Genomic DNA, 115,343 nt, shown 5'->3' on the forward strand with positions numbered 1-115,343 from the left:
TGCGTCTTGCTCGACAATCCAAAGACAATTAAAAGGCTAGGACTTTTGTCCCAGCCTTTTATCTTGTAAAGATTATTTTACTGTTGCAGTGCTTGTGATCAATTCAACAGCTTTCTTCACTGCGATATCGTGTTTCAACATTTCAGCTGAAAGCAAGCTTTGTACTTGTGCAACTTCCATGTTGTAATCTGCTGCCAATTGTTCGATTTCTTTTTGGATTTCTTCATCAGTAGCATCAAATCCTTCAGCTTTCGCAACTGCTTCAATAACAAGGTTAGTCTTCGTACGTGACTCAGCTTCTGCTTCGTATTGTTTGTGAAGGTCTTCTTGAGTAGTTCCAGTGATTTGGAAGTACATGTCAGGGTTGATACCTTGACGTTGCAAGTTTCCAAGGAATTCGTTTACTGAACGGTGAACTTCTTCGTGGATCATTTCTTCTGGAAGTTCTACGATTTCAGCGTTTTCTACAGCTTTATCAATTGCTGCACCTTCAACGGCATCTTTGTAAGCTTCTTCTTTAGCTGCAGCCAATTCGTTGCGGTATTTTTCTTTCAATTCAGCAAGTGTTTCAACTTCTTCGTCGATATCTTTTGCAAGTTCATCGTCAAGAGCTGGAACTTCTTTAGCTTTTACTTCGTGGATAGTTGTCACGAATTTAGCTTCTTTACCTGCAAGGTCTTCTGCTTGGTAGTCTTCTGGGAATGTTACGATAACGTCTACAGTTTCACCAGCTGAGTGACCTACCAATTGGTCTTCGAACCCAGGGATGAATTGACCTGAACCAAGGCCAAGTGAGAAGTTTTCACCTTTTCCGCCGTCAAATTCAACACCGTCGATAGAACCAACAAAGTCGATTACAACAGTGTCTCCGTTTTCAGCAGCACCTTCTTTGATAACCAATTCAGCCAAGTTGTTGCGTTCACGTTCGATACGTTCTTCAACGTCAGCGTCAGTTACTTCTTTTTCTACATCTACTGATACTTCAAGGTTTTTGTAGTCACCCAATTTAACTTCAGGTTTTGTAACAACTTCAGCAGTGATAACCCAATCTTGACCTTTTTCCATTGAAGTTACGTCAATTTTTGGTTGAGCAACCACTTCAAGGCCAGCTTCTTTCACAGCTGCTTCATAAGCATTTGGCAAAAGAGCGTTCATAACGTCTTGGTAAAGTGACTCTTCACCAAATTTTTTGTCGAAGATAGGGCGTGGAAGGTGACCTTTACGGAAACCTGGAACATTAAGAGATTTCTTTACTGAGTTAAATACACGGTCCAATTCTGGTTTGATTTGGTCTTGAGAGATAGTGAAAGTCAAGACACCACGGTTTGTTTCTTTGTTTTCAAATGATACAGACATTCTGTCATTTCTCCTTAAAATTTTTAATACAGTCCATTATACCACATAGTAGCGAACTTTTTCAAGTAATGGATACGCTTTTCGTCCATGCTTCAGTTACATCCTATGTCCCCTAAAATTCATCAGAACCCACCAGATGATGTTGAAAAGCATAAACAGCAGCCTGGGTACGATCACTGACCTGAAGTTTGGCAAGAATATTGGAAACATGGGTTTTAACCGTCTTGAGTGAGATAAACAATTCATCAGCAATACGCTGATTTTCATATCCCTTTGCAATCAGTTGAAGGACATCTCGTTCACGGGCAGTTAATTCTTCGTGAAGTTCCATATGATTGCGGTGGTATTCTACTTTCTTACTCACCTCTTGTTCAATGGCTAGCTCTCCAGCCGCTACCTTTTGAACAGCATGGAACAATTCATCAGCACTTGATGTCTTGAGCATATAACCTTTAGCCCCAGCATTCAAGACTGGCATAATTTTTTCATTGTCTAGATAAGAAGATATAATCAAGATTTTAGCCTCCGGCCATTCTTTGAGAATAGCTAGAGTTGCGTCAATTCCATTCATTTCAGGCATGACAATATCCATCACAATCACATCTGGGCGAAGAGCCAAAGCCATGGAAATCCCTTCGGCTCCATTAGTTGCCTCTCCAACAACCTCTACATCATCTTGTAATTCAAAATAACTTTTTAAACCAAGACGCACCATTTGGTGGTCATCTACTAATAATAGTTTCATTTTATTTCCTTTTGTTCGTCAATCAATCAAGGGTATGCGAATATCCACTGCCAAACCCTGCTTGGGTGCTGTTAATAGTTGTATGCTCCCTGCCATATCTTCCACTCGTTCTTTGATATTCCTTAGTCCATAGCTTAGTTCATCAACTTCATCTAACTGAAAACCGCGACCATTGTCTACAACCTTCAACTGTAATTCAGTTTCCGTTTGATAAAGATAAACATCTAGACAAGAAGCCTGAGCATGACGGAGAGTATTACTAATCAATTCTTGGACAATACGGAAGATATGTTCCTCAATCTTTTTAGGCAGTTGGTCTACCTGATATTTAAAGCTGACTTTGAGTTCACTTTTTTCTTCCAATTCTTTGAGGAGCAACTGAATCCCCTCAACCAGACTCTTTTGTTCCAGTTCGATCGGTCGTAAATGCAAGAGTAGAATACGCAAATCTCTCTGAGCTGTCTCCAAAATAGCCGTCACACTCTGGAGTTGTGTCTGCATCTTCTCTTTGTCTAATCTGGAAGCTTGTTGACTGAGTCCTGATAAGATCATATGGGCCGCAAAAATTTCCTGACTAACTGTATCATGCAAGTCGCGTGCTATTCGCTTGCGCTCCTTTTCAATAATCACTTCTTCTTTGAGCAATACCTGGTTATCGGCTTTTTGAATGGCTTCTGTCAACAAACCAAGCTTGCCTGATAAATTTTTAAAACTTGCGTCTAAGTCGGCATCCCCAAGACTTTTAATCTCTTTACCAGTCAGCAGATTTTTAAGATTTGCTTGGATTCTTCTACGTGAAATCTCATCAACCATTGTCCAAAATAGGACTAACAAACAGGCTAGTGCAAGGCTAAACATCAAAGCCAGAAATAGGATTTTTTCTGTTTTCTCTATATCTTGGAAAAGAGAAGTCCATTCCAAATCCAAGACCTTAAAAATACTTCGAAACAAAAAAGCGACAAAGAGAAAAGAGGTGAGTCCAATTAAAATATAGGATTGTTTTTTCATCCTCTCACCACCTCAACATCTCCAACCATGGTTGTTAAGAAAATCTTAACACTCTTAGGACTCTTGAGATAGTCTCTCGTTTCTTGATGAAATTGTTCATTGCGCAATGCACGCTTAGGCTGGTCAAAGAAGGTTAAATCTCCGTACAGAGAATTAACACTAAGACTGACTTCCACATCCACTGGTACAATAATTCTAGTCGTACCGACTAGTTTTCTCAAGATAATGACATTATCATGATTGCTCAAAATCACACGTTCTAGATGAATGGTATCTTTCCCCATGAGACGAAAAAGATTGATATCATCAAAGCGACAAGTCTGGTAGCTTGAGAAGTGGTGGAGATTTCCAAACCAGCGATTTTTCTCTCTCTTTACTGTCACTACTTCTTCAAAAATCAGATTGGTATCTTCTCTTTCCTGGTTCATCATAGGATAAAGTAAGAACAGGCTATATATCAAGGCCACGAAGATAGCCATAATGACAAAGGGATTGAGCATGATGATAAAGAAAAATAGGATGCTCACTGCCACTAATATGAGGTTATTTCCCTGTCTTCCAGTGTAGTATCGAATCAGCAGTAAAAACAAGAGCAAGATCAGCAGAAAACGGGAAAAATGCTCTGATACCATCATAATCAGAGCTCCTGTTAATAAACAAGCTTCAATAAATAGAAAAATTTGAAATTTTCGCATGTATCCGTCCTCTCTATTTTATTGTATCACAAAACCAAAAAGTCACATCAGTCTGAGGAATGATAAAGAGACCGGGACCAAAATCCCGATCTCTTTCCTTACATTTGATCTTTTGCTTCTTTTAATTTTCCATATAAGAGATAGTCGACCTGCTGCAAATCCTTAATCCTTGCACAATTAAGGGCACACATAATCAAGCGTAGGTCTTCCTTCCAGCTTTCAACAATGGAAATAACGACATCAACAGAATAATTTTCAACCAGCTCTAACATAGTGCGTGATAGACCAACTGCCTTGGCTCCAAAGACCAGGCATTTGATGATGTCTAGTGGATTGCGCACTCCTCCACTCACCAAAAGCTCCATCTTATCTCTCCAGTCTTGGGCATTCAGAAGTGCTTGCATAGTTGATTGGCCCCAATCATTGAGGTAGTCACGTTGACCACTACGACGATTTTCAATATAAGCAAAGCTAGTCCCCCCACGACCAGACAAATCAACGGTTCCTATTCCCATCTCATAAGCCTTAACAATAGTCTTCACATCCATGCCAAAGCCGACTTCTTTTAAAATAAGGGGAACCGTGATTTGATCAGCATAATCTTTCAGATTATTTTGCCACAATCTAAATTGACGTTCACCTTCTGGCATAAGTAATTCCTGCATGACATTAACATGAACTTGCAAGAGTAGAGGATTCATCTCCTTGACCGTTTGCAGACCTAGTTCAACAGGCTTATCCAAGCCAATATTGGTTCCAAGAAGTAGGTCAGGACGATTTGACTTCACGGCAAAAGAATCATCTGATGGATCCTTGAGTGCCGCACTGTAAGAACCCGTCACAAATAAAATTCCACAGGTCTCGGCCACCTGGGCCAATTTTTGATTGATTTCTCTCCCCTTGTCACTTCCACCTGTCATGGCATTGATATAAAAAGGAAAGTCCCATTTCCGCCCTGCAAATTCTGTCGAAAGATCAATCTCATCTATGTCGTATAAGGGTAGCGAGGAGTGGATCAACTCCACTTCATCAAAACTATTATAAGTACTGTTTTGTTCAAGGGCATAGCGGATGTGTTCATCCTTCCGATTTGTCGTCATGTCCCATCCTTTCTTGATACAAGAGCTCAATTCCTAAATCAGCCCAGCGTTTTTTCAGTAATGTGGTCGAATCTTGGTCAAAGCTAAGTGCAATCCCACAGTCTCCACCACCAGCACCACTACTTTTAGCGACGGCTTTTAAGTCTCTACTGGCATCTTTTAATTGTCTGAGCGAAGGTGTGTAAATATCTGAACTCAAGCCTTCTAAGAGTTGGCTAGCTTGTTCTAGCAAGTCAATAACGGTTTCTTCTTGACCTACCTGCAAAGCATTCACCAAGTTAGCTACAATTTCTTTTGAAGCCTGCAAAAAGTTAGCGTTCATATTATTCTTGATTTGCTTGACCATGTGACTAGATACAGCTACTTCCTTGGTCCAACCAACCAGAAAATCAAATTTCAACGCTGGTTCAACACTCCTAATAGAAAAGCCCCAATCACGGTCTAATACAGCCTGCAAGTCTTCTTTTTCTAGCCATTGTGCAACTGTTTCTCTATTAAACGACTGATAGAGTACTAAATCTTCTGAAACGATACAGGCAATGTCCCCCATGGAACCATTATCTCCACGTTTGAGAAGAACTGCACTAGCCAGTTTAAACAAGAGTTCTCTTTCAGCCGGTCTGTCATAGAAAGCAAGCATGGCCTTGATGACCAGGACAATGACGCTACCACTAGAACCCAGTCCAAACTTCTTGCCCTCATGCTCCATTTTCCCACGAATGTCTAAAGAAAAAGGCTGCAGTACAACTCCTTGGGCAGTTAGATACTCCTCCACCAAGGCAACTGTTTCTTGAATCAAAGCATAGGAAGAATCTGGTCGCATGTCTACACTATAGGTAAACATATCTGAGTAGAGTCTATAAACATCAGATGCATTAATTTCAGCAGTCATATAGATGGGAATGGCCTTCAGTAAGGCTAACTGCCCCGGCTCTAAAATAGCATATTCACCAGCCCAATAGAGCTTTCCACAAGTCCTAACAAGCGTCATCTTGGCTCAAATCCTTTGTCTTTGATACAATCAAGCGATAGCGTTGACCTAAGAGTTCTGATAGGTGTTCTAAGTCCTCTTCTAGACAAAGAACCTTGACATTAGGCCCCGCATCCATAGTAAAGTAGCAAGCTTCTCCTTGTTCTCTAAGCTGACGGACGAAATCCATAGCCTCATAACTAGCATCTGTCAGATAAGAGAAAGATGGAGTTGCAGTTTTTGTCGTAGCATGCATAGCCAAGGCGTTCTTCTCTGTCAATTCACCAACTTTCTTAAAGTCATTCTCCTTGAGATGGACTAACATATCCTTGTAATCTTGTTCAGATTGACGAATCCACTCATCAAAAGTCGTAGAAGTTTCGACACAGAGCTTCATGCCATCTCGACTGGAAATTGGTTTTTTCTGGTCTTCCAAGACCAACATAATCATAGCTAGTTTCAAGTCCGTTTCAACTGGATAAATTTCTCCACTATCCTTGTCCCAGGCTGCCAAAGGGCCATAAAAACTACGAGATGAAGAACCCGATGCAAACTTAGCTTCCAAGGCCAATTCTCTGCGATTCAGCCCAAGTTGGAAATAGGCGTTGCAGGCTTTGACCAAGGCAGATAAGCCACTGGAACTTGAAGAAAGACCTGCTGCTGTTGGCATATTGTTCTTAGTATCGATACGAACAAAACCTGCTCCTTCAGGACGGTAGCGGTCAATGATTTTACTCATCTTGGCATGCTCAAATTCGTTTTGCAACTGGTCATTGATATAAAAGGCATCCGAGCTTGCATCTGCTGGTAAAGGAGAAAGTGTCGTCTCCGTATACATATTTTCTAAGGTTAGAGAGATACTGCTAGTCGCAGGAACCATCTCTTTTTCTGCTTTCTTACCCCAATATTTGATAATAGCAATATTGGCATAGGAACGTACTGTTACAGGCTTTCGATCCATGTCTGAACAGCTCCTTTCTCTTCTAATCTTTCTGCTAGTTCTTGCGCTTGGCTTACATTAGCAACCAGGGCGATAATACAGCCTCCTAGACCACCACCACTCATCTTGGCTCCTAGGGCTCCATGTTCAAGAGCAGTTTCAACCAAGGCATCCGCCTCCGGGCTACCAACTCCAATTTCCTTTAGATTTCCATGGGCTTTGGTTAGAATTTCTCCCAGCTTCACGGCATCTTTTGTTTTTATTGCTTCTTCTGCTTGCTGGGTCAACTCTCCTAGTGCATGCAAGAAAGGTAAGGCATCCTTGCCCTTGCTCTGTACGACTTGGATAGCTTCACGAGTATGTCCATAAACTCCAGTATCTGCAATGACCAGATAAGCTGACAAATCCATGGTTAATTCTTCAAAACCAACATTCTTGATAAAACGAATAGGCTGGTCACTTAGGCAAGTTTTAGCATCTAAACCACTAGGATTCATATGGGCAATCATCTCCGCCCGATTGACCAAAATTTCTAACACATCATGTGGAAGTTCTGCTTGGTAATAATCAAATACCGCTCGAATGGCCGCAATACTGATAGCTGCTGAAGAACCCATCCCACGTTTTTCAGGAATAGCCGAGTCAATTTGACAACGGATGCAAGCATCCTGGATATTTAAATACTCGAGAGAAGCATAAACTGCCATGGACAAGGTATCCTCTTCAAAAAGACGCCATGGTGTATCTGCTGGAACCACCCGACAAGTCACCTCTACCTCTAAAAGAGGTAAAGAGATGGCTGGGTAGCCATAAACCACTGCATGCTCTCCTATTAAAATAATTTTACTATGTGCCTGACCGACACCAACTTCTTTTGTCATTTAATCCTACTATCAGATGAAAATCATCTGTTTCTAGATAAAATTTTAGAACTTTATTCCTTTCTATTTTATTATATTTTCACAAAAAAAGCGATTGTTTCCTTTCACAATCGCTTGTTTTCATTACTGTACCCACTCGCCATTATAGTTGACCTGGTAGCCACCTACTGTGGTATTTACAGCTAGGGCACCTGAACTATAAGCATAGTACCATTTACCATTAGCTTGGAACCAACCTGTCACCATAGCTCCTGACGAACGGAGGTAATACCAAGTATTATCGACATAAATCCAGCCTGTTTTCATGTCACCATTTTGAGCATCTAGGTAATACCAAGTTGAACCATCTAGATACCAGCCTGTCGCCATAGCACCTGATGAACGGAGATAGTACCACTTGTTACCAAGATACTGCCAACCAGTTTGCATAATGCCAGTTGTTGGATCTAAATAGTACCAAGTGGAAGCATCTTGAATCCAACCAGAACTTTTCTCACCACCAAGATTCTTATTCCCAGAATTTCCTGTTTTTGCTAGGTAATACCAGTTAGATTGATCATAAAGCCAACCTGTCTTTAAAGAATGATCTTGATCAAAGTAGTAGTATGCTAATTTAAGAACTTCTGGACCTTCCCAGCCTTCACCATGTTTTTTCCCAACGGTTAAGGAATCTTTTAACTCTAATTGTTGCCAGCCAACAAATTCTTGTAGTACGCCATCTTGGTTAAAGTAATACCATTTTGACATTGGCATATATTCTAATCTGATACCATTTGGGTAAGGACCAATTGTACTACCTTTATCTGGCATGGGAATATACTGCCATCCAATAACCATTTCACCATTATAGTCAAAATAATAGTACTTACCATCAATCACTCGCCAGTAGGTTTCTTTGAGTTCCCCCTTCTTGTAGTAGGTTCTACCATTTTCTTGAACAAATTTCCAGCCTTCAGAATCCGAATCATCCGCAAATACTGTACTTGTTGCTAACAGACTTAAGAAAAATACTGCTAGTCCAACTTGCATCATTTTTTTCAAAAATTTCATTCTTGTTTCCTCCAAAATGATTGTAGCAAAAATCAAATCATATGTCAACATTTCAACGACTCAAAAAAAGCAGTTACAAAACTGCAACTGCTTTTCTATTCTTGCATGGTGTAACCAACACCACGCACGGTTTTAATGTAGCTCTTTTGACCTTTGACGTCAAGTTTACTACGTAGATAACGGATATAAACGTCCACTATATTGGTTTCGGTCGCACTTTCATACTTCCAAACACTTTCCAGCAATTGTTCACGAGTCAAAACCTTCTTACTTCCCATAAGGGTAGCTAAGAGGTCATATTCACGACGTGTCAGAGCAATCATCTCCTCGCCACGATAGACGGTATGATGTTCTACATCCATACGCAGATTGCGATAAGCTGTCGGAACTTTCATCTGACTACAGTGTTGGTCGATGAAATCTCGACCTCGGAAGATAGCTGAAATACGACTGACCAAATCATCGATAATGATTGGTTTATAGATGTATGAAACAGCGAAACGCTGGATTGTTTCAAGTTGGTCTTGCAATTCTTCTCGATGGTCCAAGACCATGATCACCGCAGCTGGCTTGGTTCGACTCAACTTATCTGCAAAATCCTGGGCTGTCATATCCCCTAGATGAGCATTCAGTAAAATCAAGTCATAGTCTGTCTGAAGAGCCATGGAGAGGGCTTTTTGTCCCTCTTCTACCTGATCAACTCGGTATTGCTCTTTTTGGAGTTCCAGACTTAAAAAATGAGCTAGATTTCTTTCTTTCTCAAGTAATAAAATCCGTTTCCCCATGGCTGACCTACTTATTTTTCGTCATACCAAGAGTAGTGGAAGGTTCCTTCTTTATCCTTACGTTGGTAAGTGTGGGCACCAAAGTAGTCACGTTGTGCTTGGATCAAGTTCGCTGGAAGATCAGCTGAACGGTAGCTGTCAAAGTAAGTGATAGCTGCTGAGAAGGTTGGTACTGGTACACCAGCTTGGACAGCAAGAGCTACGATATCACGAACTGATTGTTGGTACTTAGCAGTTACGTCCAAGAAGTACTCATCCAAAAGAAGGTTAGCAAGATCTGCATCACGGTTGTAAGCATCTGTAATCTTTTGCAAGAAACGAGAACGGATGATACATCCATCACGCCAGATAGAAGCGATATCTGCAAATGGCAAGTTCCAATTATTTTCTTTAGAAGCTACACGCAATTGCGCAAAACCTTGTGCGTAAGAGATGATTTTTGAGAAGTAAAGGGCTTGACGGATTTTTTCAATCAACTCAGCCTTGTCGCCTTCAAATTTGAAAGCAGCTGGTTTTGGAAGAACCTTGCTAGCATGTACACGTTCTTCTTTGTAAGTTGAGATGTAACGGGCAAATACTGACTCAGTAATGAGTGACAATGGCACACCAAGGTCAAGAGCTGATTGGCTAGTCCATTTACCAGTTCCTTTGTTTCCTGCAGCATCCAAGATATAGTCTACGATTGGTCCGTCTTGACCTTCGTCATCTTTACGGCCCAAAATATCAGCTGTGATTTCAATCAAGTAGCTGTCCAATTCACCCTTGTTCCACTCAGTAAAGATTTCAGCCATGTCTTCTGCAGAGAGACCAAGCAAGTGTTGCATAAGATCGTAGCTTTCTGCGATCAATTGCATGTCACCGTACTCAATCCCATTGTGGACCATTTTCACGTAGTGACCTGCTCCATCAGGACCGATGTATGTTACACATGGTTTTCCATCTTCTGGAGCTTTTGCAGAGATTTCTTCAAGAACATCTGCTACCAAGTCATAAGCTTCTTTTTGTCCCCCAGGCATGATAGAAGGACCTTCAAGGGCACCTTTTTCACCACCAGAAACACCTGTACCGATAAAGTTGATACCTGAGTTCGCCAATTCTTCATTACGACGAATAGTATCTTTATAGAAAGTATTCCCTCCATCGATCAAGATATCACCTTTATCCAAGTGTGGAAGAAGGGCTTGAATTGTCGCATCTGTACCAGGTCCTGCTTGAACCATAAGCATGATACGACGTGGTTTTTCAATTGAATTTACGAAGCTTTCGATATCGTAGCTTGGCACGAATTTTTTATCAGGGTGACAAGCAATCACATCTTCAGTTTTTTCTTTACTACGGTTATAAATCGCAACTGTATAACCACGGGATTCAATATTAAGGGCAAGGTTACGACCCATTACGGCCATACCAACAACACCAAAGTTAGCTTTTGTCATGTGACACTCCTCTTGTTTAATATGTTTTATTTTATCATGTTTATCTGTGAAAAGAAAGAATTTTGTAACAATTTGACTAGTAGTCTAAATCATCCGCATGTCCAGAACCATTCCCTACAAAGTAACCTGTCTTACAATTAAGGGTAAAGAGATAGGTACCATCTGGTTTATAAAGATTATAGTAGCCATTACCATTAACAATATTCACAGGTTCTAAAATGTATTGGCTACCTGTAATGTAGCCACGCGCACGCGAAGTCTCAAGAATGCGTTCAAGGACACCATCTGCAAAAGTCCAAGCAGGATTACTACTATCACTAACAGCAGCTTGATTGTACGGTACTCGACTGACACTTCTTTGTAGGTTCACACCATTGCTTGCTAGTCCACTATTTAGAATATTATTTGCTGAGGCTGTTTCACCCGCTGAAGTTGATGCATTAGCAGAACTGCTAGCATTGCTTTCAGTTGCTGAGCTTGACTCTGTTTGGCTTGATGAACTTGACTGACTACTGCTTGAGCTTGTAGAACTTGAAAGTTGACTCTTACCGAGACTAATAGCCTTATCTAGCAGTTTATCAATTTCAGTATTCCCAGTCTTAACTTCGGTAAATTTAGCATCTGCTTTTACTTTGGCATTCGTATCTAGAACACCATCTGTAATAGCTGGCGTTTCAAATTGAGCATTAACATCTTGTACTGCCTTGATTTGTGTTTCAAGACTATCGTATTTTGATTTAGCAAGAGTATGCTCTCTAGCTCCCTCAAGTTTATCTAAAAGTTCTTTGAGCTGATTCAATTGACTAAACTGACTATTTTTTAGGGCAGTTCTATTCTCATCAGTATAAAAAGTGTCATAGAGACTGTTAAATTGATCGAGTATTGCTTGATTGCTTACTAAACCTGCATCAGATGACTGAGACTGAATTTCTTGAGAAGAACGCGTAATTTGACGATAAACGTAGTAGCTACCCCCAATAATCAAGACAACAATGGCTAAAAGAGCTGACAAGATGACCCACAGTTTTTTGCGTCGTGGCTCATCCTCTTCTTGAAGAGAGCGAGCTAGAATTTGGGGTTCTTCTTGTGAAGTTTCCTCATTTTCTACCTGTTCTGGTTCAAATACTTCCTCTACAAGATTTTTGTCCATAACTAAAGTTTCTTCTAATGGCGAAAGGAGAACTTCTTCAGTTGCTACTCCCTCTTCTTCAGCAAACTTTTCTGATTCAGAGACTTCTTCTACTGGTTCCACCTCTTCTTCAATCGTTTCTTTAGCTTCTTGGATCAAATCATCTAGACTTTGCAGTTCCTCTTTCTTCGCCTGAATGTTTGTAAATTTATCAGCTTCGATTTCTTCACGGTGTTGTTTAATGTATTTGTCCAAAATCGTATCATCAGGAGTTACACCTGCTTCGATTTCTTCATTTTTTCGAATAACCTGTCCAACTGTTAGATCCTTAGCTTCCTCAAAGTCAAACTGAGGTTCCTGAGATGTTTTCTCCGGTTCTAACATTTCTTCTTTTTTATCCTTCTGATCCATGGTAGCTCCTTTCTAATCTGTCAAATTTCTTTTGACACGTTGACCAAAATATTGATACAAATCAACTTTCAAAGTACCATTATAGAGTTTTCGTTTTTTATCTGCCTGACTACCATATTTACTTTCAAAGGCTTCATCACTTGTCAGAATAAACTTACTCCAAGTTTTGAGCGACTCAAAAACCTCACCCATTTCAGCATAAAGTTTAGTTACTCCTGCATCATCTGACAGACGTTCACCATATGGTGGATTAGAGATAATGACTCCATTAATCTTATCCGTACGCAAATCCTGTACGCGCATCTGTTTAAAGAGAATATCTCCAGATACTCCTGCTGCCTGGGCATTGGCTTTGGCAATTTCCACCATACGACCATCGATATCACAACCCATAATATCCAGTTCAATCTCTCGATTTATCTGCTTGCTTGCCTCAGTTCTGACTTCTTGAATCAAGCGGTCACTAACCCAGTTCCACTCTTCAAAGGCAAATGAACGACGCAAACCTGGTGCCATCTTACGTGCAATCATAGCCGCCTCAATACAGAAGGTTCCCGAACCACAGGTTGGATCAATCAAAGGCTTATCAGGGTACCAGTTTGACAGTTGCAAAATCGCAGCTGCCATATTTTCTTTGATCGGAGCTCCACCTTTTTCAGTACGGTAACCACGTTTAAAGAGACTTGATCCGGTCGTATCAATCATAACAGTCGCTACATCTTTCAAAATGGAAACTTCAATCTTGAACTCAGGGCCATTCTCCATCAGGGGAACACCTTCTGGTCGTGCATAGTGTTTTTGTAGTTTCTTAACAACTGCCTTCTTAGAAATTGCCTGCACACTTGGCTCATTGTGTAATTTTGACTTGACACACTTAGCCTTGGCAATTGGGAAACGGGCTCCCAGTGGGAGATAGTTCTCCCAATCTTGAGCAAAAACACCTTGGAAGAGCTCTTCAAATGTTTTTGCAGGAAAAGTTCCCACAACAATTTTGATTCTATCCGCAGCTCTTAGCCACAGGTTCGTTTGGATAATCGCTTTAACATCACCTTGAAAACGAACTCGCCCATTTTCAACTTGACAATCATAACCCAAATCTCTTACTTCACGTCCAACTACAGCTTCCAAACCCGCCGCAGCAGTCGCAATTAAATTAAATGTTGTTTTCATTTCAGTCTTTTATAGACCTTTCTTTATTCACTTTAAAAAATGAGGTTGAGAATATATCTCAGCCCCAACCTATATGCAATTTTCTATAAGCCATGTTTTGTTCCAGAAGTGACTAGGACCACTTCCTTCGATAATCATCTGTCTACCACTAGCAGCTCTAGCTGCTAGCAGTCAGAGTACTACGTTCGTTTCCGCGCACTCCATGCCCCGACCAAAATTTGGGTTGCTAGCTTGAGGGGTTTACCGCGTTCCACTCTCTCTGTTTCCAGAGAGACTCCGTCACTGTGGCACTTTCAAGTCTACTCTGACATATCCTAAGACTTAGCCATTTCAACTGCCGTAACGATTTCTCGTCCCTAGGCTTATGGTTTCGCCTAGCACAAACACTACAGGCATCACAGCCTGTGCTAGCATGGACTTTCCTCATGAAAAGAAACTCTCTTCACGCGATTATCCAAAAATTGCACAACAGAAGTATTCTTAGAAATCAGAATTATCCATGATTTGTTTGCCAAATACTTCTTTTTCAAGACGATTCAAACGTTTCAAAATATCAAAGTTTGTCATAGAAGTTGTACTTCCAAGCTCTGCTGGTTCAGAAGCTACTGGAGTCACTTGAGGTTTTTTCGCCAATTCCTCTTTCAACTCTGCAATTTCTAAACGGAGTGACTTTACTAATGCTGCATAAGTTTCATAATCCTTGATGACGTCATCCAAGAATTCATCAACCTCTGCTTTACTATATCCACGTACTTCTCTTCCAAAATCCTGCTCAAAAATATCTTTTGCTGTAAAAATAATACTTGCCATGTCTCTCTCCATTCTCAGTTGCTAGTATTATTATATAAAAAAAGGCAAACAAAAAGCAAGGTCAAAGGCTCAATTTTCGGAAAAATTTTCAGCTACTTCGTTTAATTCCTCAAATGTTAATCTTTTTGTAATATAGTTGTCTTTCTTTTTCATCAGTTCGTAAAAATACTTCAGTTTTGTTTCATTTTCTTCATCATAAAAAAGATAGGCTCCATCTGTATTTTCAAGTAAGAAAAGTTGATAATCTCGTAATTGACCCTTATGTTCATAGTTCGGATAGGCGTATTTAACAAAATCAACTTGTTTAAATTCACTAAGTTTAACCCGATTCCCCTCATTCCAGTTTTCCCCATGAGTCTCAAAATCAAAGATAGTCGCAAGTTGGAAACCAAAGTCATCTTTCATATCTCTGGCAACCTCTAAAACCCAGTATTCAAATCCCAGAGTTCCCGTAAACACCAACCATTTCAACCCTTCGTCAGCCATTTTTTCCAAATCTCTACGAATGGCTTTTTTAATAATTTTTAAACGAATATCTTTGTCATTAAACAATCCTAAATCAAAGCTAGAATAGCCTAAAACCAAGGCTGTATGCATTTTTTCACCCTTTCTGTTCACTTTTATGGTATAATAGAGTGATGTTATTGTACCAATAAGGAGAATTATGGTCAACTATCCTCATAAACTTTCATCGAAAAAAAAACAACAAGTCACCTCACAAACTAAAAATTTCGCAAATCGTGGGATGACCTTTGAGAAGATGATCAATGCTACAAACGATTATTATCTGACACACGGTTTAGCTGTTATCCATAAGAAACCAACTCCTGTTCAGATTGTCCGAGTAGACTATCCTCAGCGTAGTCGTGCTAAGATTGTTGAAGCTTATTTTAGACAAGCATCGACTACCGATTATTCTGGAGTTTATGAAGGGTTTTACATCGATTTCGAAGCCAAGGAAACCAAGCAAAAACATGCGATTCCAATGAAGAACTTCCATCCTCATCAGATTCGGCATATGGAACAAGTCCTTGAACAAAAAGGAATTTGCTTTGTCCTTCTTCATTTTTCTTCTTATCAAGAAACGTATTTATTGCCGGCACTTGACCTCATCCGTTTTTATCATCAGGATATGGGAAAAAAGTCAATGCCGCTTGACTATATCAAAGAATTCGGTTATGTGATTGAGCAGTCTGCTTTTCCACAAATTCCTTACCTTGATACAGTCAAACAACATTTACTAGGTGGTAAAACAATATGAACAAACAAACTATCTTACGCATCGCTAAATACCTCGGCATTGGTGTGATTAGCTTATTTATCGCATCTTTCCTGCTTGGTGGTGGTGTCTTTCTTTACTATGCAAACAAGGCTCCTGAACTTTCCGAGAGCAAACTTGTTGCAACTACATCAAGTAAAATTTATGATAGCAAAAATGAACTAATCGCAGATTTAGGTGCTGAACGTCGTGTCAATGCTCAAAGTAGTGACATTCCTACTGATCTTGTCAATGCGATTGTCTCTATCGAGGATCACCGTTTCTTTAACCATAGAGGAATTGATAGCATTCGTATAGCAGGAGCTTTCCTTCGTAACCTTCGAAGCAATAGTGGTCTTCAAGGTGGATCGACTTTGACTCAGCAGTTGATAAAATTGACCTACTTCTCAACATCAACAGCTGATCAAACCCTATCCCGTAAAATTCAAGAGGCTTGGTTAGCTATCCAGCTAGAGCGAACTGCAACTAAACAAGAAATATTGACCTATTACGTCAATAAGGTCTACATGTCAAATGGTAACTATGGCATGCAGACTGCTGCAGAGAACTACTATGGTAAGGATCTCAAAGATTTGTCCATTCCACAGCTAGCACTCTTAGCAGGTATGCCACAGGCTCCAAACCAATACGATCCTTATTCTCATCCTGAAGCTGCCCTTGAAAGACGAAACCTCGTTTTGTCAGAAATGCAAAGGCAAGGATACCTTACAGCTGAACAATATGAAACAGCCATCAATACTCCAATCACAGATGGACTTCAAAGTCTAAAATCTCTTAATAGCTATCCACAATACATGGATAACTATCTTAAAGAGGTTATTGATCAAGTAGAACAAGAGACAGGTTATAATCTATTAACAACAGGTATGGAAGTCTATACAAACGTCGACCAAGAGGTACAAAAACACCTTTGGGACGTCTATAACACTGATCAATACGTAAACTATCCTGATGATGATATCCAAGCAGCTTCTACTATCGTTGATGTATCAAATGGTAAAGTTATTGCCCAACTCGGATCTCGTCACCAAGCTAGCAATGTATCCTTTGGTACTAACCAAGCAGTGGAAACAAACCGTGACTGGGGTTCAACTATGAAACCAATTACGGACTATGCACCTGCACTTGAGTACGATATCTATGACTCAACTGCTTATATGCTTAAGGATGTACCATATAACTTCCCAGGTACTAGCACTCCAGTCTACAACTGGGATCGTGGCTATTATGGTAACATCACTCTTCAAACTGCTATCCAACAATCTCGTAACGTACCAGCAGTAGAAACTCTCGATAGAGTTGGACTCGATAAAGCAAAAGGTTTCCTAAATGGATTAGGCATTGATTATCCAACTATGGTATACGCAAATGCAATTTCAAGTAATACGACCGAATCAGGTAAACAGTACGGTGCAAGTAGTGAAAAAATGGCTGCAGCTTATGCCGCATTTGCGAATGGTGGTACTTATTATAAGCCAATGTACATCAACAAAGTAGTATTCAGTGACGGAAGTTCTAAGGAATTCTCCGACCCTGGTACTCGTGCTATGAAAGAAACAACAGCTTATATGATGACCGAGATGATGAAAACAGTACTATATTATGGAAACGGTACTGGTGCTTACATTTCTTGGTTACCTCAAGCGGGTAAAACTGGTACATCAAACTATACTGATGCTGAAATTGAGAATCATATCAAAACCGATCAGTATGTCGCTCCTGATGAAATGTTTGTTGGCTATACACGTAAATACTCAATGGCAGTATGGACTGGTTACTCCAATCGATTGACACCAATTGTTGGTGACGGATTTAGAGTTGCTGGTAGCATCTATCGTTCAATGATGGAATATCTCGCTGAAAATGATCACCCTGGTGACTGGACAATGCCAGAAGGACTTTATAGAAGCGGTGATTACGTCTTCAAGAATGGGGCACGTAGCAACTGGATTCCACAATCAACTCAAGCAAGTTCGACAACAGAGAGCTCTAGCTCAAGTTCAACTTCAACAACTGAAAGTGAAAGCTCTTCAAACGAAAATACGAATGGTACTACTAATCCAAATGCAACGCAACCAAACTCATCTGCAAATTCTCAACAACAAAATCAACCCCAACAAAATCCACGAAGACAGCAATAAAATATAGAAAAAACTGAGAATAACACCTCAGTTTTTTCTATATAGTTTCTATCAAACTTTTTAAAAATATGTAGAGAAACAACTGAACAGGTTAAATATCTCAATCGCAATCTTATACCAAACACATGATAAATAGTCGGGAAAACTGTTTATTATTATAGATAAAAGATACCTTATGTTTACGTAAATTATCTATGAACGGGGGCGTGACTTAGAAAGTCTAATCTACTACTTCAATGCAGGGATTAAACCAATAATCAACATGCTAAACTAAAGTCTCAGGAAGGGTATCAAAAGGCCAGACTTTTTGTCCGGCCTCTTTTTTATTATTTAACATGATTTGCAAGGTCTTCTTGCGCTTTTTTATTAGATTCTTCTTTTTCTTTCTTCCATTTATCTTGAGCTTTTTGATATTCATCAGCAGTTACTGGCTTATCTTGAAGTTCAAGGTATTTGTACAAGAGTGCTTCACTTGTTCCCTTGTTACCTGAGTAAGCAAATGGAAGTGTGAATGGCACCATCTTAGACAACATTGGACGTCCAGTTTGAGAAGTTGTTGGAATAATCAAAGCGCTATCTGTCAACCAAGCTTGAGCAGCTGCATATTTATCATAGCGTTTTGAAATATCTGTGTCTTCATTTCCAGCTTCAACAACCATCTTTTCGTAATCTTCTAAACCAACTTGTTTGGCAGCAGCGTTATTGGTACCTGAATCAAATCCTAGGTAAGTCTTAGTATTTTCACCTACTGATGGTTTGATGATATCAAGGTATGTAGATGGGTCGATGTAGTCTGGAGACCATCCAACGTTATCTGAAAGGTCCCAATCTTCACCAGCAGCTGTTTCAGCAAAGTAAGTAACATTGAGGACTTCATCTTTTTGAAGTTGTTGGATATCAATAACGACATTGTCAGTTCCTAATGTTGCTTCAAGCGATTGTTTCAATGATTGAACACGTTGAACTTTTGTAGTATTCGTTTGGTCAACAGGCATATCCAAGTGGATTGGGAATTGAACACCTTCTGCTTGGAGAGCCGTCTTAGCCTTAGCAAATTCTGCTTTCGCTTTTTCAGGATTGTAAAGACCATCTTGAGCGTCATCTAGATTGACATCTTTCCACTCATCACCATAGGTTACCAATTTTTCTTTAACTAATTCACCAAAGTTTTTACCATCTGCTTGAACAAATGTTGGTGGTACGAACAAGTTACGAAGGAGTTTTGTTGCTCCGCTTGCTCCATTAACTTGAGAAGCATAGGCTGTTCTATCAAAACCAAAGGCGATGGCTTGACGGAAGTCTTTGTTAAGAAGAGCTTTCTTAGTTGAAGTCTTTTGCTCGTCTGTAGTCTTAGAAGTATATTTGTAAGACTGACGGTCAATATTTGTACCAACTAAGAAGGTTGAAGAATCTTGTGGTGTATAAACGATATTATCTTTAAACTCTTTTTCAAGTTCAGAGTAGCTTCCACTTGTTGGGAAGAGACGAGCCATTGAGAAACCACCATCTTTAAAGGTTTCTGCAAGTTTGTTATTGTCTTGACCATCCCAGAATGAAAGTTTTACTTTATCAATATGAACATTGTCCTTATCCCAGTAGTTTGGATTCTTTTCAAATTCTACTGAAGATTTTGCTACCAATGATTTCAACAAGAAAGGACCGTTGTAAAGAATACTGCTTGGATCTGTTGCTTTAGCAAAGTCACTTCCTTTAGAAGTAAGGAATTCTTCATTGACTGGTGCAAGAATTCCCATGGTTGTCTTAGAGTTCCAGAAGCTTTCTGGTTTGTTCAAAGTGTATTGAACTGTTTGATCATCTACAGCCTTAATTCCAACTTCTGAGAAATCTTTAACTTCACCTTTTACATAAGCATCCAAACCTTTAATAGATTCTTGAACAAGATAAAGGGCTTCTGACTTATTGTCAGCCGCATACTTAAGACCTGTTACAAAGTCTTGCGCTTTAACTGGTGCATACTCTTCGCCTTCAGAAGTGTACCATTTAGCATCTTTACGGATTGTGTAAGTGTAAGTCAACCCGTCTTTAGAAACTGACCAATCTTCTGCCAAAGATGGCACGAAGTTACCGTAGCGGTCATTCTCCATCAAACCATCAACGACATTACTTGTGATATTAGCAACCGCAGCCTTACCAGTTGTCAGATAGTTGAGGCTGTCTGGATCTGTTTCATAAACATAAGAAAAAGTTTTCTCACCTTTTGCACTAGAGCCTGAGCCTGAACAAGCTACCAAAACACCTGATGCTAACAGAGTCACTCCTGCTAGGGCCATTACTTTTGAAAATTTCATAATAAACTCCTTTTTGACTTTTTATACATTATAGTCCCTTTTCAGCCAAGTGTCAATACAATTTTCAGAATTTTTCCAATTGAATTGAAAACAATTGCCATTTTAAAATTATTTTTTACAGTCAGACTCTTTTATGGCATTCATATTTGAAAAATCTCTTGATTAGCAGTTTTCAAGCAAATCTTTATGATATAATGAAAAGAGAAAATTGAAAGGAAATACCATGTCAAAAGAAGTTATTGTTGAAAGTTTTGAACTTGACCATACGATTGTAAAAGCCCCTTATGTCCGTTTAATCGGAGAAGAAACAGGTCCTAAGGGAGATATCATTTCTAATTTTGATATCCGCTTGGTTCAACCAAATGAGGACTCTATCCCTACTGCTGGACTTCATACGATTGAACACCTCTTGGCTAAACTCATTCGTACTCGCATTGACGGTATGATTGATTGTTCACCATTTGGTTGTCGTACAGGTTTCCATATGATTATGTGGGGACGTCATACTAGCGCAGAAATCGCTGCTGTCATCAAGGATTCGCTAAAGGAAATCGCAGAAACAACAACTTGGGAAGATGTCCCAGGAACTACCATTGAATCTTGCGGGAACTACAAGGACCACAGCCTATTTTCAGCTAAGGAATGGGCTAAATTGATTCTCCAACAAGGAATCTCTGATGATGCCTTTGAACGCCATGTCATTTAACACAAAAGAACCAGTTTTTTCAACTGGTCCTTTTTTTACACTCAAAATTTTAATTTAGGCTTTCTCACGAATGACCAAGACACCATCTTCCATATCGGCTTCAAGGTGTTTAGCATCAAGATTATCCAAGTGGAAGTCTGTGACTTTGTCACGAATTTGTTGTTCAACTACACGACGGAGTGGACGAACACCCATGACTTCATCATAACCTTCTTCGGTCATATATTCTTTGGCTGCGTCACTCACTGCCAAGTCGATCTCTTTCTTAGCAAGTGTCTTATTGACATCAACCAACATCAAGTCAACAATCTTAGAAAGGTCTTCCTTGCTCAAGTGTGAGAATTCAATCACAGCGTTGAAACGGTTCAAGAATTCTGGACGGAAGTATGGTTTCAAACGATCCATGAGTTCTGGTTTATCAGCATCTTCTGTCAAGTTAGCTTCATAACCAAAGCCTGCGTTTGAAGTTGCGATAATCACCGTATTCTTGAAGTTTACAGTGTTACCTTGACCATCTGTCAAACGACCATCATCCAAGACTTGGAGGAGAAGGGTGATGACTTGAGGATCAGCCTTTTCAATTTCATCAAGAAGGACGATTGAGTATGGATTCCGACGAACACGTTCAGTCAAGGTATTGTTATTATCATCGTAACCAACATAACCTGCTGTTGTACCAATCAATTTAGAAACGGCTGTACGATCGCTGTATTCTGACATATCCAAACGGATGATAGCATCCTTAGTTCCGAACATATCAAGAGCCAATTGTTTAGCCAACTCAGTTTTACCAACACCAGTTGGACCTACAAAGAGGAAGCTACCGATTGGACGGTTTCCTTCGTCAAATCCTGCTCGATTACGGCGGATCGCACGTGCTACTGCCTCAACAGCTTTATCTTGACCGATGACTTTGGTTTGCAAACGGTGACCCATATCTTTCAAACGTTCGATATCAGTAGCACCCATTTGTGAAACAGGAATACCTGTCATACGTTCTACAGACTCAGCTACGTCATTAACAGTCGCTGTAACCTTGTGATCTTCTGTATGGTTGGCGATTTGCTTTTCAAGTTCTTCGATACGAATTTTTGCATTTAATGCCGCTTCATAATCCTCTTTAGCAGCTGCAGCTTCTTGTTTAGCTTTTTCTTCTTCAATTTCATGCTCTACAGCATGTACATCTGTCACTGGGTGTTGTGCTGCCAAGTGAGCAGCTGTTACATCGACTAGGTCAATAGCCTTATCCGGCAAGCTACGTTGAGGAATATATTGTACTGAGTAATCAACAGCCGCTTTCAAAACTTCATCTGGCAAGATAACATTATGGTGCTGTTGATATAGATCACGGATTCCTTGGAGAATCTTGAAGGTATCTTCAGCAGATGGAGCATTGACCTTCACTTCATTGAAACGACGAGCAAGGGCAGCATTTTTCAAAATAGTGTTGCGGTATTCGTCTTGAGTTGTTGCACCAATCACTGTCAATTCACCGCGTGAAAGAGCTGGTTTCAAGATATCAGCAAGACCTTTAGATCCTTGACCATCTCCTGTGCTACCTGCACCCAGGATTTGATGGATTTCGTCGAAGAAAAGGATAATATTTCCAGCTTCTTTGACCTCATTTACCAAATTTTGAATGTTTTCTTCAAAACTTCCACGGTATTGAGTACCGGCTTCAAGTCCAGAAATATCAATGGAAATGATTTCTTTATTCTTGATTGCTGCTGGAACATCACCATTCACGATAGCTTGAGCCAAACCTTCAACTACTGCTGTTTTACCGACGCCAGCATCACCTACAAGGACTGGGTTGTTCTTAGTACGACGAGAAAGAATTTCAGATGTTTCTTGAATTTCCTTATTACGTCCAATAACCGGATCCAGCTTCCCTTCACGAGCTTCAGCTGTTAAGTTACGTCCAAGTTTTGCAAGAATACCATCTTGTTTCATAGCTTTACCTTGAACATACTGTGCTTGGTCACTTCCTTCATTTGGAAGTTGACCAGTTTGACGGTAAATAGCGAATTCTTCTGGAGTTACTTCACGACCGTTAATCAAGTAACGACGATTTTCAGAACTGTATCCACGCATACCTCCCATTAATTGGTTAAATAAATCATCCATGTTGTTAAAGTTATTAAAGTTGTTATTCATATTTCATACCTCGTTTGTTTTCAAAATTAGTTAGTCAAACCACTTTGACTTTCTCTGACCTTTGTTTTAAAAAATTTAGACTAGCTATTTGCTACTCTACGTATAATTTCAGGTTTTTCTTTATCCAATACAGGTTTTGTAATTGGATAAAGAAAAATACTAATGTTCATCATAGGTTGTACCTCTTTTCTAGGTTTTACCCATACTTTGATCTTAAGATAGAATACACAATCACCTTAAAATCAAGGTTTTCTAAGGATTTCCTTATCCTTATGTTCTTAGTTTATCACTTTGGTCAGTAATAGTCAAGAGAATTGACCAAATTTGACCAACTTTTTTAAAATATTTTTTTATAGCAAAAAAACCAGTCAAAGTGACTGGTTTTTAATTTATTATTTATGAATCTTAGCTCAATGCATCATCCATTGAAAGAACTTCGTGGAAGACACGTTGTGTCAATTCAGTTTTTTGTTCTGGAGTGAGGTACTTAGTATTTACACAGTATCCTGAGATACGTACGATTACGTCTTCACCTGACATGATCTTTTCGTAAACATCGTTCAAGTCCATAACGTTCAAGTTAACGTGTTGTCCACCATTTTCGAAGTAACCATCAAGGATTGTTACCAAGTTATCAACTTGTTCGTCACGAGTTTTACCAAGAGCGCGAGGTGATACTTGAGTTGTCAATGAAATACCATCAGCTGCATAACCAAAGTCAAGGCTAGCAAGTGAGTTCAAGTTTTGCAACCATCCACCTTTAGCTTTGTTAGATGGGTTAGCACCTGGTGAGAAGAATTCAAGTTTAGACAAGTTCACTGAACCATCTTCGTTGAGATATACACCTTTGTGGACTGGTGAGTTACCAGTTTGTTTAGAGTAAGCAACGTTAGATGTGATTGTCAAAAGTGACACAGTAGCTTCTGCGTCTTTGTAAAGTTTGTGACTACGTAGACGAGTTGTGTAAGCTTCGATCAACCATTCTGCCAATTCGTTTGAACGTGGGTCATCTTCACCCCAACGTGGGTATTCACCGATTGTTTCGTAATCGTAGATGTAGCCATTTTCGTCACGGATTGGTTTAACTGTAGCGTACTTGATAGCTGACAATGTATCAACAGTGTTTGCGAAACCACAGATACCGAATCCCATGTTAGCACGTTGTTTAGTTGGCAAGAAGGCCATTTGAACAGCTTCGTAGTTGTACTTATCAGTCATGTAGTGGATGATGTTCAAAGCATCTACGTAAGTGTCAGTCAACCAGTCAAGAGATTTTTCAAAGTTAGCTTTAACTGATTCAAATTCAAGGACTTCGTCACGGATTGGGTCGATGTCAAATACTTTATAATCTTTATGAACATCGTCGTAACCACCATTCAAACCAGTAAGAAGAGCTTTAAGAACGTTAACGCGAGCACCGAAGTACTGGATGTTGTGACGTTGTTCTTCGTTTTCTGGGTCAAGTGGAGATACACAACATGAGATACAGCTCATTTCACCGTATCCGTCTTTAGCCATTGTTGTAACACCTTCGTATTGGATTGAAGAGTGTTTGTGGCTCATGTGCATACAGTAGCGACGGAAGTTGTATGGTAATTTGTCAGTCCAAAGAACTGTCAAGTTTGGTTCTGGAGAGTTACCGATGTTGTCAAGAGTGTTCAAGAAACGGTAGTCCATCTTAGTAACACGGTGACGACCGTCGTTACCCATACCAGCCATAGAAGTTGTGATGAAGGTTGGGTCACCTGAGTACAATTGGTCGTAAGCTTTTGTACGAGCAAATTTAACTGTACGAAGTTTCATAACGAAATCATCAACAAATTCTTGGATTTCTGATTCAGTAAATGTACCACGAGCAAGGTCACGTTCTGCAAAGATATCCAATACGATTGGCACACGTCCAAGAGATGTAGCCGCACCGTTGATAACACGGCAGACAGCCATAAAGGCAATGTTAACCCATTGGATAGCTTCTTTAACGTTCATCGCTGGTTTACGAACATCAACTCCGTAAAGGTCACCCAAGCGTACAACTTGTTGCAATGCTTGGTATTGAAGGTTTACTTCTTCACGAAGGCGGATTGTTTCTTCATCGATTTCTTTGATTGCATTCCAGTCGTTTACTTTTTCTTGCATCAAGTAGTCTGCTCCGTAAAGAGCAAGACGTGCGTAAACACCGATAATACGTCCACGTGAGTAGGCATCTGGAAGACCAGTTACAGTGTGAGCGTGACGAGCGCGACGAATGTTTGAAGTGTAGGCACGGAAGATACCGTCGTTAACTGTTGTTACATATTTAGTGAAGATTTCGTGAACAGCTGGATCTGGTTCGTATCCATTTTCTTTCAAAGTTGTTTCAGCCATACGGATACCACCTTTTGGCATGAAGTTCAATTTGAAGAGTTCATCATTTTGGATACCAAAGATCACTTCGTTTTCTTTGTCGATAAATCCAGCAGGAATATCAGCAATAGAAGTTGGACGAGTGTCCATTGGGAAACGAGTTTCTTCGTAGTGTGCTTTAGTTTCTTCTACGATTTTTTTGATGTGAAGTGAACGTTCTGTTGGTCCTGCAAGGAAGCTTTCGTCTCCATCGTAAGGTGTGTAGTTAGCTTGTACAAAGCGTGATACACTTGCTTTTTCTTTCCAGTCAACACCTTTAAAGCCTTCCCAGGCTTTGTCAAAAATATCTTGTGCTTCAACAACTGTCTTAACAACCATGTTAATTCCTCTTTTTTCTTTCTAGTAACAGTCATCTGTTACATTCATGTATTCAGTATACCACACAGTAAACGATTTCAACAACTAAAAACTCACTTTTTTAACACTTTCTTTTCTAATACAGTTCAAAATATATCACAAACTGTATTATATTTTTGAAAGAGGTTATTTGATTTTCATTTTTTCAGAAAAAGAGTATAATAAAATTAAACAAACTAGCACTGAGAGGTTTCTCCATGTTGATTTTTCCACTAATGAATGATTTATCTCGTAAAATCATCCATATTGACATGGATGCCTTTTTTGCTGCTGTTGAAATTCGAGACAATCCCAAACTTAAAGGGAAGCCAGTTGTGATTGGTAGTGATCCTAGAAAAACTGGTGGTCGAGGAGTTGTTTCTACCTGTAGTTATGAAGCGCGAGTCTTTGGCATCCACTCAGCTATGAGTTCTAAAGAAGCCTATGAACGTTGCCCTCAAGCTGTTTTCATTTCTGGAAACTACGAAAAATATACTGCTGTCGGTCAACAGATTCGAGCTATTTTCAAACGTTATACGGATAATATCGAGCCTATGAGTATCGATGAAGCTTATCTAGACGTGACTGAAAACAAACTCGGCATCAAGTCCGCTGTTAAAATCGCTCGACTAATCCAACAAGATATTTGGCAAGAACTTCATCTGACTGCTTCTGCTGGTGTGTCTTATAATAAATTCTTAGCTAAAATAGCCAGCGATTACCAAAAACCTCGAGGCCTGACAGTTATTCTCCCTGATGAAGCTGAAGATTTTCTCAAACAAATGGATATCGCTAAATTCCACGGTGTGGGTAAGAAAACAGTTGAGAAATTGCATCAAATGGGGGTATTTACAGGTGCTGATCTTTTAAAAATTTCTGAAATTAGTCTCATTGATCGTTTTGGTCGACTCGGTTTTGACCTGTATCGCAAAGCTCGTGGCATTGATAATTCTCCCGTCAAATCCAATCGCATTCGTAAATCTATTGGAAAAGAAAAAACTTATAGTAAAATTCTCAATCTAGAAGAGGATATCAAAAAAGAGCTAACTCTCCTTTCGGAAAGAGTTGCCCTGAGTCTTCAAAAACATGAAAAATCTGGAAAGATTGTTATTTTAAAAATCCGCTATGCTGACTTTTCTACAATGACTAAGCGGAAAAGCTTATCTCAAAAGATCCAAGATGCTGAAACTATTTCACAAATGGCTATCCAACTTTACGAATCTCTGACAGATAAAGATAAAGACGTTCGCTTATTGGGTGTCACTGTGACTGGATTTTAAAACCTTGAAGGAAGTAGCTTCCCTCAAGGCTTTTTTCTTATACAAATAATCGAACGAAGCTATAAAGTAGTAAGACACTACCTAGGACAATACGGTATTTTCCAAACATTGTAAAGTCGTGTTTTTTAACATAGCTGGTCAAGAAACGAATGGCAACCATGCTGACTGCAAAAGCCACTACCATAGCTACCAAGAGCAAGAAGAATTGACCAAAACTCAGCACTTCTCCCGCTTTGATAAATTTAAAAATCTTCAAAGCACTAGCTCCAAACATAACTGGAATTCCTAGATAGAAGGTAAACTCAGTTACCACCGAACGACTAGTTCCATTTAACAAACCACCAACGATAGTGGCACCCGAACGGCTAGTCCCAGGTAAAAGAGCCAAGACTTGGAAAAGTCCGATATAGAGGGCCGTTTTATAAGGCAACTTGTCTAGCTCTGTGACTGTTGGCTCAATCGCTTGCGCTTTGTTACGTTTTTCAAGATAGATAAAGGCAACCCCATAAACAATCAACATAATGGCTACTGAAACCATATTGTGGAAATGGGTATCAAACCAGTCATCAAACTTAAAGACAAGGAGAAGAGGGAGAGTCGCAACAAATACTTTCGACCATAATTGCCAAGTTCTACGAACTTGAACTTTATCTTTCCCTGGTTTGAAAGGATTAAGTTTGTTAAAGTAGATAACCATAACGGCTAAGATTGCACCAAGTTGAATAACCACGTTAAACATAGACATAAAGGCTTCACTTTGGTCTTTATATTGGACAAATTCTTCCGCTAGGATCAGGTGACCAGTACTTGAAATCGGCAACCATTCCGTAATTCCTTCAACAATCCCAAAAAAGATCGATTTTAAAATTTCAAAAAAATACATAGATTACTCCTTTTTCTACCCTCCATTATATCATACTTTTAAAGGCTGTGTTGAGTTTTCTTTAGAAAGCACCAATACTTCCACCACCGCCACCGCCTGAAAAACCTCCTCCAGAGCTACCGCTTCCAGATGATACAGAGAAAGTACTTGCTGTATTTGCGACCGAAGTGTATTGATTAATGTGAGCAGCAGATGTATGAAACTGTTTATCCCATCCACAAGATACATAAAGATTCATAGTTTCGTTTTCAAGTTGAATATTGTGGAGCTTCATGATTTTATTCACTTTCTTTGCGTATCCATACAGAGTTGCATAGACCAAAAGACGGTTCCAAAGTACAATGCTCTCTAGTTCAGCCTTATCAAGATGAGCAATCTCTCGAAGCATATTTTCAAAACTTGTCCAAAGGTAATAGGCTTCTGCCCCCTCTTCATTTAAGACTCCATCACGAGATGGACCTCGAGTCACAAAATGAACTAAGGCACTGGCAAGTAACCCTATTAAACCTAGGGAAAGTAAAGGAAGTGAAAAATAACCACGTGTTCGCAGACTATAATAGAAGATAAGAAGGCCAAATAAACCTGTTATAGCTGAACAGACTTTCATCCCATTCACAAAACTATTTTCTTTATCAGTCAAAGGACGATAATAGCTTGGAAGACGTAGAATTTTTACCTTGTCTCGAACACAACTTTGCATGCGTTCAAGCCGTCTCTCGAAGGAACGCTTGAGATGCAAGCCGAATTCTCGAATATGTTGCTCATCAGCTTCCTTAGCTCCATGGAATAGTCCTGAAGAAACTTGATACTCTGGGAAAAGGTCTGAAAGAGCCAGTTCTTTATTAGTTGAGAGAGTCATCCGCAAACATTCTTTTTCAAAATTCGACAAGCCTTTTTCACTATTGATTTTCAAACACGGTTCCTCCTCACCCTGAAAAATGGATAAATGCCCTCGATCAACTAAGTCTAGCAAAGTCGCCTGAAGCAATCGTTCAAAAGAGAATTTGCCAAACTTCTTCTTATTCAAGGGACTGATTTCCTCTAGGGAGGTAGAGTAAATAGCCTCCGCCAAAACCATTGGAGGTAGATCCATTGGCGGTTCGTAAAGTCGATGATCCTTGGAATATACCTTTTTGAGCGTCGTATGTTTACGAAATGCTCGATAATACATGATAGTCATCATCAATAACACAATAAAGATTATTGGAAAAATCCACTTTATCATGAGACTGGCTTGCACTTTGTTAGCTTTTATTTCTATCTCAATTTTTTTGAAATCTTTTAAACGCTCTTCTTCCAGTCCTTGGCTTGGAGCTACCGAGAAATCCTCCCTGGGCCAATAGGCATGTAGCTCAACTTGACGTTTTCTAGGAAGATTTTTCATCTTCACCCGATAAATATCGTTTACTTTTTCGACACTTCCATCGTTGAGGAGTTTGCCTGTATGAAAAAAGAATTTCTCTGCCGGACTATCTGAAGTTACTCGAAATTCTAAGTCTTTGATGTCTCCTGAACTATCTGTCAGTGGTTGCCAATTCAGCTCAGCAATATCCTGATACAAGAAAAGAAGGTTTTTCAATTTCCAGGTAATGGTTACACGTACAGTGTCTCCAGCTTTTCCAGGATTTAAAATGATTACTTGATAGCCTTTCTCATTTTTCTTTGTGTAGGAAAGTGCATCTTCTATAATTTCTCCATTCTTTGATACTAGAACAGTTGGATCATCATCAATCTCAAAGCCTTCTGGCATTTTCCCTGCTTTTCCTAGTCCAACCGATTGACCATTAAAATCATCTTTAAAACGATAGGTGATTGTTTGTTGGAAAACTGCTGTATTATCTGCATGAATATTCAAATCTCCCTTATAAGATAGAATATCAAAGTCTACAGCAAAAACCAGGCGAGGTAGCAATAGCAAACAGGCAAACACCAAAGTAAATAGCCATCTTTTTTTCATCGTATACTCCCTTTCAAGTTTTTCACTATTATATCATTTTTTACAAGTAAGGGTTTACTAAGATTGAAAAAGTTCCGCTTTTTCGATACAATAGAGAGAAGCAATTTTAGACTAGAAATAGGAGAAAACATGAAAAAATTATGCTTAACTATCCTTGCTAGCCTGGCCCTTACTTTAGGACTAGTTAGCCAGGTCCAAGCCGATGAATATTTACGCATCGGTATGGAGGCAGCCTACGCACCCTTTAACTGGACTCAAGATGATGACAGTAACGGTGCTGTCAAAATCGATGGAACCAACCAATATGCTAATGGTTACGACGTCCAAATAGCTAAAAAGATTGCTAAGGACCTAGGTAAAGAGCCCTTGGTTGTTAAAACCAAGTGGGAAGGACTTGTTCCAGCCCTTACTTCTGGTAAGATTGATATGATCATTGCAGGTATGAGCCCAACTGCTGAACGCAAACAAGAAATTGCATTTTCAAGCAGCTACTATACTAGCGAACCAGTACTTTTGGTCAAAAAAGATTCTACCTATGCAAACGCCAAAACACTAGACGATTTTAAAGATGCAAAAATCACTTCTCAACAAGGGGTTTACCTTTACGACTTGATTTCTCAAATTCCAGGCGCTAAAAAAGAAACTGCCATGGGTGATTTCGCTCAAATGCGTCAAGCTCTTGAAGCTGGTGTCATTGACGCTTATGTTTCTGAACGACCAGAAGCCCTAACTGCTGAGTCAGCAAATGCAAAGTTCAAAATGATTCAGCCTGAACCTGGTTTTAAAACTGGGGAAGAAGACACCTCTATCGCTATCGGTCTTCGTAAGGATGACGAACGTATTAGCCAAATCAATGCTAGTATCGAAACCATTTCTAAGGATGAACAAGTTGCTCTCATGGATCGTATGATCAAAGAGCAACCTGCAGAATCTACAACGACAGAAGAAAGCAACAGTAATTTCTTTGGCCAAGTCGCTAAAATTCTGACTGAAAACTGGCAGCAACTCTTGCGTGGTGCTGGTATTACCCTTCTCATTTCAATTATCGGTACCATCGTTGGTCTCGCTATCGGTCTTGCTATCGGTGTTTTCCGTACTGCACCTCTATCTGAAAACCAATTTATCTTTGGAATCCAAAAACTAATCGGTTGGATTCTCAATATCTATATTGAAATTTTCCGTGGAACACCTATGATTGTACAATCTATGGTTATCTACTATGGAACTGCCCAAGCTTTCGGGATCAACCTAGACCGTACGCTAGCTGCTATCTTTATCGTTTCAATCAACACTGGTGCCTACATGACTGAAATTGTTCGTGGTGGTATTTTGTCTGTTGATAAGGGACAATTTGAAGCGGCAACTGCACTCGGTATGACTCATAACCAGACCATGCGTAAGATTGTTTTGCCTCAAGTTGTTCGAAATATTCTACCAGCAACTGGTAATGAGTTCGTCATCAACATCAAGGATACTTCTGTATTGAACGTTATCTCTGTAGTAGAACTTTACTTCTCAGGAAATACAGTAGCAACACAAACCTACCAGTACTTCCAAACCTTTACCATCATAGCAGTTATCTACTTTGTCCTCACCTTCACAGTAACGCGTATCCTCCGCTTCATCGAAAAACGTATGGATATGGATACCTACACGACAGGTGCTAATCAAATGCAAACGGAGGATTTGAAATAATGAGTCAACCAATCCTTGAAATCAAACACCTCAAAAAATCCTACGGGCAAAACGAGGTCCTAAAAGACATCTCTCTCACTATTCATAAAGGAGAAGTGATTTCTATCATCGGTAGTTCCGGTAGTGGTAAATCAACTTTCCTACGTTCTATCAACCTTCTCGAAACACCAACTGAAGGTGAGATCCTTTATCACGGTGAAAACGTCCTTGAAAAAGGGTATAACCTCACTCACTATCGTGAAAAACTAGGCATGGTTTTCCAATCCTTTAACCTCTTTGAAAATCTCAACGTTCTTGAAAATACGATTGTTGCACAGACAACTGTCCTCAAACGTGAACGATCAGAAGCAGAGAAAATTGCTAAAGAAAACCTTGAAAAAGTTGGAATGGGAGAGCGCTACTGGCAAGCTAAACCAAAACAACTTTCTGGTGGTCAAAAGCAACGAGTAGCCATTGCTCGTGCACTTTCAATGAATCCTGATGCCATTCTCTTTGACGAACCTACTTCAGCCCTTGATCCTGAAATGGTCGGTGAAGTTCTAAAAATCATGCAAGAACTAGCTCAAGAAGGATTGACAATGATCGTTGTAACCCACGAAATGGAATTTGCTCGTGACGTATCACACCGTGTCATCTTTATGGACAAAGGTGTTATTGCAGAAGAAGGCAAACCTGAAGATTTATTTACAAATCCTAAAGAGGAACGTACAAGAGAATTTTTACAACGCTATTTAGGTTAAGACAAAAGTGGTTGAATAAACCTCTTAAACCAAGAGTTGTTTTCCTATTCAATCCCCAATCAACATTGAGTCAAAGGCTCATGAACATAAGAATATAAAAATCAAGGTCGGAGTTTTTTATCCCGACCTCTTTTTATATACTTTAGAATCACTTTTATCCCTTCTTCTGTTTCCTGAGCAAGTAATGCTTGAAGCTCTATTTCTAATCTTTTATTTGATTTTCATGAGTGAGATCACTCCTCTACTGTCAACCTAGTTCATTCTAACAGATAGATTTGTTTAGTAGGTCATAGCATGGCTATTTCGCCGTTCCATAAATAAAAGCAGACTCTAATTAGAGTCTGCTAGTATCCAAAGATTAATCTTCAAATTTTTCATGATTTTTTTCATAGAAATCAATTAATCCAAGGGCTGTTTCAAAGGAAATATTTTTAACTTTTGCACGTCCTTGAGCTAGAGCAATGATAGACATTTCACGTGCATTCGTTTCTTTAGAAATACGATAACCAGTGATCTTCTTATCACGAACCCAGCTAACAACTGATTCTACTTTTTCAAAGTTAGTCTTAGCCATGTTTTTCTCCTATTTTATTCTTTACGATATTTAATTGTATACGTTTTTATGGCATTTGTCAATAACAAAACATATATCCAATCAAATAAGACGTTAAGATTTGGTTTACTTGGCTTTTAAAGCCGATAATATATGGGTTCGTATATCTTCAACTCCGTTAGGATTTGCTGGTAAGAAAATTGTATTATTACCTTGTTTTTCTGCAAAATTATTCAATGTATCTAAATACTGGTTAGTTAACAAGATTGACATGATTTGCTCTTCAGTTAATTCAACATTGGCTCCTTTTAACTCTTTAATAGAATCAGCAAGTCCATCAACAATTGCTTTTCGTTGCTCTGCGATCCCCACACCATGTAGGCGATCCTTTTCTGCCTCTGCTTCGGCCGCTGTTACGATCTTAATTTTATCTGCTTCGGCCAATTCTTGTGCTGCTACTCTCTTACGTTGAGCAGCATTGATTTCATTCATCGATTGCTTGACTTCCGCATCCGGCTCTACTTTGGTAATGAGCGTTTTGACGATAATGTACCCATACGTTGACATTTCTTCCGCTACTTGTTTTTGAACTTCTAATGCAATTTCATCCTTTTTCTCAAACAATTCATCCAAAGTTAACTTAGGAACTGATGAGCGCAATGCGTCTTCAATATAAGATTTGATTTGAGCCTCAGGTCTCATTAGTTTATAGTAAGCATCTGTAACATTTTGTTCATTTACTCGGTACTGTGTCGCAACATTCATCGTCACAAATACGTTATCTTGAGTCTTGGTTTCCACAACGATTTCACTTTGCAAGAGACGCAGTTGTACACGAGCTGCAATTTTATCAATGCCAAATGGTGCACGTAGATGAATACCACTGTTGCTCAATTTTTGATACTTACCAAATCGTTCAATGATAGCTACTGATTGTTGTCGAACAACATAGATTGAGCTCATTAATATAGCTCCTACAATAAGCATTAGAATAATTAGAACAAGTATAACTTTTAAAACCATGGGAATCTCCCCCTTTCTTCACTTACATTATAGCACTAGTAAATAGGTTAGGCAAATAATATGATAAAAATTTCATAGCATATTAAACAAGCATATTATATAGGGTCTCATTCCCATTCAAGTTAATATAAGATGGGTCAAATTTTTCCATCCGGTGAATCAATCCCGCATAATCATGTTTATCAGCAAGTGCAACCCCTATCAATACTGGACCAGTTCCCTTGCTAGCTCGTTTGATATATTCAAAACGAGTAATATCATCATGAGGTCCTAAGATATCATTTACAAACTCTCGAAGTGCTCCCGGACGTTGTGGGAAATTCACTACAAAGTAATGCTTGATACCATCATAAATCAAGGCACGTTCTTCCATCTCTGGCATACGGTTGATGTCATTATTCCCTCCAGAAATGATACAACAAATAGTCTTGCCCTTAATATAATCGGATAATACTTCCAAGGCTGCAACACTAGCAGCACCCGCAGGCTCAGCTACAATCCCTTGTTTAGAATAAAGATCAATTAAGGTCTCAGAAATCAAGCCTTCATTTACACCGATAAGAGTTTCAACATTTTTTCGTGTTGCTTCATAGGTCAACTGCCCTACTTTTTGCACTGCAATCCCATCCGCAAATTTATCAATTTCTTTAAGTTTAACCGGTCCCCCAGCTTCAAAGGCAGCTTTCATAGAACGAGCACCTTCAGCCTCGACTCCAATGACCTCAATTTGAGGATTTGTTTCTTTAATATAAGTAGAAACACCTGAAATGAGACCTCCACCGCCAACAGGTACCAAGACAGTATCAAAATCAATAGATTCTTTACGAGCTTCTTCTAAAATTTCATAGGCTACCGTACCCTGACCAGCTTGAACATAGGGATCATCAAAGGGATCAATAAAAGTACGATTTTCAGCTACAGTAAAGTCTTGAGCAGCCTTGGCTGAAGCATCAAAAGTATCCCCTACTAATTTGATCGTAACAAAATCTCCTCCAAAGAAACGAACCTGACCAATTTTCTGTTGAGGTGTCGTAATTGGCATAAAGATTGTTGCAGGGATCTTCATCTCATTACATGTGTAGGCAACTCCTTGAGCGTGATTGCCCGCTGAAGCACACACTACACCACGTTCACGTTCCTCTTTTGTCAATTGCGAGATAGCGTAATAAGCTCCACGAATTTTAAAAGAACGGACACGTTGAGCATTTTCCTTCTTAAGATAAATTTTCGCTCCGTATTTTTCGGATAAATAATGATCGTAGTCAAGTGGTGTATTGGCTACTACACCACTCAAAACCTTGTGGGCTTTCACCACATCTTTTGCACTTAGCATAATCTCCTCCCAGATGAGTTTTCAAGATAAAAAGCGAGTTAGGTTCCCCCCAACTCGCCTTCTGTTTATATTCTTAAAAATTAGTTGTAGATCTTGAATGCATCATCGTCGTTTTTACCGACAAATGGCATTGCTTTACGCAATTCTGCACCAACTTTTTCAATTTCAAGGTTAGCTGCTTGTTCACGGTAGGCAGTCAATTTTGGACGTCCAGCTTTGTAGTCATTCACAAAGTCGTTGGCGAATTTACCATTTTGGATGTCCGCAAGAACTGCTTTCATGTTTTCTTTGACTTGTTCAGTGATTACACGTGGTCCTGAAACATAGTCACCATATTCAGCAGTGTTTGAAATTGATTGACGCATTTTCTTGAATCCACCTTCATAGATCAAGTCAACGATCAATTTCATTTCGTGAAGAACTTCAAAGTAAGCCAATTCTGGAGCATAACCAGCTTCAGTCAAGACTTCAAAACCAGCTTCGATAAGAGCAGTCAAACCACCACAAAGAACTGCTTGTTCACCAAACAAATCTTCTTCAGTTTCTTCTTTGTATGTTGTTTCAAGAAGACCTACACGCGCTGCACCAACACCTTTACACCAGTCCATAGCGATGTTTTTAGCATTTCCTGTTGCATCTTGGTAGACAGCGTAAAGTGCTGGAACACCAAATCCTTCTTCGTAAGTACGACGTACCAAGTGTCCTGGTCCTTTAGGAGCACACATAAAGACATCAACATCTGCAGGAACTTTGATGAATTCGAAGTGAATGTTGAAACCATGTGCAAATCCAACAGCATTTCCAGCTTCCAAGTTTGGAGCAATTTCTGCTTCGTACAATTCTTGTTGGATTTCATCTGGTGCCAAGATCATGATAACATCAGCCAATTTAGTTGCTTCTGCTACTGTGTAAGTGTCAAAACCATCTTCTTTTGCTTTATCAAAAGACTTACCTGGACGTACACCGATGATCACATCGCGACCTGAATCACGCAAGTTTTGAGCGTGCGCATGTCCTTGTGAACCATAACCAATAACGGCGATTTTTTTACCGTCAAGTGCTGCTACTTTTACATCTTTTTCGTATTCCATTTGAACTGCCATAGTTTTTTCTCTCTTTTCTATTTTTATTGCCTGTTAGGCTAGTTTAACAAATTTAAGTTGGATTTTTAGTCGCGGGTAAATCCAGTTGCACCCGTACGAGCGATATTCTTAATACCGTAAGGTCGAATGACTCGAATCAAAGCTTCACTCTTTTCTGCATTCCCGGTCATCTGAATGGTAATAGAACTTGGAGCTACATCGACTACTGTTGCACGGAAAGGTTGGATAATAGCCAAAATTTCTGCACGTTTTTCAGCAGGCGCTGAAACCTTTATAAGAATTACTTCTCGTTCTAAGTGGGGCTGATCCGTAATATCACGAATACGAATTACATCAATCTGACGATTCAGTTGTTTGATGATTTGCTCCACCTCATCATGTGAGGCAACATCGATGATAATGGTAATTCGTGACACATTAGGATTTTCCGTTGCGCCAACAGAAATGCTTTCGATATTGACTTGGCGTCTCGATAAGACTCCTGTGAAGCGATTGAGAACACCTGAACGGTTTTGAAGTTTGGCTGTTAACATTCTACGCATTAAACTTCACCCCCAACATCTCATGATTACTCTTACCAGCTGGTACCATCGGTAAAACATGTTCTTTCCGAGAAATGTCTACTTCAATAAACATTGGTTCATCTTCCATGATGACTTCCAAATCCTTATCAAGAGTTTCAGGATTATCAAACTTATAATTCTTAATTCCATAGGCTTGAGCCATCAATTGGAAATCTGGAAGGCTATCAAAGACTGACTCTGATGTTCGACCATCGTAGAAGGCTTCTTGCCATTGACGAACCATCCCAAGTGAATGGTTATTAAGCATGATGACCTTGATTGGAATCTTGTAGATATTCAAGATTGCCAATTCCTGATTAGTCATCTGGAAACCACCGTCTCCGACAAAGAGAACAACTTCTTTATCTGGATTAGCAATCTTAGCTCCAATAGCTGCTGGAACTCCGAATCCCATTGTTCCTAGACCACCTGATGTTACCAATTGACGCTCGTTTTGGTAAGGATAGTATTGAGCTGTCCACATTTGGTGTTGTCCAACGTCTGTTACGATAATGGCATCGCCATTGGTCAACTCACCGACGCGTTCAATAACTGCTTGAGGTTGAACCACACGTTCTTTCTTATCATAAGAACGAACACGATTCTTATCTTTGGTAACTTTTTCAATCCATTTTTCAGTATTGTTACGAACGATTGGCTCAGCTAGTAACTGCTGCAAGGCCTTTTTCGCATCACCGACAACTGGAATATCAACTGCGATAATCTTACCAATCTCTGCTGGATCGATATCGATATGCGCTACTTTAGCATTCTTTGCAAAGGTCTTAGGATTTCCTGTTAAACGGTCATCAAAACGACACCCAATAGAAATCATAAAATCAGCTTCAGTCATGGCGATATTTGCTGCAAAGGAACCATGCATTCCACCCATTCCCAAAAACAGTGGATGGCTAGTTGCAATTGTTCCCTGTCCCAAAAGACTTGTCACAACTGGAATTTGATAACGCTCTGCAAATTCATTTAACTCTGCTGCAGCCTCAGCGTAACTAATCCCACCCCCAGCTAGCAAGACTGGTTTTTTAGCCTTAGACAATTGCTTCAAGATTTTCTTGATTTGCATATCATTTGGCTCAAGTGTTGGCTGATAACTTGGTAAATCTATCTCTGGAGAGTAAATGAAGTCTGTCTCAAGCGCAGAAACATCTTTTGGTAGGTCAATGACGACTGGCCCTGGACGACCTGTAGTCGCAATATGCACAGCTTCTGTAATAATTCGCGGAATATCCGCAGTTTCTCGAACCTGATAATTGTACTTAGTGATTGGCATGGTTATACCAACGATATCAGCTTCTTGAAAAGCATCCTTACCGATTCCCGCTCTTGCAACTTGTCCTGTGAAGACCAAAAGGGGAACACTATCGCTCATAGCATCTGCGATCCCTGTAATGGCATTTGTAGCTCCTGGTCCGCTTGTGACGACTGCAACACCCAGTTTTCCTGTTGACTTAGCATAACCTTCAGCTTCGTGAAGACAGCCCTGCTCATGGCGACCTAGAATATGGCGGATTCCCTTAAAATTATAAATAGCATCATATAAAGGAAGTACTGCTCCACCAGGATAACCAAAAATCGTGTCGATTCCTAAGTCGCGAAGTGTTTCCAAAACAAGATCCGATCCCGACTTAGGTGAGTCTAAAATGATTTTCTCCATCGTTCCCCTTTCTCTTCTCTTAAAAATAGCTTGTTACTATAATACCATTTTTTCAAAAATTTTCAAGAGAAAAGAGCAAATTTTCTGAATTTTCTATCTAGATACTTTACAATATTAAATGAATTAGAAAGTTTATACGTATTTATATTTTTTGAATAGAAAAAAGGTTGAGACAAAATGTCCCAACCTTTTGATTCTTTACTAATTAAAGTGAGTTAACGTCAACCTTGATACCAACACCTTGAGTAGTTGTGATTGTCAAGCTTGTTACGTAAGTTCCTTTAGCAGTAGCTGGTTTAGCTTTTTGGATTGTTTCGTTGAATGCTTTGAAGTTTTCAACCAACTTGTCAGCTTCAAATGAAACTTTACCGATGATCGCTTGTACGATACCTGCACGGTCTGCACGGTAAGTGATTTTACCACCTTTAGACTCTTCAACTGCTTTAGCAACATCCATTGTTACAGTGCCAGTTTTAGGGTTTGGCATCAAGTTACGAGGTCCAAGGACACGTCCAAGACGTCCAACAAGAGCCATCATGTCAGGTGTAGCGATAACTACGTCGAAGTCCAACCAACCGTCGTTGATTTTAGCAACAAGGTCATCTTCACCAACAAAGTCTGCACCAGCAGCTTTTGCTTCTTCAGCTTTTGCACCACGTGCAAATACAAGAACGCGAGCTGTTTTACCAGTACCGTTTGGCAATACCATTGCTCCACGGATTTGTTGGTCAGCTTTTTTAACGTCAATGTTCAAGTTGTAAGCAACTTCTACAGTTGCATCAAATTTTGCAAAGTTAGTTTCTTTTGCAAGAGCTACAGCTTCTTCTACGCTGTATGCTTTTGTGCTGTCGATCTTCTCAAGAGCAGCACGAAGTTGTTTGCTTTTTTTAGCCATTTTCTATTCTCCTTGTAAGTGGTTCAATCGATTTTCATCTCCCACGTCACTTCTCGAAATGATGAAGTCTTGCGGGTTATATAGGGATGTTATTGATTAGTCAACAACAGTGAATCCCATAGAACGAGCAGTACCTTCGATCATACGCATTGCAGACTCAATGTTTGCAGCGTTCAAATCTGGCATTTTAGTTTCTGCAATTTCTTGTACTTGTGCACGAGTAACTGTAGCAACCTTAGTTTTGTTAGGTGTACCTGATCCTTTTTCAACACCTGCAGCTTTTTTCAAAAGAACAGCAGCTGGTGGTGTTTTTGTAACGAAAGTAAATGATTTGTCTTCGTATACTGAGATAACAACTGGAATGATCATACCAGCTTGGTCAGCAGTACGAGCGTTGAACTCTTTTGTGAATCCCATGATGTTGATACCAGCTTGACCAAGAGCAGGTCCAACCGGTGGAGCTGGTGTAGCTTTACCAGCAGGGATTTGCAATTTTACAAGTTTTTCGACTTTTTTAGCCATTTTTAAATCCTCCTTTGTGGTTTTGGCGGTAATTTAGAGATTTTTACCTCCCACAAGTATGCTTTACACATACCCATCTATTATACACTATTTTTAAAAAATTGCAAGAGAAATTTTTATTTTTGATATTTCTTTATGTTACACCTTTTTTTGGTGCAATTAATCTTCAAAATCTTCTACCATGATGGAAAGAATTCATTCGCTCAAAGTCAGTACAAAACTCAAGCCCTTTTCAGTAGCACCGCTTTCCACAAATCCAAGAGACTCAAAACATCTTATAGAGATACGATTGAAAGTGTAGATTTCTTGAACGTTCAATTTTTTCCAACCCTTTTGCCGAGCTAGATCAATCAAAGTCTTCAATACCTTGCGTCCAAGTCCCTGATGTTGATAAGTCGGATTGCCAATCACAATAGGAAGATTCTCCTGAGATAAGGTTACATCCCCAATTGGAAGCCACTCTCCCTTTTCTCGAAACTCAATCCAGAACAAATGCCCGTGACTCTCTAAATAGGAATACATAGCATTTAATTTTTCTGAACTATAAGGTATTCTAATACCGTCTACAAGTTCCACCAAATCCACATCTTGATACCAGGCCAAAGCTGCATCCTGATGATCTGCTAAAAAATAGGGAACTAAACGTAAGGAATCATCTATCTGAATGATTTTTGTCATCATTTTCTACTCCTAATACTAGCTCCACTGCTTGATTAAAACCATCACACCAGTTATACCATTTTGCTTCATACTCATCTTGAGGTAAGATATGATTTTTTAAATCAAGAACAGAGTATATCTTTCTTTTCTCACAAGCTTGCGCATAGAGATGATATAGTTCATCACCTCCATCTCTATCAAACTCAGCAGAAATTGTATCCTGGCCTACCAACAAAGCCTGATAAGCCCTGTGATGGCCATCTGTAATCAAGAAGCAATTTCCAAATGCAAGAACGATAATTGGATTGATATTGGGCTTTTCTTTCGACTGATAAAGCATCTGGATATCTTGTAACTTCTTTTCTGATAAGTATAGTTGAGTTGGATGAAGATCTTTTATGTTGACTTCCATTTTATCTCCTCAAGAAGGGGCAATTCCTACTTCTGCTTTCCTTTGAAGCGCCATTGAAAACGCAGTTTATCGTAGAAAGGAAACTCCATAAACAAAACTCCTAGGCCTACACAAAGGCTGGCAATCACATCTGATGGGTAGTGAACTCCCAGATAAATTCTTGATACCAATACACTGACTAAGTAAATGCCAAGTCCGATTTGCACGACTTTTCTCCAAGTTGTATTCTTAATCCGTTGGCTCAAAATCACAATCAAAGATCCTACCATGAGCGTCACAGCTAGAGAATGTCCACTAGGAAAAGAAAAACCTTTTTCCTCTACTAGATGTACTATTTCTGGTCTAGGTCGTTGGTAGATATTTTTAAAAGTTACGATTAAGATTCCAGCTAGAGTCAAATTACCCAGCATGAGATAACTTTCCAGTTTCCATTGCTTACGGTAAAAAATAAAAGCTACAATGAGAACCCAAGTGATAATGACTGGGATATCAATTAAATGTGTGATTGTTCTGAAAAGAAAGGTCAAGGAAGCAGGTAAGTCACCTCGAATAGCAGTCTGGATTGGTTGATCAAAGCCAATCAGCATATTAGGGTAAAACTTGACAATATAACCTAAAATTACAAAAAGCAAAAGGGCAAAAGAGCCCTTCATCAAATATGTTTGTTTATCTTTCATAGTATTTTAAAGTTGGTTTCAAAAGGACAAATAACAACCAGAAAGAGATGGCAAAGATAATACCTTCAATCAGATTAAAAGGCAAGACCATAGTCATCAGGTAGTTGCTCAATCCTAAGATTTTCTCAATATCAAAATTAGCAAACTTAGCGTACAAAGGAACAGCATAGACGTAGTTCAGAACTAGCATAGCTAGAGTCAAACCAAGCGTACCAGCTAGTGAAGCTAGGACGAAACGCATGGCTGTTCGCTCTTTTTTCCAAATCAAACCAAAAGCAAGCACAAAGACTCCCAAGGCAACAATATTCATCGGTAAACCAATATAGGTACTAACCCCTTGATTGTTCAAAAGGATTTTCAACAAGGACCGAAGGAAAAGCACTCCAAAAGCTGCTGGTAAATCCAAGACTACCAAGCCCACAAGGACCGGTAAAATACTGAACTCAACCCTCAAGAAGGATGCCGCTGGCAAAAGCGGAAAGTCAAAGTACATCAACACAAATGAAAGCGCTGATAGAATTGCAATGGTCGAAAGTCGACGTGTGTTTGTCATAACAGGTTCCTCCAATTTTCTATAAAATCAGAAGAAGTTGGAAAGGATTCCTCTATCTACCCTCTATTTTTATATTCCAAAAGTTTCCCCTCACTCTGTTTAAGCAAGCGGTTGCAATTTACCTATAAAAAAATCAATTAGAATAGACAAAGTCATTCTTTCGTCTTCTCCCATCCAGACTATACTGTCGGTTGTGGAATCTCACCACATCAGCTTGCGCTCGCGGACTTCTTTTAGAGTAAGGAAATGGAGATTTTTCTTTTAGACTAGGCGACAAGCTGTAGGCATAACTTTTGGTTAGGCAAAGCTTGGCAACAAAGTATAAAAGGAAAAGAACATTTCCGAGTAAAAGTCACCGCCGGTCGGGAATTACACCCAGCCCTGAAGACCCCTTTATGATAACAAAAAAAGCTTGCAAGCGCAAGCATTTTATCTAAGTGTTTATTTCAATTTATCTGTTTCATAAGTGTGAACCAGTTCGAGACCCACAAAGTTTTGTTGTCGGAGAGCCTCATAGACAATCATACATACTGTATTAGATACATTCAGGCTACGAACATGTTCATCATTCATCGGAATTCTGAGAGCCTTTTCTGGATGCTCACGCATAATTTCCTCAGGCAAGCCCTTATCTTCACGCCCAAAGAGAAAATAATGATCTCCTTCTGTCGTGAAATCTGCATCTGAATAGACTTTTTCTGCAAACTTGGAAATCAAGTAGAGCTGACCATCCATTTTTCCCATAAAATCAGCCAAGCTATCATAAAAATGAATCTCAAGCTTGTCCCAATAATCTAGACCTGCCCGCTTCATCTTACGATCATCAATAGGAAAACCCATCGGTTTGATAATATGAAGGGGCGCATTCGTTGCTGCGCAAGTACGAGCAATATTACCCGTATTTTGTGGAATCTGGGGTTCAAATAATACAATGTGATTTGCCATGCCTTGTTTCCTCTCACTAGTGCAAAAAAATAGCCACACTGCCCGGAGTCAAGCTCAGCAAACAGCGTGGTTAAGGCATCGTTAACTTACCTCACAACAGGTTTGAAGTAAATCAGCGAAACTACTGTTTTAGTATATCACTTTCAGCTTGATTGTCAATAGAAATGACTTGATTTTTTCAATTTTTTTACAAACATATTTACATTAGCTAAAAATGCTTATGTATTCATTAGAATTACACGAAAATAGCTGATTTATATCTTAAATTTTTAACAAGTAAGATTATCAGTGGGACAATTTTCTACCCTAATAATGAAAAGAGTCGGTTGCCGAGTGCATTTTATTCTAAAAAAGAGTATGATAGATACATATTGAAAAAGTAGGTTATTTAATATGAAGATTATTCTTGTCGGAGGGGGGAAAGTTGGTTCTGCCCTTTGTCGTTCACTTGTCGCTGACAATCATGATGTTGTCTTAATTGAACAGAACGAAACGGTTCTTAATTATATGACAAGCCGTTTTGATATTATTGGAATTGCTGGTAATGGGGCTGACTTTGCCATGCTAGAAGCTGCCAATGTTCAAGACTGCGATATTTTCATCGCTATGACTCAGTATGATGAGGTCAATATGGTCTCTGCTGTCTTAGCTAAAAAGATGGGGGCTAAAGAAACCATCGTCCGTGTCCGCAATCCTGAGTATTCCAACCCTTACTTTAAAGAAAAAAATATTCTCGGATTTTCTCTTATTGTCAATCCAGAACTCCTTGCAGCTCGTGCTATCGCTAATATCATCGATTTCCCAAATGCTCTTTCTGTTGAGCGTTTTGCAGGTGGTTTGGTTAGTTTGATGGAATTCAAGGTTCGAATTGATAGTAATATTTGTCAAATGTCTATTGCTGATTTCCGTAAAAAGTTTGGTAATGTTATCGTTTGTGCCATTGAGCGCGATCATAAGCTCATGATTCCAAGTGGGGATATGGTCCTCCAAGATAAGGATCGGATTTTTGTTACAGGTAACCGTGTAGACATGATGCTTTTTCATAACTATGTCAAATCTCGTGTCGTTAAAAGTTTACTCATTATTGGAGCTGGAAAAATCGCTTACTACCTTGTTGGTATTTTGAAAGATAGCCGTATTGATACCAAGGTCATTGAGCTTAATCCAGATCGTGCAGCATTTTTCAGTCAAAAATATCCAAAACTCTATATTGTGCAAGGTGATGGAACCGCAAAAGATATCCTCCTAGAAGAAAGCGCCCAACACTACGATGCTGTCGCAACTCTCACTGGCGTTGACGAAGAAAACATTATTACATCTATGTTCTTAGATAGTGTTGGTGTTCAGAAAAACATCGCCAAGGTCAATCGAACTAGCCTTTTAGAGATTATCCATGCACCTGAGTTTTCTAGTATTATCACACCAAAAACCATCGCTGTAGATACTATCATGCACTTTATCCACGGTCGTGCCAATGCCCAATATTCAGATCTTCAAGCGATGCACCACCTTGCAAATGGACATATTGAGACTCTTCAATTTCTCATCAAGGAAGCCAATAAAATGACTGGCAAACCCTTGTCTCAACTTAAATTCAAAAAAGATATTTTAATTGCTGCTATTATCCGCAACGGAAAAACAATCTTCCCAACTGGCGAAGATAGCCTTCAAGTCGGTGATAAGTTAGTTGTCATCACACTACTATCAAATATCACCAAGATCTATGATCTGTTAGAGAGGTAAGCTATGAATAGAAGTATGGTACGATTTCTTCTTGCAAAGCTACTCTTGATCGAGGCTGGTCTACTCTTAGTTCCAGTTTGCATTGCTCTTTATTATCGAGAATCGAGTCAAGTTTTTACAGCTCTTTTCTCTACCATCGGGATCCTTGTTGTTCTAGGTCTTCTTGGAATCATCAGCAAGCCTAAAAAACAGCGAATCTATGCAAAAGAAGGGGTCTTAATTGTAGCCCTCTGTTGGATCCTCTGGTCATTCTTTGGTGCCCTTCCCTTTGTCTTTTCAGGGCAAATTCCCAATATGATAGACGCCTTCTTTGAGATTAGTTCTGGCTTCACAACAACTGGAGCAACCATTTTAAATGATGTTTCGGTCTTAAGTCGTTCTCTTCTATTTTGGAGGAGTTTTACCCACCTCATCGGAGGGATGGGGGTACTGGTTTTTGCCCTAGCTATTATGGACAATGCTAAAAATAGTCACCTAGAAGTTATGAAGGCTGAGGTTCCAGGACCAGTATTTGGTAAGGTTGTGTCTAAGCTAAAAAATACAGCCCAAATCCTTTACATCCTCTACCTGGCTATGTTTGCCCTCTTTGTGGTTATTTATTCCCTTGCTGGGATGCCACTCTACGATAGTTTTGTTATCGCTATGGGTACTGCTGGTACTGGTGGCTTTACTGTTTATAATGACGGAATTGCCCACTATCACAGTTCTCTCATTACCTATCTGACAAGTATCGGGGTTTTGATGTTTGGTGTCAATTTCAACCTCTACTACTATCTCATGCTCCGTCGTATTAAGGAATTCTTTTTTGATGAAGAACTCCGAGCATATCTCTTGATTGTAGCCATATCTACTGGTCTAATCACACTCAACACGCTTCACCTCTATAGCGGAGTTTCTCAAAGTTTTGAGATGGCCTTCTTCCAAGTATCTAACATCATTACCACTACTGGTTTTGGATATGGAGATATCACGAACTGGCCTTTGTTCTCTCAATACATCTTGCTAATGCTGATGGCAATCGGTGGGTCTGCTGGTTCTACCGCTGGTGGTCTCAAGATCATCCGTGGAGTCATCCTGTCTAAAATTGCTAAAAATCAAATTTTGTCTACCATATCACCTCACCGTGTGTTAACCCTTCATGTTAATAAAACGGTTATTGATAAGGATACCCAGCACAAGATCCTGAAGTATTTTGTGGTTTATATCATGATTCTACTCAGTTTGATTTTCATCGTCAGTTTAGATACCAATAATTTAATGGTTGTCACGAGTGCTGTTTTCAGTTGTTTTAACAATATCGGTCCTATTTTAGGAACAACTGCAAGTTTCTCAATTTTTAGTCCATTTTCAAAACTTCTACTATCCTTTGCAATGATTGCAGGACGTCTTGAAATCTATCCAATCATACTGCTCTTTATGAAGCGCACTTGGTCTAAACGTTAGAACAATCAACTTTACACCCTATCTCCCCTCTTCAAGGAACCCTTGAAGGGGGATTTTTTAGTTTCAAAAGACAAGACAGCTCTAAAAATCGACAATTGGGAATTTAAGGATTTTTCTCTCCTATCTTTTAGCTATAATAAGAAAAAAATATAGGGGATACTTTATGGAAAAAGTCATAAAATCAATTCGACTACTCTTGTTCTTTGCCTTAATCCAACTGGCATTTTGTAGTTGTATCTTTTGGTCTGGAACCTCTCTAGCCCTCAAACAATCCTGTTTTTATTTTCTACTGGCTTTATTGGGCTTATCTGGGTCTTGTGCCTTTATGCATTATTTATCTAGTCACAACCTGAAAAGAGATAGACTGATTGATAGGAGTCGCTTTATCTTTTTATTTTATAGTATGATGATTGTGGTCAACCTCTGCGGGGTTGGACTGGTTCTATCAGATACTATCGTTACTGTCAACTTACTTCAAAAAAAAGCTGTAGAACTCATCCTCCCCTCCTTCTTTTTTCTCTTTGGAGTTGATCTTATTACCTTTCTCCCCTTGAAAAAATGGAAAAGGTTGCAAAAAAATTCCAGTAGCAAGGAAGTGAGATTTTCCATCATCATTATTTCCATTTTAATCTTCCTACGTAATCCAATCACCATTTTATCCATCGCTTTTTATATTGGCCTTGGCGCTTTATTTCTCAGTTTTTTATTCCCAAAAAACTTAAGAGAAGAGGTGTCATTCTACAGTCATTTGATTCGGGATATTCTATTTGTCGTCTGTACCTTCCTCTTATGGTAACAAATAGAATCCTTGCAATAATTATGTTATAATTAAAAAAAATTTTAGGAGATACATCAATGAACTTTTTTAAAGATTTTCGTAAACGACTCGCTTGGTTTGGGATTTTGTTAGTAGCTATCTTTCTATCTCAGACTCCTATGCTAACTCTAGCTATACTAACTAAAATTCAGTTTAATCCAATCTGGTCAACAATTCTTGTGTCCCTTATTTCGATTCTTGTACTTGCTATCTTTTTATACGGAGCCCATAAGAGCAAGTTGCTGGATTTAAAATCTAAACTTCTCACCATTAACGATCTTCCTCGCATTGTCTTAAGCTATCTAGCTATTTATGTTGGAAATCTTGTGGGTGGAATCTGGTTACAACTCGTGAAACAAACAACAACTGCTAATCAACAAGTAATTAACAACCTTGTTTCTGAAAGCTCTCTGATTAGCAGTTTCTTCCTCATCGTTTTAATCGCACCTATTTGTGAAGAAATCATTTGTCGCGGGATTATTCCTACCAAACTCTTCCAAGGCTACGAAAAGTTTGGCTATGTCATTGGTTGGCTAATCTTCCTCCTTGCACATATGCCTTCTAATCTCCCTTCCTTCTTGATTTATGGTTGGATGTCAGCCGTCCTCACTTGGACTGCTTATCGTACCAGACGTTTGGAAATGTCTATCTCGGTCCATATGCTACTTAATAGTATCAGCTTCATCTTACTGGCACTCTTCACAATTTTTATGAAAAATTTCGGTATCTAATACCCAACTATTCATTCCTTTAGGCTAGATCAATCGTCCTGGTCTAAGGGATTTTTTTGTTTCAAGCAGCACTTTATCTCGGAAAAATTCATTTTTTCTACCATCTTAAAAAAATTTTTTTAAATATTTTAAAAATATTTTTATGCATAAATTTTATAGAATATAAAAATAAGTTAATTCAACATGTATATTTGTGAATATTCTTATAAAAAAATGTAAGAAATCCTTTAAAATAGGCATTTTTAAGCCTTTTAGGCCTTATCATATCTCTTGTAATGCATATTAATTTGTGATACTATTAATTTGTAAGCGATACCAATATAATTTGGTACACACGAGAAAAAAGGAGGATTCACATGTCTTCACATCCAATTCATGTTTTCTCAGAAATTGGAAAACTGAAAAAAGTTATGTTGCACCGTCCGGGTCAAGAATTAGAAAACTTGATGCCAGATCACCTTGAGAGGTTGCTCTTTGATGACATCCCATTCTTAGCAGATGCCCAAAGTGAACACGACGCCTTTGCTCAGGCACTCCGTGACGAAGGAATCGAAGTGCTCTATCTTGAACAATTGGCTGCTGAATCATTAACTTCTCCTGAAATACGTGACCAGTTCATCGAAGAATACCTCAACGAAGCAAATATTCGTGGTCGACAAACTAAAAATGCCATCCGAAAACTGCTTCATGATATTGACGACAACCTTGAACTGATTAAGAAAACAATGTCAGGTGTTCAAAAAGTTGAATTACCTGACATCCCTGAAGAAGGCAAAGGATTAACTGACTTGGTTGAATCTAACTATCCGTTTGCCATCGATCCAATGCCAAATCTTTACTTCACTCGCGACCCATTTGCGACTATCGGGAATGCAGTATCACTCAATCACATGTACGCCGATACACGCAATCGCGAAACACTTTATGGTAAGTACATCTTCAAGCATCACCCAATCTATGGTGGTAAGGTAGAGCTCATCTATAATCGTGAAGAAACCACTCGTATCGAAGGTGGAGATGAACTTGTTCTTTCAAAAGATGTCCTAGCAGTTGGGATTTCTCAACGGACCGATGCCGCTTCTATCGAAAAACTCTTGGTTAATATCTTCAAAAAAAATGTTGGCTTCAAGAAAGTTTTGGCTTTTGAATTTTCAAACAGCCGTAAGTTCATGCACTTGGATACCGTCTTCACCATGGTAGACTATGACAAATTTACAATCCACCCTGAAATCCAAGGCAACCTTCGTGTTTATTCCGTTACTTACGAAAATGAAGAACTCAAGATTGTTGAAGAAAAAGGAGATTTGGCAGAACTCCTTGCTCAAAACCTTGGTTTAGAAAAAGTTACACTCATTCCTTGTGGTGATGGGAATATCGTTGCAGCTGCTCGTGAACAATGGAATGATGGCTCTAACACACTCGCTATTGCACCAGGTGTCGTAGTCGTTTATGAACGCAACACTGTGACAAATAAGAAACTTGAAGAATATGGACTTCGTCTCATTAAGATTCGCGGACGGGAATTGGTACGTGGACGTGGTGGACCTCGTTGCATGTCAATGCCGTTTGAACGCGAAGACATTTAGATTCTTCCTATTTCTGCCTAGCATCTGCTAGCAGAATCATGCTTGTTAGAAAAGGATATATAGAATGATACATTCAGTATTTCAAGGAAGAAGTTTTCTAGCTGAAAAAGATTTTACCCGTGCAGAGCTCGAATATTTGATTGGACTTTCAGCTCACTTGAAGGATCTTAAAAAACGAAACATCGAACACCGCTATCTAGCTGGTAAAAATATTGCTCTTTTATTTGAAAAAACTTCTACACGTACACGCGCAGCCTTCACTACTGCAGCAATTGATCTTGGTGCACATCCAGAATACCTAGGGGCCAACGATATTCAACTAGGTAAAAAAGAAACTACTGAAGATACCGCAAAAGTTTTGGGACGTATGTTTGATGGTATTGAATTCCGTGGTTTTAGTCAAGATATGGTTGAGGAATTAGCTAAATTCTCTGGTGTTCCTGTTTGGAATGGCTTGACGGATAAATGGCACCCAACTCAAATGCTTGCAGACTATTTGACAGTACTAGAAAATTTCGGACATCTTGAAGGTTTGACTTTGGTTTACTGTGGTGACGGCCGTAATAATGTTGCCAATAGCCTTCTAGTAACAGGAGCCATCCTTGGGGTGAACGTTCATGTCTTTTCACCAAAAGAACTTTTCCCAGATCAAGCAGTTGTTGCTCTGGCTGAGGGATATGCCAAAGAAAGTGGGGCTCACATTCTCATCACAGAAGATGCTGACGAAGCTGTAAAAGGGGCTGATGTCCTTTACACTGATGTTTGGGTATCTATGGGCGAAGAAGATAAGTTTGCAGAACGCGTCGCTTTGCTAAAACCTTACCAAGTCAATATGGATCTTGTTAAGAAAGCAGGCAATGAAAACTTAATCTTCCTCCACTGCTTACCAGCCTTTCATGATACAAACACAATCTATGGCAGACAAGTAGCTGAGAAATTTGGCGTTAAAGAAATGGAAGTAACTGATGAGGTCTTCCATAGCAAATATGCTCGTCAGTTTGATCAAGCAGAAAATCGTATGCACACCATTAAAGCCGTTATGGCTGCTACACTAGGAAATCTCTACATTCCTAAAGTGTGATACAAACTATAAGAAACAGCTTAGGGACTGAGACTAGTGTTTTAGTCCGGTCCCTTTTTGTAGTAGTAACGAGCTCTGAGTTGGAGTTTGCTGATAGTCACCATTCAAGCAAAAACCTCATAACAATAACAATTAACTGTCTTCCAGTTATTCGCAATTTCAACTCAACTCGTCTGTCAAAAGTCTTTCTTCTCAATTTCCAAATCCAAGCTTTTAACCAAAATTGGCTTTTGTTCATCCAAAAGAAAGGAGCGCTCATGTCTCATCGTAAAATCGTTGTCGCTCTTGGAGGAAATGCCATTCTTTCCACAGATCCATCTGCTCAAGCTCAAGAAGCCGCTCTGGCAGAAACAGCACGCCATCTGGTGAAACTCATCCAAAATGGCGATGAATTGATTATCACCCATGGCAATGGACCGCAAGTCGGTAACCTCCTCCTCCAACACCTAGCAGCGAATTCCGAAAAAAACCCTGCCTTTCCTCTCGATTCACTTGTTGCTATGACAGAGGGTAGCATCGGTTTTTGGCTCCAGAATGCTCTGGAAAATGCTTTACAGGATATTCATCTTGATAAAACTGTCGTTTCTGTTGTCACACAAGTTGTCGTGGACAAGAATGATCCTGCCTTTCTCAATCCAAGTAAACCCATTGGTCCATTCTACTCAGAAGAAGAGGCTAAAGCAGAAAGCGAAAAAACTGGGGCTAACTTTAAAGAAGATGCAGGTCGTGGTTGGCGTAAGGTAGTGGCTTCTCCAAAACCTGTTTATATCAAAGAAATCGATAGTATACGCACACTCTTGGACAAGGGACAAATTGTCATCGCAGCAGGCGGTGGAGGTATTCCTATCACCAAAAATAAAAACGGTTACTTCTCAGGAGTAGAAGCTGTCATCGATAAGGATTTTGCATCGCAATGCTTGGCAGAGCTAGTCGAAGCAGATCTCTTCATCATTTTAACTGGCGTCGATTATGCCTATATCAACTATAACAAACCAAATCAAGAAAAGTTGGAACGGGTAACTGTAAGTCAACTTCAAAAATACATTCAAGAGGGGCAATTTGCTCCTGGTAGTATGCTACCAAAAATCCAAGCTGCCATTGATTTTGTGACTAATCGTCCAGCAGGAAAAGCAGTTATCACTTCTCTTATCAATCTAGGAGCTTTGATTGAATCTGAAAGTGGAACAATCATCGTGAAAGATGAATAGTTTAGTCATACCTTTCAAGAAAGTTTAGTCAGCACTCTTGCCACATCATTCGTTTTTATACTGTGTGACATAGTTTAGGAGGAAAAACAAATGAGTGAAAATAAAAAAAGGTTTCAAATGCCTTCAGCATACACTGTTTTGATTATCATCATTACCATCATGGCAGTTTTAACCTGGATCATTCCAGCAGGTAAGTATGATACCAATGAAGCAGGTAACCTCATCGCAGGTACCTATCAAACTGTTGACTCAAATCCTCAAGGGATTTACGATGTCCTCATGGCACCAATTCGTGCCATGCTCGGTCACAAACCAACCAGCGCTGCTATCGACGTTGCCTTCTTTATCCTTATGGTCGGAGGTTTCCTTGGTGTCGTAAATGCTACTGGTACACTCGATGTAGGAATTGCCTCCATCGTTAAAAAATATAAGGGCCACGAAAAAATGTTGATTCTCATCCTCATGCCCCTCTTCGCACTTGGAGGAACTACTTATGGTATGGGAGAAGAAACTATGGCCTTCTATCCCCTTCTTATTCCTGTGATGATGGCAGTTGGTTTTGATAGTATTACTGCCGTAGCCATCATCTTACTAGGTTCTCAAGTTGGTTGTTTGGCATCTACATTGAATCCATTTGCTACTGTTATTGCTTCTGATACTGCAGGCATTTCATCCATGGATGGTGTTATTCTCCGTGTTATCTTCTGGTTTGTAATGACTGGACTCAGTACCTACTTCGTCTATCGTTATGCAGAAAAGATTCAGAAAGATCCGACTAAATCACTCGTTTACGCTCAACGCGAAGAAGATATTAAACACTTCAATGTTTCTGACAATGAGGATACACCGTCTACCTTGAGCAAGAAACAAAAACATGTTCTCGCTTTATTTGTAGTAACCTTTATCATTATGATTGCAAGTTTCATCCCTTGGGTTGATTTGCATGTTACTATCTTTGAAGACTTCAAAAATTGGTTAATCGGTTTTCCTGTAATCGGAGGCATCATCGGTTCATCTGCTCAACCATTCGGTAGCTGGTACTTCCCAGAAGGCGCTATGCTCTTTGCCGTCATGGGGATCTTGATTGGTGTTGTCTATGGTCTTAAAGAAGGAAAAATCGTCTCTACCTTCTTAACTGGTGCTGCAGATTTGCTTTCAGTAGCCTTGATTTGTGCGGTTGCTCGTGGTATCCAAGTTATCATGAACGATGGTATGATTACTGCAACCATTCTACATTGGGGTGAAGTTGGCCTTCAAGGTCTCTCTCCTCAAATCTTCATCGTATTAACCTATATCTTCTACCTACCTATGTCCTTCCTCATTCCTTCTTCATCTGGTCTGGCTAGTGCAACCATGGGGATCATGGCTCCTCTTGGAGAATTTGTCAATGTCAAAGCCAGCCTGATTGTTACTGCCTACCAATCTGCATCTGGTGTCCTTAACCTAGTGACTCCTACTTCAGGTATTGTCATGGGAGCTCTTGCTCTCGGTCGTGTCAGCCTTGGAACTTGGTGGAAATTTGTCGGAAAACTTGTTATCTCAATTGTCATTGCAAGTATTCTACTTCTTATCTTGGGTACCCTAGTGCCATTCTTATAGTCAAAAGGGGAAATACGGATGAAATCCTATATTACAGAATCAATCAAAGAGGATTTTCTTCAAAGTTTGAAAACAATCATCTCTTATCCTTCTGTTCTCAATGAAGGTGAAAATGGCACTCCCTTTGGTCAAGCCATTCAAGATGTCCTGAAAAAAACGCTAGACTTGTGTCAAGATCTTGGTTTTAAAACCTATCTTGATACTCAAGGATATTATGGGTATGCAGAAGTTGGTGAGGGGGATCTCCTTGCCATCCTCTGCCACCTAGATGTAGTTCCTGCAGGCGATTTGACAGAGTGGGAAACTCCTCCATTTGAAGCTAGTATCAGAGATGGGCGGATTTATGGTCGGGGCTCGCAGGATGATAAAGGACCTTCTCTTGCAGCACTTTACGCAGTCAAAAGCTTACTTGACCAAGGAATTCAATTCAAAAAACGGGTTCGTTTCATATTTGGTACTGATGAGGAAACTCTTTGGCGTTGCATGGCAAGATATAATGCCCTTGAAGAACAGGCCAGCATGGGATTTGCTCCTGACTCATCATTCCCATTAACCTATGCAGAAAAAGGGCTCCTTCAGGTCAAACTTCATGGACCTGGATCAGAACAACTCACCTTAGATATAGGTGGAGCCTTTAATGTCGTACCTGATAAGGCAACTTATCTAGGACCACTTATGGAACAACTCCAAGAAGGTCTAATAGCTGCCGGCTACGATTATCAACAAAATGACCAGAGCATTACCGTTCTAGGTGTATCTAAGCATGCCAAAGATGCCAGCCAAGGGATTAATGCAGTCATTCGATTAGCCACCGTCCTTGATTCCATTCAATCCCATCCTGCACTTACATTTCTTGCCAAAGAAGTTGGGCAAGAGGGTCAAGGAAAAGGAATCTTTGGTGATATCAGTGACCAGCCTTCTGGACATTTATCCTTTAATGTGGCCGCCTTAATCATTACTCCCGAAAGTTCTGAAATTCGAATTGATATCCGAATCCCAGTCCTTACTGACAAGGATGAACTTGTCAATCAGCTGATAGAGTGTGCAAAATCTTACCAACTTAGCTACCAAGAATTTGACTATCTAGCACCACTTTACGTGGCAAGAGATAGTATGCTCGTCACTACACTCATGCAGGTTTATGAAGAAAAAACTGGTGACAATAGTCCTGCTCTATCATCTGGCGGTGCAACCTTTGCACGTACGATGCCAAACTGTGTCGCTTTTGGTGCCCTCTTCCCAGGAAGAGAGCAAACGGAACACCAAGCAAATGAATATGCAATCCTAGATGATCTCTATCATGCTATGGATATCTATGCTGAAGCTGTTTACCGATTAGCGACCTAAAAAAGACCTCCTAAACTCCGTCCCTCACCAGGGCGGAGTTTTAGGAATTTTGTTAACACCAGCCTACAAGAAAAGCCAAGAAGATATTTTTCTTGGCTTTTTTCAATAGATTTGAGGTATGGGACCAACTAAGGTACTCATTTTCCGCTACAAAACGCAATTAGTATGACAATGGCAGGCAGCTAGACCACTTTCTAACTGTTACCAATTGTTAGATTACGACACGAAGAGGCGAAAACGATTATTTTTCGTCGATGAGTTAGTAAGGCAGGTAGGTAATACACTATCTAATCCTTACGACGGAAAGTTTTACTAGTGGAGCGCCTAGCCAAGTTCCATAGAAACTTGGCGTTAGTTACTTAGATTGTTATACAACCACATAAATTTACTGAACTACGACACAGAGTTTGGCAAATCGATTTCATTTGCCAAACGCAGTTAGTAAGACAGGTAGCTAGACCACTTCCTTTCTGTTACGACGGCAAAGCCCACGAATCGATACCATTCGTGGGCTTTGCCTAGTGAAGCGTTTAGGTAAACCGTCTTAGTGGATAGTGTTTATTAGATTACGACACTTAGTTTTACAAATCGATTCCATTTGTAAAACTAAGTTAGTGAGGCAGTTAGGCAAGTCTTATAGGACTTGCCGTAGTCTACTTAGATTGCTTTGCAATCAAGTAGACTTACTGAATCACATCTTTTCCTCTAACTCTACATCCGGATACTTATCTGCAAACCAACGGAGGGCAAAGTCGTTTTCAAAGAGGAAAACAGGCTGGTCAAAGCGGTCTTTGGCAAGGATGTTTCGGCTTGAAGACATACGCTCATCCAGATCTTCAGGTTTGATCCAGCGAACCGTCTTTTTACCCATTGGGCTCATAACCACTTCTGCATTGTACTCATTTTCCATACGATGTTTGAAGACTTCAAACTGCAATTGACCAACGGCACCCAACATATATTCACCTGTTTGGTAGTTGGTATAAAGCTGAATAGCTCCTTCTTGCACCAATTGCTCAATTCCCTTGTGGAAAGATTTTTGTTTCATGACGTTCTTAGCAGAAACTTTCATAAAAATCTCAGGTGTAAAGGTTGGCAATGGTTCAAACTCAAACTTGTTTTTCCCAACAGTTAGCGTATCTCCAACCTGGTAGGTACCAGTATCATAAACCCCGATAATATCTCCCGCTACAGCATTAGTGACATTCTCACGACTTTCAGCCATAAACTGAGTAACATTTGACAGCTTAGCTCCCTTACCAGTACGAGGGAGATTGACACTCATACCACGCTCGAATTCACCCGATACGATACGGACAAAGGCGATACGGTCACGGTGACGAGGATCCATGTTGGCTTGAATTTTAAAGACAAATCCTGAGAAGTCTTTGTTATAAGGATCAACAATTTCTCCGTCTGTTTTCTTGTGTCCATGAGGTTCTGGAGCAAACTTGAGGAAGGTTTCTAAGAAAGTCTGCACACCAAAATTAGTCAAGGCTGATCCAAAGAATACCGGAGTCAATTCACCCGCAAGAATGGCTTCTTCTGAGAATTCATTTCCTGCTTCTTGCAAGAGTTCGATGTCATCCTTGACTTGCTCGTAGAATGGGTTGCTAGCAAATAGTTTGTCCCCATCTTCTAAGCTAGCAAAGCGTTCATCCCCTTTGTAAAGTTCCAAGCGTTGGTTATAGAGGTCATAGAGCCCCTCAAAGGCTTTCCCCATCCCGATTGGCCAGTTCATTGGATAACTTGCAATACCCAAGACTTCTTCCAATTCTTGCAAGAGATCTAGTGGTTCACGACCGTCACGGTCTAGCTTGTTCATGAAGGTAAAGACTGGAATCCCACGGTGTTTGACAACCTCAAATAACTTTTTGGTTTGGGCCTCGATACCCTTGGCAGAGTCCACAACCATGACAGCCGCATCCACCGCCATCAATGTACGATAGGTATCTTCTGAGAAATCCTCGTGCCCTGGAGTATCTAGGATGTTCACGCGTTTGCCATCGTAGTCAAATTGCATAACAGATGACGTTACCGAAATCCCACGTTGTTTCTCGATATCCATCCAGTCAGATTTGGCAAAGTTACCTGTTTTCTTCCCTTTGACAGTACCTGCCTCACGAATCTCTCCCCCAAAGTAGAGCAACTGCTCTGTAATCGTCGTTTTACCAGCATCCGGGTGGGAGATAATGGCAAAGGTACGGCGTTTTTTAATTTCTTCTTGAATGTTCATAAGTTCTCTTTCTTTCTACTTTTTTAATTATTTCAATTTATAATCACTCTTTATTACATCGGACCCTAACATTCCTTTCAACACTCCATTATATCGGATTTTAGGGAGTTTTTCAATTGCTTACACAAGAAAAAGCAGGTCAAGATAGTAGACCTGCTCTTCAGATTCTTTTGTTGATTATTTATATCTATCACTCTTAATATCGCTTCACAGATGAATCGTTTCTAGAGCAATTTTCTTTTGCCAACGTTTTTTAAACAAAATATCAAAGAGCACTAGAGCTGCAGATAGAATGATTGAAACCAGAAGATATTTTATCCATATAGGAGCATCTGGGATAAAAGGTGTGGTATTCAAAAGCCCGTAATTCCCACCTGTGACTTGATTAACTCCAACTAGGAAAAGGTTGAGGACAAAAGTGTAGGCGATAATGCGATACTTTTTAAGTAGGTTTTTATCGTAGTGGTTCATGAGATAGACCAAGGAATTAACCAAGAGAGCATAATGCCCAATCAGGAATGAAAAACTGGTAATATGTGGGAAATCATATGGATCAAAAACCGGATAGCCCAAAGCAAATACTGCCCCACTAGCTCCCATAAGGGCAAAATACTGCTTGGTTTTCCATTTATCTGGCAAGAAAACTACTGCAAGCATGGCCAAGCGGCAATGGTAAAGAGGCAGACTGTTCGAAAATGGAATGCTAAAACCAATATACCAAGTGTAAAGAGCTAGCAGTTGCGCTATTTGAATCCACTTAAATAATCGAACAAATTTGGGATTTTTGTAGTAAGTAAAAGAAGCATAAATAGACAAGGCAAGAAGACCTATCATGACACCGTACCAAAAAATCGGAATAGGCGGTGGCGTCGTTTGGGTTCTTGTAATAAAATGATGCATAAAGTCTCCTTAATGTAACGATTTCAGTTGTATATTAACTATTCTTATGTTTATATTTAACGAGTTGATTGATAAGGATGAGAATACCTGTCATCAAACTAGTCACTATCAAATAGTTAAGCAAACTACCATGATCCCCAATCACAGGGGGCTTGCTCATAAAGCCATAATTCCCTCCTGTTGCAAGATTAGCTAGAAAGATAATAGCATTGACGCCAAAGGTCATCTGGCATATTTTCCAAGTATCCCCTTTTTCAACTTTATAATATCTAACAAGATAAATCAAGCAGTTAGCTAAGAGGGCCCAGTGACCGAAAACATTGTTAACCGAGGAAACATGAGGAAAAGGAAAAGGATGGAAGACTGGATAAACTAAAGCCATAATAGAACCAAATACTCCAACCAGGGCAAAATATTGTTTAAAAAAGGTCTTGTTAGGAGCAAAAAGAATCATCCACATAGCCATACGACTATGGTAAAAAGGGAGAGCCTCAGACAAGGGCAGGCGTGCCGAAATATACCAAGCGTTGATAATCAGTAATTGAATCAATTGTCCCCAATACCAAAAGTTTCTGTAACCTTTAGATGATGCGAAACGAATCGATAAAACAGCTATGATTACCAAAGAAGTAGGTAATAAGAAGTACCACGTCCCCAAATGAGGAGGAACTGTCTTTTTACTGGTAAAAAGTAAATCCCAAATTTTCATATGTCCTCCTTAACTTGTTCGAATCGGTCAATGTCTCCATCTTGTTTACCGACTAAAAACCAATGCTGTTCTTGCTTCTATTTTCAACCATTATATCGAATTAAAAACCATTTTTCAATTTCTATTTCTTTTTAGCTTAGCTCACCTTATTTATAGGAAAATATGGTAAAATAGAACAGATAAATAATCATCATTTCACGAAAGGATACCAGATGAAAATTACGCAAGAAGAGGTAACTCACGTTGCCAATCTTTCAAAATTAAAATTCTCAGAAGAAGAAACTGCTGAGTTTGCGACAACCTTGTCTAAGATTGTTGATATGGTCGAATTGCTCGGTGAAGTCGACACTACTGGTGTTGAACCAACGACTACCATGGCAGATCGTAAGACCGTTCTTCGCCCAGACGTAGCCGAAGAAGGAACTGACCGTGATCGCTTATTTAAAAATGTACCTGAAAAAGATAACTACTATATCAAGGTACCAGCTATCCTGGATGATGGAGGAGATGCCTAATGACTTTTAACAATAAAACGATTGAAGAGTTGCACAACCTCCTTGTATCTAAGGAAATTTCTGCAACCGAACTAACGCAAGCAACGATTGAAGATATCAAGGCGCGTGAAGAGGCTATCAATGCCTTTGTGACTATCGCTGAAGATCAAGCTCTTGCTCAAGCTAAAGCTATTGACGAAACTGGAATTGACGCTGATAATGTCCTTTCAGGAATTCCGCTAGCTGTTAAGGATAACATCTCTACAGACGGTATCCTCACAACTGCAGCCTCAAAAATGCTCTACAACTACGAGCCAATCTTTGATGCGACAGCTGTTGCCAATGCAAAATCTACGGGCATGATCGTTGTTGGAAAAACTAACATGGACGAGTTTGCCATGGGTGGATCAGGTGAGACTTCTTACTACGGTGCTACTAAAAATGCTTGGGACCACAGCAAGGTTCCTGGTGGATCATCAAGTGGTTCAGCTGCAGCTGTAGCTTCTGGACAAGTCCGCTTATCACTTGGTTCTGATACTGGTGGTTCTATCCGCCAACCTGCTGCCTTTAACGGGATTGTTGGTCTCAAACCAACTTACGGAACAGTTTCACGTTTCGGTCTCATTGCCTTTGGTAGCTCATTAGACCAAATTGGTCCTTTTGCACCAACTGTTAAGGAAAATGCGCTCTTGCTCAATGCTATTGCTAGCGAAGATGCAAAAGACTCTACTTCTGCGCCAGTACGCATTGCTGACTTTACTTCAAAAATCGGTCAAGACATTAAGGGCATGAAAATTGCTTTGCCTAAGGAATACCTTGGTGAAGGAATTGACCCAGAAGTCAAAGAAACCATCCTTAACGCTGCTAAACACTTTGAAAAACTTGGTGCTATCGTTGAAGAAGTGAGCCTTCCTCACTCTAAATACGGTGTGGCAGTCTACTACATCATCGCTTCATCAGAAGCTTCATCAAACTTACAACGTTTTGATGGTATCCGCTATGGTTTCCGTGCTGAAGACGCTAAAAACTTGGACGAGATTTACGTTAATACTCGCAGCCAAGGATTTGGTGATGAAGTGAAACGTCGTATCATGCTTGGAACTTTCAGCCTTTCATCAGGTTATTACGATGCCTATTACAAGAAGGCTGGTCAAGTTCGTACCCTCATCATCCAAGATTTTGAAAAAGTCTTTGCAGATTACGATCTCATCCTTGGTCCAACAGCTCCAAGCGTGGCCTTTGATTTGGATTCACTCAACCACGATCCAGTTGCCATGTACTTGGCTGACCTCTTGACCATCCCAGTCAACTTGGCTGGACTTCCAGGAATTTCGATTCCTGCTGGATTCTCTCAAGGTCTACCTGTCGGGCTCCAATTGATTGGTCCTAAATACTCAGAAGAGACTATCTACCAAGCTGCTGCTGCTTTTGAAGCAACAACAGACTACCACAAACAACAACCCGTGATTTTTGGAGGTGATAACTAATGAACTTTGAAACAGTTATTGGACTTGAAGTCCACGTAGAGCTTAACACCAATTCAAAAATCTTCTCACCTACTTCTGCCCACTTCGGAAACGACCAAAATGCCAACACAAATGTGATTGACTGGTCTTTCCCTGGCGTACTGCCAGTTCTCAATAAGGGTGTTGTCGATGCTGGTATCAAGGCAGCTCTTGCCCTCAACATGGACATCCACAAGAAGATGCACTTTGATCGCAAAAACTACTTCTATCCTGATAATCCTAAAGCCTATCAAATTTCTCAATTTGATGAGCCAATCGGATACAACGGCTGGATTGAAGTGGAGTTAGAAGATGGTACAACTAAGAAAATTGGTATTGAACGTGCTCACCTAGAGGAAGACGCTGGTAAGAACACCCACGGTACAGATGGTTTCTCTTATGTCGACCTTAATCGTCAAGGCGTGCCATTGATTGAGATTGTATCTGAAGCCGACATGCGCTCACCAGAAGAAGCCTACGCTTATCTAACAGCCCTCAAGGAAGTGATCCAATACGCTGGTATCTCTGACGTTAAGATGGAAGAAGGTTCTATGCGTGTAGATGCCAACATCTCCCTTCGTCCTTATGGTCAAGAGAAATTCGGTACCAAGACAGAGTTGAAAAACCTCAACTCCTTCTCAAACGTTCGTAAAGGTCTTGAATACGAAGTGCAACGTCAGGCTGAAATCCTTCGCTCAGGTGGTCAAATCCGCCAAGAAACACGTCGTTATGACGAAGCGAACAAGGCAACTATCCTCATGCGTGTCAAGGAAGGTGCTGCAGACTACCGCTACTTCCCAGAACCAGACCTACCACTCTTTGAAATCTCAGATGAATGGATCGAAGAAATGCGTACTGAATTGCCAGAGTTTCCAAAAGAACGCCGTGCTCGCTACGTATCTCAACTTGGTCTATCAGACTACGATGCTATCCAGTTGACTGCCAATAAAGTCACTTCTGATTTCTTTGAAAAAGCTGTCGCCCTCGGTGGTGATGCTAAACAAGTTTCTAACTGGCTCCAAGGTGAAGTCGCTCAATTCTTGAACGCCGAAGGTAAGACACTGGAACAAATCGAATTGACACCTGAAAACTTGGTTGAAATGATTGCCATCATCGAAGACGGTACGATTTCATCTAAGATTGCCAAGAAAGTCTTTGTCCACCTTGCTAAAAATGGTGGAGGTGCTCGTGAATACGTGGAAAAAGCTGGTTTGGTTCAAATCTCAGATCCAGATATCCTGATTCCAATTATCCACCAAGTCTTTGCGGATAACGAAGCCGCTGTTGCCGACTTCAAGTCAGGAAAACGTAACGCTGACAAGGCCTTCACAGGATTCCTCATGAAAGCAACCAAGGGTCAAGCCAACCCACAAGTAGCCCTTAAACTACTTGCCCAAGAATTAGCTAAGTTGAAAAACGATCAATAATCAATCTCAATATAACTGTCACAAGTTGATGACATCAGTCATTGCTTGATGCCTTGCACTTTGTACTCACATAGTTAGGAGACATATGAAAAAGTTATATACTCTTCTCGCCACTTGTTTATTGTTGTTCTTCTTCACGCCATTTAACTCAATTGATGCTGGCGTTGGCCATTCGCGAAGTGGTAGCTCTAGCCGAAGTAGTTCAAGAAGTAGCAGCCGCAGTAGCTCAAGTCGTAGCTCTTCTTATAGAAGTAGCAATCGCTCTGGAAGCAGCTCCTCTAGTTCAGGTGGCTCTTTAGGTACTGGTATGAACATGCTTATCATGTTTGGTGTCGGAGGATTCTTACTCTACATGTTCATCAAATATCTAAACGACCTGAATTCATCTTCTGGCAAGTCTTACGGTAGTTCAACTGGATATAATCCACCTAGCCATCGCCGAGTAGAACACAACACACTAGCTGTTAGTCGTATCAAATATGGTGATCCAAACTTTGATGCTGATGCCTTCGCTTCATGGGTTAAAGAAGTCTATATTCAGTTACAGGCAGCCTGGACTAAAAAGGATTGGAATTTGGTTCGCTCTCTCGAAAGTACTAGTCTCTATTCCCAACATAGTACTCAACTCGAAGATCATATTCGGGCAAAAACAACCAATGTTTTAGAAAAAGTCTATGTTGAAAATATCCGCATCAAAGATTTCTATGAAAATCCTGATGGTAACGATACCCTTGTTGTTATCTTGTCATCTACACTCAGAGACTATGTCATTGAAGACCAAAGCAAACGTGTCATCGAAGGTGATCCTCAAGAGGACTTGTTTACAGTCTATCAAATGAACTTCATCCGCAAACATGGTAGCCAAACAGAAAACAATGTTCAAGATGAAGCTGTTAGCGACCACTGTCCAAACTGTGGTGCACCATTGAAAATCTCAGCTATCAGTAAATGTGACTACTGCGGAGCTGAGCTCACACGTAGTCCAAACCAATGGGTACTCGATACCTACGATGTTGTGGATGAAGACGAACTTTATAATTAGGAGGAAATTATGGGATTTATTCGTGCCGCCCTATCTTCAGGGCTTAATAGTTTCAACGATAGCAAATTTAAAGAAGCGATCGTACTTCCAAATAACCTAACAGCAGATGCTTTGGCCATTAAAGGGCAACTTCTTTCAAAAGATCCAGACGGCAAATCTAGACAAAGCAATCAAAACACTGGACTACTAACAGATGGTAGTGTCGTTATTGTTCCTCAAGGCTATGTCGCTATTCTAGTGAACAACGGTACCTTCCTTGGAGATGTCTTAGAAGCTGGTAGCCACGAATGGCGTTCAGGAGATAATGCCTGGCTCCTTGAAAAAGGTGGTATAAAGGGTACTTGGGAAAACTTCAAAAACCGCTTCTCTTTTGGTGGTCAAGTCATTACCCAACAAGAAATCATCTTTATTCGTATGCAACCCGTTTCCGGAAATAAATTCGGTACACAAAATGCTGTAGAATACTTCAGTGAACGTTATCAACAACTGCTCAACATCCGTTTCTATGGCTTATTTGATATCAAAGTTGCTGATCCAGTCCTATTCTATGTTAGCTCCATCAGTCAACAAATTGAAGACCATAAAGCCTTTACATTACAAAATGTAGCTCAAGGAACACTCCGACAAAATATCGCACCAAAGATTGCCATTGCAATTGCTAAATTTACCAATGAAAACAAGGTAGATATCTATAGCCTTAATGCCAATCAAGATACTTTCAATGAACTAGCTAAACAAGAAGTTAACAAGGTATGGGCTGGACTTTATGGGATTGAAACAACCAACATCCTGCTTGAAGATTTGAGCTATGATCAAGAAAGCTTAGATATTGTCCGTAAGCTTGATAGCGAGCTTGTCGCTATGAAGTACAATACGATTGAGATTGAAGAACGTCGTGCTCGTAATGAAGCTCTCATCGCTGCTGCTAACAATGAAGGCAATGGCAATGGTATGAACATGATTATGGGAATGAACCTAGGACAAACACTTGGTGGTCAACTCAACCAACAAGCCCAAACTCAAGCCCCTGTTCAAAATAACGGGCAAGCTGCAAGCAAGAACTTTTACATCGAGGTAGACGGTAAGTATGTTCTCGTAACCAAAGATGAAGAAGGAAATATCGTACCAGTCAACTAATTCAAGCTCATCTGATATTTGAGAATTATTGCATTTTATGGTACAATAAAGAGTAAACTATTTATTAAAGAGGTAAAATCATGATTGAAGCAAGTAAACTAAAGGCTGGTATGACTTTTGAAACAGCTGAAGGAAAATTGATCCGTGTTTTGGAAGCTAGCCACCACAAACCAGGTAAAGGAAACACTATCATGCGTATGAAATTGCGTGATGTCCGCACTGGTTCAACTTTTGAAACAAGCTACCGCCCAGAAGAAAAATTTGAGCAAGCGATCATCGAAACAGTTCCAGCTCAATACTTGTACAAAATGGACGACACAGCTTACTTCATGAACACAGAAACTTATGACCAATACGAAATTCCTGTTGTGAATGTTGAAAACGAATTGCTTTACATCCTTGAAAACTCAGATGTAAAAATCCAATTCTACGGAACTGAAGTAATCGGTGTAACTGTACCAACTACTGTTGAATTGACAGTTGCTGAAACACAACCATCTATCAAAGGTGCTACTGTTACAGGTTCTGGTAAACCAGCAACAATGGAAACTGGTCTTGTCGTAAACGTTCCAGACTTCATCGAAGCAGGTCAAAAATTGATCATCAACACTGCAGAAGGAACTTACGTTTCTCGCGCCTAATCTCTAGAAACTAGAAAGAGGTCATTCTATGGGAATTGAAGAACAACTTGGCGAAATCGTCATCGCCCCACGTGTACTTGAAAAAATCATTGCTATTGCAACTGCGAAAGTTGAAGGCGTACACTCTTTTTCAAACAAATCAGTATCTGACACCCTTTCAAAACTTTCTCTTGGTCGTGGCGTATATCTAAAAGAAGCAAACGATGAGCTCACAGCTGATATCTACCTCTACCTAGAGTACGGTGTCAAAGTTCCTAAGGTTGCTATGGCTATCCAGAAAGCTGTTAAGGATGCTGTCCGTAACATGGCTGATGTTGAAATCTCTGCTGTCAACATTCACGTTGCAGGTATCGTTCCAGATAAAACACCAAAACCAGAATTGAAAGACTTATTCGACGAGGACTTCCTCAATGACTAGTCCATTATTAGAATCTAGACGTGAACTACGTAAGTGTGCTTTCCAAGCCTTGATGAGTCTTGAATTTGGTTCAGATCTAGAAACTGCTTGTCGCTTCGCCTACACACATGATCGCGAAGATACAGACGTACAACTTCCTAACTTCCTTGTAGAGCTCGTTTCTGGTGTCCAAGCTAAAAAGGATGATCTGGACAAACAAATCACACAACATTTGAAAACTGGTTGGACCATCGATCGTCTGACTTTGGTAGAAAAGAATTTACTACGCCTAGGAGTTTTTGAAATCACTTCATTTGATACTCCTCAACTCGTAGCTGTTAACGAAGCTATTGAACTTGCTAAGAGCTTTTCAGATCAAAAGTCAGCCCGTTTCATCAATGGACTCCTTAGTCAATTTGTGACAGAAGAAGATTAAATAATATAGAGAAAGTGTTTGACAGTTATCAAACACTTTTTTCTTTGCCTTCCACTATCTAAAAAAGTGGTAATAGACATAATTATAAACAAAAATCCAGATAGGTTTTGCATAAGTGAGAAAGTTGAAAAAACTATGGCACAGGATTGTGATTTTTAGATTCTTTGTCCAACGGTAGACAAGGGCATAGAATAGACCGCCTAAACTATAAATGATCAAACTGATAGGATCTCGGTGAGTTAGGATCAAATGACTAAGTCCAAAGATAAGAGCAGATAGGATAACATCCAGATAGTACTTGGACTGGGGGAAAAAGGTATTCATAAAATACCCTCTATCAACCAGTTCCTCCAATATAGGTCCGACGACAACTGTTAAACTAAAACTGAGAACAGTTGATAGAAAAGTTGGTTGCCCATTGGAGTATAGAATCGAAAGAAGGTCTTGAAAGATATACTTGTTATCAATTAAGTGATGAAACTGTAACTGAAAAGCATCCACCAATTGACGATCAAAATAAGTAGCCACTAGACCAACTACAAGGTAAAAGAATCTTGACTTCTTAGAACCCTTTTTTTCAAAAATATAGAGCATCTCTTTCTTTTTGAGCCAGTAGATAAATAATAGCAAAAGAGCTATTACTTCAACTGTTGAAAAGATAGAATAGCCATCTATCCCCCATCCTAAAAACTTAGTTAGATACATAATCCCTAACTCTGGTAGATAAACCGATAAGAATACCAGTAAGATAAAGACTCCCAAATGCCCTAGTTTTTTCATACTCACTCCTAAAAAATTACCTTGATGGAGGAAAAAAATAATACCCCCTTATTCAGTTTATCAGTTACATACTAACCAAACACAGCATAAAATCTATAAAAACTTAGTCTATTCTCTGTAGCACTTATAGATGATCATTCCTTATTATATAATATACATCTTTTTTTATGACTCTCAGTTCCATTTCCTCAACTGTCAATTTTTAATCCTGAAATGAATTTTTGAGAGAAAGCAAAAAGCTAGAACCTTTTTTAGTTCTAGCTGTCTTTTTAATATTTTCTAAAGCGTTGATAACGCTCTTCCAAAAGTTTCTCCGACGATAATTGTTTTAATTGTTCAATTTCTGTTTGAAGTTCATTTTTTACACGAGCTAGCAGCTCTTTGGCAGAGAGGCCTCTCTCTGAAATAACCTTATCTACGACTTCCATCTCCAAAAGTTCATGTGAAGTGATTTTCATCAACTCAGCTGCTTCCATGGCACGCGTACCATCTTTCCACAAGATAGAAGCAAAGCCTTCAGGACTAAGAACTGCATAGATAGAGTTTTCTAGCATCCAAACACGGTCAGCCACTGCTAGAGCTAGAGCTCCACCAGAGCCACCTTCTCCTATAATAATGGCGATAATGGGCACCTTAAGATCGCTCATCTCCATGAGGTTACGAGCAATAGCTTCACCTTGACCACGCTCCTCTGCTCCGACACCAGGATAGGCACCAGCCGTGTTGATAAAGGTTACAACAGGACGACCAAACTTTTCTGCTTGCTTCATCAAACGAAGGGCTTTTCGGTAACCTTCAGGATGAGGTTGACCAAAGTTACGGTTAAGATTATCTTGTAAACTTTTACCTTTTTGGATTCCAACAACAGTCACTGCTTGGTCTCCCAACCAACCGATACCACCAATAATAGCACCATCATCACGGAAGGAGCGATCCCCATGCAACTCAATAAAATCATCAAAAATTCCTGTTGCGAAGTCCAAGGCTGTTACGCGAGTTTGTTCACGAGCTTCTCTAACGATTTTCGCAATATTCATCAACTCTCCCTCCTGTGTAGTCTTACTAATCGAGCAATCGTATCTGGCAATTCTCGCCGTTTAATAATTGCATCTACAAAACCATGTTCCAGTAAAAATTCTGCTTTCTGGAAGTCTTCTGGTAGGTCTTCTCTTACTGTATTTTCAATCACACGGCGTCCAGCAAAACCTACCAAACTTTGGGGTTCTGCCAAGATGATATCCCCTTCCATAGCGAAGGAAGCTGTTACTCCTCCAGTCGTCGGGTCTACAAGGATTGTCAGATAAAAGAGACCTGCATTGGAATGACGTTTGACTGCTGCAGAGATTTTGGCCATCTGCATCAAGCTCATGATTCCTTCCTGCATGCGTGCTCCGCCAGAAGCTGTAAACAATACGACAGGTAATTTTTCAGCGGTCGCATATTCGAACAAGCGAGTGATTTTCTCACCAACAACTGTCCCCATTGACGCCATAATAAAGTTAGAATCCATGATGCCAAGGGCAACCTTCTCTCCCTTAATCAAAGCTGTTCCTGTTACAACAGCCTCATCAAGACCTGTCTTTTCACGCATCAAAGTCAATTTTTTACGATAGCCTGGAAAATTCAAAGGATCCTGAGTCTCAATCCCTTTAAACATTTCCAAAAACGTACCCATATCAATGGTTAAAGCTAAACGCTCTTGAGCTGAAATACGGAAGGTATAGCCACAGTGAGGGCATATACGCTCACTCCCCAAGTCCTTTTGGTAAATCGTATATTTGCAACCTGGACATTGGGAGAAGAGCTCATCTGGAACCTCTGGCTTGATCTGAGGTTGATTTACAGTCGAACGATTGGGATTGATTCGAATATATTTATCTTTTTTACTAAATAGAGCCATACATCCCCCTTTTCAGTCTTATACTATTTTTATACTCAATGAAAATCAAAGGGCAAACTAGAAAGCTAGCCGCAGGTTGCTCAAAGCACTGCTTTGAGGTTGTGGATAAGACTGACGAAGTCAGTCACATATATAATCCAAAGCGAAGCTGACGCGGTTTGAAGAGATTTTCGAAGAGTATTACATTATTCTTTTTCTTGATAGTGTGGTAAGAAAGTTTCCATCAAGAATGAAGTATCGTAGTCCCCTGCTATCACTCGACGATCTGAAATCAAATCGAGTTGGAAATCAGCATTGGTGACAACCCCTTCAATTTCGAGTTCATAAAGAGCTCGTTGCATTTTCATGAGAGCATCAAAACGATTTTCGCCATGAACAATAATTTTAGCAATCATACTATCATAGTATGGCGGAATGGTATAACCTGGATAAACTGCAGAGTCAACACGCAAGCCGACACCACCACTCGGTAGATAAAGATTGGTAATCTTACCAGGACTTGGTGCAAAATTAAAGGCTGGGTTTTCTGCGTTGATACGGCATTCAATAGCATGTCCTTTTAGAACAATATCTTCTTGCTTCAAAGTCAATGGTTGACCTGCTGCGATACGGATTTGTTCCTTGACAATATCCACACCAGAAACAAACTCGGTTACTGGGTGTTCCACTTGGACACGCGTATTCATCTCCATAAAGTAGAATTTCCCAGTTGCTTCATCTAGTAGGAATTCGATGGTACCCGCATTTTCATAACCAACAGACTCCGCTGCACGGACTGCTGCAGCACCAATTTCATTACGAAGTGTTTTCCCAATAGCAATCGAAGGACTTTCTTCTAAAACTTTTTGGTTATTCCGCTGAAGCGAACAGTCACGCTCACCTAGGTGAATCACATGTCCCATCTGGTCAGCAAGAATCTGTACCTCAATATGTCGAGCAGGATAAATCACACGCTCTAGGTACATAGCCCCGTTACCAAAGTTTGCTTTAGCTTCACTAGAGGCTGTTTCAAAGGCTGATACAAGGTCTTCTGCCTTTTCAACCTTACGAATCCCTTTACCACCACCTCCAGCTGAAGCTTTCAGCATAACTGGATAACCAATTTTTTCGGCAACAGCCAGAGCCTCTTCTGCAGTATGAACTTCACCATCTGATCCTGGAATGACGGGCACATTAGCCTTAATCATTTGAGCACGGGCGTTAATTTTATCCCCCATGATATCCATGACACGAGCTGATGGTCCGATAAATTTGATACCGACTTCTTCACACATGGTGGCAAATTTGGAATTTTCACTTAAAAAACCAAATCCAGGGTGAATGGCTTCAGCTTCAGTCAAGACCGCAGCTGAAAGGATAGCATTGATGTTCAGATAAGATTCTGTAGCCTTTCCAGGGCCGATACAGATAGCCTCATCAGCCAAAAGCGTGTGGAGAGCTTCCTTGTCAGCAGTTGAATAAACAGCAACTGTGGCAATTCCTAATTCTCGTGCCGCACGAATAATACGAACAGCAATTTCACCACGATTGGCAATTAAAATCTTACGAAACATGGAAAACCTCCCTAGTTTCCAATAGCAAAGGTCAGAGTCCCGCTTGCTGCAAGCTTACCATCCACTTCTGCCTTCGCTTCTACTACGGCGATTGTGCCACGACGTTTGACAAACGTTGCTGTCATGACAAGCTGATCACCAGGAACAACTTGCTTCTTAAATTTGACTTTGTCCATACCAGCATAGAAGACAAGCTTCCCTTTGTTTTCAGGTTTTGATAATTCCAAAACACCTGCTGTTTGTGCCAAAGCTTCCATAATGAGGACTCCTGGCATAACTGGGTATTGAGGAAAATGACCGTTGAAGAAAGGTTCGTTAATCGTTACATTTTTAATAGCAACAATTGTATCTTCACTAACTTCCAAAACACGATCCACTAAGAGCATGGGATAGCGGTGAGGCAAAGCTTCTTTAATTCCTTGAATATCAATCATTTGATACGTACCAAGCCTTTCCCGAACTCAATCATTTCTTCATTAGCAACAAGAACTTCTGTTACGACACCGTCTTTAGGTGCTGGAATTTCGTTCATGACCTTCATGGCTTCGATGATGACCAAGGTTTGACCTTTTTTAACAGTATCTCCGACTGAAACAAAATTAGGTTTGTCTGGTCCCGCAGCCAAGTAAGCAACTCCGACAAGTGGGCTCTCTACTAGATCTCCTTCAGCTACAGATTCAGTAGCGCTTGTTTCTGAAACTACTTCTACAGCTGGTGTTGAAGTTAGAGCTTGAGGTGCTACTGTAGGTGCAGGTGCTGAAACAACTGGTTGAGGTGCTGGACTTGTTTCTGCAACAAGTTTTGCTTCATTCTTGCTGAAGAGTAACTCATCCGTTCCATTTTTATAAGAAAATTCTCTCAAGCTTGACTGGTCAAATTGTGCCATCAAGTCTTTGATTTCATTTAAATTCATCTTTACTTATTCTCCCAACGTTTGAAAGCAAGAACTGCATTATGCCCACCAAATCCAAAAGTGTTTGAGATAGCATAAGGAATTTCACGTTCCACGCCTTGTCCATAAATAACATTTGCTTCAATGTAGTCTGATAATTCTGTTGTTCCGGCTGTCATTGGTACATAGTTGTTACGGATTGCTTCAATTGTTGCAATGGCTTCAACTGCACCTGCTGCACCGAGCAAGTGTCCAGTAAATGACTTGGTTGAAGATACAGGTACTTCCTTACCAAGAACTGCTACGATAGCACCACTCTCCCCTTTTTCATTAGCAGGAGTTGATGTGCCATGAGCATTGACATAGGCTACTTGGTCTGGTGTAATCTCAGCTTCGTCCAAGGCAAGTTTGATAGCTTTAATAGCACCTTGGCCTTCTGGATGTGGTGAAGTCATATGGTAGGCGTCACAAGTGTTCCCGTATCCGACAACTTCAGCTAGGATAATTGCACCGCGTTTTTCAGCATGCTCTAAACTTTCAAGAACCAACATACCTGATCCTTCACCCATGACAAATCCATTACGATCCTTATCAAATGGAATAGAAGTACGAGTTGGGTCTTCTGTTGTTGAAAGAGCTGTTAAGGCTTGGAAACCAGCAATGGCAAATGGAGTAATAGAAGATTCTGAACCACCAACTAGCATGATGTCTTGGAAACCAAATTTGATAGAACGGAAGGCATCCCCGATAGCATCATTTGATGAAGCACAGGCTGTATTGATAGATTTACAAATCCCATTTGCCCCAAAGCGCATAGCAACATTCCCTGCAGCCATATTTGGCAAGGCTTTTGGAAGTGTCAATGGTTTTACACGTTTTGGTCCCTTATCATGTAGTCGAAGCACTTGGTCTTCGATTTCTTTGATACCACCGATACCTGATGCCACAATGACACCAAAGCGGTCTTTATCAAGTGCTTCAAGATCAAGATTTGCATTGTTCACTGCTTCTTGAGCTGCATACAAGGCATACAAAGAATAGTCATCAAAACGGTTGGTATCTTTTTTTACAAAATATTTGTCAAAAGGAAAATCCTGGATTTCTGCCACATTATGAACATCAAAAGCACTATGATCAAACTTAGTGATTTCACCGATTCCAATCTTTCCATTTTTTAGACTGTTCCAAAATTCCTCTGGTGTGTTCCCAATTGGAGATGTTAATCCATAACCTGTTACTACTACTCGATTTAGTTTCATTTTTATACCTCTATTTTAACTCTTATTGCATGGTTAGTCCACCATCAATTGCAAGGACTTGTCCCGTTAGATAATCTTGGCTTGCAAGAAAGGCTGTCACCTCTGCGACTTGCTCAGCTTGGCCAAATTGTTTCATCGGAATTTGTGCCAACATGGCTTCTTTCACCTTATCAGATAGAACTGCAGTCATATCTGATTCAATCATTCCTGGAGCAATGGCATTGACACGCACATTGCGATTGGCAACCTCACGTGCTACCGATTTGGTAAATCCAATCAAACCGGCCTTGGAAGCAGCGTAGTTTGCTTGACCGATATTTCCCATCAAACCAACGACACTAGACATATTGATGATAGCACCTTCGCGAGCTTTTATCATCGGTTTCAAGACTGATTGTGTCATATTGAAGGCACCTGTCAAATTGATTTTTAAAACCTTCTCAAAATCTTCTTCTGTCATCTTAAGCATGAGAGTGTCTTGAGTAATCCCAGCATTATTAACGAGGACATCAACTGAACCCAACTCTTCAATGGCTTGGTCCACCATACGCTTTGCGTCCGCAAAATCAGAAACGTCACCAGAAATAGCAAGGACCTTCACTCCGTATGGTTTAAATTCGGCTAGAAGCTCCTCGGAGATTTCACCACGACTATTCAAGACAACATTGGCTCCCAAGCTGGCAAATTTATGAGCAATGGCAAGACCAATTCCTCGACTTGAGCCTGTAATAAAGACATTTTTCTGTTCTAGTTTCATTTTTCTCCTTTCAGAACTTCTACCAGTTTGGTCTAATTTTCTAAGAGTGCTTGTAAACTTGCTTGATCTTCCACATTAGCAAGTTGAGCTGTTTTATCAATCTTTTTGACGAATCCTGACAAAACTTTACCAGGTCCAATCTCGATAAAACGAGTGACACCCGCTTCTTGCATGACTGCAATACTTTCATAAAAGCGAACGGGTTCCTTAACTTGACGAGTCAGGAGTTCAGCAATTCGTTCTTTTTCCACGATCTTTGCTTCTGTATTGCCAACAAGTGGACAAACAAAATCACTAAACTCAACATCTTCTAGGGTTTGAGCTAATTTTTGACTAGCAGGTTCCAATAAAGCTGTATGAAAAGGACCAGAAACATTTAGAGGAATCAAGCGTTTTGCTCCTGACTCTTGCAAAAGTTCAACTGCACGATCTACCGCCACTACCTCACCACCAATAACAATTTGACTCGGCGTATTGTAGTTAGCTGGAGTTACAACACCAAGTTTAGAGGCTTCTTGACAAGCTTTTTCAATTACTTCAACCGGTGTATTAAGCACAGCTACCATTTTCCCTGATCCTGCTGGTGCTGCTTCTTCCATATAAGACCCACGTTTAGCAACTAGAGCCACTGCATCTTCAAAATCCAGTGCACCACTAGCTACCAGGGCAGAATATTCTCCAAGAGACAAACCTGCCACCATATCAGGCTGATAACCTTTCTCCTTTAGTAGTCGGTAAATAGCAACGGACGTAGCTAAAATAGCTGGTTGCGTGTAACGAGTCTGATTTAGTTTCGTTTCATCGTTGTCAATCAAATCCCGAAGGTCATAACCTAAGACTTGACTCGCTTTGTCGATTGTTTCCTTGACGATAGCATATTGGTCATATAACTCTCGCCCCATCCCTAGGTACTGGGCACCTTGACCTGCAAATAAAAAGGCTGTTTTAGTCATTTCTTGTAACTCCTGCCCAACGAGCAGCTTCTGCTTGAATCTTTTCAGCTGCACCGTAGTAAATATCTTTTAAGATTTCTTCAACTGTTTCTTCTTTCGAAACTAGACCTGCAATCTGACCAGCCATCACTGAACCGCCATCCACATCACCATGGACAACAGCCTTAGCTAGGGCTCCTGCTCCCATTTGTTCAAAGATTTCTAAATCTGGATTTTCTTGTTTGAAGGCGTCTTTTTCAGCTTGCTCGAAATCACGAGTCAATTTGTTTTTAATGGCACGAACTGCGTGTCCAAAATGTTGTGCTGAGATCGTTGTGTCGATATCACGAGCTTTTAAAATTTTAGCTTTATAGTTTGGATGAGCATTTGATTCTTTAGCAACTACAAAACGAGTTCCTACTTGCACAGCCTCTGCACCAAGCATAAATCCAGCTGCAGCTCCCTCACCGTCTGCAATACCACCAGCAGCGATAACAGGAATTGAAACAGCAGCTGCAACTTGACGAACCAAGGTCATGGTCGTTAATTTTCCGATGTGTCCACCAGCTTCCATACCTTCAGCAATAACTGCATCCGCTCCAATTTTTTCCATACGTTTAGCCAAAGCCACGCTAGGTACTACAGGAATAACGGTGATTCCTGCTTCATGGAATCGTTCCATATATTTACTTGGATTCCCTGCACCAGTTGTGACTACCTTAACTCCTTCTTCAATCACAAGGTCCACAATATCATCAACAAATGGAGACAGAAGCATAATGTTGACACCAAAAGGTTTGTCTGTTAATAATTTAATCTTATCAATATTAGCCTTAACCACTTCTTTAGGAGCATTTCCTCCACCAATGATACCGAGACCACCTGCTTTTGAAACAGCTCCAGCAAGGTCACCATCTGCAACCCAGGCCATTCCACCTTGGAAGATAGGATATTTAATATTCAATAATTCTGTAATACGTGTTTTCATAGTGCCTCCATACGTCTTGCTTACGTAATAGTTCGACTACATTATAATTTGACAGTCAAACTATTACCTAAACAAGAGGGAGCGGGTTCCCCCTACTCCTTCTTCTTTTATTTTAATTATTTTGTTTGCTCTTCAACGTAAGCAACCAAGTCACCAACTGTTTTCAAGTTGTCTTCAGCTTCGATTTGGATATCAAAAGCATCTTCAATTTCTGAGATCACTTGGAACAAGTCCAATGAATCTGCATCCAAATCATCAAAAGTAGATTCAAGTGTTACTTCTGATGCATCTTTTCCAAGTTCTTCAACGATAATTTCTTGTACTTTTTCAAATACTGCCATGATAGACTCCTTTAAAATAAATAGTTTTTATAACAATGTGTTCACCACATGATTACCTAAATTGTAACAATAAGCGTGCCCCATGTCAAACCTCCACCGAAGCCTGACAAGAGAATATTTTGGCTACCATTCAAACGAATGAGCCCTTCCTCTACACACTCTGAAAGTAGGATCGGAATACTTGCCGCACTGGTATTTCCATACTTGGTCATATTGGCAGGAAGCTTGTCTCGATCTACACCGATCTTTCTAGCCATCTTATCTAGAATGCGGATATTAGCTTGATGAAGCAAGAGATAATCGAGTTCATCTGCTAATATTGGACTTTTTTCGATGGTCTGTTTAATAGATTTAGCAACATCTCGAATCGCAAAATCAAAAACTGCTCGACCATCCATTCTCAAGAAAGCATCGGGCTTTTCTTGATTTGAAAATGGTGAAGTTAAACCAGTCTGTCCATATGTCAAACACTCACTTCGCGAACCATCGCTATTGAGACTCTCCGCTAGGAAATGTGGCTCTTCGCTTGCTTCTAACAAGATGCCCCCAGCTCCATCTCCAAACAAGACAGCTGTTGAGCGATCAGACCAGTCCAAAGATTTTGACATGGTCTCACTGCCGATAACCAGACCTGTGCGATATGTTCCTGAAGAAATGAACTTCTCTGCAGTTGATAGGGCAAAGATAAAGCCACTACAGGCAGCTGTTAAGTCATATGCAAAAGCCTTGTGAGCGCCGATTTTAGCCTGAACACGAGCGGCTGTTGAAGGCATCATTGAGTCAGGTGTCATCGTAGCTAGAATGATAAAATCTAACTCTTCAGCAGAAATCCCTGACTTCTCTAGAAGTTGTTTTGCAACTGCCGTTGCCAAATCTCCTGTTGATTCTGTCTTAGAAATGCGACGTTCCTTAATCCCAGTTCGACTTGAAATCCATTCATCACTCGTATCCATGACCTGAGCCAAATCCTCATTTGTGACAATCTGCTCGGGTACATAATGAGCAACCTGGCTTATTTTTGCAAAAGCCATTATTTCAAATCCTCCAAAAATTGATAAAGATTGGTCAAACCTTTACTCATGACGTCCATTTCCTCTGGGCTCATGCCTTCGATAATTCTTTCGACCATGGCCTTATGGAAACGTTTATGGAGACGATGTACGAGTCGACCTTTCTTGGTCAAATGCAGATGTACTACACGACGATCCTGATCTGAACGTAAGCGTTCGATGTAACCTTTTCGTTCCAAGTTGTTCAAACTAGTTGTCACTGTTCCTAGAGTTACCATCAACTCTTTGGACACTTGACTTGGTGTCACATCTGGAAACTTACCAATCACATCAATTGTGTGCATTTCCTTGATAGAGATGTCCTTGAAACGACTACCTCGCAAACTCACTTCCTCAATCACCAGGACGTTATTAAAAATAGATGTTAAATAGTCATTGATCCGTTGGTAGTCCAATTCTCTTCCCTCCCTTATCAAAAAAGTTTAACTATCAAAACATTTGACAAAAAAAGTATATCAAACTTCAAAGAATTGTGCAAGTATTTTTTTATTTTCCGATAAATTTTGGACGTCGTCTTTCAGAATGTGCACGAACACCTTCTTTAAAATCTTCCGTATAAGATAGAGATTTTTGCAATTCCAGTTCTAGCTGTGCGTACTCGTGCCACTGCTTAAACTCGCTCTCCCAGACTAACTTCTTAATAGCAGCATAGGAGTTAGAAGAACCACGTCTCAACTTCTTCAATAGTTGTTCTCTTGTCTTTTCTAATTGTTCACTAGCACAAATACGATAGACAGCTCCAGATTCCAGTGCTTTTTCTGCTGTGAAAGCTTCACCAGTCATAGCTAATTGCGTTGCCCGAGTCGCACCAAGTGATCGTGTAAGCAAGAATAAACCACCCGCATCAGGAGCCAAGCCCACGCCTACAAAGGCTTGAATAAATTTGGCTTTGTCCGATGCAATACAGAAATCAACTGCTAAAGCCATATTAGCTGCTGCCCCAGCAACAGCTCCATCTACCTCCATGATAACTGGTTTAGGAATCTGTTTAATCTTATAAGAAATCGTATTAACCAATTCAGCAATTCGAGCGAGGGAGTCAATATCATCTTCATCAACAGCACGCTTCATCTCAACTAAGTCACCACCGACTGAAAACACCTTTCCTATAGCATTAATGACAACAAATGAAACCGAAGCATCTTTCTCAGCCAATTCCAATGCTTCTAGAATTTCTTGACACATAGGAATATGAAAACCATTTGCCACCTCAGGACGATTCAGAGTTATCATTGCTAAATCGTCTTGAACTTGATAGAGAATATGATTCATAGCCACTCCTTTTAAATTACAATGATATTTAAATTATTTTACTTTCAAAGTATATCTTTTTCTTGTTTGTTAGACAAGAGAAAAATCGACCGAAAGTGTCTCGGCCGATTTTAAAACCTTAGTTTGGTCTCTAAAAATACAGGAAAACCAGTACTTGTATCATCCACGAAATCATAAATCACTTCAAGCATCCGCCCTCCTTCTCTCTGATAGAGCTGTTCTTGGTTGGATCCTTTATGATAGAATTCTCCTGAAATCATGTAAAAAAGACGATTTGGATCTTCAAGGTAGGCAAAAAGATTGCCTGTAAAAGGAGCTTCCTTATCCCCGTCCTTGTTGACCAGACTTGCAGCTAAGAGTTTCGTGATTCCTCTAAATTGTCCACTTTCATCTGTTCGACAGTAAAACTTGACTCTAGCTTCATAGTTAGGATTGACGATAATCTTTTTAGAGAGAATTCGATAAGTCCTTGACTGACTATCTGAAAAATCGATAGATAAGATAATTTTAGCCCTCTCAACTGAAATCTGACCTTCCTGAGCATACTCCATCGCTAATTCTTCTCCAGTCAAACGACCACTGGGAAGAGGATGAGAAGTTGCTCCGATACTTGTAGGAATCATCACGAAGGTAAAGAATAGTATTAAACAAAACACTCTTTTAATCATCTTGCTCAACTCCTTTATATGTGAAGAGTTTTCCCCCTACACCTTTATTATAAGCTTTCCTGATGAGACATTCAAACAATTATATAGGACATTTTCCAGATTGAAAAAAGCCCCTCTTTCTGCTATAATCGTATAAAATACTTACTTTAGGAGTTCTTATGAAGGTTGTTAAATTTGGTGGAAGCTCGCTTGCCTCTGCTAGTCAATTAGAAAAAGTTTTAAATATTGTCAAAAGTGACCCAGAACGTCGTTTTGTGGTTGTATCTGCCCCTGGTAAACGCAATTCTGAAGATACTAAGGTTACAGATGCCTTGATTAAATACTACCGCGACTATGTAGCTGGAAACGACATTAGCAAAAGCCAAAATTGGATTATTGATCGCTATGCTGCTATGGTTAGCGAATTAGGTCTTAAACCAGCCGTTTTAGATAAAATTTCAAAAAGCATTCGCTCTCTGGCTACTCTTCCAATTGAAGATAATAAGTTTCTCTATGATACCTTTCTAGCAGCTGGAGAAAATAACAATGCCAAATTGATTGCAGCCTACTTTAACCAAAATGGCTTGGAAGCGCGTTATGTTCATCCTAGAGAAGCTGGTATCGTTGTGACAAGCGAACCTGGAAATGCACGTATCATCCCATCAAGTTACGATAAAATCGAGGAATTGACAAATTCAACTGAAGTTCTTGTTATCCCTGGTTTCTTCGGTGTTACGAAAGAAGATCAAATTTGTACCTTCTCACGTGGGGGATCAGATATTACTGGTTCCATCATCGCTGCTGGTGTCAAGGCTGACCTCTATGAAAACTTTACTGATGTAGACGGAATCTTTGCAGCTCACCCTGGTATTATCCATAAGCCACACTCTATCCCTGAATTGACCTACCGTGAAATGCGTGAATTGGCCTATGCTGGATTCTCTGTACTACACGATGAAGCACTTCTACCAGCCTACCGTGGGAAAATTCCTTTGGTTATCAAGAACACCAATAACCCTGACCATCCAGGAACTCGCATTGTGCTACAACATAGCAGCGACAAATTCCCAGTTGTTGGTATTGCTGGAGATTCTGGCTTTGTCAGCATTAATATGTCTAAGTATTTGATGAACCGCGAAATCGGTTTTGGTCGTAAAGTTCTTCAGATTCTTGAGGACCTTAATATTGGTTGGGAACACATGCCAACTGGTATCGATGACCTGTCTATCATTTTACGTTCACGAGAATTGACTCCGATTAAGGAAGAGGAAATCCTTCGTCAGTTAGTTCAAAAAGCAGAGGTAGACCACGCTGAAATCGAACATGGTCTCTCTATCATTATGATTGTTGGAGAAAAAATGAAGCGTCATATCGGGGTAACTGCTACAGCCACTCGTGCCTTATCTGAGAACAACATCAACATCCAAATGATGTCACAAGGTTCTAGTGAAGTTTCTATCATGTTTGTTGTCCATAAAGACCAAGAAAAAGCCGCTCTTAAAGCTCTCTACCAAGCATTTTTCGGTGAAAATAAGGAAGACTAAATATGGCACAATCCCTCAACAAGGTCGTCGACTTGCAAACAACTGGAACTTCCTATCTCTCCATTACAGGAAAGGTTGGAAAATTTCTGGTCGGAGATCATGCCTTAGAATTTTACGCAGACCGTAATGTCGAGGACTATATTCAAATTCCATGGTCCAGCGTTAATCAAATTGGAGCCAATGTTTCAGGTCGCAAGGTTAGTCGGCATTTTGAAGTCTTTACAGATCAAGGAAAATTTCTCTTCGCCTCAAAAGACTCTGGAAAAATCCTTAAGATTGCTCGTGAAAAATTGGGAAATGACAAGGTAGTCAAACTTCCTACCTTAGTCCAAATCATTGGTCGAAAAATTAAAAATCTATTTGCAAAAAAATAAAAAGTTTAGTATAATCATAGCAACGGATAAGTAGGTTACTTCCTTCTTTCAGAAAGTCTGCGGATGCTGCGAGCAGATAGAAGATTTAATTGAAATTCTACCGTTGTTTTAAATCAAATACAGAATCAAGTGCACACCTGTGAAGTTGGATGGAACCGTGGCCCTGCCACTCCAACGCTTTGTCAGGTGTGCTTTTTTCATAAAGGAGTTTATATGTTAGATATCAAACGTATTCGTACAGACTTTGATGCTGTCGCTGAAAAACTAGCTACACGTGGTGTAGATGCTGCTATCTTGAACGAGATGAAAGAAATCGATGCTAAACGTCGTGACATCTTGGTGAAGGTTGAAACCCTTAAGGCTGAGCGTAACACGGTTTCTGCTGAAATTGCTCAAGCTAAACGTAACAAGGAAAATGCAGATGATAAGATTGCTGCTATGCAAACCCTCTCTGCCGAGGTAAAAGCTCTTGATGCTGAATTGGCAGAAATCGATGCGAAATTGACTGAATTTACTACTACACTTCCAAATATCCCAGCTGATAGCGTGCCTATCGGTGCAGACGAAGATGATAACGTAGAAGTTCGCCGTTGGGGAACTCCTCGCGAGTTCGACTTTGAACCAAAAGCTCACTGGGATCTAGGTGAAGATCTTGGTATTCTTGACTGGGAACGTGGTGGAAAAGTAACTGGAGCGCGCTTCCTCTTCTATAAAGGACTTGGGGCTCGTTTGGAACGTGCTATCTACAACTTTATGTTGGATGAGCATGGAAAAGAAGGTTACACTGAAGTCATCACACCTTACATGGTTAACCATGATTCTATGTTCGGTACTGGTCAATATCCAAAATTCAAAGAAGATACATTTGAATTGAAAGATACGAACTACGTCCTCATTCCTACAGCTGAAGTTCCTCTGACCAACTACTACCGTGATGAAATTCTTGATGGAAAAGACTTGCCAATCTACTTTACTGCTATGAGCCCATCATTCCGTTCTGAAGCTGGTTCAGCTGGTCGTGATACTCGTGGTTTGATTCGTTTGCACCAATTCCACAAGGTTGAAATGGTGAAATTTGCCAAACCTGAAGAGTCATACGAAGAACTAGAAAAGATGACAGCCAACGCTGAAAACATCCTTCAAAAACTCAACCTTCCATATCGCGTAGTTGCTCTTTCTACAGGAGACATGGGCTTCTCAGCTGCTAAGACTTATGACTTGGAAGTATGGATCCCTGCACAAAATACCTACCGTGAAATCTCAAGCTGTTCAAATACAGAAGATTTCCAAGCTCGTCGTGCCCAAATCCGTTACCGTGATGAAGCCGATGGTAAGGTTAAACTTCTTCATACTTTGAATGGTTCTGGACTTGCTGTTGGACGTACAGTCGCTGCTATCCTTGAAAACTATCAAAACGAAGATGGTTCTGTGACCATTCCAGAAGTTCTTCGTCCATACATGGGTGGAGCTGAAGTTATCAAACCATAATTAAATAGATGTAAAAAGAGGAGGCTGAGCTTCCTCTTTTTGAGTAATTCAAAAGAAACAGGTAGAAATCTTTCATTCTACCTGTTTTTATTTATTTCTTAGTAGCCACCCATCATTGATGGATCCATAGCTGGCGCTGGTGCAGCGGGTTCTGGTTTGTTAGCTACGACTGCTTCTGTTGTTAGAATCAAGCTTGCTACTGAAGCTGCGTTCTGAAGGGCCGAACGGCTAACCTTAACAGGATCGATAATCCCTGCTTCAATCATGTTGACCCATTCACCTGTTGCAGCGTTGAAGCCTGTACCAGCTTCTGCATTCTTCAAACGATCAATTACGATTGAACCTTCATAACCTGCATTGTAGGCGATTTGACGTACAGGTTCTTCCAAGGCACGAAGAACAATGTTACGTCCTGTTGCTTCATCACCTTCTAACTCCAAGGCAGCAACAGCAGAGATAACATTAACAAGGGCAGTACCACCACCTGCAACGATTCCTTCTTCAACAGCTGCGCGAGTCGCATTGAGGGCGTCTTCGATGCGGAGTTTCATTTCTTTCAATTCTGTCTCTGTTGCAGCACCGACCTTGATAACAGCAACTCCACCTGACAATTTAGCCAAGCGTTCTTGGAGTTTTTCACGGTCAAATTCTGAAGTTGTTGTTTCAATTTGAGACTTGATGACAGCGACACGGTTAGCAATTGCTTCAGGATTTCCTGCACCTTCAACAATGACTGTGCTATCTTTATCTACAGACACTTTAGCTGCTTGACCTAAAGCTTCGATGGTAGCATCTTTCAACTCAAGCCCAAGGTCTTCAGTAATAACGGTACCACCTGTCAAGATTGCGATATCTTCAAGCATAGCTTTACGACGGTCACCAAATCCAGGCGCCTTAACAGCAACGACGTTGAAAGTCCCACGAATCTTGTTCAAAACAAGAGTTGGAAGAGCTTCACCGTCAACGTCATCAGCAATAATCAAGAGTGGACGACTGCTTTGAAGAATGCTTTCTAGAAGTGGCAAGATTTCTTGGATATTTGAGATTTTCTTGTCAGTGATTAAGATGTATGGATTTTCAAGGTCTGCAACCATTTTTTCATTGTCAGTGACCATGTACTGTGATAGATACCCACGGTCAAATTGCATTCCTTCTACGACTTCAAGCTCTGTTTCCATACCACGTGATTCTTCAATGGTGATGACTCCATCTTTGCCAACTTTTTCCATAGCTTCAGAGATGTACTCACCAACTTTTTCAGAGCGAGAGGATACGGCAGCGACTTGGGCGATTGCTTCTTTATTAGCAACTGGAATTGCATTGTTCTTCAAGGCTTCTACTGCTGCAGCAACCGCTGCTTCAATCCCACGACGAATACCGATTGGGTTTGCGCCAGCCGTAACGTTTTTGATTCCTTCACGAACAATAGCTTGGGTCAAAACTGTTGCAGTAGTTGTCCCGTCACCAGCAATATCATTGGTTTTAGAAGCCACTTCTGACACCAATTTAGCACCCATATTTTCAAAATGGTCTTCTAGTTCGATTTCTTTAGCGATTGTTACACCATCATTGGTAATCAATGGTGAGCCGAATGATTTTTCAAGAACAACATTACGGCCTTTAGGCCCCAAGGTTACTTTAACTGTATCAGCTAGGATATCAACACCACGTACCATAGCTGAACGAGCATCTGATGAAAATTTAATGTCTTTTGCCATACTTACTTCCTCCTCTTATTCTTCCACGATTGCTAAGATGTTAGCTTCACCAACGATGACATATTTTTCGTCACCATCTTTGACCTCGATACCTGCATGAGCTTCAACCAAAACCTGATCTCCAACTTTTACACTTGGGGCAACCAAATCACCGTTCAAGGTGCGAACACCTTGTCCAGTAGCCACTACTGTAGCTGTTTTCGTTTCTTCTTGGGCTGATTTTGCGAGGACAAAGCCTCCGACTGTTTGTTCTTTCTCTTCAATTTTCAAGACCACACGATCCCCTAATGGTTTCAACATCTGTTTTCCTCCATAACATAATCATATTGTTAGCACTCTTTACGAACGAGTGCTAAACCATAGTTCTATTTTATCACTTAGTCAGAAATAGTCAAGAAAAAAACACCTCAAAATGAATGAGATGTTCCTTAAAGATCACTTTAGAATTATTAATTTTCGATTAAAATCATCGACGACTTTTTGGAGATTGATCCGTCCTCGATAGATACCATATCCAAAAACCACCATTCCCAATATTCCAACCAAGGCAAGTATAATTCCGAAAATTAAGATTGGGAGGAAGCTTTTATGAAAGAGAAAAATTAAGACCATACCTATACTGGCAATGATAAAGAGTAAGCTAAACCAACGGCCAAGATTTTCAATCATATGACGTTGATACTTAATTTCTGTTTCATATCCATTAACAAGTTCTTGTTTTGTAACCATGAGGATCCTCCTGACAAAAATTGAGAATGAAGGGTAAGAGAAGGAGGTTAGTCTACTTCATTCTCAAAATTTTCTACTAGTAAATATGTGCTTTTCTTGAGCTTAGTAATTAAGATGTGGGTCAAAGATACCTAGAGCAACACCAACCAAAGCGACAACAACTAGAAGCAACATTACTTTGTTTGGTGAAACTTTTTTCTTAGACATTAACCACCAGCAAATAGTGATGAAAGCTGCTGTCAAGAGACCTGGATAAACACCATCAATCTTTTCTTGGATATTTAAGAAGACTTTTCCTTCAGAATTCTCGAATTGAAGAGCTGTTGTAACAGAGACCCAAGTCGCTGCTACGGCACCGATAACCATACCACCGACAACACTAATTGCTTTACGAAGAGCTTGTCCTTTTGGTCCTACTAGGAATTCAACGGCTTTATCCCCTAATTGATACCCTTTAAAGAAGGCAAAGCGCATACCAAAGTATACTAAGAGGTTCCATACGATGATGTAGAAGATAGCACCAGCGATGTTACCACCTTTAGAGAGACCCAGGGCAATCCCCAAAAGAACTGGAATCAAGGTCCCAACGACCAAAGAGTCACCGATACCAGCGATTGGCCCCATCAAACCGGCACGCATACCATTGATAGTTTCACCATCCACTGCATCTCCGTTTGCACGCGCTTCTTCCAAACCAGCCGTAATCCCTACAACGAGAGAGCCAAGTTGTGGTTCAGTATTGAAGAAGGCAGTATAGGTTTGCATAGCATCTTTTTGTTCTTCTTTTGTATCATACATTTCTTCTACGATTGGAAGCATAGAAGTCAAGTACCCAAAGGTTTGCATGTGTTCTTGAGAGAAACAAGTCAAATGACCATAATACCAATGATGAAATGCTTTTGCTAATGTTTTCTTTGAAATTTTCTTTCTATCAGCCATTTTAAATATCCTCCTCATCATCGTCTACGTAAACAACCCCAGCTGGAGCAGCTTTCATAGATTTGATTACTTCAAGTTCATAGTAGATTACTGCAAAGATCAATGAAACAACCGCACTAGCTACCAAGTTCAAGCCGAGAGATTTAGCCAAGGTAAATCCAACAAAGAATGGAATGAAGTCAGTTGCTTTTGTAACAATTTGTTTCAACAAGATAGCAATACCGACACATGGGAGAAGAGCTCCGACTGTAAAGAGAGCTTTCATCCAGAAACCATCCATAGGAAGGTAAAGTTTCATCAAATCAACCATGTTTTCACCATATTTGGTGATAATCATAGTTGGAAGGAAAGAGAAGAGGAAGTGAGAGATCCAAGGATAAACCCAGTCAACTGCGTAGAGTTTTTTGAAGTTTCCTTCTTCAACGGCTTTCCAACCAATGTGTTGCCAAAGCAAGTTCATTGTAGCTGTACCGTAGAAAAGAACAGTACCGATTGTCCCAACGGCTGCACCGATTGGGGCTGCAGCTGCGGCAATTCCAGCTTCGTCTGTGATGTGATTTGCATGCACAAACAAGATAGCAAGAGGAACACCGATATAAGAGATGGCACGAACATCGGCAGATACAGTTCCACCAGGTGTTACCAAGGCGATATAAACGACTTGAAGGGCAACCCCGACCATAATACCAGTTGTCACATCTCCAAGAATTAAACCTGAAATCAACCCACCGATCAAGGGACGACCGAGTGTATAGTTCCCGATACTGGAACCTCCCATACCTGGCATTGAAGACAAGCTGGCGAAAACAGCAAGCAAGATTGCTTGAATCCATGAAATTGTCATAACAAACGCTCCTTTTGTTTGTAAATTTATTTACCTAACTAATAAAACTGTTAGGTTTAAAAACCAAATTTAGATTTGAAATCGTCCCAATAACCAATTGAGACATCCGGCAACAATTGGAATTTAACCTTGTAACCTGCTGCCTGAATTGCCTGAAAGGCTTCTGCTTCTTCTTGGGTGATGGATTGGTTATTGCCCAATTTCACTGCACCAGGTCTATCATTTGCAGGGCCAACGATGATTTCTTTAACATCTCCTGGGACAAAACCTTGATCCACCAAAATTTCCTTCATATCGATTGGGTTTTTGGTAATCAAGAAGTACCGACTGTCAGATTCCGTTACTTTTGCTGACTTTTCTTTAAAGGCTTCTTTTGTCCATACAAAGGTTTTCTTGTCTGATGCGCCTTTGTAAGCTTGGATCAAAACCTTGTTTGATGCTGCTGCATCGTTTACAGCAATCAAACCATCACATGGTTTTTCTTTTGCCCAGCGTGTGACTGTTTGACCGTGAATCATGCGGTCATCAATCCGTACAAATGTTACTACCATAAGGTACCTCCCTATTAAATATCGTCATCATCTTCTTCAGCACTAGTGGCTGAAACTTCAAAAGGTTGTAGTGCAGATTTTGCTTCTGATAAGATAGTTGCTGACAAATCGTCTCCATCCAACACATCCTTCATCACAACTGCTGTCAAGGCCATGGTGAGGTTCATCCCACCAAGGATCAAAGCTCCATCTAGCTTTCCAGCTTCTTCTAGGACAGTGGCTGCCGTGGTTAATGGACTACCACCTACAATGTCTGCCAAGACCAGCACAGAATCATCTGCTGTCAATTCTGAGATGCTCTCTCTAAAATCAACTGCAAAGTCATCGACCGATTTTCCTTCTTTAAGTCCAACTGCGATGACCTGATTCATCTTGTCACCAGCAAACATAGCTAGCGATGTTTTTAGTCCTTCTGCCAATCCACCATGACTGACTAAAATGAGGTATTTCATTTTACTACGCCTCCTTTATTTGACTCTATTGTAGAATATTTGGAAGCGCTTTTATATTGTCAAATGTCACATGATAAACATGACATTTAGCAACAAAAAAATGACATCTGTCACTTGACACAATGTCATCTTATTTTTCTTTAAACTCCTACCTGAAGACTACTTTCAATTTCCCTCTGAATTTGAGGCAAGCGGTTCTCGACATCTTGATCGCGCAAAGCATTGCCAATCAAGTAGTCTAGCTTTTCCAACATTTCTTTAGAGACATTCTTGGGACTACTTTCAACAGCTTGTTCCATGATACGGTTCAAGGTCTGATTGGTCAAGGAATCCGTGCCAAAATCATCTACCTGTAGAAGATCTTTACTAGATTGACTTTGGACCACCTGTGGCATAACGGAAATCCCTTGAGATTGAGCAAAGAGGAGTTGTTGAATTTCTGGATCTTCTGTCAACAATTGCATCAATTCCCAAGCTAACTTGGAATGAGGAGTCCGAGCAGACATAGCAAAAGAAGTCGTCGTAACCAAAGTCGCCTTGGTAGTTTTTGACTTAGCAGGCATAGGGATACAGGTCCAGGTGAAGTTTGAATATTTTGAAACATGGTAAGGATAAGGTTTATAGGTTCTATATTGAGCCAAAGTCATGGGATAAAAAGCGACTTTCCCCTGGTCAAAATCTTTGGAACTCACCTTATAGTTCTTATTCAGCTCTTCCAATTTTTGTAAAAAAGTCAATGATTCTTTGACTTCTGGAGCCGTAAGTTTGAGCATCCCACCTTGAAAGAGACTACCCCCATTTGCTGCCAAAGCTTCTTTCCAGGTATATTCTGTACTCCCAAACTGATCCAATTGACCATCTCCATTTGTATCTTTGGTTAGTTTTTTACAAATTGTATGGAACTCTTCCAAGCTCCAACCTTCCTTGGGAACCTCAATGCCTTCTTTGTCCAGCAAATCTTTATTGACACACATCAAAATAGGATTACTTTCATAAGGTAAGGCATAGGATTGCCCCTGATAGACACCTGATTCAAATGCAACAGGATAAAAAGCAGCTTGGTCTTCTTGATTCATATAGCCATTTAACTTTTCTAGAACGCCACGCGCCGCCAATAAGGACAGATCTTGCTCAGAGACCATAAACACATCCGGCGTCTTTCCTGAAACAATCTTTTCTGAGAGCCAGTCTGAATAATCTGACTGCGGAATCCCATTTTCATATTCCACACGGACATTAGGATGGGACTTTTCAAATTTTTGAATCGCAAGATCCAAAGCATGGGAGCGTTGACTGGTCGGTACATCCCAACTAGATCCTGCATAAACGCCTATATGGAGCACGATCGGTTGTTGTTTCCACCAATAAAAACCAGTACTCACAGAGAGCACAAAAAGGAGAACGATTCCCCAACAAAGATGCTTTCGGTTTAATTTCATTCCGTATTTCCTTTTGAAAAATCGCGTCTAGTCACTCCTGTTTGAACTGACCAAATTGCTAATTGCGTTCGATCTCTTAGATTTAATTTCGCCAAAATCGTTGATAAGTAATTGCGCACAGTTCCTTCTGATAAGAAAAGTTTGGCCGCAATTTCTTTGTTTGACTCGCCATAGCCGACTTCTTGAATAATTCGCCATTCTGTCGTACTCAAATCCTTGACGTTGTCCTCATCCACAGCAATAGAGAAATTCGATTTGGCCATTTGAGAGAATATCTGAAAGACCTTGCTAGCGATATTTGGGTTGATCATAGCTCCACCCTGATGCACCACCTTAATAGCCTCATAGAGCTCTTCTGTCGAGGCTCCCTTTAAGAGATATCCTGAAGCACCATACTTGAGTGCACTATAGATAAATTCATCATCGTCAAAGGTTGTTAAAATAATAATTTTGATATCCGGATAGTGTTCTTTTACTTCTTTTGTAGCCAAAACCCCATCCATGCCTGGCATCCGAATATCCATCAGGATCAGATCAGGATGCGTCTGTGGAATACTGGACAAGACATGATTCCCATCTTCCACTGTAGCTACCACTTCGATGTCGGAGTGAGCCGACAAAATAATTTTCAAAGATTCTCGAATTAAGGCTTGGTCATCTGCCACCATTACTTTTATCACCATATCTTATCTCCCCTCTTGATATTTTGGTAAACTGACACGTGTAAAAAATCCATCGCTACTTTCAAATTGAAGCTGGCCTCCTAGAATTGAAATACGCTCCATCATCTGTTTGAGTCCATAACCATAAGTTAAGGTTTCAAACCCAACTCCATTATCTTGCAAAGCGATCAAATAATTCTCTTTATCCTCAAAAAAATGGAGTCTTAGTTGGCTGGCGTGACCGTGGCGAACCGCATTGGTCATAGACTCTTGTATGACACGAAAGATCGTATCTTCAATCATGACATCCATATCGACATCTACCCATTCATAGTTTAGATCAACTTGTAGGTTGGAAAGAATTTGATACTCGCGGATGGTCTTTTCTAAAGCATCTTTGAGAGTTCGTCCCTCAAGGGCTCCCGGACGAAGACGATTAAGAGAACCTCTCACATCTTGGATTCCTTCACGAACCACTTCTGATACGTTTTTCACCTGCTCTTTTGCCCGATTTGGATCGATATCAATCAAGACCCCAACAGCATCTAAACCTGCTGAGATGCCTGTTAGTGCGTGCCCCAAAGTATCATGAATCTCACGAGCAATCCGCTTACGCTCCCGATCCTCTGCAATCTTCTCAGACAAGGCCATATAATTGTTCAACTCCGTATTAACCTTGGACACCATAGCCAATTCTTCCTCTACTTCGTGATTTTCCGCAAGGACGTTCATAATATAAAACAAAAGTGAAATAATGAAGAGTACCATATTTGAGGCATAAAGGGAATTCTTTAAGAAAAAGGCCAGAATGCGGATAGATTCAGGATAAAAATGAATATAGACATCTAAGGACGGAATCGGGAAGAAAAGAGAAAAGACATCTGAATTTGTCACAAGGAGCATCAAGAAGCTCACTAGGATAAAGGCAAACCAATACTTCCGATCTCTCTTGGTACTCAACTCTTTGGAACCATAGAAGATATCCGCAAAAACCAAGAGAATGAGCCCGTTATAAGCTACATTTTGAACCCACATCAGAAGCAGCATCAGGAGAATCTCCAGAATATTCCTCTTATCAAAAATAGACCATCGACTCGTTTGAGGCAGATATCGACTCATCGATATCAAAGCAATCCCAGCAAACAAAACTGCAGACAACCAAAAAGTCGTAGATGGAGCAAAGGGAATACGCTCTAGACGCTCTAATAATAGAGAGGCTTGGCGTTGAGCTATGATATAGTTGGTTGCTTGAAGATAGATGATACTGTTTAGCATAACAGCGATAAAATTGACGACCATAAGAATGGCCAAACTGTATCGAACACCTCTAAACTTTCTCATTACTGCCACCCATTCACATCAAACTGATCAATGTTTTCCTTTGTCATCATTTCAACTGGAATGCTCACCTCTTTGGTATAGCTCTTCCCTTCAACAATATCTTGAATAACCTCCATCACGCGGTCTCCCATCTTCAAAGGGGACTGAGCAACGGTCCCCACAACATCATCCGTCGAGTGCAACAAAGATTTCATATCTGGTGAACCATCGATTCCATAAATCGCAACGGGGTAAGTTATTCCTTGCTCCTTAATTGCAGCCAGAGCTCCTATAGCTGAGCGATCATTTAAGGCAACCAAGGTATCAATTTCAACCCCTGATTGTAAAAAATTCTGGACAGCCGGCATGGCGATTTCCGTTTGCCCCTTGGTTTCCAGTTCCGATACAATCTGATAAGAACTGTGCCCCTCAATAGTGTCTTTAAAGCCCTGAATCCGCGTATCTGCTGAAACAGTCCCCTTATGTTCCAAAAGGAGGACCCGAGCACTAGAAGAACGTTTCATCAACTCTTTAGCAATCAATACTCCCGCTTGGTAGTTATCGGATACAATACTTGCATCTGGCTTAAAATTCTTCAGTTGGGTATCGACCGCAATGATTTTAATTCCTTGTTTTCTAGCTTTTTCAAGAGCAGTTAAAATTGACTGGCTATCCCCCTTGACCGGATTGATCACTATCATATCAACTTTTTGAGCACAAAAATCATCAATCTGTTGGCTCTGTCTTTCTTCGTCCAATTCTGGATCTCGGACATAAACAAGAGCTCCTCTTTCATCGGCAATTCGACTAATTTCCGAATGAATACTTTTATAGAACCCATTGTTCATGGTCATATAGGTGACACCAATTTTAGTCTGATCCTTGATGCCACTTGTTTGACAACGGCCGAAAACCCATAAGAGAACACAGACCACTGGAATCAGCAGTAATAGACGCTTTATCAGCCATTTCAACAATTCTATTTTCTCTTTATTTTTCGTCAAATTTCATTCCTTTTCTGAAAATTTTGAATATATATTACTTTATTCTACTACTTTTTCAAAAAAAGTGCTTGATTTTATTGTACAAGTGCATTTATTTGACCTATTTAAGAATTAATTTCCGAACAATAGCACAAAAATAATAGAAAAAGCTGGTCTATAGGCGAACCAGCTCTTCTATTTGATTGATATTAAAATGGAAGTTCCTCTTCTTCCAAGACCAAATCTGCTAAGTCTTGTCCTGCATTATTTTCACGCATAGCACGTTGGGCACGGCTTTCTAAGAGTTGGAAACCTGTACAGAGAACTTCTGTTACATAGTTGGTCTGGCCATTCTTCTCAAACTTACGGGTACGAAGTTCCCCATCCACAGAAATGAGACTACCCTTGCTTCCATAACTAGCCAAGGTTTCAGCAAGTTTGCCCCAGACTACAATATTAATGAAGTCAGCTTCACGTTCCCCATTTTGATCTTTATAACGGCGATTCACTGCGATAGTTGCTCGTGCAACAGACTTATCATTGTTGGTTTTGTGCAACTCTGGTGTAGACGTCAAACGTCCGATCATAATAACTTTATTATACATTTTTTCATCCTCCTACTTATCTATTCGAAGGAAAAAGAAAAAAGTTACAAAATTTTTAACTTTTTTAAAATAATGTTAGTCTCTATGAATCATAAATCCAGTTGCTTGTTGATTGGCCATGATGGTCATATCTGTGATTTGCACACGACGAGGTTGGCTGGTCACATAAACCACAGCATCTGCGATATCTTGTGCCTGCAAGGCTTCGAGTCCCTGATAGACCGTCGACGCCCGTTCCTCATCTCCATGGAAACGGACCTTAGAAAAGTCAGTCTCTACAATACCAGGCTGAATGGTTGTCACCTTGATATCAGTCGCAATGGTATCAATCCGTAGTCCATTCGAAAAGGTCTTGACTGCAGCCTTGGTTGCTGAATAGACTGCTGCACCAGCGTAGGCGTAAATACCTGCGGTTGAACCCATATTAATGATATGGCCTTGATTTGCAGTCACCATAGAAGGCAAGAGACAACGAGTAACAGCCATCAGGCCCTTGACATTGGTATCCAGCATGGTCAGCATATCCAACTCTTCATAGTCCTGATAGGGAGCTAAGCCTAAAGCCAGCCCAGCATTATTAACTAAAATATCAATCGAACCTACTGCTTCAAGAATTTCTGAACAAACAGTTTTAACCATTGTCATATCGGTCACATCAAGGGGAAAGATCCAAACTTTTTGATTTGGAAAGGCTTCTGCGAACTCAGTTTTGAGAGCTTCAAGTCTTTCTGTTCGACGCCCTGTAAGAACGATATTTTCACCTTTTTCTAGATAGGCACGCGCAATAGCTTCACCAATACCTGATGTTGCACCTGTTATCACAACATTTTTTGCCATCTTACTTTCTCCTATCTAACTTAACAAATTTAAGCTGTCCAGTGTTTTGATGGGTCAAATGGTGTTCCGACAACTTGGTCTTCTGACAATTCAATGATCCCACGTTTTTGTGGAGCATTTGGTAAGGCAAGTTCACGAGGACTGCACATCATCCCAAAACTCTTTTCACCACGAAGTTCCCCTGGGAAAATGAGATTCCCTTTTGGCATCATAGCTCCTGGAAGAGCAACAATGGTTTTTAAACCGACACGCGCATTAGGAGCTCCTGCAACAATTTGCACTGTCTTATCACTCGCAACTGCCACTTGGCAGATATTGAGGTGGTCACTATCTGGATGCGCAACCATTTCTACAATTTCACCAACGACAAATTTGGGTTCCTTGTCATTGATGATTTCCTCAGCAAATCCTTGAGCCTGCAATTCTTGATTCAAACGTGCTACTTGCTCGTCTGTCAAAAATATTTGGCCACGTTCCTCAATTTCGAATAAGCTAGAAACTTCAAAAATGTTCCAAGCAACAGTTTCACCAGTTTCCTTTAGGAAAACACGTGCCACATTGCCTTTACGCTCAACATCTAGTTTGGCATCGCCACTGTTTTTCACGATGACCATAAGGACATCACCGACATGTTCTTTGTTATATGTAAAAATCATTCTTTCTTTTCTCCTATTTTAATTCTGCTAAAAAGTCGTTTATTTGTGCCTTGGTTTTACGGTCACGATTAACAAAGCGTCCAATCTCCTTGTCCTTATCTAAGACAATTAGACTTGGAATCCCGTATACATCCCATAGTTTTGCAAGTTCCATGTACTCATCTCGGTCTACTCGTATAAAGGTAAACTCTGGATTGGTCTCTTCAATCTCTGGCAGAGCTGGATAGATATAGCGACAATCGCCACACCAATCCGCAACAAAAAGGAGGACCTTCTTGCCATCCTGTTCTACTAGATTTGCTAATTCTTCTATACTCTTAGGAGAAATCATAAGACTTCCTCCTCGTAGATGAGATCTTCATCTTCGTAGACAAAGGTATAGTGACGACCATCTTCAAAAATAACACCACCAACAAGACGTTCTAAGCTACTTTCGTACACTTGGACATAGAGAGTTCCAATCTCACCCATTTCTGAAAAGTAGTCTCGCACAATAGCTGTCAACTCTTCCTGGTTCTTCATGAGTTTGTGATCATCAGCGACTTTCTTAGCACCAAAGGCAAGAGCTCCAAGCCCTACCACGACTAAACCTGTTTTAATAATATTTTTCGTTTTCATGCTAACATTGTAACACAAAAAGATAAGTAGGACAAATCGTGAATGCTACTTTCGTTTGAACTATAGTGCCTCATTTCAAGAAATATTGACTCCTATCTCCTCCTATGCAACAATACCACAAAATAACGATTTACTTATCCATAAAATTCTAAGGAGACTCTATATGAACAAATAAAGTTATTTTGACGGTGGATTACTCAGCTTTATCGGGCACTCGATTGTCGCTTTTTTCATCATCACCTTAACTCTAGGAATTGCCACACCTTGGGCCGTTTGTTTTATGCAAGATTGGAAAGTCAGACATACTGTCATCGATGGTCAACGTTTATACTTTGATGGAACTGGTGCCCAGTTATTTGGAAATTGGATCAAATGGTTCTTACTGACGATTATCACTCTTGGAATCTATTCATTTATGTAAAAAGTGCGGTTTATAGACCACACTTTTTTTATAGCTCTTAATAATGTCTCTCACCAAATAAACCTTCCGGCAATTCATGGAACCCCTTGCCTACCTTGAAATTTTCAAATTTGCCTAGCAAGAACTGGTAGGCATCCAAGCGGCTTTCATAGCGAATCATAGCATCTTTAGCACGCTCATCTTGGTCTTCTTCATAGACTTTTTGGCTTTCCTTATGCGCCATATCATTAATCATGATTTGGGTATTAACCCAAGCTTCAAATTCTTTCATAAATTCTTGTTCGTAACTCATTTTTTCTCCTTATTCTAATCCACGGAAATAGTCTGTATCAATCTCACGGTAGGGCTGGATATCCTGAACATACTCCAAGACTCCTTGAAATTCTCCACTTTCATCGTGTACCGCAGCGTATGTGATATGGACAAACTTACCTCGTGACTCGGACTTGAACCACATCTCATACTTGTCCTTGACCCCGTCACGAAGACCTTTCATAATGGTCTTTACCTTATCAAGATACTTGGGCGGATGACATAGCTCAACATTGCGCCCGACTTGAGACGGTGTCCGCTTGAAAATCATCTCATCTGCTGGCGTATTGTCATTGTAATACTGGAAAATATCATCCTTATTAACAAAGGTAATTTCCATTGGCAGATGGTTGAGAATAAGATTAGCCTGCTCAACTGAGAGATAGCCATTTCCAAAAGCCTGTTGGCTATGGCGGTCCAGCACTGTTTCCTTTTCCTTAGGTGTGAAGGTGATGGTAAACTGACCTTCTGGCGTATCAATCACTTGTTGGACTTGGCCATCTACAGTTTCTGGCTGAACGAATTCCTCTTCTCTTTTTTCCTCAACAAAATTCTGACGGTCTGGCACCCATTTTTCAGAAGGTCGGATGATAGCATAGCCATAAGCATCACTTTCCTCGGCAATCTGAATCCAGTCATCCTGGGTAAAGGATTCGAGCAGAATCATGAGGAGGATAGATTCTTCCTTGAAAATCATACTCTCAAATTCTGTCGCAAAAGCCTCAAAAGCTTCCTTTACGGCGGAAATTGGCACTTCTGGGAGCGACTTAGTTGACGCTAAAGCTGTTTGAAAGAGTTCCCTGATCTGGTCATCCACTCCCCACATAACTTTTGGTGGCGAATCATGTCCGTAACGCTCCATAATAGGAAAGAAGAGCTCTTCCTTCCGCTGGTAGTGACGGTCAAATTGACCTACAAGTCCCATCTGCCGAACCAAACCCTTACGCATCTCCGCAAGCATTTCCTCGTCTTCCATAGACTCATATGTATCTAATAATCTACGAACACGAATCAAGGCAGCACGAAGGGCTAGATTTTCATCTTTAAAAACACGGACAGGATGACCTGGATGCTCGGTATCTTCAACTTCGACGCCCTTAACAGCATTTTTAAAAAGATTGGCATGGACATCACAGAGCTCCATGACATCTTCAAAGGTTACGCCTGAGTCAGAGTTCATCAACTCGTGCTCCATAAGGGAAATCTCGATAGCAGATACACCTGTAAAGGTTGCATCAAAGCGCTCCTGAACGGATTCAGGGGAGGCTCCATTATGCAATTCTAATAAAATATCCCGTAGGATATGAATACGTTCATCTGCCATTAGTCTATTCCAATCACTTCGTAACCATTTGCTTCAAGTGTGCGCACAATCTTATCCATAGGGGTTCCCTCCAGTTTAGACCCCTGTTTGAGCGATACTTTTCGTCCGACTGTATTTCGCATCAATGGATTTGCAAGAGGTTTAAAACCGAGTTCTACTAGGATATCTAAAACTTCTGGATGCTTGTCCACAACTTCCGCAACAGGAATAGATACATCAATGATATTGTCCATCATAACCTCCATCATATTCTCTAACAGTTTTTTCTTTTTTATTATACCACAAGGGCAAAGATTAAAAAACTAGCAGTAGAAGACTTGCTAGTTTATTTCGTATAATTTCATTATTTCTAATTATATAGACTTTTCCTAGTAAAACCTCAAAGTCTTATCCTTACCATGATCATCAGAGAAGTTTGAAAAAACAATCTATGATCTTGAAAAGAATCTTATAGAACAGTAATTGGAAGGCGAAAGAGATTAGGAACCAGAGTATTTTTATCAGACCAACAATTGGTGTTATAAAAAGAAGAGTAAAGAACCTCCAAAAAGATTTCATTCTTTATCCTCCGGCTTCATCAACCAAGTAGCTGTATCCATAAGCTTATCTACGAGAAGTAATTTTCCTAAACTTACTACTGTGTTTTCATCTTTTTTTATGGTTTCTGCAACTTTTAAAGCTTGCCTTGTAAGAAGATAATTACCGTAGGTTTTGGCCAGTATTGTTATGATCCCCATGTCATTCTCCTTCGATGATTTCAACCTCTTTTTGGATAGTGGCAACATCTCTTTGATATTGTGCTTCATCGTAGTTAATCAATTTGGACAATTCTTTTTGCAATCTTTCTCCCATAGGTTTCATGGTCGCAAAAGTTAAGCCTCCTGATAGGACTCCACCTAAAATAGGAATAACTTTCCCCATCCCCTTAGCCAATCCTCCCTTGGTCAGATTCACTCCAAAGATTTTCAGAACTTTTTCCAAAATTGGATACCAAAGAGTCTTTGTCAAAGCCTTTTTGTTTACGATTTTCATCACTTGCTTAGCAACTGTAACACCACCAGAACGAAGGAGAGCGCCCGCACCATTTACTCCCAACATCACTCCCAGATAGAGCAAGAGGGTATTTTTAGCTTCTTCACTCAATTCATTTCGCGAAGCCCAGAGATCATCATAGCCGTAAATATAACCTAGCTCCTGAGCTAGTTTCAGTGAAAATGCGTAAAACTGGGCTACATCTGTCGGAATGGTAACTGCCATGGCAATACCTCCAGGTAATCCAGCCAAAACAGATGTCCCACTTGCTAGCAATACATTATCTCTAATACAGGCATTGGCCACTCGATCTAAGGTTTTCTGAGGTAATAAAGCTGTCGGCCCTTCATCCAATAATCTAGGAATATCCTTTGAAGCCACTTCCTTAGAGAATTTGTCCATTAAAAATTTTGACCGGTTCACTTTGACGACAGGAAGTTTTACTACCTGTTGCAACACTTGCATCGCCACATCTTCTTTAGCCATCTCTATCTCCATTTTTCATTCATATCAAGCTTTATCTTATCATATTTATGGAATAAATGATATTTTCAAGATTTATTTTATTTTCTGAATTTCTATTTATATAATCTGACTAGACAATGACCGACTTATAGCCACAAAAAAGAGGGTTGTCCCTCTTTCTGCTTAATGTTTATCCAGATTGCGTAGCATCTCGTCAATCTTATAAGTCCATAATTTCTTTTTTCTTTCGATCAAACTCTTCTTGAGATAATATACCTGCATCTAAAAGTGATTTGAGTTTAGTAAGAGCTTCGATTTGCTCATCAAATGACAAACTTGGTTTAGTTGCTTTTTCATCTAACTGTTGTGCCATATTCATACCGAAAATCATACCCGCACCATCTCCTAGCCCATGTTGTTCGATCCCTGATGCGACTTTTTGTTGTGCAGCAATATTAGAAGCTTTCTGCGATACATCATCAAAGGCCTTTAAATTCATCTTATTTGATGAAAAGTTCTTAACTAATTCCTTAGATTCTGGTGAGAATTCTATATTAGCAATCGCAACTTTTATAATTTCAAATCCAAAACGATCTTTCCAAGTACCAGCATACTGTTCATCATTCGATACTTGTTTTGCAAGTACTGATGCTTGTGATGGTAGTTGTGAGATACGATAAGTTGTTGATAACGAATTAAGGGCAACGGTAAAGGATTGAAGAAATTCCGTGACTATCTGAGCCCTTGCTTGAGCACTATCAAAGCTATAGTAGGTTACATTTGCAGGAAGGAAATTTTTTACAAACTTGATAGCGTCTGTAATTTGAATAGAAAAAGTTCCAAAAGCACGTACTTCTAAGTCTGTACCATAAAACAAGTCGTTATACATAACCGGACCACGAGTACCAAACCTAATATCGCGAATTTCTCTCAAATTGACAAAACAAATCTGTTTTTGCTGATCACTTTGTCCGCCAAATCCAACACGATTAACAACATTATCAAACAGTGATTTTTTTAGCCCATCACCATTAAAAACACTACTCTCCCCATTTTGATATTCATATCCACCTGGTTCAGTGATAATTTCTTCTATTCCAGACTGACTAAAAATAAAAGCAGCAGTATTTTCAGGAATAAATATCTTAGACCCATTTGAAATGACACCTATAGACCCCTGACTATTAACTCCTCTACCATTATTACTGACTTGAAGAACACCCGGACTTACAGCTGTATGTTCATCAAAAGCCTGAACTGTAATAATTTCCTTCCATTGATCTGCAAAAGTACCACTAATTGAATCTGTAAATGCTTTAATTATTCCCATATTTCATCTCCTACAAGGTCTGTTCCATATCACAAAAACTACATTTGACAGTTTGTTTTACGGTTCCAGACAGAGGAGCTCCACAAAAACTGCATTTAGTAGATAATTTCTCTGGTTCTGCATCCTTAATACCAAGCCCTGCTTTGAAGGTGTCAAACGTATCTTTTAGAGTCTCTGCTAAAATTTCTACACCAAATAAGCTATTATCACCCAAGGTTGCAAAGTTGCTTGTATCACCAGAGATTAATTTAATAATATTCGTTGCCCACTTTTCAGTATCCTTAGTATTAGAGAATGAGAAGATAACTTGTCCACCATTATAATAGATTTCTAATCGTTTCATACCATTGGATTTCGTAACTGAAACTTGTGGTTTCCCCTCAAAAACCTTAATTTGGTTAATTGGTATAGTAGTTTGATCTTTTTTTCCTCCAAAAATACCTTTTTTGATATGTATCAAGTGTAAATTTGTTAAAATGAGCTCATCAGTATACATACTATTTTTCCCAAAACTAACATGTTCACTATTCATAACCATGTATTCATGAGGTAACAATTGATAGTCCATCCCGAACTCCATTCTTCTTATTAAAGACTAGCTTTCAACTGTTCGACTTGATCGTGTAGAGAATCACGATATTCCTTTAAAAACTGAATTATTTCCTCTTTTCCTTGAATAGGTGCTTTCTTCAATGGACCATATTGTTTTTTCTGTTCTTCCATTTCTTTTTTAGTAGCATCTTTTAATTCTTGGATAGAAGCACTATCTTCTAAAGCAGTTCCCTTAAAGGCTTCATCAGCTTCGGTATAGTAATTATTGACAATTTTCTCACACATAGTCAAATAATCTTCATAAGTTTTGATAGATTCAATTGTCTCATCACTGACATCTTGTGGATTAAAGTCACTCGAACCTAATTTATCTTTTGCTTTATCTAAAAATCCTTTTTTCCCAGAACTTTCCGTTTTACTATCACTAGATGAATTACTTGTTTTTTCAGACAGAGAACTACAAGCAACTAGAGTAGAAACGGACAGACATAGTAAAGCTAAACGACAAACTTTTTTTACATTATTCATTAATAGAAACTCCTTTTATTTATGAAATTATCATATCATATTTCCTAAAAAAAAAAAGCATTTTCTGATTAGCAAATATTTTATAAATACAGAATCCCATTTTTAAAAGAATATTTTTCCATTTTAAATTCCACCGATTTTCCACACAAAAAAGAGGGGTGCCCCTCTTTCTGCTTAATGTTTATCCAGATTGCGTAGCATTTCGTCAATCTTGTTTCCATATTCGATGGATTCGTCTTTGACGAAAGTTAAGTCTGGAATTTTGTACAATTTCAAATTGCGACCAAGTTCACGTTTGATAGTACCAGTTGCTTTTTCAAGTCCGACTTGAGCTTTTTGATTATCTGAAGCCAGGTTACTCAAAATAGTGTAGTAGACCTTAGCAACAGACAAGTCACCTAGCATCTGAACATCAGTGATAGTCACACCTTGGACACGTGGATCACGGACTTTCTTTTGCAAAATCTCATTGACTTCGCGCTTGATCTCCATGCCCACACGATCCGTACGGAAATGATTTGCCATATTTCTTCCTTTCTCTCAATTGAACCAAAAGCTAGGCCAGCAGACCTAGCTTTTCTTGAGTTATTGATAACCATTTCAAATTGAAATGAATTTCAATTTGAAACTACTCACTTCTTTCGCCGTGGTGAAAGTGATTGGACTGATAATTCAGTTCAAGCACTGGGGATTTTTGAGACGTTTGGCTCAAAAATAAGCAATGAAACCATGGGTTTGCTTGCGTCCTTCGCCACTTAAGAAATGAGCAAAAAATTATCTCTTGATTTCTTCCATGATGTAGGCTTCAATCACATCATCCATCTGGATATCATTGTAGCCGTCAATCATGAGACCACCTTCACGGCCGTTTGTAACTTCTTTAACGTCATCTTTATAGTGTTTCAAGCTAGCTAGAGCACCATCGTAAATAACAACACCATCACGGATGACACGAACTTTAGAGTCACGGGTAACTTTACCGCTGGTAACCATGAATCCTCCGATTGTTCCCACTTTAGATACCTTGAAGGTTTCGCGGATGATCGCTTCACCAATAATTTTTTCTTTAAATTCTGGGTCAAGCATCCCTTTCATGGCTTCTTCCATCTCTTCAATCACCTTGTAGATGATGCTGTGGAGACGGATTTCTACATCGTCAGCTTCTGCTTGTTGACGAGCTTGTGGTGTAGGACGCACGTTGAAACCAACGATAAAGGCATTTGAAGCTTCGGCAAGAGTCACGTCAGATTCATTGATAGCACCAACTGCTGAGTGAACAATGGTCACTTTAACGCCTTCCACATCAATCTTTTGAAGTGATGCAGAGAGAGCTTCAACAGAACCTTGTACGTCGGCTTTGATGATGACGTTAACTGACTTGAGTTCTCCTGCTTTAAGGGTATCAAAGAGGTTTTCAAGGCTAACTCGTTGAGTAGCTTGACGTTGCTTCATAAGAGCACGTTTGGCACGTTCTTCACCAGCTGCACGCGCAGATTTTTCATCTTCGTAAACAGCAAAGTGGTCACCCGCCATTGGCGCTTCGTTCAAACCAGTGATCGATACTGGTGTTGATGGGCCTGCGACCTTCACACGACGTCCGAGATCGTTGGTCATAGCACGGACACGTCCGAAAGTATTTCCGACAACGATTGGATCTTGAACGTTCAAAGTACCTTGTTGGACAAGGAGGGTCGCAACTGCACCTTTTCCTTTATCCAAACGAGCTTCAATAACAGTACCAATGGCACGAACTGTTGGATCTGCTTTGAGTTCTTGGATTTCAGCCACAAGTAGAACAGTTTCCAAGAGTTCATCGATATTTTGGTTGAATTTAGCTGAGATTTCTACAAACTCAGAATCTCCACCCCAGGCAGTTGACATAACACCGTGTTCAGCCAATTCACCGATCACACGTTCTGGGTTGGCACCTGGTTTATCGATTTTGTTGATGGCTACGATGATTGGAACATTAGCAGCTTTTGAGTGGTTGATGGCTTCGATTGTCTGAGGCATAACCCCATCATCTGCCGCTACGACCAAGATAGTAATATCGGTAACAGAAGCACCACGCGCACGCATAGAAGTAAAGGCCGCGTGTCCTGGTGTATCAAGGAAGGTAATCTTCTTGCCATTTTCCACGATTTGGTAGGCACCGATATGCTGAGTGATACCACCTGCTTCTCCTGTTGCAACACGAGAATTACGAAGGGTATCCAAGAGGGTTGTTTTACCATGGTCAACGTGTCCCATGATAGTAACAACTGGTGGACGCTCTACAAGTTCATCTTCATTGAGATAACCATCTTCAGCGAAGAAACGTTCGATATCAGCATTGTCAACTTCAACCTTTTGTTTCGCATCAATACCGTAATCTACCATGAGGAGTTCGATTGTTTCACCGTCCAAGGACTGGTTTTGTGTCGCCATCACACCCATCATGAAGAGTTTCTTAACAATCTCAGCTGGTTCGCGTTTGATACGTTTTGCGATTTCCGCAACGGTCATACCATCTGTATATTCAAATTCTGTTGGCAATTCATGGAACTTACGCTCTGTAACAGGTTTTGGTGCCTGATTACGGTTATTTTTGTTATTGCCTTTTTTATTCTTTTTGTTATTGTTCCAGTTACTATTTCTTTGATTTCTCACTTGATTTTGACTACTTCGATTCTTTTGTTGTTTTCTAGGACCATCTTCTTCGTGATCGTAATCATCACGATCTTTGTCTGGTCGGGCTTGTTTCTTACGACGTGTATCCACTACAGGTTCTTTAGCTGCAGGAGCAACTTCAACCACTGGTTGAACTGGCTGCGCTTGTTCAGCTAACTTAGCAGCTTCTTCAAAGATTTCCTCAGGTTCCTTGCGTTTGTTTGCTTGGGCCAAGGCTTCTTTAGCTGCTTGAGTTTGCTTGAAGCGTTCCTCACTTGAACGAGCATATTCTGCATTTTGCTCTGCCTTTAGAGCAGCTGCACGGGCTTTAAAGTCAACACGTGGGCCTGCTTGATTTGGACGGTTGTCCTCTTGCTTGCGGCGATCATTTCCGCGATTTTGCTGACCTTGTTGTTTTTTACCTTGATCATTGAATCGACGGTTGTCACGATTGCCTTGACCTTGTTTACCACCATTACGGTTATCATTTTTTTGACGATTCCCATTTTGTTGATGGTCACGGTTATTACCCTTATTTTGCTTGCGTCGTTCAGCCTGCTCTTTTGCACGTGCTTCACGCTCAGCCTTAAAGTTTCGACTCTGCGGTTTTGCTGGTGCCACTTTTTCTTCTTTAGGGGCAACAGCTGCTGCTGGTTTTGCCTCTTCCTTAGCGTCAACTGGCTTTGGAGCCACAGGTTTCGATTCTACCTTTGGAGCAGGAGCAGGTTTAAAACTTGCTACGATTTTTGAAGCAGCTGCTTCCTCCACACTTGATGAGTGGCTTTTTACATCCAAGCCCAACTCTTTTGCACGCGCTACAACTTCTTTACTTTCTTTTCCAAGTTCTTTTGCGATTTCGTACAATCTTTTCTTAGACAAATCATGTCCTCCTCTTCTATTCCATAAGAGACCTCATTTTCTTTGTAAATCCAGCATCTGTCACAGCCAAAACTTTTCTTGATTTTCCGACTGCTATGCTTAATTCCAGTGTTGAAAACACGGTAATAACTTCTACTTGATAATAATGACTTTTATCCTGAATCTTCTTGGTCAGGTTGGGGGCGGCATCATGGGCGAGAAATACCAGCTTTACTTTCTGGTCTTGGATGGCCTTGACCACCATTTCTTCACCCGAGATGATTTTCCCTGCTCGTTGAGCAAGTCCCAAGAGATTGGCAATTTTTTGTTTATTCAAGTCCTAACTCTCTTCTTTTCACTTTGTGATCGACATAGGCAATCAACTCGTCATAAAAGCTTTCTTCAACTTCCATACTAAAGCTACGGTTAAAGACTTTTTTCTTTTTGGCCTCTAGGGCTTCTGCATTGTCTAGCTTGATATAAGCGCCACGGCCATTAGCCTTGCCTGTCGGGTCAATAAAGACCTGTCCCTCTTTGTTCTTGACAATACGGAGCAAGTCACGCTTATCAATCACTTCATTGGACACAACAGACTTACGCAAAGGGATTTTTCTAGTTTTCATCCTTCCCTCCTCTGATTAGCTCTTATTCTTCAACCAATTCGTCTGTTTCTACCTGGTCAGCTTGTTCTGCTGCTTCCATGGCTTCAAACTCACTTGCAGACTTGATATCGATACGGTAGCCAGTCAAATGAGCTGCCAAACGAACGTTTTGTCCACGACGACCGATCGCAAGAGAAAGCTTGTTATCTGGCACAACGACCAAGGCACGTTTACTGTCGTTTTCATCAAAGATAACTTGGTCAACTTCTGCAGGAGCGATAGCGTTGTAGATAAATTCAGCTGGATCTGCTACCCATTCGATAACGTCGATGTTTTCTTCGATTGGGACCATGCGATCGCTCTTAGCATCGTAGCGAGCTGGGTGGAATTTGCTAGTAATTTTCTTGATGTTAGCACCACCACGTCCAACGATTGTTCCGATCGCATCCACGTTAGGATTGTGACTACGAACAGCAACCTTGGTACGGTCACCTGCTTCACGAGCTACGCTCATGATCTCAACAGTTCCGTCATAAACTTCTGGAATTTCTTGTTCCATCAAGCGTTTGATCATTTCTGGATGGCTACGGCTCACAAATACGTTCACACCACGAGGATTATCTTCAACCTTGTAGACATAAACTTCGATACGATCGTGAGAAGCAAAAACTTCTCCAGGGATTTGGTCTTGTTTTGACAATTGGGCTTCGATGCTGCCAAGGTTAACATAAATAAAGCGGTTGTCAAAACGTTCTACTGTACCAGACATGATTTCTTGCTCATGCTCTTTGTAAGTATTGTAGGTAATGGCACGTGTTTGCTTACGCATTTTTTCCATGATAGTTTGTTTGGCAGATTGAGCTGCTACACGACCAAACTCACCTGGTGCTTCTTCAAATTTAATCTTGTCCCCAAGCTCGTAAGCTGAGTTAATGGCAAGAGCATCTTTTAAGCTGATTTCCAAACGGCTATCAAACACTTCATCAACAACTTCACGAACAGTATAAACTGTAAAGTCACCTGTCTTTTCGTTGAAATCAATGGCTACACTATCCGACTGCCCATAGCGTCTGCGATAGGCTGAACGAAGTGATTCCACCACTGCATCAATGATGTCTTCTTTTTTGATTCCCTTGTCTTCTTCCAAAATGCGGAAGGCCTCTAGCATTTCTTTACTCATCTTCTATTCACTTTTGAATCTTCAAAAGCTTCCTTTCTTTTACTATAATTTTACTGCTAAACGTGCTTTTGACACCAAACTGTATGGGATTTGGACCGCTTTCTTACGTGTCTTGTCCATATATTCCATAGTCAACTCATCCTCTTCAAAGGCTAGCAAGGTTCCTTCAAAGACCTTTTGCTTATCGATGGCTTGGTAAAGTCCAACATGGATGTATTTCCCAACCGCTCCAGCGACTGCTTCCTTGGTTTTCAAAGGACGCTCCAAGCCTGGGCTGGTGATCTCTAGGAAATATTGTTCTGGGAAGGGATCTGGCTTGATAGTATCTAGGACAGGACTGATAATCTCTGTCAAGTCCGCTGTGTCGTTCAAGGTAATTCCCTCTGGTTTATCTACAAAAATACTAAGAATCATGTCACTGCCAATCTTTCCGTACTCGATATCAACGAGTTCAAAGGGAGCTTCAATGACAGGTTCTACGACTTCTCTGACTAATTCTACGATAGTTGCGATTGCGTCCACCTCCTCATAAGCAAGAGGCGAAGATATTTCCCCGCCTCACTTTCTCATATTCTTACTTACAGTATAGCACTTTTGACTACTTATGTAAAGTATAAGCACTCAGAAGGCTTGATTTTAAGCTTTTTCTTAAAATTCTGCCTCAACTCGATAGATAACCTGACCCTTACTTGAGAATTTTTCTTCATATTCTGTCATGACATTGCCTTCAAAGTCGCTGGCATGCAAGTCCAACCAAACTCCATTGAGCTTCATGCCGTATTGAGAAAAACTCACTAGGCTATATTCAAACAAGCCACGGTTATCTGTCTTGAAATGAATCTCACCGTGTTCAGGCAAGATACGCTTGAAGGTATCCAAGAAACTTTTATAGGTTAGACGACGCTTTTCATGGCGCTTTTTAGGCCACGGATCTGAAAAGTTTAGGTACAAGCGATCAATCTCACCATCTTCAAAGTAGTCGGTCAAATCAGAACCATCAACCCACAACAACTTAATATTGGGTACAGCAACTTCCAAGACCTTGTCCAAGGCATAACTCAAAACAGACTTTTGAATATCAATCCCGATATAGTTGATATTAGGGTTTTGCTTGGCCATACCTGACACAAAGGCTCCCTTACCACTACCAACCTCAACATGGATAGGATTGTCATTTCCAAAGAGGTCTCGCCATTTTCCTTTGGCTTCTAAAGGATTTAAGACAACATACTGAGGATTAGCCTCTAGTAATTCTGTTGCCCCTTTACGATTTCTAACTCTCATCTCTTCTTTCCATACTTGTCACGGAAGATGCGCAAGGCATAAATCTCCCGATTGACATTTTCTAGATCTTCATTTGTATAATATTTGGCAATCTGGCTCAAGAAGGATAACTGAGCATACCAAAATAGTTTGTTGATGACTGTTTGGTTGTATTTGTAACCGTAATAAGTCAACCACTCTTTCCACTGATAGTCTGGAATATAGTGACATAGCATATGCGCTACATCAAACATGCGATCCGTTAAACGAACGGAATCCCAATCCACTAAATAAACAAGACCGCTCTCTGTCTCAATCCAATTACTATGTCGTACATCTCCATGAACGATCGTTGCATAATCTTCCCTAAAGTTTGGCAAACTTCCTCGCAAATCCTCTACTACCATTCTTAGATATTGATTGTTCTTCAAGGATTCTGGAGCATCTTTTAACCAAGCCTGAAGCAAGTCAAAAGGTGTTTCTAAAGAATAGCCCAAACGAGTCAATTGCGTCATCAAAGGACGCGAACGATGCAAGCGGCTCAAAATATTGATAATCTGCTTGCGATTCATATCATAAGGGGTCAAAATTTTACCATTCAACCATTCTTGGGCACACATATCACGCCCATCCGATAAACGGCGAGTCCATAATAATTGAGGAGCGATTTGTTCCTTGGCTAATCCAGGTAGGATTGGAGAGGTGTTCATTTTAATAAAGACGCGCTTCCCATCAGGGTAGCTTCCCATATAAGCTTTTCCGCTTTTCCCAGGTATAGGGGTCAGCGTTAGCTCAATATCACCCAAGTCCATTTCTTTCCTCCGTATAAAGTTTCCTTACTATTCTACTAGTTTTTAGCCTATTCGTCAACCAGTCCATACCTGATTCTCAAATAAAAGCCCTTTATCCAATCTTGTTAAAAGAAAAAGCCAAGCAGAGAGATCTACCTAGCCTTGCTCATTCGATTTTTTTAGCAGTAAATTGTAAGGAAATAATCTATGCTTAATCTGATAATTCAAGCTTTCAACTGGTTCTCATCATGCAAATACCCTATGCAAAAAAGTCATGATAAATGGTAAGTTTGCGATGATATTATTGATGATATGAATCGTATAAGAAGGATAGATAGTCTTGGTATAGCGTGTCAAACCACCAAATATACATCCAACTGCTGTATAAACCAGAAGGTCTAGTAGACTAGGAAAACTTGAAAAATGAGGTAAGGCGAACAAAATCGACGGAAATAGAATATCCAGTCCCCATCTTGAATTCTTAAAGAAGGCATGTTGAAGCAGTCCCCTACATACCAATTCTTCCATCAGAGGTCCTAGTACGATTAAGGTTAGGTAAACACCGAACTCTGCAAAATTCGTCTCACTATAGACAATAAACAAATTCCAACTTTCGTTTGTCCCCTGAACGTGTTTAGCTGTCAGATAGTTAAAGCAGATAAGTACGACAGCTGTTAACACCGTCAGAACAGAATAACTCAGCCACTTTTTCCTAGGGATACAAAAGAGATAAGCATGACCCGACCTGATCAAAATCCAAACCATCAGGCCGATAAAGAGAAGGCTGATGATGTTTCGAATCCAGATGACATTTCCTACCCAAGACGAGAACTCCCAATAATTTCTCCAAAATTGGGTTGTCCAAAACAATCCGAAAAACAAAAATAAATAAGAAAGGACTGCACTAGTTTTGAAAAGAATAGAATATTTTTTCATAGAAACTCCTTCATAGCTTTGCTATCGTAACTGCCACCAATTATCATTTAATCCTCCAGCATTCAGTCTCGGTAGCTATCACCATGACTTTGATAAGCCAATACATCTACCCTTGTGTACTTTTGTTGCTGTTCGAAACTGTACCTAGTTAGTCACTCGTTTTCCGTCTGGTTACAGCCAATCTTTTCAAACAAGAATACCTCATCCCTTTTTGACCCGATCATTTTATAAAACTTGATACTCTCGATGAAAAGCCTTGGCAGATACCACTCTATGATTTGTGAGGTCAAGATAATCTCCTGGATAGCCAAGGACATACATACTATAACCAGCAAAACCTCCTCCTGCCGTTCCGACTAGGCCAATTTTGAGATTGGTTACAAGAGAAGACTGAAGTCCTGACATTAAAATTCGGACATGATTGTCTAGCCATACTATGTAATTCTTTTGCAAGGCATCTTCTACCCAACCTGGTTTAGGAGTATCTTTACCAATTTCCCAAACTTCTACTATTTGATTTTTATATTTTGCTTGCATCTTTTTAATCTTTCTTTTAGGACTCTCACAGGGTTTTTATGTTCTTCTTACCTGGTCTATGTTTTAGCAGACTATAGATCGTAACAGAGGTACTTACCAGTACAAGAACATTTCTCCAGAGTTCTGTTGAAATCATGAGTACTCTTATACAAAGAACAAGAGATAGCAATATTATTACAACTCGGGCAAATAAATCTAAAAAATACACATACTTTTTCATATGATTCCTCCATCTATTGATTTCACATCTACCAGGTCAGTTCCCTAGGCACTATGACGCTAATTGACCATCCTCTACATTCCTTTGTAAATTTAACCACTGTCAACTACTAGAAGAATGATAAACAATTGTAACAGATATGGACTAAGATAGGCACCGATAGATTTTGACTCTTTTTATAAGCAAAGCCCAGCATCAAACCTCCAAATAGATAATAGATAAATGAAGGAACATTATAAGGAGCATGCAGGAAAGAGAAGAGAGAGGCAGTCAGTATAAGCCCCAACCAAGAATTTTCAAAAACCGCACCTTGAAGGATACCTCTGAAAACAAATTCCTCCAGAATAGGCCCAAAAACTGTCACGCTTGCAATAAAGGATAAGGAAATTCCTGTACTAGTAGCCTCAAGGTGTTGATATCCAGCACCAGAAGAGACTGTAAAAAAACTATAATAACCTATATTTACCAGCACACAAATAAGAAAGCTTCCAATAAAAAGTAGAATTTCTTTCTTCGTTAACCTTCTTAGCGAAACCATATCAAACCATTTCGCATAGGCAATACTCAGTGAAATCCAGAAAGTCTTTGCTATAATAAATATGTACTCGTTTTGAAAAAAATCTCCTTGATTGATGGTATAACCTACTGAAGTAACTATTATAAAGGCTAAAAATCCAACAAACACAGCATGACATTTATTAAAAATAGCCATAAACACAACCTCTCTCCTATTTAGAATCATCAAAATAAGGATTCAAGAATTTTGCATTTTACAGATAATACTTAGCAGATATTATTTTAAAATCATCCATCTTATTTTGATGATCTATTCCAGACCTATAAAACTTCTATGTTCAAGATTCAAAGTGGCTTTTTCTCCATTTTTTATTGAACTGAACGAAGATATAAACCGAAGCAAAGTATGCTAGTGCATCCATTACATAATACCACTCATTTCCCCTAAGCGGATAAAGACAAGTTTGCATGATTACATACAAGATGACAATCGTAATTATTTTTTTCGCCATAAGAATCACTCCTTTATTTCAGTTTAGCATTGGTATCCTTGTAACTTTTACACACTCAGTATAGCACTGCTTTTTTAGGTTTTGCATCCAAATCTTAAATGGTCATCAAAAACTCTTAAATTGCAAGAACCCCTCTTGAAAAATCCCGTAGTCTGAAAACACTGCCTGTAAGTCCTTTTTGTGAGCTTACTTTTTATAATACTTCAAGCCCCAAATGAGCAGCAGCATGATGATTAAGCAGAGAACAGAAGCAATATAACCAATCAGTTGCTGATAGGATTCTGCCGCCGTCATACCTCTATACAAACCGATAATAGACATAAAACCTGTCAATCCGATGAACATGAGTTGATTGGTTCTCGGATTGACCAACTCATCATCTTCAAACTTTCTCACTCTCATTTCTCTAGTGAGGTAAACAATCACCAAAATAGAAGCCAAGTTAACAACCACTAAAAGCAATTGAAAAACTAAGGAAAAATGTAAAAACTGACGAGATAGAAATAAATAAGTAGAGATCAGTACAGGTAACTGACCTAGGAACAATCTCGCAAGGAAGATGTTCCGTTTTTTAGCAAGAAAAGTTTTCATTTCTTTGCTCCTTTCTTTCTCATTAAAGCAAAATAGATTATAACTGCAATCAGATAGGCAATGGTATAAAATAAATGATACCAATTACTATCCCCAATAGGAGACATGATTAGATACAAGATGAAAATGACAAGTATTTTTTTCTTCATAAAATTTCCTCCTAAATGTGTGCTTTATTTTAGTTGAGCTATATCCTTTACACTGCTAGTATAGCACTCCTTTTGACCTTAATTTTCCCAAATCATGAATGGTCATCAAAACCTCCTAAATTGTAGAAAAAATAAAAAGCAAGCACGGAAAACATGCTTGCCCTAATAAAACCTAACAAATCAAAATGTACTTAACTTTACTTCCCTTTTTTCTGATACATTCTCATGATAGCTAGGAGGATAAAGGCTAGCCAGCTTGCTAAAACTAGGAGGGTGAGGCCTGTATGTAAGTTTTCAGGTGTCCTCTCTATTCGGCTGATGAGACGGACTAAGGAAACCACTGCCATCTGAACGAGGAGCAAGGATTCTGCCCTAACCAATGATGTCTGCTGATTTTCAACTGCATATAAAAAGGCTGGTAGCAAGACACAGGTTGAAACAATTATAATCAGATTAGCTCCTGTACCTTCTCCTTCGTTGACTAGAGAAAACATGAGAAGATTGGATAGGATGATCAGTACAGAACACGCTATAAAATAAGATTTCTGGTTCATTTATTTTTCCTCGAATATTATAAAAAGTCAGGCTGGATAAGGACAAATCGTTGCAATGTTTTTCAAACTAAAATGCCAAGGTCCTCTTGTTCACACATTCTCTAATCAGAAGTTGACAGCAAATGAACCGCCAAAACCTGACGAAAGACTTGATCTTGACAGGTGGTATTGAGACTGGCATTGGGATGACTTTCCACAATTTTCATGACGGTATAGAGACCAACTCCTCGGTCCTCCCCTTTAGAACTTGCTCCAAAGGAGAAGATTTCAGAAATATCTATGCTCTCTTCTTTGATGGAATTTTCAATGATAAAGGTCTCCTGTGCTCCATTTTTTATAAAGGCGATTGAGACACGAGGCTGACTGGCCTCTGCACTGGCTTCAATAGCATTATCACAAAGGATAGACACAATGGTTAGAAAATCAAGTAGACTCATCCCCTCGACTTGAATCTCCTCTGGAACTTCGACATTAAAGACAATGTTCTTATCTCTAGCTTTTAGAAATTTCCCTGCTAGGAGACTTTTGAGGGCTCGATCCCGAATATTCACCAATCGTCCAAGATCATATTTATTATCCTGCAATTTTTCACTAGAATCCTTTAAGACCGAGTCATAGACTTCTTTTATCTGCTCCATATCCTCCTCTTCAATGCCTAGGCGTAAGCTGGTCAAGAGGTTGGTGTAGTCATGGCGAAAACTCCGCACTTCCTTGTAAAGTTCCTCTATATGCCGACTATAGCGTTCCATATCTCTATAGCGCAAGACCTGCTCTTGGTCCAATCTCTCATGGAGTTTGTCCTTCAAATAGGTATCCAATTTCTTGATAATCCCCATAAAAAAGAGTAGGTAAAAGACTAGGATGAGATGGCGAACAGTCGTTGATTGAATACCTTGTTCATATTCAAAGAAAGACAGACTTTGCATGACTAGAAAGTAGGCCCCCATTATCCAGTTAATCGTAGTCAGGGACTTTTGAAAACCTTTATCGAGAATCTCCCTTCTCAAGTTAGTGAAATCATAGTCCAACCATTTCAAAAAGGCTAGAACTATGAAGTAAACGATAATCAGTACCAGTAACAAAATAGGATCATAAATAGCATCTACCAATTCTCGACCCAAAAATGGAAATACAAAATAAGAAACACTTCTGTAAAAGATATTCATCAGTATCATTGGAAAGAGGCCATAAAATAAAAGGAGTTTTTTAGGAATTCCTCTTAACAATAAGAAAGACAAACCTATGCCGAACAAAGGTTCTATAAAATATGACAGATAGTCAGTCAAGACTAAAAATTTAAAAGTTGTAAAAATTGCTGCTAGAAGAAATTTTAGAAGAAAGGCCTTAAAAATTCTATCGAAAGTGAGACCAATTCCATCCATCTTAAAGAATATAACAATTTCTAGTCCATGAGTAACAAGTGTATATAATAATATCCAAGCAATATTCATAAATTCTCCTAGCTCAGTGCAAGTTATTGATAGCTTCAGACACTTCCCTGACCTTATAACGCGCGATCAGACAGCTTCCACCATTGGGAAAGTAGAGGAGTTTTTCTTTTTTATCCAAACGAACCACATTGGCAGGATTGATAAGAAAAGAGCGATGGCACTGCAAGAGACGGGGTTCCTGCTTGAGAACCTCCTCTAAACTAGCCGTAAATTCTAACCTGTCTGTCTTGGTATAGAGAATAACACGATGGGGTCTTGGGGACGTTTCGAGATAGTAAACCTCTTTAAAGGGATACTGGAATTGGGCAAATTTTGATTTAAAATAAAAGCAATCTTCCGCTAGACTTTTACTGTCTTGACTATTGGCATAGAGAAGGGCTGTCTCGATTCGAGATTCAAACTCCTCTGCCGAAAGGGCCTTATCAATGTAGTCCAAAGCTGACACTTGGTAGCGAAAGGACAGGGGCATAAACTCTGAGTGTGTCGTCACAAAGACGATTAGAGCATAAGGATCCCGATCCCGAATCTTTCTAGCCACTTCTAGTCCCTTCATCTCTTCATTTCGAATCTCAATGTCTAAAAAGAATAGCTGATGCGCACCCTTCTCATGCACCTCTGCCAGCAGTTGGTCTGGCTTGCCAAAGACCTCAAAAGAGCTGGGAATGATACTCTGTTTTTTCAAAAGTTTTTCAATCGTCGTTTCAATTCTTGCTTGTTGGGAAAAATCATCTTCTAAAACAAATATTCTCATCTTCTTACTCTCCTTGTTTCAACCATTTTTGACGAATTTCTCTATAACGACGTCTGGAATACTGAACGGCATATCGACCTTCTTCTCCAAGAAAAAGAGTCTTTGATTGGAGTTCCATGGATTTTACTCGTTCAAGGTTGACCAGACAATTTCGATGACATCTTGTTAAGGTTTCCCCATATTGTTTTTCAAGCTTGCTTAAATTTTGAAACAGATCAAAGCTAGCGTCTTCTGTAACAATCTGCACGGTATGGGCTGTACTTGGATGCGTTTGGATATAGTAGATATCCTTTATGTTTAATTTGAAAATTTCTTTATCTTTTTGGATGATGATATAGTTCATGTATAAAACCTCCTGAAGAGAGGATACCATAAGTCTAGAAACTATTTTTCACCAAATCCTAAACGGTTCTTAAAAATTCCTAAAGTGTCGAAGTTTTTACAAAATAACTATGATAACCTTACAACTATTTTATCATAAAATCCCGCTATTACCATTCAGGAAATTTCAATGACAATTAAAGATTTGAAAGTAAAAAAAGAGTAAAAAGTGATAGTCTAGGATTATAGAAAGACAAAGGCTTAAAACAACTTTAAAACCATCACAAAGGAGGAATTCTCATGACGGAAACAGACCCAATCAAAAGAGCTCAGACACTGATAACTGAGTTAAACAAAGCTTACCAAGTCTGCAAACAAGCAACAGCTGACGATGTCCGCTTTCAGGAGCAACTGGACAATATCCTCTGCTTTCTCTCTAAAGCTGAGACAGTGGATAATCGATTCTTGATTGAGCTGGAAAAATTTTACCAGACTTCCAGTCTTCTCATGGGCCTCAGTGCCCTCAATCCAGACGCTCCTACTCGCGCCGCTTGGAGAGCCTATGACCGCTTCCACTTTGACCAAGTCAAGACCAAGTTAAGTCTCTACGGGCCAACCCTTATCTTGTAATAGTCTTCAAAAATCTTTTCAAACCATGTTAGCCTTAAAACTGTTTTTTGAGTAACCTGCGGCTAGCTTCCTGGCTTGCTCCTTGGTATTCATTGAAGTTAGGTAAATAAAAATGGCGGTGGGACAAAAATCGAAAGGCAAAGTCTCGATTTCGTAGTCCCAGCCCCGCGAGGATGATTAGGAGCTTTTTGGAGTCTAAAAGACGAACAAAAAGTTCAATCAGCTACCGCGTCAAAGTTTGATTGCTAATAAAAAATGAGGTTGGGATCTTTTGTCCCAACCTCATTTTCATCTAATCTTATAAGATTTAATCCTGTATCTGACGTTTCACCTGATAAGGGAGATACAAGATGTGTAAGACTAATCCAGCTCCAAGGAGGGCTAGAAGGGCTAGTTTTTCTTGGAGGGTAATCAACCCAACTACCAGCTGAACCAATAAAACAAAACCTGTCAATCCTCGGACAACTACCTGTAACCCTTTTTCCTTTTGTCCCTTGTCTAGCGGGAAAAGTTGGGTCAAATATTGGTAATCAAAGGCATGATAGAGGGCCAGCAACTGAAAAAGCAAGAGATAGTTAAATAAAACCACTACTGCTGTTGCAATCCAAGCTTGCTCGATAAAGATCAAAGCCAGCAAAGATAAGAAGAGGAGGCGAAGACTGAGGGCAAAGAGGTCCCCATTTCGCAGATAAGAACGAAGATAGAGGTTCTGCCAGATCTTCCCAGGCACTTTTTGAACAACTTTAAGGATAAAGTCTAGATAGGCACGACGCTTGACGCTGTTTGAAATCCCCTTGACTTGGGTAAAGAGAGCAAAGAAGCGAAGCAAGAACTGCTTGCGTTTACTTTCTTGGGCAATCACATAGTCCCAGTCCAGATGATTTGCACTAAAAAACTTGCCAGCCTTTTTCTGAAACAGGAAATATTTCCCGACTCCTAACAGAAGAACATAGACC

At 40.0% G+C, this 115,343-nt stretch carries 120 protein-coding genes, 1 other RNA gene and 1 riboswitch (1 of these 122 cut by a window edge); of the genes, 27 read left to right on the plus strand and 94 right to left on the minus strand.

The window, feature by feature from the left end:
• Nucleotides 1–72: 72 nt before the first annotated feature.
• The 16 genes from tig to HMPREF2728_RS07835 form a co-directional block, all read right to left on the minus strand.
• Nucleotides 73–1,356 (minus strand): trigger factor, encoded by a 1,284-nt coding sequence (gene tig, locus HMPREF2728_RS07760; RefSeq protein ID WP_075227567.1) that lies wholly within the window; start codon nucleotides 1,354–1,356, stop codon nucleotides 73–75.
• Nucleotides 1,357–1,468: 112 nt separating this feature from the next.
• Nucleotides 1,469–2,101 (minus strand): response regulator transcription factor, encoded by a 633-nt coding sequence (locus tag HMPREF2728_RS07765; RefSeq protein WP_075227568.1) that lies wholly within the window; start codon nucleotides 2,099–2,101, stop codon nucleotides 1,469–1,471.
• 18 nt (nucleotides 2,102–2,119) lie between these two features.
• Nucleotides 2,120–3,109 (minus strand): envelope stress sensor histidine kinase LiaS, encoded by a 990-nt coding sequence (locus tag HMPREF2728_RS07770; RefSeq protein ID WP_075227569.1) that lies wholly within the window; start codon nucleotides 3,107–3,109, stop codon nucleotides 2,120–2,122.
• Entirely contained in the window at nucleotides 3,106–3,804 is a 699-nt protein-coding gene (liaF, locus tag HMPREF2728_RS07775) for a cell wall-active antibiotics response protein LiaF (RefSeq protein ID WP_075227570.1), read from the minus strand. Before liaF ends, HMPREF2728_RS07770 begins: the two co-directional genes overlap by 4 nt.
• Before the next feature lie 98 nt (nucleotides 3,805–3,902).
• On the minus strand, nucleotides 3,903–4,904 hold the full coding sequence (fni, locus tag HMPREF2728_RS07780) for a type 2 isopentenyl-diphosphate Delta-isomerase (protein WP_075227571.1): 1,002 nt from the start codon (nucleotides 4,902–4,904) through the stop codon (nucleotides 3,903–3,905).
• Nucleotides 4,882–5,895 carry a phosphomevalonate kinase gene (locus HMPREF2728_RS07785; protein WP_070460064.1) on the minus strand — a complete coding sequence of 338 codons (1,014 nt, stop codon included), beginning with the start codon at nucleotides 5,893–5,895 and terminating at the stop codon, nucleotides 4,882–4,884. Before HMPREF2728_RS07785 ends, fni begins: the two co-directional genes overlap by 23 nt.
• Nucleotides 5,882–6,835: a diphosphomevalonate decarboxylase gene (gene mvaD, locus HMPREF2728_RS07790; protein ID WP_070460067.1), complete on the minus strand. Its 954-nt coding sequence runs from the start codon at nucleotides 6,833–6,835 to the stop codon at nucleotides 5,882–5,884. Before mvaD ends, HMPREF2728_RS07785 begins: the two co-directional genes overlap by 14 nt.
• Complete coding sequence (gene mvk / locus HMPREF2728_RS07795) at nucleotides 6,817–7,695, minus strand: mevalonate kinase (RefSeq protein WP_070460070.1); 879 nt, start codon at nucleotides 7,693–7,695, stop codon at nucleotides 6,817–6,819. Before mvk ends, mvaD begins: the two co-directional genes overlap by 19 nt.
• Nucleotides 7,696–7,818: 123 nt before the next feature.
• The gene (locus HMPREF2728_RS07800; RefSeq protein WP_075227651.1) at nucleotides 7,819–8,745 is read right to left on the minus strand and encodes a PspC-like choline-binding domain-containing protein; all 927 of its coding nucleotides are present in this window, start codon (nucleotides 8,743–8,745) and stop codon (nucleotides 7,819–7,821) included.
• A gap of 95 nt (nucleotides 8,746–8,840) precedes the next feature.
• On the minus strand, nucleotides 8,841–9,530 hold the full coding sequence (locus tag HMPREF2728_RS07805; RefSeq protein WP_049510160.1) for a response regulator transcription factor: 690 nt from the start codon (nucleotides 9,528–9,530) through the stop codon (nucleotides 8,841–8,843).
• A gap of 11 nt (nucleotides 9,531–9,541) precedes the next feature.
• Nucleotides 9,542–10,966, minus strand: coding sequence for an NADP-dependent phosphogluconate dehydrogenase (gndA, locus tag HMPREF2728_RS07810; RefSeq protein WP_075227572.1), 1,425 nt, complete (start codon nucleotides 10,964–10,966; stop codon nucleotides 9,542–9,544).
• 76 nt (nucleotides 10,967–11,042) lie between these two features.
• Entirely contained in the window at nucleotides 11,043–12,506 is a 1,464-nt protein-coding gene (locus tag HMPREF2728_RS07815) for a cell division site-positioning protein MapZ (RefSeq protein ID WP_075227573.1), read from the minus strand.
• Nucleotides 12,507–12,518: 12 nt separating this feature from the next.
• Nucleotides 12,519–13,676, minus strand: coding sequence for a THUMP domain-containing class I SAM-dependent RNA methyltransferase (locus HMPREF2728_RS07820; RefSeq protein ID WP_075227574.1), 1,158 nt, complete (start codon nucleotides 13,674–13,676; stop codon nucleotides 12,519–12,521).
• Between the two features lie 81 nt (nucleotides 13,677–13,757).
• Nucleotides 13,758–14,138, minus strand: an RNA gene (gene rnpB, locus HMPREF2728_RS07825) — RNase P RNA component class B.
• Between the two features lie 18 nt (nucleotides 14,139–14,156).
• Nucleotides 14,157–14,486, minus strand: a complete 330-nt coding sequence (gene gpsB, locus HMPREF2728_RS07830; protein WP_000146538.1) for a cell division regulator GpsB — start codon at nucleotides 14,484–14,486, stop codon at nucleotides 14,157–14,159.
• A gap of 69 nt (nucleotides 14,487–14,555) precedes the next feature.
• Nucleotides 14,556–15,083, minus strand: coding sequence for an SLOG family protein (locus HMPREF2728_RS07835; protein WP_049510169.1), 528 nt, complete (start codon nucleotides 15,081–15,083; stop codon nucleotides 14,556–14,558).
• Between the two features lie 67 nt (nucleotides 15,084–15,150).
• On the opposite strand from HMPREF2728_RS07835, the gene recU reads away from it, so the two are divergent.
• Together recU and pbp1a are read left to right on the plus strand one after the other, a co-directional pair.
• The gene (gene recU, locus HMPREF2728_RS07840) at nucleotides 15,151–15,747 is read left to right on the plus strand and encodes a Holliday junction resolvase RecU (protein WP_000248769.1); all 597 of its coding nucleotides are present in this window, start codon (nucleotides 15,151–15,153) and stop codon (nucleotides 15,745–15,747) included.
• The gene (gene pbp1a, locus HMPREF2728_RS07845) at nucleotides 15,744–17,906 is read left to right on the plus strand and encodes a penicillin-binding protein PBP1A (RefSeq protein ID WP_075227575.1); all 2,163 of its coding nucleotides are present in this window, start codon (nucleotides 15,744–15,746) and stop codon (nucleotides 17,904–17,906) included. The genes recU and pbp1a overlap by 4 nt, the downstream gene beginning before the upstream one ends.
• Nucleotides 17,907–18,232: 326 nt before the next feature.
• Here the strand turns inward: pbp1a and HMPREF2728_RS07850 are convergent, their stop codons facing one another.
• A complete protein-coding gene (locus HMPREF2728_RS07850; protein WP_075227576.1) occupies nucleotides 18,233–20,215 on the minus strand; it encodes a peptide ABC transporter substrate-binding protein in 1,983 nt (660 codons plus the stop codon).
• Between the two features lie 223 nt (nucleotides 20,216–20,438).
• On the opposite strand from HMPREF2728_RS07850, the gene HMPREF2728_RS07855 reads away from it, so the two are divergent.
• Complete coding sequence (locus HMPREF2728_RS07855) at nucleotides 20,439–20,921, plus strand: S-ribosylhomocysteine lyase (RefSeq protein WP_006151868.1); 483 nt, start codon at nucleotides 20,439–20,441, stop codon at nucleotides 20,919–20,921.
• 54 nt (nucleotides 20,922–20,975) lie between these two features.
• Here the strand turns inward: HMPREF2728_RS07855 and HMPREF2728_RS07860 are convergent, their stop codons facing one another.
• The gene (locus HMPREF2728_RS07860; RefSeq protein ID WP_075227577.1) at nucleotides 20,976–23,078 is read right to left on the minus strand and encodes an AAA family ATPase; all 2,103 of its coding nucleotides are present in this window, start codon (nucleotides 23,076–23,078) and stop codon (nucleotides 20,976–20,978) included.
• Between the two features lie 405 nt (nucleotides 23,079–23,483).
• On the minus strand, nucleotides 23,484–25,799 hold the full coding sequence (gene pflB, locus HMPREF2728_RS07865; protein ID WP_075227578.1) for a formate C-acetyltransferase: 2,316 nt from the start codon (nucleotides 25,797–25,799) through the stop codon (nucleotides 23,484–23,486).
• 236 nt (nucleotides 25,800–26,035) lie between these two features.
• On the opposite strand from pflB, the gene dinB reads away from it, so the two are divergent.
• The gene (gene dinB / locus HMPREF2728_RS07870; protein ID WP_075227579.1) at nucleotides 26,036–27,097 is read left to right on the plus strand and encodes a DNA polymerase IV; all 1,062 of its coding nucleotides are present in this window, start codon (nucleotides 26,036–26,038) and stop codon (nucleotides 27,095–27,097) included.
• Between the two features lie 37 nt (nucleotides 27,098–27,134).
• Here dinB and HMPREF2728_RS07875 read toward each other — a convergent pair whose 3' ends face one another.
• Nucleotides 27,135–27,980: an undecaprenyl-diphosphate phosphatase gene (locus HMPREF2728_RS07875; protein ID WP_075227580.1), complete on the minus strand. Its 846-nt coding sequence runs from the start codon at nucleotides 27,978–27,980 to the stop codon at nucleotides 27,135–27,137.
• Between the two features lie 61 nt (nucleotides 27,981–28,041).
• A complete protein-coding gene (locus tag HMPREF2728_RS07880; RefSeq protein WP_075227581.1) occupies nucleotides 28,042–29,937 on the minus strand; it encodes a DUF2207 domain-containing protein in 1,896 nt (631 codons plus the stop codon).
• Between the two features lie 129 nt (nucleotides 29,938–30,066).
• Here HMPREF2728_RS07880 and HMPREF2728_RS07885 point away from each other — a divergent pair, with 129 nt between their 5' ends.
• Nucleotides 30,067–31,632: an ABC transporter substrate-binding protein/permease gene (locus HMPREF2728_RS07885; RefSeq protein ID WP_000732055.1), complete on the plus strand. Its 1,566-nt coding sequence runs from the start codon at nucleotides 30,067–30,069 to the stop codon at nucleotides 31,630–31,632.
• Complete coding sequence (locus tag HMPREF2728_RS07890; protein ID WP_000081949.1) at nucleotides 31,632–32,372, plus strand: amino acid ABC transporter ATP-binding protein; 741 nt, start codon at nucleotides 31,632–31,634, stop codon at nucleotides 32,370–32,372. Before HMPREF2728_RS07885 ends, HMPREF2728_RS07890 begins: the two co-directional genes overlap by 1 nt.
• Before the next feature lie 358 nt (nucleotides 32,373–32,730).
• Here HMPREF2728_RS07890 and HMPREF2728_RS07895 read toward each other — a convergent pair whose 3' ends face one another.
• The 13 genes from HMPREF2728_RS07895 to HMPREF2728_RS07955 form a co-directional block, all read right to left on the minus strand.
• Nucleotides 32,731–32,946 carry a capsule biosynthesis transcriptional regulator gene (locus tag HMPREF2728_RS07895; RefSeq protein ID WP_001140700.1) on the minus strand — a complete coding sequence of 72 codons (216 nt, stop codon included), beginning with the start codon at nucleotides 32,944–32,946 and terminating at the stop codon, nucleotides 32,731–32,733.
• 105 nt (nucleotides 32,947–33,051) lie between these two features.
• The gene (locus HMPREF2728_RS07900) at nucleotides 33,052–33,948 is read right to left on the minus strand and encodes an SPFH domain-containing protein (RefSeq protein WP_000243418.1); all 897 of its coding nucleotides are present in this window, start codon (nucleotides 33,946–33,948) and stop codon (nucleotides 33,052–33,054) included.
• An 82-nt stretch (nucleotides 33,949–34,030) separates the two neighbouring features.
• Nucleotides 34,031–35,281 (minus strand): threonine ammonia-lyase IlvA, encoded by a 1,251-nt coding sequence (gene ilvA, locus HMPREF2728_RS07905; protein WP_000947298.1) that lies wholly within the window; start codon nucleotides 35,279–35,281, stop codon nucleotides 34,031–34,033.
• 80 nt (nucleotides 35,282–35,361) lie between these two features.
• Nucleotides 35,362–36,384: a ketol-acid reductoisomerase gene (gene ilvC / locus HMPREF2728_RS07910; protein ID WP_000290683.1), complete on the minus strand. Its 1,023-nt coding sequence runs from the start codon at nucleotides 36,382–36,384 to the stop codon at nucleotides 35,362–35,364.
• A 65-nt stretch (nucleotides 36,385–36,449) separates the two neighbouring features.
• Complete coding sequence (gene ilvN, locus HMPREF2728_RS07915; RefSeq protein WP_001253809.1) at nucleotides 36,450–36,926, minus strand: acetolactate synthase small subunit; 477 nt, start codon at nucleotides 36,924–36,926, stop codon at nucleotides 36,450–36,452.
• Nucleotides 36,919–38,619 carry an acetolactate synthase large subunit gene (locus tag HMPREF2728_RS07920; RefSeq protein WP_075227582.1) on the minus strand — a complete coding sequence of 567 codons (1,701 nt, stop codon included), beginning with the start codon at nucleotides 38,617–38,619 and terminating at the stop codon, nucleotides 36,919–36,921. Before HMPREF2728_RS07920 ends, ilvN begins: the two co-directional genes overlap by 8 nt.
• A gap of 205 nt (nucleotides 38,620–38,824) precedes the next feature.
• Nucleotides 38,825–39,514 (minus strand): 50S ribosomal protein L1, encoded by a 690-nt coding sequence (rplA, locus tag HMPREF2728_RS07925; RefSeq protein WP_001085672.1) that lies wholly within the window; start codon nucleotides 39,512–39,514, stop codon nucleotides 38,825–38,827.
• A 96-nt stretch (nucleotides 39,515–39,610) separates the two neighbouring features.
• Entirely contained in the window at nucleotides 39,611–40,036 is a 426-nt protein-coding gene (gene rplK / locus HMPREF2728_RS07930) for a 50S ribosomal protein L11 (RefSeq protein WP_001085808.1), read from the minus strand.
• A gap of 195 nt (nucleotides 40,037–40,231) precedes the next feature.
• Complete coding sequence (locus HMPREF2728_RS07935; RefSeq protein ID WP_060956360.1) at nucleotides 40,232–40,714, minus strand: GNAT family N-acetyltransferase; 483 nt, start codon at nucleotides 40,712–40,714, stop codon at nucleotides 40,232–40,234.
• Nucleotides 40,689–41,108, minus strand: coding sequence for a ParB/RepB/Spo0J family partition protein (locus tag HMPREF2728_RS07940; protein WP_060955353.1), 420 nt, complete (start codon nucleotides 41,106–41,108; stop codon nucleotides 40,689–40,691). Before HMPREF2728_RS07940 ends, HMPREF2728_RS07935 begins: the two co-directional genes overlap by 26 nt.
• A 26-nt stretch (nucleotides 41,109–41,134) precedes the next feature.
• Complete coding sequence (locus HMPREF2728_RS07945; protein ID WP_060955352.1) at nucleotides 41,135–41,785, minus strand: phosphatase PAP2 family protein; 651 nt, start codon at nucleotides 41,783–41,785, stop codon at nucleotides 41,135–41,137.
• Entirely contained in the window at nucleotides 41,775–42,338 is a 564-nt protein-coding gene (locus tag HMPREF2728_RS07950; protein ID WP_060955351.1) for an ECF transporter S component, read from the minus strand. The genes HMPREF2728_RS07945 and HMPREF2728_RS07950 overlap by 11 nt, the downstream gene beginning before the upstream one ends.
• 158 nt (nucleotides 42,339–42,496) lie before the next feature.
• Nucleotides 42,497–42,731, minus strand: a riboswitch (FMN riboswitch).
• A 48-nt stretch (nucleotides 42,732–42,779) separates the two neighbouring features.
• A complete protein-coding gene (locus HMPREF2728_RS07955; protein WP_075227583.1) occupies nucleotides 42,780–43,283 on the minus strand; it encodes a tRNA (cytidine(34)-2'-O)-methyltransferase in 504 nt (167 codons plus the stop codon).
• A gap of 393 nt (nucleotides 43,284–43,676) precedes the next feature.
• On the opposite strand from HMPREF2728_RS07955, the gene trkA reads away from it, so the two are divergent.
• From trkA to HMPREF2728_RS08000, 8 genes are all read left to right on the plus strand, one after another.
• Complete coding sequence (gene trkA, locus HMPREF2728_RS07960) at nucleotides 43,677–45,026, plus strand: Trk system potassium transporter TrkA (RefSeq protein ID WP_075227584.1); 1,350 nt, start codon at nucleotides 43,677–43,679, stop codon at nucleotides 45,024–45,026.
• A gap of 3 nt (nucleotides 45,027–45,029) precedes the next feature.
• Nucleotides 45,030–46,469, plus strand: a complete 1,440-nt coding sequence (locus HMPREF2728_RS07965) for a TrkH family potassium uptake protein (RefSeq protein WP_075227585.1) — start codon at nucleotides 45,030–45,032, stop codon at nucleotides 46,467–46,469.
• Nucleotides 46,470–47,324: 855 nt separating this feature from the next.
• The gene (locus tag HMPREF2728_RS07975; RefSeq protein WP_060955345.1) at nucleotides 47,325–48,017 is read left to right on the plus strand and encodes a CPBP family intramembrane glutamic endopeptidase; all 693 of its coding nucleotides are present in this window, start codon (nucleotides 47,325–47,327) and stop codon (nucleotides 48,015–48,017) included.
• Between the two features lie 356 nt (nucleotides 48,018–48,373).
• Nucleotides 48,374–49,603 (plus strand): arginine deiminase, encoded by a 1,230-nt coding sequence (gene arcA, locus HMPREF2728_RS07980; RefSeq protein ID WP_075227586.1) that lies wholly within the window; start codon nucleotides 48,374–48,376, stop codon nucleotides 49,601–49,603.
• A 67-nt stretch (nucleotides 49,604–49,670) separates the two neighbouring features.
• The gene (gene argF, locus HMPREF2728_RS07985) at nucleotides 49,671–50,684 is read left to right on the plus strand and encodes an ornithine carbamoyltransferase (protein WP_186822203.1); all 1,014 of its coding nucleotides are present in this window, start codon (nucleotides 49,671–49,673) and stop codon (nucleotides 50,682–50,684) included.
• A gap of 257 nt (nucleotides 50,685–50,941) precedes the next feature.
• On the plus strand, nucleotides 50,942–51,892 hold the full coding sequence (arcC, locus tag HMPREF2728_RS07990) for a carbamate kinase (RefSeq protein ID WP_060955342.1): 951 nt from the start codon (nucleotides 50,942–50,944) through the stop codon (nucleotides 51,890–51,892).
• 90 nt (nucleotides 51,893–51,982) lie between these two features.
• The gene (locus HMPREF2728_RS07995; protein ID WP_060955341.1) at nucleotides 51,983–53,491 is read left to right on the plus strand and encodes a YfcC family protein; all 1,509 of its coding nucleotides are present in this window, start codon (nucleotides 51,983–51,985) and stop codon (nucleotides 53,489–53,491) included.
• 18 nt (nucleotides 53,492–53,509) lie between these two features.
• Nucleotides 53,510–54,838 (plus strand): dipeptidase, encoded by a 1,329-nt coding sequence (locus tag HMPREF2728_RS08000; protein WP_075227587.1) that lies wholly within the window; start codon nucleotides 53,510–53,512, stop codon nucleotides 54,836–54,838.
• Nucleotides 54,839–55,529: 691 nt separating this feature from the next.
• On the opposite strand, the gene HMPREF2728_RS08005 is transcribed toward HMPREF2728_RS08000, so the two are convergent.
• The 3 genes from HMPREF2728_RS08005 to HMPREF2728_RS08015 form a co-directional block, all read right to left on the minus strand.
• Nucleotides 55,530–57,074: a peptide chain release factor 3 gene (locus HMPREF2728_RS08005; RefSeq protein ID WP_060955339.1), complete on the minus strand. Its 1,545-nt coding sequence runs from the start codon at nucleotides 57,072–57,074 to the stop codon at nucleotides 55,530–55,532.
• A 207-nt stretch (nucleotides 57,075–57,281) separates the two neighbouring features.
• On the minus strand, nucleotides 57,282–57,974 hold the full coding sequence (locus HMPREF2728_RS08010; RefSeq protein WP_060955338.1) for a YwaF family protein: 693 nt from the start codon (nucleotides 57,972–57,974) through the stop codon (nucleotides 57,282–57,284).
• Nucleotides 57,975–58,008: 34 nt separating this feature from the next.
• Nucleotides 58,009–58,683: a YwaF family protein gene (locus HMPREF2728_RS08015; protein ID WP_075227588.1), complete on the minus strand. Its 675-nt coding sequence runs from the start codon at nucleotides 58,681–58,683 to the stop codon at nucleotides 58,009–58,011.
• A gap of 212 nt (nucleotides 58,684–58,895) precedes the next feature.
• Here HMPREF2728_RS08015 and gatC point away from each other — a divergent pair, with 212 nt between their 5' ends.
• The 8 genes from gatC to nusB all read left to right on the plus strand — a co-directional run bounded on the left by gatC (nucleotide 58,896) and on the right by nusB (nucleotide 65,762).
• Nucleotides 58,896–59,198 (plus strand): Asp-tRNA(Asn)/Glu-tRNA(Gln) amidotransferase subunit GatC, encoded by a 303-nt coding sequence (gatC, locus tag HMPREF2728_RS08020; protein ID WP_004251926.1) that lies wholly within the window; start codon nucleotides 58,896–58,898, stop codon nucleotides 59,196–59,198.
• Nucleotides 59,198–60,664, plus strand: coding sequence for an Asp-tRNA(Asn)/Glu-tRNA(Gln) amidotransferase subunit GatA (gene gatA, locus HMPREF2728_RS08025; RefSeq protein ID WP_075227589.1), 1,467 nt, complete (start codon nucleotides 59,198–59,200; stop codon nucleotides 60,662–60,664). The genes gatC and gatA overlap by 1 nt, the downstream gene beginning before the upstream one ends.
• A complete protein-coding gene (gatB, locus tag HMPREF2728_RS08030; RefSeq protein ID WP_075227590.1) occupies nucleotides 60,664–62,109 on the plus strand; it encodes an Asp-tRNA(Asn)/Glu-tRNA(Gln) amidotransferase subunit GatB in 1,446 nt (481 codons plus the stop codon). Before gatA ends, gatB begins: the two co-directional genes overlap by 1 nt.
• Nucleotides 62,110–62,194: 85 nt before the next feature.
• On the plus strand, nucleotides 62,195–63,151 hold the full coding sequence (locus tag HMPREF2728_RS08035; protein ID WP_075227591.1) for a zinc-ribbon domain-containing transport protein: 957 nt from the start codon (nucleotides 62,195–62,197) through the stop codon (nucleotides 63,149–63,151).
• A gap of 9 nt (nucleotides 63,152–63,160) precedes the next feature.
• Entirely contained in the window at nucleotides 63,161–64,288 is a 1,128-nt protein-coding gene (locus HMPREF2728_RS08040; protein WP_075227592.1) for an SPFH domain-containing protein, read from the plus strand.
• A gap of 80 nt (nucleotides 64,289–64,368) precedes the next feature.
• Nucleotides 64,369–64,929, plus strand: a complete 561-nt coding sequence (gene efp, locus HMPREF2728_RS08045; protein ID WP_000568646.1) for an elongation factor P — start codon at nucleotides 64,369–64,371, stop codon at nucleotides 64,927–64,929.
• 28 nt (nucleotides 64,930–64,957) lie between these two features.
• Nucleotides 64,958–65,347: an Asp23/Gls24 family envelope stress response protein gene (locus HMPREF2728_RS08050; RefSeq protein WP_049503061.1), complete on the plus strand. Its 390-nt coding sequence runs from the start codon at nucleotides 64,958–64,960 to the stop codon at nucleotides 65,345–65,347.
• Nucleotides 65,340–65,762 (plus strand): transcription antitermination factor NusB, encoded by a 423-nt coding sequence (gene nusB, locus HMPREF2728_RS08055; protein WP_049503062.1) that lies wholly within the window; start codon nucleotides 65,340–65,342, stop codon nucleotides 65,760–65,762. Before HMPREF2728_RS08050 ends, nusB begins: the two co-directional genes overlap by 8 nt.
• Nucleotides 65,763–65,816: 54 nt before the next feature.
• On the opposite strand, the gene HMPREF2728_RS08060 is transcribed toward nusB, so the two are convergent.
• From HMPREF2728_RS08060 to HMPREF2728_RS08130, 15 genes are all read right to left on the minus strand, one after another.
• A complete protein-coding gene (locus HMPREF2728_RS08060; protein WP_075227593.1) occupies nucleotides 65,817–66,542 on the minus strand; it encodes a CPBP family intramembrane glutamic endopeptidase in 726 nt (241 codons plus the stop codon).
• 269 nt (nucleotides 66,543–66,811) lie between these two features.
• Nucleotides 66,812–67,579, minus strand: coding sequence for an acetyl-CoA carboxylase carboxyl transferase subunit alpha (locus tag HMPREF2728_RS08065; protein ID WP_075227594.1), 768 nt, complete (start codon nucleotides 67,577–67,579; stop codon nucleotides 66,812–66,814).
• On the minus strand, nucleotides 67,579–68,442 hold the full coding sequence (gene accD, locus HMPREF2728_RS08070; protein WP_075227595.1) for an acetyl-CoA carboxylase, carboxyltransferase subunit beta: 864 nt from the start codon (nucleotides 68,440–68,442) through the stop codon (nucleotides 67,579–67,581). The genes HMPREF2728_RS08065 and accD overlap by 1 nt, the downstream gene beginning before the upstream one ends.
• Before the next feature lie 185 nt (nucleotides 68,443–68,627).
• Complete coding sequence (gene accC / locus HMPREF2728_RS08075) at nucleotides 68,628–69,995, minus strand: acetyl-CoA carboxylase biotin carboxylase subunit (RefSeq protein ID WP_075227596.1); 1,368 nt, start codon at nucleotides 69,993–69,995, stop codon at nucleotides 68,628–68,630.
• 11 nt (nucleotides 69,996–70,006) lie between these two features.
• Nucleotides 70,007–70,429, minus strand: a complete 423-nt coding sequence (gene fabZ, locus HMPREF2728_RS08080; RefSeq protein WP_000565515.1) for a 3-hydroxyacyl-ACP dehydratase FabZ — start codon at nucleotides 70,427–70,429, stop codon at nucleotides 70,007–70,009.
• Nucleotides 70,426–70,908 (minus strand): acetyl-CoA carboxylase biotin carboxyl carrier protein, encoded by a 483-nt coding sequence (gene accB, locus HMPREF2728_RS08085; RefSeq protein ID WP_075227597.1) that lies wholly within the window; start codon nucleotides 70,906–70,908, stop codon nucleotides 70,426–70,428. The genes fabZ and accB overlap by 4 nt, the downstream gene beginning before the upstream one ends.
• A 2-nt stretch (nucleotides 70,909–70,910) precedes the next feature.
• Entirely contained in the window at nucleotides 70,911–72,146 is a 1,236-nt protein-coding gene (gene fabF / locus HMPREF2728_RS08090; RefSeq protein WP_075227598.1) for a beta-ketoacyl-ACP synthase II, read from the minus strand.
• A gap of 22 nt (nucleotides 72,147–72,168) precedes the next feature.
• Nucleotides 72,169–72,903, minus strand: coding sequence for a 3-oxoacyl-[acyl-carrier-protein] reductase (fabG, locus tag HMPREF2728_RS08095; protein ID WP_075227599.1), 735 nt, complete (start codon nucleotides 72,901–72,903; stop codon nucleotides 72,169–72,171).
• Nucleotides 72,904–72,935: 32 nt separating this feature from the next.
• Nucleotides 72,936–73,856 (minus strand): ACP S-malonyltransferase, encoded by a 921-nt coding sequence (gene fabD, locus HMPREF2728_RS08100; RefSeq protein ID WP_075227600.1) that lies wholly within the window; start codon nucleotides 73,854–73,856, stop codon nucleotides 72,936–72,938.
• Nucleotides 73,849–74,823: an enoyl-[acyl-carrier-protein] reductase FabK gene (fabK, locus tag HMPREF2728_RS08105; RefSeq protein ID WP_075227601.1), complete on the minus strand. Its 975-nt coding sequence runs from the start codon at nucleotides 74,821–74,823 to the stop codon at nucleotides 73,849–73,851. Before fabK ends, fabD begins: the two co-directional genes overlap by 8 nt.
• Before the next feature lie 116 nt (nucleotides 74,824–74,939).
• A complete protein-coding gene (locus HMPREF2728_RS08110) occupies nucleotides 74,940–75,164 on the minus strand; it encodes an acyl carrier protein (protein WP_000257840.1) in 225 nt (74 codons plus the stop codon).
• 56 nt (nucleotides 75,165–75,220) lie between these two features.
• Complete coding sequence (locus tag HMPREF2728_RS08115) at nucleotides 75,221–76,195, minus strand: beta-ketoacyl-ACP synthase III (protein WP_075227602.1); 975 nt, start codon at nucleotides 76,193–76,195, stop codon at nucleotides 75,221–75,223.
• Nucleotides 76,195–76,629, minus strand: a complete 435-nt coding sequence (locus tag HMPREF2728_RS08120) for a fatty acid biosynthesis transcriptional regulator FabT (RefSeq protein ID WP_000386343.1) — start codon at nucleotides 76,627–76,629, stop codon at nucleotides 76,195–76,197. The genes HMPREF2728_RS08115 and HMPREF2728_RS08120 overlap by 1 nt, the downstream gene beginning before the upstream one ends.
• Before the next feature lie 91 nt (nucleotides 76,630–76,720).
• Nucleotides 76,721–77,506: an enoyl-CoA hydratase gene (locus tag HMPREF2728_RS08125; protein ID WP_075227603.1), complete on the minus strand. Its 786-nt coding sequence runs from the start codon at nucleotides 77,504–77,506 to the stop codon at nucleotides 76,721–76,723.
• 110 nt (nucleotides 77,507–77,616) lie between these two features.
• Nucleotides 77,617–78,174 (minus strand): hypothetical protein, encoded by a 558-nt coding sequence (locus HMPREF2728_RS08130; protein ID WP_075227604.1) that lies wholly within the window; start codon nucleotides 78,172–78,174, stop codon nucleotides 77,617–77,619.
• Between the two features lie 158 nt (nucleotides 78,175–78,332).
• Here HMPREF2728_RS08130 and HMPREF2728_RS08135 point away from each other — a divergent pair, with 158 nt between their 5' ends.
• From HMPREF2728_RS08135 to serS, 3 genes are all read left to right on the plus strand, one after another.
• Nucleotides 78,333–79,697 carry an aspartate kinase gene (locus tag HMPREF2728_RS08135; protein WP_075227605.1) on the plus strand — a complete coding sequence of 455 codons (1,365 nt, stop codon included), beginning with the start codon at nucleotides 78,333–78,335 and terminating at the stop codon, nucleotides 79,695–79,697.
• A gap of 2 nt (nucleotides 79,698–79,699) precedes the next feature.
• Nucleotides 79,700–80,071 (plus strand): DUF956 family protein, encoded by a 372-nt coding sequence (locus HMPREF2728_RS08140; protein ID WP_070460172.1) that lies wholly within the window; start codon nucleotides 79,700–79,702, stop codon nucleotides 80,069–80,071.
• A gap of 213 nt (nucleotides 80,072–80,284) precedes the next feature.
• Nucleotides 80,285–81,559, plus strand: a complete 1,275-nt coding sequence (gene serS, locus HMPREF2728_RS08145) for a serine--tRNA ligase (RefSeq protein ID WP_000884217.1) — start codon at nucleotides 80,285–80,287, stop codon at nucleotides 81,557–81,559.
• Nucleotides 81,560–81,657: 98 nt separating this feature from the next.
• Here the strand turns inward: serS and groL are convergent, their stop codons facing one another.
• From groL to HMPREF2728_RS08225, 16 genes are all read right to left on the minus strand, one after another.
• Entirely contained in the window at nucleotides 81,658–83,277 is a 1,620-nt protein-coding gene (gene groL / locus HMPREF2728_RS08150) for a chaperonin GroEL (RefSeq protein ID WP_049530109.1), read from the minus strand.
• 15 nt (nucleotides 83,278–83,292) lie between these two features.
• A complete protein-coding gene (gene groES, locus HMPREF2728_RS08155; RefSeq protein WP_049530110.1) occupies nucleotides 83,293–83,577 on the minus strand; it encodes a co-chaperone GroES in 285 nt (94 codons plus the stop codon).
• Between the two features lie 135 nt (nucleotides 83,578–83,712).
• Nucleotides 83,713–84,006, minus strand: coding sequence for a hypothetical protein (locus tag HMPREF2728_RS08160; protein WP_049530111.1), 294 nt, complete (start codon nucleotides 84,004–84,006; stop codon nucleotides 83,713–83,715).
• Between the two features lie 102 nt (nucleotides 84,007–84,108).
• Nucleotides 84,109–84,963: a PTS system mannose/fructose/sorbose family transporter subunit IID gene (locus HMPREF2728_RS08165; RefSeq protein ID WP_049530112.1), complete on the minus strand. Its 855-nt coding sequence runs from the start codon at nucleotides 84,961–84,963 to the stop codon at nucleotides 84,109–84,111.
• Nucleotides 84,947–85,789 carry a PTS mannose/fructose/sorbose/N-acetylgalactosamine transporter subunit IIC gene (locus HMPREF2728_RS08170; RefSeq protein ID WP_006151610.1) on the minus strand — a complete coding sequence of 281 codons (843 nt, stop codon included), beginning with the start codon at nucleotides 85,787–85,789 and terminating at the stop codon, nucleotides 84,947–84,949. The genes HMPREF2728_RS08165 and HMPREF2728_RS08170 overlap by 17 nt, the downstream gene beginning before the upstream one ends.
• Before the next feature lie 56 nt (nucleotides 85,790–85,845).
• Nucleotides 85,846–86,340 carry a PTS sugar transporter subunit IIB gene (locus tag HMPREF2728_RS08175; protein ID WP_000261775.1) on the minus strand — a complete coding sequence of 165 codons (495 nt, stop codon included), beginning with the start codon at nucleotides 86,338–86,340 and terminating at the stop codon, nucleotides 85,846–85,848.
• 14 nt (nucleotides 86,341–86,354) lie between these two features.
• Complete coding sequence (locus HMPREF2728_RS08180) at nucleotides 86,355–86,792, minus strand: PTS sugar transporter subunit IIA (protein ID WP_049527048.1); 438 nt, start codon at nucleotides 86,790–86,792, stop codon at nucleotides 86,355–86,357.
• A 140-nt stretch (nucleotides 86,793–86,932) separates the two neighbouring features.
• On the minus strand, nucleotides 86,933–88,231 hold the full coding sequence (locus HMPREF2728_RS08185) for an ABC transporter substrate-binding protein (protein WP_075227606.1): 1,299 nt from the start codon (nucleotides 88,229–88,231) through the stop codon (nucleotides 86,933–86,935).
• Nucleotides 88,228–88,911 carry a response regulator transcription factor gene (locus HMPREF2728_RS08190; RefSeq protein ID WP_006147185.1) on the minus strand — a complete coding sequence of 228 codons (684 nt, stop codon included), beginning with the start codon at nucleotides 88,909–88,911 and terminating at the stop codon, nucleotides 88,228–88,230. Before HMPREF2728_RS08190 ends, HMPREF2728_RS08185 begins: the two co-directional genes overlap by 4 nt.
• A gap of 6 nt (nucleotides 88,912–88,917) precedes the next feature.
• Nucleotides 88,918–90,234, minus strand: coding sequence for a sensor histidine kinase (locus tag HMPREF2728_RS08195; RefSeq protein WP_075227607.1), 1,317 nt, complete (start codon nucleotides 90,232–90,234; stop codon nucleotides 88,918–88,920).
• Nucleotides 90,234–91,217: a substrate-binding domain-containing protein gene (locus HMPREF2728_RS08200; protein WP_061862694.1), complete on the minus strand. Its 984-nt coding sequence runs from the start codon at nucleotides 91,215–91,217 to the stop codon at nucleotides 90,234–90,236. The genes HMPREF2728_RS08195 and HMPREF2728_RS08200 overlap by 1 nt, the downstream gene beginning before the upstream one ends.
• A gap of 188 nt (nucleotides 91,218–91,405) precedes the next feature.
• On the minus strand, nucleotides 91,406–91,801 hold the full coding sequence (locus HMPREF2728_RS08205) for a single-stranded DNA-binding protein (RefSeq protein WP_000282453.1): 396 nt from the start codon (nucleotides 91,799–91,801) through the stop codon (nucleotides 91,406–91,408).
• A gap of 75 nt (nucleotides 91,802–91,876) precedes the next feature.
• Complete coding sequence (locus tag HMPREF2728_RS08210) at nucleotides 91,877–92,638, minus strand: SDR family NAD(P)-dependent oxidoreductase (RefSeq protein ID WP_075227608.1); 762 nt, start codon at nucleotides 92,636–92,638, stop codon at nucleotides 91,877–91,879.
• A gap of 29 nt (nucleotides 92,639–92,667) precedes the next feature.
• Entirely contained in the window at nucleotides 92,668–93,294 is a 627-nt protein-coding gene (ytpR, locus tag HMPREF2728_RS08215) for a YtpR family tRNA-binding protein (protein ID WP_049527037.1), read from the minus strand.
• A gap of 13 nt (nucleotides 93,295–93,307) precedes the next feature.
• Nucleotides 93,308–93,625 carry a thioredoxin family protein gene (locus HMPREF2728_RS08220; RefSeq protein WP_075227609.1) on the minus strand — a complete coding sequence of 106 codons (318 nt, stop codon included), beginning with the start codon at nucleotides 93,623–93,625 and terminating at the stop codon, nucleotides 93,308–93,310.
• Nucleotides 93,622–93,912 carry a DUF4651 domain-containing protein gene (locus tag HMPREF2728_RS08225; RefSeq protein ID WP_049527035.1) on the minus strand — a complete coding sequence of 97 codons (291 nt, stop codon included), beginning with the start codon at nucleotides 93,910–93,912 and terminating at the stop codon, nucleotides 93,622–93,624. The genes HMPREF2728_RS08220 and HMPREF2728_RS08225 overlap by 4 nt, the downstream gene beginning before the upstream one ends.
• A 205-nt stretch (nucleotides 93,913–94,117) precedes the next feature.
• Here HMPREF2728_RS08225 and HMPREF2728_RS08230 point away from each other — a divergent pair, with 205 nt between their 5' ends.
• Nucleotides 94,118–94,333 (plus strand): YjgN family protein, encoded by a 216-nt coding sequence (locus tag HMPREF2728_RS08230; RefSeq protein ID WP_261674124.1) that lies wholly within the window; start codon nucleotides 94,118–94,120, stop codon nucleotides 94,331–94,333.
• Between the two features lie 37 nt (nucleotides 94,334–94,370).
• Here HMPREF2728_RS08230 and HMPREF2728_RS08235 read toward each other — a convergent pair whose 3' ends face one another.
• The 25 genes from HMPREF2728_RS08235 to HMPREF2728_RS08355 form a co-directional block, all read right to left on the minus strand.
• Nucleotides 94,371–94,625, minus strand: a complete 255-nt coding sequence (locus HMPREF2728_RS08235) for a DUF1912 family protein (RefSeq protein WP_075227610.1) — start codon at nucleotides 94,623–94,625, stop codon at nucleotides 94,371–94,373.
• 9 nt (nucleotides 94,626–94,634) lie between these two features.
• Complete coding sequence (locus HMPREF2728_RS08240) at nucleotides 94,635–95,969, minus strand: DUF438 domain-containing protein (protein WP_075227611.1); 1,335 nt, start codon at nucleotides 95,967–95,969, stop codon at nucleotides 94,635–94,637.
• A complete protein-coding gene (locus HMPREF2728_RS08245; RefSeq protein WP_000368731.1) occupies nucleotides 95,969–96,202 on the minus strand; it encodes a DUF1858 domain-containing protein in 234 nt (77 codons plus the stop codon). Before HMPREF2728_RS08245 ends, HMPREF2728_RS08240 begins: the two co-directional genes overlap by 1 nt.
• Before the next feature lie 321 nt (nucleotides 96,203–96,523).
• Nucleotides 96,524–96,706 carry a hypothetical protein gene (locus HMPREF2728_RS08250; protein ID WP_060955308.1) on the minus strand — a complete coding sequence of 61 codons (183 nt, stop codon included), beginning with the start codon at nucleotides 96,704–96,706 and terminating at the stop codon, nucleotides 96,524–96,526.
• 1 nt (nucleotide 96,707) lies between these two features.
• A complete protein-coding gene (locus HMPREF2728_RS08255; RefSeq protein WP_075227612.1) occupies nucleotides 96,708–97,487 on the minus strand; it encodes a hypothetical protein in 780 nt (259 codons plus the stop codon).
• A gap of 199 nt (nucleotides 97,488–97,686) precedes the next feature.
• A complete protein-coding gene (locus HMPREF2728_RS08260; RefSeq protein WP_061862684.1) occupies nucleotides 97,687–98,796 on the minus strand; it encodes an SPFH domain-containing protein in 1,110 nt (369 codons plus the stop codon).
• A 10-nt stretch (nucleotides 98,797–98,806) separates the two neighbouring features.
• On the minus strand, nucleotides 98,807–99,364 hold the full coding sequence (locus tag HMPREF2728_RS10425; RefSeq protein ID WP_061862683.1) for a hypothetical protein: 558 nt from the start codon (nucleotides 99,362–99,364) through the stop codon (nucleotides 98,807–98,809).
• Nucleotides 99,365–99,384: 20 nt separating this feature from the next.
• Nucleotides 99,385–99,876, minus strand: coding sequence for a hypothetical protein (locus tag HMPREF2728_RS08270; protein ID WP_001067001.1), 492 nt, complete (start codon nucleotides 99,874–99,876; stop codon nucleotides 99,385–99,387).
• Between the two features lie 174 nt (nucleotides 99,877–100,050).
• Nucleotides 100,051–100,401, minus strand: a complete 351-nt coding sequence (gene rbfA / locus HMPREF2728_RS08275) for a 30S ribosome-binding factor RbfA (RefSeq protein WP_075227613.1) — start codon at nucleotides 100,399–100,401, stop codon at nucleotides 100,051–100,053.
• Nucleotides 100,402–100,650: 249 nt separating this feature from the next.
• Nucleotides 100,651–103,404 (minus strand): translation initiation factor IF-2, encoded by a 2,754-nt coding sequence (gene infB, locus HMPREF2728_RS08280; RefSeq protein ID WP_075227614.1) that lies wholly within the window; start codon nucleotides 103,402–103,404, stop codon nucleotides 100,651–100,653.
• A gap of 16 nt (nucleotides 103,405–103,420) precedes the next feature.
• A complete protein-coding gene (locus HMPREF2728_RS08285; RefSeq protein ID WP_049504276.1) occupies nucleotides 103,421–103,720 on the minus strand; it encodes a YlxQ-related RNA-binding protein in 300 nt (99 codons plus the stop codon).
• Nucleotides 103,713–104,006, minus strand: coding sequence for an RNase P modulator RnpM (gene rnpM / locus HMPREF2728_RS08290; protein WP_000857562.1), 294 nt, complete (start codon nucleotides 104,004–104,006; stop codon nucleotides 103,713–103,715). Before rnpM ends, HMPREF2728_RS08285 begins: the two co-directional genes overlap by 8 nt.
• A 22-nt stretch (nucleotides 104,007–104,028) precedes the next feature.
• Nucleotides 104,029–105,165: a transcription termination factor NusA gene (nusA, locus tag HMPREF2728_RS08295; protein ID WP_000032287.1), complete on the minus strand. Its 1,137-nt coding sequence runs from the start codon at nucleotides 105,163–105,165 to the stop codon at nucleotides 104,029–104,031.
• Nucleotides 105,166–105,207: 42 nt separating this feature from the next.
• Nucleotides 105,208–105,687 (minus strand): ribosome maturation factor RimP, encoded by a 480-nt coding sequence (rimP, locus tag HMPREF2728_RS08300; RefSeq protein WP_075227615.1) that lies wholly within the window; start codon nucleotides 105,685–105,687, stop codon nucleotides 105,208–105,210.
• A gap of 126 nt (nucleotides 105,688–105,813) precedes the next feature.
• Nucleotides 105,814–106,449, minus strand: a complete 636-nt coding sequence (gene trmB, locus HMPREF2728_RS08305; protein ID WP_049508543.1) for a tRNA (guanosine(46)-N7)-methyltransferase TrmB — start codon at nucleotides 106,447–106,449, stop codon at nucleotides 105,814–105,816.
• Entirely contained in the window at nucleotides 106,446–107,240 is a 795-nt protein-coding gene (gene ccrZ / locus HMPREF2728_RS08310; protein WP_000362994.1) for a cell cycle regulator CcrZ, read from the minus strand. Before ccrZ ends, trmB begins: the two co-directional genes overlap by 4 nt.
• A gap of 225 nt (nucleotides 107,241–107,465) precedes the next feature.
• On the minus strand, nucleotides 107,466–108,155 hold the full coding sequence (locus HMPREF2728_RS08315; protein WP_075227616.1) for a CPBP family intramembrane glutamic endopeptidase: 690 nt from the start codon (nucleotides 108,153–108,155) through the stop codon (nucleotides 107,466–107,468).
• Between the two features lie 225 nt (nucleotides 108,156–108,380).
• Nucleotides 108,381–108,692: a role in replication gene (locus HMPREF2728_RS08320; protein WP_075227617.1), complete on the minus strand. Its 312-nt coding sequence runs from the start codon at nucleotides 108,690–108,692 to the stop codon at nucleotides 108,381–108,383.
• 329 nt (nucleotides 108,693–109,021) lie between these two features.
• A complete protein-coding gene (locus HMPREF2728_RS08330; protein ID WP_060955296.1) occupies nucleotides 109,022–109,624 on the minus strand; it encodes a CPBP family intramembrane glutamic endopeptidase in 603 nt (200 codons plus the stop codon).
• Nucleotides 109,625–110,126: 502 nt separating this feature from the next.
• Nucleotides 110,127–110,531 carry a hypothetical protein gene (locus HMPREF2728_RS08335; protein WP_060955295.1) on the minus strand — a complete coding sequence of 135 codons (405 nt, stop codon included), beginning with the start codon at nucleotides 110,529–110,531 and terminating at the stop codon, nucleotides 110,127–110,129.
• The gene (locus HMPREF2728_RS10695) at nucleotides 110,528–110,680 is read right to left on the minus strand and encodes a hypothetical protein (protein ID WP_148130295.1); all 153 of its coding nucleotides are present in this window, start codon (nucleotides 110,678–110,680) and stop codon (nucleotides 110,528–110,530) included. The genes HMPREF2728_RS08335 and HMPREF2728_RS10695 overlap by 4 nt, the downstream gene beginning before the upstream one ends.
• A 197-nt stretch (nucleotides 110,681–110,877) precedes the next feature.
• On the minus strand, nucleotides 110,878–111,234 hold the full coding sequence (locus HMPREF2728_RS08340; protein WP_075227619.1) for a hypothetical protein: 357 nt from the start codon (nucleotides 111,232–111,234) through the stop codon (nucleotides 110,878–110,880).
• A 101-nt stretch (nucleotides 111,235–111,335) separates the two neighbouring features.
• On the minus strand, nucleotides 111,336–112,685 hold the full coding sequence (locus tag HMPREF2728_RS08345) for a sensor histidine kinase (protein WP_075227620.1): 1,350 nt from the start codon (nucleotides 112,683–112,685) through the stop codon (nucleotides 111,336–111,338).
• 13 nt (nucleotides 112,686–112,698) lie between these two features.
• Entirely contained in the window at nucleotides 112,699–113,436 is a 738-nt protein-coding gene (locus HMPREF2728_RS08350; RefSeq protein WP_075227621.1) for a response regulator transcription factor, read from the minus strand.
• Nucleotides 113,437–113,440: 4 nt separating this feature from the next.
• Nucleotides 113,441–113,779 carry a LytTR family DNA-binding domain-containing protein gene (locus HMPREF2728_RS08355; protein WP_075227622.1) on the minus strand — a complete coding sequence of 113 codons (339 nt, stop codon included), beginning with the start codon at nucleotides 113,777–113,779 and terminating at the stop codon, nucleotides 113,441–113,443.
• A gap of 278 nt (nucleotides 113,780–114,057) precedes the next feature.
• On the opposite strand from HMPREF2728_RS08355, the gene HMPREF2728_RS08360 reads away from it, so the two are divergent.
• Nucleotides 114,058–114,387 (plus strand): helicase BlpT, encoded by a 330-nt coding sequence (locus HMPREF2728_RS08360; protein ID WP_075227623.1) that lies wholly within the window; start codon nucleotides 114,058–114,060, stop codon nucleotides 114,385–114,387.
• Between the two features lie 307 nt (nucleotides 114,388–114,694).
• Here HMPREF2728_RS08360 and HMPREF2728_RS08365 read toward each other — a convergent pair whose 3' ends face one another.
• Nucleotides 114,695–115,343, minus strand: partial view of an ABC transporter permease gene (locus HMPREF2728_RS08365; protein ID WP_075227624.1) — the 3' portion only. 401 nt of this gene lie beyond the right edge of the window; only the last 649 of its 1,050 coding nucleotides appear in the window; the start codon falls outside the window, past its right edge; its stop codon occupies nucleotides 114,695–114,697.

Source organism: Streptococcus sp. HMSC061D10, from assembly GCF_001808865.1.
Lineage (GTDB): Bacteria > Bacillota > Bacilli > Lactobacillales > Streptococcaceae > Streptococcus.

Coding starts and splice junctions, on each gene's coding strand:
- tig (WP_075227567.1), bottom strand. CDS start 1,356: ATGTCTGTATCATTTGAAAACAAAGAAACAAACCGTGGTGTCTTGACT.
- HMPREF2728_RS07765 (WP_075227568.1), bottom strand. CDS start 2,101: ATGAAACTATTATTAGTAGATGACCACCAAATGGTGCGTCTTGGTTTA.
- HMPREF2728_RS07770 (WP_075227569.1), bottom strand. CDS start 3,109: ATGAAAAAACAATCCTATATTTTAATTGGACTCACCTCTTTTCTCTTT.
- liaF (WP_075227570.1), bottom strand. CDS start 3,804: ATGCGAAAATTTCAAATTTTTCTATTTATTGAAGCTTGTTTATTAACA.
- fni (WP_075227571.1), bottom strand. CDS start 4,904: ATGACGACAAATCGGAAGGATGAACACATCCGCTATGCCCTTGAACAA.
- HMPREF2728_RS07785 (WP_070460064.1), bottom strand. CDS start 5,895: ATGACGCTTGTTAGGACTTGTGGAAAGCTCTATTGGGCTGGTGAATAT.
- mvaD (WP_070460067.1), bottom strand. CDS start 6,835: ATGGATCGAAAGCCTGTAACAGTACGTTCCTATGCCAATATTGCTATT.
- mvk (WP_070460070.1), bottom strand. CDS start 7,695: ATGACAAAAGAAGTTGGTGTCGGTCAGGCACATAGTAAAATTATTTTA.
- HMPREF2728_RS07800 (WP_075227651.1), bottom strand. CDS start 8,745: ATGAAATTTTTGAAAAAAATGATGCAAGTTGGACTAGCAGTATTTTTC.
- HMPREF2728_RS07805 (WP_049510160.1), bottom strand. CDS start 9,530: ATGGGGAAACGGATTTTATTACTTGAGAAAGAAAGAAATCTAGCTCAT.
- gndA (WP_075227572.1), bottom strand. CDS start 10,966: ATGACAAAAGCTAACTTTGGTGTTGTTGGTATGGCCGTAATGGGTCGT.
- HMPREF2728_RS07815 (WP_075227573.1), bottom strand. CDS start 12,506: ATGGATCAGAAGGATAAAAAAGAAGAAATGTTAGAACCGGAGAAAACA.
- HMPREF2728_RS07820 (WP_075227574.1), bottom strand. CDS start 13,676: ATGAAAACAACATTTAATTTAATTGCGACTGCTGCGGCGGGTTTGGAA.
- gpsB (WP_000146538.1), bottom strand. CDS start 14,486: ATGGCAAGTATTATTTTTACAGCAAAAGATATTTTTGAGCAGGATTTT.
- HMPREF2728_RS07835 (WP_049510169.1), bottom strand. CDS start 15,083: ATGCATACAGCCTTGGTTTTAGGCTATTCTAGCTTTGATTTAGGATTG.
- recU (WP_000248769.1), top strand. CDS start 15,151: ATGGTCAACTATCCTCATAAACTTTCATCGAAAAAAAAACAACAAGTC.
- pbp1a (WP_075227575.1), top strand. CDS start 15,744: ATGAACAAACAAACTATCTTACGCATCGCTAAATACCTCGGCATTGGT.
- HMPREF2728_RS07850 (WP_075227576.1), bottom strand. CDS start 20,215: ATGAAATTTTCAAAAGTAATGGCCCTAGCAGGAGTGACTCTGTTAGCA.
- HMPREF2728_RS07855 (WP_006151868.1), top strand. CDS start 20,439: ATGTCAAAAGAAGTTATTGTTGAAAGTTTTGAACTTGACCATACGATT.
- HMPREF2728_RS07860 (WP_075227577.1), bottom strand. CDS start 23,078: ATGAATAACAACTTTAATAACTTTAACAACATGGATGATTTATTTAAC.
- pflB (WP_075227578.1), bottom strand. CDS start 25,799: ATGGTTGTTAAGACAGTTGTTGAAGCACAAGATATTTTTGACAAAGCC.
- dinB (WP_075227579.1), top strand. CDS start 26,036: ATGTTGATTTTTCCACTAATGAATGATTTATCTCGTAAAATCATCCAT.
- HMPREF2728_RS07875 (WP_075227580.1), bottom strand. CDS start 27,980: ATGTATTTTTTTGAAATTTTAAAATCGATCTTTTTTGGGATTGTTGAA.
- HMPREF2728_RS07880 (WP_075227581.1), bottom strand. CDS start 29,937: ATGAAAAAAAGATGGCTATTTACTTTGGTGTTTGCCTGTTTGCTATTG.
- HMPREF2728_RS07885 (WP_000732055.1), top strand. CDS start 30,067: ATGAAAAAATTATGCTTAACTATCCTTGCTAGCCTGGCCCTTACTTTA.
- HMPREF2728_RS07890 (WP_000081949.1), top strand. CDS start 31,632: ATGAGTCAACCAATCCTTGAAATCAAACACCTCAAAAAATCCTACGGG.
- HMPREF2728_RS07895 (WP_001140700.1), bottom strand. CDS start 32,946: ATGGCTAAGACTAACTTTGAAAAAGTAGAATCAGTTGTTAGCTGGGTT.
- HMPREF2728_RS07900 (WP_000243418.1), bottom strand. CDS start 33,948: ATGGTTTTAAAAGTTATACTTGTTCTAATTATTCTAATGCTTATTGTA.
- ilvA (WP_000947298.1), bottom strand. CDS start 35,281: ATGCTAAGTGCAAAAGATGTGGTGAAAGCCCACAAGGTTTTGAGTGGT.
- ilvC (WP_000290683.1), bottom strand. CDS start 36,384: ATGGCAGTTCAAATGGAATACGAAAAAGATGTAAAAGTAGCAGCACTT.
- ilvN (WP_001253809.1), bottom strand. CDS start 36,926: ATGCGTAGAATGTTAACAGCCAAACTTCAAAACCGTTCAGGTGTTCTC.
- HMPREF2728_RS07920 (WP_075227582.1), bottom strand. CDS start 38,619: ATGGAGAAAATCATTTTAGACTCACCTAAGTCGGGATCGGATCTTGTT.
- rplA (WP_001085672.1), bottom strand. CDS start 39,514: ATGGCTAAAAAAAGCAAACAACTTCGTGCTGCTCTTGAGAAGATCGAC.
- rplK (WP_001085808.1), bottom strand. CDS start 40,036: ATGGCTAAAAAAGTCGAAAAACTTGTAAAATTGCAAATCCCTGCTGGT.
- HMPREF2728_RS07935 (WP_060956360.1), bottom strand. CDS start 40,714: ATGACAAAAATCATTCAGATAGATGATTCCTTACGTTTAGTTCCCTAT.
- HMPREF2728_RS07940 (WP_060955353.1), bottom strand. CDS start 41,108: ATGGAAGTCAACATAAAAGATCTTCATCCAACTCAACTATACTTATCA.
- HMPREF2728_RS07945 (WP_060955352.1), bottom strand. CDS start 41,785: ATGAAAGATAAACAAACATATTTGATGAAGGGCTCTTTTGCCCTTTTG.
- HMPREF2728_RS07950 (WP_060955351.1), bottom strand. CDS start 42,338: ATGACAAACACACGTCGACTTTCGACCATTGCAATTCTATCAGCGCTT.
- HMPREF2728_RS07955 (WP_075227583.1), bottom strand. CDS start 43,283: ATGGCAAATCACATTGTATTATTTGAACCCCAGATTCCACAAAATACG.
- trkA (WP_075227584.1), top strand. CDS start 43,677: ATGAAGATTATTCTTGTCGGAGGGGGGAAAGTTGGTTCTGCCCTTTGT.
- HMPREF2728_RS07965 (WP_075227585.1), top strand. CDS start 45,030: ATGAATAGAAGTATGGTACGATTTCTTCTTGCAAAGCTACTCTTGATC.
- HMPREF2728_RS07975 (WP_060955345.1), top strand. CDS start 47,325: ATGAACTTTTTTAAAGATTTTCGTAAACGACTCGCTTGGTTTGGGATT.
- arcA (WP_075227586.1), top strand. CDS start 48,374: ATGTCTTCACATCCAATTCATGTTTTCTCAGAAATTGGAAAACTGAAA.
- arcC (WP_060955342.1), top strand. CDS start 50,942: ATGTCTCATCGTAAAATCGTTGTCGCTCTTGGAGGAAATGCCATTCTT.
- HMPREF2728_RS07995 (WP_060955341.1), top strand. CDS start 51,983: ATGAGTGAAAATAAAAAAAGGTTTCAAATGCCTTCAGCATACACTGTT.
- HMPREF2728_RS08000 (WP_075227587.1), top strand. CDS start 53,510: ATGAAATCCTATATTACAGAATCAATCAAAGAGGATTTTCTTCAAAGT.
- HMPREF2728_RS08005 (WP_060955339.1), bottom strand. CDS start 57,074: ATGAACATTCAAGAAGAAATTAAAAAACGCCGTACCTTTGCCATTATC.
- HMPREF2728_RS08010 (WP_060955338.1), bottom strand. CDS start 57,974: ATGCATCATTTTATTACAAGAACCCAAACGACGCCACCGCCTATTCCG.
- HMPREF2728_RS08015 (WP_075227588.1), bottom strand. CDS start 58,683: ATGAAAATTTGGGATTTACTTTTTACCAGTAAAAAGACAGTTCCTCCT.
- gatC (WP_004251926.1), top strand. CDS start 58,896: ATGAAAATTACGCAAGAAGAGGTAACTCACGTTGCCAATCTTTCAAAA.
- gatA (WP_075227589.1), top strand. CDS start 59,198: ATGACTTTTAACAATAAAACGATTGAAGAGTTGCACAACCTCCTTGTA.
- gatB (WP_075227590.1), top strand. CDS start 60,664: ATGAACTTTGAAACAGTTATTGGACTTGAAGTCCACGTAGAGCTTAAC.
- HMPREF2728_RS08035 (WP_075227591.1), top strand. CDS start 62,195: ATGAAAAAGTTATATACTCTTCTCGCCACTTGTTTATTGTTGTTCTTC.
- HMPREF2728_RS08040 (WP_075227592.1), top strand. CDS start 63,161: ATGGGATTTATTCGTGCCGCCCTATCTTCAGGGCTTAATAGTTTCAAC.
- efp (WP_000568646.1), top strand. CDS start 64,369: ATGATTGAAGCAAGTAAACTAAAGGCTGGTATGACTTTTGAAACAGCT.
- HMPREF2728_RS08050 (WP_049503061.1), top strand. CDS start 64,958: ATGGGAATTGAAGAACAACTTGGCGAAATCGTCATCGCCCCACGTGTA.
- nusB (WP_049503062.1), top strand. CDS start 65,340: ATGACTAGTCCATTATTAGAATCTAGACGTGAACTACGTAAGTGTGCT.
- HMPREF2728_RS08060 (WP_075227593.1), bottom strand. CDS start 66,542: ATGAAAAAACTAGGGCATTTGGGAGTCTTTATCTTACTGGTATTCTTA.
- HMPREF2728_RS08065 (WP_075227594.1), bottom strand. CDS start 67,579: ATGAATATTGCGAAAATCGTTAGAGAAGCTCGTGAACAAACTCGCGTA.
- accD (WP_075227595.1), bottom strand. CDS start 68,442: ATGGCTCTATTTAGTAAAAAAGATAAATATATTCGAATCAATCCCAAT.
- accC (WP_075227596.1), bottom strand. CDS start 69,995: ATGTTTCGTAAGATTTTAATTGCCAATCGTGGTGAAATTGCTGTTCGT.
- fabZ (WP_000565515.1), bottom strand. CDS start 70,429: ATGATTGATATTCAAGGAATTAAAGAAGCTTTGCCTCACCGCTATCCC.
- accB (WP_075227597.1), bottom strand. CDS start 70,908: ATGAATTTAAATGAAATCAAAGACTTGATGGCACAATTTGACCAGTCA.
- fabF (WP_075227598.1), bottom strand. CDS start 72,146: ATGAAACTAAATCGAGTAGTAGTAACAGGTTATGGATTAACATCTCCA.
- fabG (WP_075227599.1), bottom strand. CDS start 72,903: ATGAAACTAGAACAGAAAAATGTCTTTATTACAGGCTCAAGTCGAGGA.
- fabD (WP_075227600.1), bottom strand. CDS start 73,856: ATGACTAAAACAGCCTTTTTATTTGCAGGTCAAGGTGCCCAGTACCTA.
- fabK (WP_075227601.1), bottom strand. CDS start 74,823: ATGAAAACACGTATTACAGAATTATTGAATATTAAATATCCTATCTTC.
- HMPREF2728_RS08110 (WP_000257840.1), bottom strand. CDS start 75,164: ATGGCAGTATTTGAAAAAGTACAAGAAATTATCGTTGAAGAACTTGGA.
- HMPREF2728_RS08115 (WP_075227602.1), bottom strand. CDS start 76,195: ATGGCTTTTGCAAAAATAAGCCAGGTTGCTCATTATGTACCCGAGCAG.
- HMPREF2728_RS08125 (WP_075227603.1), bottom strand. CDS start 77,506: ATGAATCATATTCTCTATCAAGTTCAAGACGATTTAGCAATGATAACT.
- HMPREF2728_RS08130 (WP_075227604.1), bottom strand. CDS start 78,174: ATGATTAAAAGAGTGTTTTGTTTAATACTATTCTTTACCTTCGTGATG.
- HMPREF2728_RS08135 (WP_075227605.1), top strand. CDS start 78,333: ATGAAGGTTGTTAAATTTGGTGGAAGCTCGCTTGCCTCTGCTAGTCAA.
- HMPREF2728_RS08140 (WP_070460172.1), top strand. CDS start 79,700: ATGGCACAATCCCTCAACAAGGTCGTCGACTTGCAAACAACTGGAACT.
- serS (WP_000884217.1), top strand. CDS start 80,285: ATGTTAGATATCAAACGTATTCGTACAGACTTTGATGCTGTCGCTGAA.
- groL (WP_049530109.1), bottom strand. CDS start 83,277: ATGGCAAAAGACATTAAATTTTCATCAGATGCTCGTTCAGCTATGGTA.
- groES (WP_049530110.1), bottom strand. CDS start 83,577: ATGTTGAAACCATTAGGGGATCGTGTGGTCTTGAAAATTGAAGAGAAA.
- HMPREF2728_RS08160 (WP_049530111.1), bottom strand. CDS start 84,006: ATGGTTACAAAACAAGAACTTGTTAATGGATATGAAACAGAAATTAAG.
- HMPREF2728_RS08165 (WP_049530112.1), bottom strand. CDS start 84,963: ATGAGGAGGATATTTAAAATGGCTGATAGAAAGAAAATTTCAAAGAAA.
- HMPREF2728_RS08170 (WP_006151610.1), bottom strand. CDS start 85,789: ATGACAATTTCATGGATTCAAGCAATCTTGCTTGCTGTTTTCGCCAGC.
- HMPREF2728_RS08175 (WP_000261775.1), bottom strand. CDS start 86,340: ATGGTAGTAACATTTGTACGGATTGATGACCGCATGATTCACGGTCAA.
- HMPREF2728_RS08180 (WP_049527048.1), bottom strand. CDS start 86,792: ATGAAATACCTCATTTTAGTCAGTCATGGTGGATTGGCAGAAGGACTA.
- HMPREF2728_RS08185 (WP_075227606.1), bottom strand. CDS start 88,231: ATGAAATTAAACCGAAAGCATCTTTGTTGGGGAATCGTTCTCCTTTTT.
- HMPREF2728_RS08195 (WP_075227607.1), bottom strand. CDS start 90,234: ATGAGAAAGTTTAGAGGTGTTCGATACAGTTTGGCCATTCTTATGGTC.
- HMPREF2728_RS08205 (WP_000282453.1), bottom strand. CDS start 91,801: ATGTATAATAAAGTTATTATGATCGGACGTTTGACGTCTACACCAGAG.
- HMPREF2728_RS08210 (WP_075227608.1), bottom strand. CDS start 92,638: ATGGCAAAAAATGTTGTGATAACAGGTGCAACATCAGGTATTGGTGAA.
- ytpR (WP_049527037.1), bottom strand. CDS start 93,294: ATGATTTTTACATATAACAAAGAACATGTCGGTGATGTCCTTATGGTC.
- HMPREF2728_RS08220 (WP_075227609.1), bottom strand. CDS start 93,625: ATGATTTCTCCTAAGAGTATAGAAGAATTAGCAAATCTAGTAGAACAG.
- HMPREF2728_RS08225 (WP_049527035.1), bottom strand. CDS start 93,912: ATGAAAACGAAAAATATTATTAAAACAGGTTTAGTCGTGGTAGGGCTT.
- HMPREF2728_RS08235 (WP_075227610.1), bottom strand. CDS start 94,625: ATGAGTTACGAACAAGAATTTATGAAAGAATTTGAAGCTTGGGTTAAT.
- HMPREF2728_RS08240 (WP_075227611.1), bottom strand. CDS start 95,969: ATGGCAGATGAACGTATTCATATCCTACGGGATATTTTATTAGAATTG.
- HMPREF2728_RS08245 (WP_000368731.1), bottom strand. CDS start 96,202: ATGGACAATATCATTGATGTATCTATTCCTGTTGCGGAAGTTGTGGAC.
- HMPREF2728_RS08250 (WP_060955308.1), bottom strand. CDS start 96,706: ATGGGGATCATAACAATACTGGCCAAAACCTACGGTAATTATCTTCTT.
- HMPREF2728_RS08255 (WP_075227612.1), bottom strand. CDS start 97,487: ATGGCTAAAGAAGATGTGGCGATGCAAGTGTTGCAACAGGTAGTAAAA.
- HMPREF2728_RS08260 (WP_061862684.1), bottom strand. CDS start 98,796: ATGGGAATAATTAAAGCATTTACAGATTCAATTAGTGGTACTTTTGCA.
- HMPREF2728_RS10425 (WP_061862683.1), bottom strand. CDS start 99,364: ATGGACTATCAATTGTTACCTCATGAATACATGGTTATGAATAGTGAA.
- HMPREF2728_RS08270 (WP_001067001.1), bottom strand. CDS start 99,876: ATGAATAATGTAAAAAAAGTTTGTCGTTTAGCTTTACTATGTCTGTCC.
- rbfA (WP_075227613.1), bottom strand. CDS start 100,401: ATGGCAAATCATTTCCGTACGGATCGTGTGGGCATGGAGATCAAGCGC.
- rnpM (WP_000857562.1), bottom strand. CDS start 104,006: ATGAAAACTAGAAAAATCCCTTTGCGTAAGTCTGTTGTGTCCAATGAA.
- nusA (WP_000032287.1), bottom strand. CDS start 105,165: ATGAGTAAAGAAATGCTAGAGGCCTTCCGCATTTTGGAAGAAGACAAG.
- trmB (WP_049508543.1), bottom strand. CDS start 106,449: ATGAGAGTTAGAAATCGTAAAGGGGCAACAGAATTACTAGAGGCTAAT.
- ccrZ (WP_000362994.1), bottom strand. CDS start 107,240: ATGGACTTGGGTGATATTGAGCTAACGCTGACCCCTATACCTGGGAAA.
- HMPREF2728_RS08315 (WP_075227616.1), bottom strand. CDS start 108,155: ATGAAAAAATATTCTATTCTTTTCAAAACTAGTGCAGTCCTTTCTTAT.
- HMPREF2728_RS08320 (WP_075227617.1), bottom strand. CDS start 108,692: ATGCAAGCAAAATATAAAAATCAAATAGTAGAAGTTTGGGAAATTGGT.
- HMPREF2728_RS08330 (WP_060955296.1), bottom strand. CDS start 109,624: ATGGCTATTTTTAATAAATGTCATGCTGTGTTTGTTGGATTTTTAGCC.
- HMPREF2728_RS08335 (WP_060955295.1), bottom strand. CDS start 110,531: ATGAAAACTTTTCTTGCTAAAAAACGGAACATCTTCCTTGCGAGATTG.
- HMPREF2728_RS10695 (WP_148130295.1), bottom strand. CDS start 110,680: ATGAAGAAAAAAATACTTGTCATTTTCATCTTGTATCTAATCATGTCT.
- HMPREF2728_RS08340 (WP_075227619.1), bottom strand. CDS start 111,234: ATGAACCAGAAATCTTATTTTATAGCGTGTTCTGTACTGATCATCCTA.
- HMPREF2728_RS08345 (WP_075227620.1), bottom strand. CDS start 112,685: ATGAATATTGCTTGGATATTATTATATACACTTGTTACTCATGGACTA.
- HMPREF2728_RS08350 (WP_075227621.1), bottom strand. CDS start 113,436: ATGAGAATATTTGTTTTAGAAGATGATTTTTCCCAACAAGCAAGAATT.
- HMPREF2728_RS08355 (WP_075227622.1), bottom strand. CDS start 113,779: ATGAACTATATCATCATCCAAAAAGATAAAGAAATTTTCAAATTAAAC.
- HMPREF2728_RS08360 (WP_075227623.1), top strand. CDS start 114,058: ATGACGGAAACAGACCCAATCAAAAGAGCTCAGACACTGATAACTGAG.